Raw genomic sequence first — 111,809 nt, 5'->3', positions numbered from 1 at the left:
GGTCGAATTCATGCACGGATTCGTGCTGGCAGAAGTAGGCACCGTTGTGCAGTTCCTGCAGCAGCACCAGCTTCGCGCCCTGCTTGGCGGCCTCGGCCACGCGCGCTTCGATCACCGACAGGTTGGCATCGGCATCGCCGTGGTTCTTTTCCTGGATCAGGGCAACGGGCAGGGTGGTGCGGCTCATCGTGCGGGCAGGGGCGGAAGGGGAGGGGCGCATGGTACCGCGTCCACCGTGACGGCAGGCGTCCGGGGAGTGAACGCGCGGGCTCAGGAGGCGCCGTGCGTCGCCTCCATCCGCTTCTGTCGTCTGCCCAGCGTCACGCCGGTGATCGCCCACACTGCCGCCACGCCGGCGCCGATGAACATCGCGGCCGCAGGGTGCTCCGCCAGCACGTCCAGCGCCCGCTTGACCCAGCCGCTGAGTGCGTCGCCGCCGCGGTAGACCACCGTGTCGACGAAGTTCTTCGCCTTGTACTTCTGCTCTGCGGGCACCACGGTATAGAGCATCTCGCGACCCGGGCGCACGAAGGCATACTCGCCCGCGCGCCGCACCACCATCACCACCACGAAGACCGCGAACATCGGGGCCAGCGCCAGCCACAGGAAACCGGCGGCGACGACCACGGGCACCGCGACCAGCAGCACGCCGACGCCCAGCTTCTGCGCGATGCGGCCGGTGATGAACAACTGGCTGAGGATGGCCAATGCCTGTACGGCAGTGTCGATGAGGCCGAAGACTTGCGTCTGCTCCTCCTTGTCGGCAAAGCGTTCGGCGACCAGCTTGGCCTGTTCGAAATACAGGAAGGTCGTCACCGTCGCCAGCAGCAGCACGAAGAAGGCGATGCCCAGCAGGTAGGGCGAACGGAACACCGCTGTCGCGCCCGCGAAGGGATTGCCACCGAGCGGCCGTTGCCGCTGTTCGGCCGAACTCGTGCCCGCGGGCAGTGGATGGCGGTCGCGCCAGCGATGCAGCCAAGACGCGGTGGCGGCGCTGGCGCCGATCAGCACGGCCGAGAGCACCATCAGGCCGCCGTGCCCCAACGGCTTGACCAGCAGCGTGGTCAGCAGCGGACCCGCCAGGCCGCCCAGGCTGGCGCCTGCGGCGATCAGCGCGAACAGGCGCTTGGCCTCGTGGCTTTCCATCACGTCGGCCAGCACGCTCCAGGCCAGCGAGATCATCAGCAGGTTGATGACCGACACCCAGATGTAGAACGTGCGTGCCAGCCAGACATCATCCGGCCGTGCCAGCATCGCCGCACCGTAGCCGATCAGGCTGGCCACCACCACGCCGAACACCCATGGCACGATGCGCCGGCGAGGGACCTTCGACGCGATCCATCCGTACAGCGGCAGCACGATCAGCGTAGCGACGAAGGTGCCGGTGAACAGCCACTGCAGATTGTCGACGCCACCGGTGACACCCATCGTTTCGCGGATCGGGCGGAGCATGAAATAGCCCGCGAACAGCAGGAAGAACATCGCCAGTCCGGCGCCGACCACCGGCGCTTCGTGGTGGCGGACATTGAACAGGTGGCCAAGCCAGCCGGCCATGCCGGACGAAGGGGGTGACGACATCGGCTCAGGCCACCGCGGCGATCAGGGCGTCGCGCTGTGCCGGCGTCAGGTCCGGACCCGAGCCGGCTTTCAGGTTGTCGCTCTGGCGATCGGGCTTGCCCGTGGCCGGGATGACGGCAGTGACCGCGGAATGGCTGAGGGCGAACTTCAGGAAGGCCTGCGCCCACGACGAAACGCCGGCTTCCGACAACGCGGGTGGCAATGGCGTGTCCTTGACCTGCGCGAACAGCTTGCCGTCTTCGAAGGCGCGATTGATCAGCACCGCCACGCCCAGGTCCCGTGCCAGCGGCAATACACGCTTCTCCGCTCCGCGGCTGACGACGGAATAGTTGATCTGCAGGAAGTCGGGCTTCTCCGCCTGCACGACATCGGCGAGTTGTTCCTGCGCCCGTTCGACGTAATGCGTCACGCCGACGTACTTCACCTTGCCCTGCGCCTTCAATTCGCGCGCAACCGCCATCTGGGTCTTCAGGTCGCCCAGGTTGTGGACCTGCAGCAGCGCCACCTTGTCGGTCTTCAGCCTGCGCAGCGTGTCTTCGAACTGGGCCATGCCGGCCTCGCGCCCGGTCACGCCGGACAGTTTGGTGGCCAACCAGGCCTTGCTGGTGAGTCCCTGTTCCGCCAACAGCGCGCCCATGACGTCTTCGGCGACGCTGTAGGTGGGTGCCGTATCGATGAGTGTGGCGCCCGCGGCAAAGAACCGCTTCAGCACTTCACGCAAGGGGTCGAGTTCGGCCGCGCTCTGGCCGACTTCGAAACTGCCGGACGTGCCCATGCCGATGACGGGGACCCGCTCGCCGGTCGACGGGATGATGCGGGTGTTCAATGCGCCCGGCGCGGCGACGGGGGATGGAGCAGCCGGTGATGCGCCAACCCCGCCCGCCTGCGCTGCGTCACGGCAGGCGGCCAGGCCGAGACCGGCCGTGGCCAGCGCAGCGGTCGTCAGGAACTTGCGTCGTGAATACACGGCCGTCTCCTCGATCAATGGGAAACGGTGGTTATCCGGGATCGTGTGAGGCGAGATGTAAACGAAGCGTTCAATCTGCGCCCAACTGATGTCACGGTGCCATGAGCCGTGGCGCCGATGACGGATTCAGCCAAGCAGCCCCGCCGGCAATTGCATGGTGATGCAGTGCAGGCTGCCGTTCTGCCAGATCAGCGCGCGGCAGGGTACTTGCACGATCTCGCGATCCGGGTAGGCCTGTGCCAGCACCGCGGCCGCCTGGCCGTCGGCGGGGTCGCCGTAGGCGGGCATCAGTACGGCGCCGTTGATGATCAGGTAGTTCGCGTAGGACGCCGCCAATCGGCGGCCGTTGTCGATCACCGGCTGCGCCCATGGCAACGGGAACGCGCGGTACGGTCGCCCATCGGCCGTCCGCAGTGCCGCGATGTCGGCGGCCATGGCCTGCAATTCGGTGTAGTGGACGTCCGAGGCGTCGTCGCACGCCTGGTAGACGATGGCGTCGCCGGGCGCGAAGCGGGCGAGGGTATCGATATGGGCGTCGGTGTCGTCGCCTTCCAGATAGCCATGGTCCAGCCACAGCACGCGCCCCTGCTTCAACCAGTGCGCCAGCTTGTCGGTCAGGTCTTCGCGCGAGGCGTCGGGGTGTCGTTCGTGCAGGCACTGCCACGTGGTCAGCAGAGTGCCCGTTCCATCGGTCTCAATGGCGCCACCTTCCAAAGCAAAATCAATACTTTGGACGAAGTAGTTGTGAAACAACTGCATGCCGGAGAGCTCGCCGACCAGGCGGTCATCGCGGGTGGCTTCGTACTTGCCGCCCCAGCCAGTGAAGCGGAAGTCCAGCAGTTTGAACCGGTCGCCATCACGCAGGGTGATCGGTCCGGAATCCCGCAGCCACGTATCGTCGTATTCCGCCGGGACGAAGCGCACGCGTTCCATGTCCACCCGTGCCGAGCGCAGTCTCGCTTCCGCGTAGATCTGCAGATCGTCGTCGGCGACGCAGATCACCACAGGCTGGAAGCGGGTGATGGCGGCCACCAGGGCGACATAGGTTTCCTCGACATCGGCGAGGCGGTCGGCCCAATCGGTCTCGGCGTGCGGCCAAGCGATCAGGACCGCGGACTGGGGTTCCCACTCCGCGGGGAAGCGATAGGCATCGGTCATGGGATTGCGGGGCGCGAAAGTCGCCGGTCAGCGGATAGGGGGCTTGGGGCCGATCTCTTCGGCGGTGGCCTTGTTCAGCACCACGTCGATGACACGGCTCTTCTCGAAGTAGACGGTGAAGCCGGGATAGACCCAGCGCTGGATCACCGGCCATTGCCGCTTCTGGCCGCCACGCGGCTCGAGCTTCTGTTGCGGGGCGCCGAAGCGGGCTTCGACGTCGGCTGCCGTCTGTCCGCGCACCGGGGCCGCCGACGCAGGCGTTTCCTGGGCGCGCTCTATCAACAGGGTGTCGGCGGAAGCCGGGCCGGCAAGGCCGAGCAGGGCGATCAAAGGAAGTGCGAGGGCGCGACGGCTCATGGTGGGATTCCCCTGGATGATCTGCCTTTTATAACAAATGCAGGACAACAAAAAACCGCCCGAAGGCGGTTTTCAACGCATTGCCGGCTTGGGGCCGGCAGTGCCGTTCCTCAGCGCTGGCGCGCCTTGAAACGCGGGTTGGACTTGCAGATCACGAAGACCTTGCCGCGACGGCGGACCACCTTGCAGTCGCGGTGACGGGCCTTCGCCGACTTCAGGGAGGACAGGACCTTCATGAGATGAACCTCGGCGTAAAAGAGTATGGGGTGGAACGAAGCCGGCTATTCTAACGGCAATTCCGTTGGCATATCAAGCGGTTGCACTACGCCCCGCGTGAGCGTGCCGCCGAAGGTGTCCCGGGCGGCGACAGCCGACATCATAATGCCGCCCAAAACCCCTCAGGAGACCCCATGTCCGACACCTCGCCCGTCCTGACCATCGATGGCCCCTCCGGGGCAGGCAAGGGTACGGTGAGCCGGCTAGTGGCCGGTCGACTCGGCTGGCATTACCTCGATTCCGGCGCCCTGTATCGTGCGGTTGGCGTGGCGGCAAGCTGGGCCGACCTGGATGTATCCGATCCCGCAGCCCTGGTCCGGTGCGCGTTCGATACCCGTGTCAGCTTCCGCGAAACGGAGCAGGGGCTGCGGGTCATCGTGGACGACCTTGACGCGACGGACGAACTGCGTCTGGAGACCACCGGCGCCCTCGCGTCCGCCATCGCCGCCATCCCCGAAGTGCGATCCGCATTGAAGGAGCGCCAACGGGCTTTTCGCCGGCCGCCGGGACTGGTGGCGGACGGGCGGGACATGGGGACCGTCATCTTTCCGGACGCCCCCTACAAGGTGTTCCTGACCGCCAGTGCCGACGAACGGGCGGAAAGACGCTATAAGCAGTTGAAAGACAAAGGGGTTTCCGTCACAATCGACGGTCTGCTGCGCGAGATCCTCGCCCGCGACGCCCGTGACGCCCAGCGTACGGTGGCGCCCCTGCGGCCGGCCGAAGACGCCGTCCTCATCGACACCACCGGCCTTGGCATCGATGCCGTCGTCGAACGCGTACTGGCTTTGGTGCCGGCGCGCGCGGACTAGGTTCCCGCCCAGCAGAAGGTCCGCCCGGAATCCTCCGAGCGGTTCAACAACCACAACACTCACGGCCACACGCAATCCCGCGCCGGCCGACAACGGGTGGATCGTGGTGCATCTCCAGGTGCGCCCGGTCTGTGTCATCAACCGAGTATTTTTCAATGACCGAATCATTTGCCGAACTGTTTGAACAGAGCCAGACCCATCTGGCCAAGCTGAAGCCGGGCGCCATCGTCACCGGCGTCGTCGTGGAAGTCCGCAACGACGTGGTGGTGATCAACGCCGGCCTGAAGTCCGAAGGCATCGTGCCGATCGAACAGTTCCGGAACGACGCCGGTGAAATCGACGTGGGCGTGGGCGACGAAGTCAAGGTCGCACTCGATTCCCTCGAGAACGGCTTCGGCGAGACCGTGCTCTCGCGCGAGAAGGCCAAGCGCGCCATGGTGTGGGACGAGCTGGAAGAAGCGCTGGAGAAGAACGAAACCATCACCGGCCGCATCAGCGGCAAGGTCAAGGGTGGTTTCACCGTCGACATCAAGGACGTCCGCGCATTCCTGCCGGGTTCGCTGGTCGATGTGCGCCCCGTGCGCGATCCCGGCTACCTGGAAGGCAAGGAGCTGGAGTTCAAGCTCATCAAGCTGGACCGCAAGCGCAACAATGTCGTCGTCTCCCGCCGCGCGGTGGTCGAGAGCGAGCATTCGGAAGAGCGCGAGCAGCTGATGGACAAGCTGCAGGAAGGCGTGGTGCTGAAGGGTGTGGTCAAGAACCTCACCGATTACGGCGCGTTCGTCGACCTGGGCGGCATCGACGGCCTGCTGCACATCACCGACATGGCCTGGAAGCGCGTACGCCATCCGTCCGAAGTCGTGGAAGTCGGCCAGGAGCTGGACGTCCGCGTGCTGAAGTACGACCGTGAGCGCAACCGCGTCTCGCTGGGCCTGAAGCAGCTGGGCGAGGATCCGTGGGACAACATCGCCCGCCGCTACCCGGCCAACAGCCGCGTGTTCGGCAAGGTCTCCAACGTCACCGATTACGGCGCTTTCGTCGAGATCGAGCCGGGCGTCGAAGGCCTGGTGCACGTCTCCGAGATGGACTGGACCAACAAGAACGTCAACCCGTCCAAGGTCGTGCAGGTCGGCGACGAAGTTGAAGTGATGGTGTTGGACGTGGACGAAGAGCGTCGCCGCATCTCGCTGGGCATGAAGCAGGTTGCCGCCAATCCGTGGGAAACCTTCGCTGCCACCCACAAGAAGAACGACAAGGTGTCCGGCCAGATCAAGTCGATCACCGACTTCGGCATCTTCATCGGCCTGGACGGCGGCATCGACGGCCTGATCCACCTGTCCGACATCAGCTGGAACACCACCGGCGAAGACATCGTGCGCAACTTCAAGAAGGGCGACACGCTGGAAGCCGTGGTGCTGGCGGTCGATCCGGAGCGCGAGCGCATCAGCCTGGGCGTGAAGCAGCTGGAGCAGGATCCGTTCGGCCAGTACATGGCGACCCACCCGAAGGGCTCGAAGGTCGAAGGCACAGTGAAGGAAGTGGACGCCAAGGGCGCCATGGTCGAACTGGCCGATGGCATCGAAGGCTACGTGATGGCACGCGACATCAGCTACGACCGCGTGGACGACGCCAGCCAGCACCTGAAGGTGGGCGACAAGGTCGAAGCCAAGTTCATCGGCATGGACCGCAAGGGCCGCACGCTGCAGCTGTCGATCAAGGCCAAGGACGAAGCCGAAACCGCCGAAGCGTTGGCCGAGTACAACAAGTCCGCTGCCGAAGCTTCCACCGGCACCACCAGCCTGGGCGCGCTGCTGCGTGCGCAGTTGGATGGCGGCAAGTCCGAGTAAGCGGCTCGCGCCGTTGCAGTATTGCTAGCAGTACCGTTCCCCGCCGGCCCGGAGTACCCGGGCCGGCGCGGGTTCATCCGTCCGAATTCCGCATGCGATGACCAAATCCGAACTCATCGAGATCCTCAGCCGCCGCCAGCCGCACCTCAAGGCCGAGGACGTGGACCTGGCCGTCAAGGCATTGCTGGAGATGATGGGCGGCGCCCTCGCGCAGGGTGACCGTATCGAGATCCGCGGATTCGGCAGTTTTTCGCTGCATTACCGTCCGCCCAGGATGGGCCGCAATCCGAAGACCGGCGATTCGGTCGCGTTGCCGGCCAAGCACGTTCCCCACTTCAAGCCGGGCAAGGAGCTGCGCGAACGCGTCAGCGACGTGACGCCCATCGAAGAGGCCGGGGAGTAGCCTCTCGTCGGGCGCGTGTCGTTCCGTGCCGACTCCGTTAAGCTAGGCGCCGTCCTGCAAGGAGTCGCCCGATGAACATGTTCCGCCTGGTCGTTGCACTGCTGTTCCTGGCCTACGGACTCATCATCGGCGTGTTGAACACGCAGCCGATAACGCTGAAGCTGCTCTTCACCGAGTTCCAGACCTCGTCCGGCGTCGGCATCATGCTGTCCCTGTTGCTGGGTGTGGTGATCGGCGGCCTGATCGTGGTGGCCACGCTGGTGTGGCCGCTCTACGCGAAACTGCGCAAGGCGAATCGCGCGCAGGCCCCGTCATCCAACGGAGGCTCCTCGACCTTCGATGGTGGCGTCTGACCCATGGCCTTCCTCACCGAGTGGTTCTGGTTTTTCCTGTTCCTGCCGCTGGCGGCATTGAGCGGGTGGATCATCGGTCGTCGTGGCGGCCAACGTCACGGCGACACGCAGGTCAGCCGGCTGTCGAGCACCTATTTCCGTGGCCTGAACTATCTGCTCAATGAGCAGCCGGACAAGGCGATCGAGCTGTTCCTCCATATCGCGGAACTCGACAAGGAAACCTTCGAAACGCAGGTCGCCCTGGGCCACCTGTTCCGCCGTCGTGGCGAGGTGGATCGCGCCATCCGTCTGCACCAGGGGCTCGTGCAACGGGCCGACCTGAGTGATGCGCAGCGCGTACAAGCCTTGCTGGCGCTTGGCGAGGACTACATGCGTTCCGGACTGCTGGATCGCGCGGAGACCGTGTTCACCGATCTGGCGCGCATCGATCAACGTGCTCCGCAGGCGCTCAAGCACCTCATCGGCATCTACCAGGCCGAGCGCGACTGGGAGAAAGCGATCGACAACGCGCGACGCTATGAAGAGGTCACGGCTGAACCGATGGGCAAGCTGATCGCCCAGTTCGAATGCGAACTGGCCGAACGGCACCGGACAGCGAACAGCGTCGATGCCGCGCGCGCAGCAGTGGCGCGTGCCTACCAGGCCGACGCGGGCAGCGTACGTGCCGGCATCATCGAAGGTCGCATCGAGTCTGATGCCGGCAATTCCGAAGCTGCGATTCGTGCGTTCGAACGCGCGGCCCGGCATGACCCCGACTACCTTCCCGAGGTCTTGCCCAGCCTCCTCGCAGGCTACGACCAGGTGGGTGATCTGTCCGGCGCCCGGGCCTTCCTGTCGGAGATGTGCGAGCACTACCGCGGGATCGCACCGGTGCTGGCGTTGACGCGCCTGGTCGAACGGCAGGATGGGGTCGCTGCTGCAAGGGCCTACCTGGCACGTCAGCTCAAGGATCGGCCATCGGTGCGTGGCGAGGCGGCACTGATCGACCTGACGCTGGCCGAGGGGGCAGACCCATCTGCCACGCTGCATGATCTCAAGCACATCACCGATCAGCTGCTGGTGCGGAATCCCAGCTATCGGTGCACGCGTTGCGGCTTCGGCGCCCGGACACACCATTGGCAATGCCCGAGCTGCAAGGAGTGGGGCACGATCAAGCCGTTGTTGAACTACGCGGTGGTCTGATGCCGAGTATGCCTGTCTGGCTGTTGCTGCTGACGGCAGGCACCGCCGTGGGGACTTGGCTGGCGCGCCGATACGCGTTGCGCGGCGACCTTCTCGATCAGCCCGGTGAACGGCGCAGCCATGACGTCGCCACGCCACGCGGTGGCGGCATCGCGATCGTCGCACTCCTGGTCGCGGCCGGCCTTTATCTGGCATTGGGTCCAGGGGCGATGGACCTGTTGTGGTGGGCATTCCTGCCGGGGCTGTTGATCGTGGCCGGAGTAGGGTGGTGGGACGACCATCGGCCGTTGTCGCCCTGGTTGCGGCTCGTGGTCCAGGCCGTGGCGGCACTCACCTTGGCCGCCGGAGCCGCGGGGCAAAGTGGCCAACTGCTACCGGCTGTCCTGGCCTTCGGTACGGCGATGGTGCTGGTCAACGTCTGGAACTTCATGGATGGCATCAACGGGCTGGCGACCAGTCAGGCTGCATTGGCGGCGCTGGCCTATGCCGGTCTGTTGGTGGGTGGGTGGCACTGGCTTGCCTTGGCGTTGCTCGCGGCATGTCTCGGCTTCCTACCCTTCAACTTCCCCAAGGCCCGGATCTTCCTGGGAGATGTGGGCAGTGGTGCCTTGGGCTACGCGTTGGCCGGGCTTGCCACCGCCGCCTACCTTGCACTGCCAGCGGCGAGCGCCCCCCTGTTGCTGTTGCCGCTATGTGCATTTCTCGTCGACGCAGGCTTCACGTTGCTGGGGCGCATGCTCCGTGGCGAACGCTGGTGGACACCTCATGTGGGCCATCTTTATCAGATGGGGGCGCGTCGATTCGGGCACGCTGCAATAACCGTGATTTACATGGTGTTCTGCGGCGTTACCTTATTGTTAATCTATGGGGTACCCCAAGCGAGGGTAGCAACTACTTTAGGCGCGGTCATCGCAGTCTATGGGTGTGGCGGGGCGCTGTGGGTTTTAGTGCGCCGAGGATGGCGTGGCGGGTAGCACCTGGAGACGGATCTGATGGAATCATGGCGGGATCGATTTAGCGGGTTTATGCCACGCCTTCTCGTGGCGGCCCACGATCTGACGATGGTATGGCTCTGCTGGCAGGTACTGCATCGCCTTCGCTATGCGATGCTGGCCCATGCACCGGCGTTTCCCTTATGGTCTAACGAGATCGCCATCGTGCTTCTGGCACAGGGCGCCGTGTTCTGGTGGATGGGGCTGTACCGCGGCCTCTGGCGCTTCGCCAGTCTTCCGGATCTCTGGAATATCGTGAAGGCGTGCGCCTTGGGCTTCCTTGGCGTCGTGCTGGGACTGTTCTTCTACAACCGATTCGGCTCCACGCCGCGTGCGGTACTGGGCTTTTATCCGTTCGCTCTGGTTGGCTTCCTTGGTTTGCCTCGGCTCGCTTATCGGGCCTGGAAGGACAGTCAGGTCAACCGCAGCAACGAGAGCGCATCGCGGGTCCTGATCCTGGGCGCTGGGCGGGCAGGGGAAGCCCTGGTCAGGGAACTTCGGCGGACTGGCGTATACCAGCCGGTCGCGTTCCTTGACGACGCGTCGCGACTGCATGGATCAAAGCTGCAGGGCATTCCCGTTCTTGGCGGGTTGGAGAACGCTGCAGCAGTCGCGCGGGAGACGGCGGCCCGGATGCTGGTCATTGCCATGCCGTCCCTGGATGCGCCCGCCATGCAGCGCGTGGTGGCGATCTGCGAGAGCACCGGATTGCCATTCCGCATGGTCCCGCGGCTGGTCAATGTGCTCGAGGGACAATCCATGCCGGGCGACCTGAAGGAGGTCGCGATCGAGGACCTGCTTGGTCGGAAATCGGTCACCCCGGACTGGAAGCTCATACGGGGCTGGTTGGGGGGGCGGACCGTGATGGTGACCGGCGCGGGCGGGTCCATCGGTTCGGAGCTCTGTCGGCAATGCGCACGTCATGGTGCCCAGCGGATCGCACTGGTTGAAATCGACGAACTGGCGCTCATCACGATCCAGGGCGACCTTCGGCGGGCGTTCCCGGATCTGGAGGTGCTTCCCATACTCGGCAACTGCGGAGATGCGGCCGTCATTGAGCACGCGTTGAAGATTGCGGAGCCTGATGCCGTATTCCATGCCGCGGCTTACAAGCAGGTGCCCTTGCTGGAAGGACATCTGCGCGAAGCCGTCGGCAACAACGTGCTGGCCACCGAGACGGTGGCGCGAGCCTGCCGCGAAGCCGGTGTCGCGACCTTCGTCCTGATCTCCACGGACAAGGCCGTGGATCCCGTCAACGTGCTTGGTGCGACCAAGCGTCTTGCGGAGATGGCCTGCCAGGCACTTGATGATGCGCGATCCGGAACGCGATACGTCACAGTGCGCTTCGGCAACGTCCTTGATTCCGCGGGTAGCGTGGTACCCCTGTTCAGGGAGCAGATCCGCAAAGGTGGTCCGGTCACCGTCACCGATCCGGACGTGACGCGCTATTTCATGACCATTCCCGAAGCGTGCCAGTTGATCCTGCAGGCCGCTTCAGGCGCAGCGCATGCCTCCATCTACACGTTGGACATGGGCGATCCAGTGCCGATCCGCCTGCTGGCTGAGCAGATGATCCGGTTGGCAGGCAGGCAACCCGGGCGCGATATCGCCATCGTCTACACCGGTCTTCGCCCCGGGGAGAAGCTGCACGAAACGCTTTTCCACGCGGATGAGCGCTACCAGCCCACCTCTCACTCGAAGATCATGAAAGCGCTTGCGCGCGAGGTGGCGCCCGAGTTCATCGAGTTGGCTCTGCAGCGCATGCGGGCAGCCCATGCCCGGTACGATACGAACGAGTTGGGAGAGGTGTTGCGGATCGCGGTTCCCGAGTTCGCACCGTTGTCAAACGAACAGGACGATTCTTCGGCTAACATCGTGGTATTCCCTGGCCGCGATGCCCGCAGGACCCGATGATCCCCGCCAGAATCCGCAAAGCCGTTTTTCCCGTCGCCGGTCTAGGCACCCGCTTCCTGCCCGCTACCAAAACGGTGCCCAAGGAAATGCTGCCGATCATCGATCGGCCATTGATCCAGTACGCCGTGGATGAAGCAGTCGAGGCCGGCTGCGACACGTTGATTTTCGTTACCAACCGCTACAAGCATGCGGTTGCCGACTACTTCGACAAGGCCTATGAGCTCGAGCAGAAGTTGGAGCGCGCGGGCAAGCACGAGCAACTCGAACTCGTACGGAATGTGTTGCCCAGCCACGTGCGCGCCGTCTTCGTGACCCAGGCCGAAGCACTGGGCCTGGGCCATGCCGTGCTGTGCGCCAAGCCCATCGTGGGCAACGAACCCTTCGCGGTCCTGCTGCCCGACGATCTGATCTGGAACCGTGGGCCCGGTGCGCTGAAGCAGATGGCTGATGCCGCCGAAACGACAGGCGCCAGCATGATCGCGGTGCAGGATGTCCCTCATGAGCAGACGGGCAGTTACGGCATCGTCGCTACCGACGCTTTCACCGGCCGAGAAGGGCGCATCCGTGCCATCGTGGAGAAACCGAAACCAGAGGTTGCGCCCAGCAATCTGGCGGTCGTTGGCCGCTATGTGCTCGATTCGCGCATCTTCTCCCTGCTGGAGAACACGGTGCCGGGCGCCGGCGGCGAGATCCAGCTGACGGATGCCATCGCGGCGCTGCTGTCGGAAAAACCAGTGCATGCCTATCGCTTCAAGGGCACACGCTTCGACTGCGGTACCCACATCGGCCTCATCGAAGCGACCATCCGTTACGCACTCGACCACGAGAAGCTCAGTGATGCCGCCCGCATCATGATGCAGGACGCGTTGAACGAGCTGGGCGTGCAGGAACTCGAATAGGTTTCCGCATACCGAAGCCCTGATCAGACCCACCGGTCCCGCACCATTCGATGGATGCCATGTCTGCCGCCGACATATCCGGATCTGGCTACTATCTCGATACCGCTGGCCCGGCGCCGGCATCGCCTGTACTGCAGGGGAGCGTCGAAGCATCGGTCTGCATCATCGGCGGCGGATTTGCCGGACTCAATACCGCGCTGGGGCTGTCCGAGCGGGGCGTTCGGGATGTCGTGGTGCTCGAGGCGGAGGCCGCCGGTTACGGTGCCTCGGGACGCAATGGTGGCTTCGTGTTTGGTGGATTCTCCCGGGGCGAGGACGCGCTCCTGCGCGAGCTGGGCGCCCGACGCGCCAGGGCGCTTTACGACGGCACGACGGATGCTGTCGAACTGATCCGGCAACGCATCGCACGCCATGCCATCGCCTGCGACGACACGCATGCGGGGATCATCTGGGCGAACTGGTTCAAGGACGCGGGGGTGCTGCGGAGCCGTCAGCGCCTGCTGGCGGATCACTACGGTCAGGACTGGCGATGGATGCCTCAGGAAACGTTGCGAAGCTACATCCGGACACATCGGTACCACGACGCCCTGTTCGAGCCCGACGCCTTCCACTTCCATCCACTGAAGTACGCGCGCGGCATTGCACGCGTGGCACAGGAACAGGGCGTCTCGCTGTACGCGCGATCGCCGGCGACAGCGCTGGTCCGGGACGGTGCGGGTTGGCGGGTGGTCACGCCACAGGGGCAGGTCAGGGCGCGCCATGTGGTGCTGGCCTGCGGGGGCTATCTTGCGGGCCTGCACCGCCGTGTCGATGCGGGCGTGTTGCCCATCGCCACCTACGTGATGGTGACCGAACCGCTGCATGCGCGGGTGCAGGGCGCGCTCACGACGCAGGCCGCGGTCTACGACACGCGGTTCGCGTTCGACTACTACCGTCCGCTACCCGACACGCGGTTGTTGTGGGGAGGACGCATCTCCGTGCTCGACCGGTCTGCCGGAGCGGTCCGGAGGCTGCTGTATCGCGACATGGTGAAGGTGTTTCCCCAGCTCGAAGGCGTCCGCATCGACTACGCGTGGTCGGGGCTCATGAGTTATGCCCGCCACCAGATGCCGCAGGTGGGACGCGTGGAGGACGGACTATGGCTTGCGCAGGCGTTCGGGGGACATGGCGTGGCGCCCACCACGTTCGCCGGGGAGATCCTCGCCAGTGCCATCGCCCATGACGACCCACGCTGGCGCGAATTTTCGGACTATGGCCTGGTGTCGGCCTTGAAGCCGGCGGGCTTCGTGGGCGCGCAGTTGGGCTACTGGTGGGCGGAGTTCAGGGATGCGTGGAAAGACCGGATGGAACAGAGGTGACCGACATGACGCAATCGCAGGACATCATCGGATGGGCCGACTTCGAACGGGTCGCTTTGTGCGCGGGTACCGTGATGAAGGTCGAGGCGTTCCCCCAGGCGCGCAAACCGGCGTGGAAGCTCTGGGTGGACTTCGGGCCGCACGGCATCAGGAAGACCAGCGCGCAGATCGTCACGCTCTATGCCGCGGAGGATCTGGTCGGGCGGCAGATCGTCGGTGTCATCAATTTTCCTCCGAAGCAGATCGCGGGGTTTGTGTCGGAGTTCCTGCTGACCGGCTTCCACACCGATGCCGGCGTGGTGATCACCACGGTGGAGCGGCCGGTGCCGAATGGTGCGCGGATGGCGTGAGCAAAGGCATCGCACACAGGAAAAAGGCGCCTTCCGGCGCCTTTTTCGTTCAACACGGACGTGCGCACTGCTTCAGAGCGACTCGAAAATGCCCGCCGCGCCCATGCCGGTGCCGATGCACATGGTGACCATGCCGTACTTCTGCTGGCGACGGCGCATGCCGTGGACGATCGTGGCGGTGCGGATCGCACCGGTCGCGCCCAGCGGGTGGCCGAGTGCGATGGCGCCGCCCAGCGGATTGATCTTCGAAGGATCGAGGTCGCTGTCGCGGATCACCGCCAGCGCCTGCGCGGCGAAGGCTTCGTTGAGTTCGATCCAGTCCAGTTGGTCCTTGGTCAAACCGGCCTGCTTCAACGCCTTCGGGATGGCCGCGATCGGGCCGATGCCCATCACTTCGGGACGCACGCCGGCGACCGAGAAACTGACGAAACGGGCCAGCGGGGTCAGGCCGTAGTCCTTGATTGCCTGTTCCGATGCCAGCAGCACGCCCGCGGCGCCATCGCTCATCTGCGACGAGGTGCCGGCCGTGACCGTGCCACCGAACTGCGGATTGCGGAACACGGTGCGCAGCTTGGCCAGGCCTTCCAGCGAGGTGTCCGCGCGCGGACCTTCATCCTGTTCGACCAGCAGCTTCTTCAAGCGAACGGTGTTGCCGGCCAGATCGGGCTGGCGCGAGATCACTTCGTAGGGGCTGATCTCGTGCTTGAACTCGCCCGCGGCCTGCGCGGCGAGAGCCTTCTGGTGCGAGGCGACGGCGAAGGCATCCTGGTCCTCGCGCGCGATCTTCCATTCCTCGGCGACCTTCTCCGCGGTGATGCCCATGCCGTAGGCGATGGCCACGTGGTCGTTGTCGAACACGCTGGGCGCCATCGCAATCTTGTTGCCCATCATCGGCACCATGCTCATGCTTTCGGTGCCGCCGGCCAGCATCAGGTCGGCATTGCCCAGGCGGATCTGGTCGGCCGCCATTGCCACGGCCTGCAGGCCGGACGAACAGAAGCGGTTGATCGTCTGCGCGGCGATGGTGTTCGGCAGGCCTGCCAGCAGCAGGCCGATGCGCGCCACGTTCATGCCTTGCTCGCCCTCGGGCATGGCGCAGCCGATGATGGCGTCATCGATGCGGCCGAGGTCGATGCCCGGCGCCTGCGCGACGACGGACTTCAATACATGCGCCAGCATGTCGTCCGGACGGGTGTTGCGGAATACACCCTTCGGCGCCTTGCCGACCGGGGTGCGGGTGGCGGCGACGATGTAGGCTTCTTGGATCTGCTTGCTCATTTCGATGTGTCCTTGTCCGTCGCTTAGTTACGCAGGGGCTTGCCGGTCTTCAGCATGTGCGCAATGCGCGCCTGGGTCTTTTCCTGCTGGGCCAGCTCAACGAAGTGCTTGCGCTCCAGCTTCAGCAACCACTCTTCGTCGACCAGGGCGCCGCGATCGACCTCGCCACCGCACAGCACGGTGGCAATGCGTACGGCAATCTCATAGTCGTATTCGCTGATGAAGCGGCCTTCCAGCATGTTGACCAGCATCATCTTGAAGGTGGCGATGCCGACGTCGCCGGCCACCTGGATGCGGCGGGCAGGCAGGGGCGGGCGGTAGCCGCTTTCGGCCAAGGCCAGCACCTGCTGCTTGGCGATGTACAGCTGCTCGTAGGCATTGAACACGACCAGGTCATTCGCGCGCACCAGGCCAAGTTCCTTGGCCTCGACCGCGGAAGCCGACACCTTCGCCATCGCGACGGTTTCGAAGGTCTTCTTCAGTTCGGCGAACACGTCACCGCCCGGGCCCGCCGACTGCGACGCGCGCACCGCGATTTCCTTCAGGCCACCGCCAGCCGGCAACAGGCCCACGCCTGCTTCGACCAGGCCGATGTAGCTTTCCAGCGATACCACGGCCCTGGCGCTGTGCATCTGGAACTCGCAGCCACCGCCCAGTGCCAGGCCACGCACGGCCGCCACCACCGGCACCAGCGAGTATTTGATGCGCTGGCTGGTGGCCTGGAAGTTGGCGACCATCGCTTCGAACTCGGCGATCTTGCCGGCCTGCAGCGCGCCCAGCGCACCGGCCAGGTCGGCACCGGCCGAGAAGGGTTCCTTCGGCTGCCAGATCACCAGGCCCTTGAACTTCTCCTCGGCGATGGTGATCGCCTGCTGCACGCCTTCCAGCACGGCGTCGGACACGGTGTGCATCTTGGTCTTGAAACTGACCACACCGATGCCGTCGCCATCGGTCCACAGGCGCACGCCGTCGTTCTCGTAGACGGTCTCGCCCTGGGCGAAGGTTTCGCCCAGCAGGGGATCCGGGAAACGCTGGCGCTGGTAGACGGGCAGGGCCGAGCGCGGCAGCTTCGCATTGCGCGCGGGGCTGTAGCTGCCTTCTGGGGCGTGGACGCCATCACGGCCATCGAACACCCAATTCGGCAGCGGCGCGCTGCTCATGGTCTTGCCGGCGACGATGTCGTCGGCGATCCACTGCGCTACCTGCTTCCATCCCGCTGCTTGCCAGGTCTCGAACGGGCCCAGTGACCAGCCGTAGCCCCAGCGGATGGCCAGGTCCACGTCGCGCGCCGTGTCCGCGATGTCCGACAGGTGGTAGGCGCTGTAGTGGAACAGGTCGCGGAACACCGCCCACAGGAACTGCGCCTGCGGATGCTGGCTTTCGCGCAGCTTGGCGAACTTCTCGGCGGGGTTCCTGATCTTCAGGATCTCGACCACGTCCGGCGCGGCGACGCGATCGGCCGGACGGTAGTCCTGCTTGGCCAAGTCGAGTACCACGATGTCCTTGCCGACCTTGCGGAAGATGCCGGCGCCGGTCTTCTGGCCCAGCGCGCCCTTGGCGATCAGCGCCTCCAGCCACTTCGGCGATTTGAAGTAGGCATGCCACGGGTCGTCAGGCAGGGTATCGCCCATGGTCTTGATGACGTGGGCCATGGTGTCCAGGCCGACCACGTCGGAGGTGCGGTAGGTGGCCGACTTCGGCCGGCCGATCAGCGGGCCGGTGATGGCGTCCACTTCGTCGAAGCCCAGCTTGAACTCGGCCGTGTGATGGGCGGTCGCCAGGATCGAGAACACGCCGATCCGGTTGCCGATGAAGTTGGGCGTGTCCTTCGCATACACCACGCCCTTGCCCAGGGTGGTGGTCAGGAAGCCTTCCAGGCCCTCGAGCACCGAGGCGTCGGTGGTTTTGGCCGGGATCAGCTCGGCCAGGTGCATGTAGCGCGGCGGATTGAAGAAGTGCACACCGCAGAAACGATGGCGAAGCTGTTCCGGAAGAACTTCCGCCAACTTGTTGATTCCCAAGCCTGAAGTGTTGCTCGCCAGCACCGCATGGTTGGCCACGAACGGCGCGATCTTCCGGTACAGGTCCTGCTTCCAGTCCATCCGTTCGGCGATGGCTTCGATGATCAGGTCGCAGCCCTTCAGGTGTTCCAGCCCGGTTTCATAGTTGGCCGGCGTGATCGCCTCGGCCAGCGACTTGCTGGCCAAGGGGGCGGGGCTCAGCTTGGCCAGGCCGGCGATGGCCTTCAGCACGATACCGTCGGGGTGGCCCTCCTTGGCAGGCAGGTCGAACAGCACGGTGTCGACCCCGGCATTGGTCAGGTGCGCGGCGATCTGCGCGCCCATCACACCGGCGCCCAGGACGGCCGCCTTGCGTACAAGCAGTTGGTTGGACATGAGGAATCCTTGCGATTACAGGGGTTGTTTGACGTGGTCGGCGCGCAGGCCGGCCTCAGCGAAGCGGATGAGTTCGCGGGCGGCGCGCTCACGATGCGCCGTCTCCGTGACGCCCGTGGGGCGCTTGATCAGGCCGAAGTCGGCCATGGCGTAGGTCAGCGCGCCGGAGAAGAAGTCCAGCCGCCAGTACAGCTCTTCCTTGCTGAGGCCCGGCACGCAGGCGGCAATGGCCTTGCCGAATTCGCGCAGCACGTGACCGTAATGGTCCGACAGGAACTTGCGCAGCCCGTCGTTCTTTTCGGCGTAGGCCCGGGCGATGACCCGGACGAAGGCGCCGCCGCCGTGACGATCCTGGGCCAAGGCGAGGGCGGGCTCGACGAAGGCGGCCAGGATCGGTTCCAACTGGCCCGGGCGGTCGGCCAGCGCCCGCTCGAGCAGGGACAGGCGGGCGGCCGTCATGTCGTCCATGCGGCGCCGGAAGACCTCATTGACCAGGTTTTCCTTGCTGCCGAAGTGGTAGTTGACGGCCGCGATGTTCACGTCGGCCCGGCTGGTGACCTGGCGCAGCGAGGTGCCGGCGAATCCATGCTGGGCGAACAGTTCTTCGGCTGCCCCCAGGATGCGCTCCTTGGTGGAGAAATGCGTGGTATTGCCCATGGCCCCTCCGGGACTGAATCAAACGCTTGTTTGATTCATTCTCCACCGGCCTCCCGACGGTGTCATGTTGCAGGGCAGCAATCCGCGACATTCCTGCTGCATCGCAATGCCGTATACGTTAGAATCTCGCTACGCTTTCTGGTCTAAGCCCGCGTTTCGACGCGGGTTTTTCATGTTAACCTTGGGCCTTCAGTGGCCCGCCCAACGGAGAAAATCCCCATGGCGCTGGAGCGCACCCTCTCAATCGTCAAGCCCGATGCCGTCGCCAAGAACGTCATCGGCGAAATCTATGCCCGCTTCGAAAAGAACGGCCTGAAGATCGTCGCGTCGAAGATGAAGCACCTGTCGCGCCGTGAGGCCGAAGGTTTCTACGCCGTGCATCGCGAACGTCCGTTCTTCAACGCGCTGGTCGAGTTCATGATCTCCGGCCCGGTGGTGATCCAGGTGCTGGAAGGCGAGAACGCCGTGCTGAAGCATCGCGACATCCTCGGCGCCACCAATCCCAAGGATGCTGCACCGGGTACGATCCGTGCCGACTTCGCCGATTCGATCGACGCCAATGCCGCGCACGGTTCGGATTCGGTCGAGAACGCGAACATCGAGATCGCGTATTTCTTCGCCGCGACCGAAGTGTTCTCGCGTTGATCGAAGAGTGATGAGCAGCCACGAACTGCCGCCGATCGAACTGAAAATGGCCACGGACGCACCGTCCGTGGCCATCGGTGCATCTGTGCCTGCGAAGCAGAACCTGCTGGACCTGGATCGCGAGGGTCTTGAGCATTTCTTCATCGAGAAGCTGGGTGAGCAGAAGTTCCGCGCGCACCAAGTGATGAAGTGGATCCACCACCGCTACGTCACCGACTTCAACGAGATGACCGATCTCGGCAAGAACCTGCGCGCGAAACTGCAGGAGCATGCCGAAGTCGTTGTCCCGCAGGTGGTGTTCGACAAGCCCTCCACCGATGGCACCCACAAGTGGTTGCTCGGCATGGGCGTGGACGGCAAGAATGCCGTCGAAACTGTGTACATCCCCGACAAGAGCCGCGGCACGCTGTGCGTGTCGTCGCAGGTGGGCTGCGGCCTCAACTGCACGTTCTGCTCGACCGCCACGCAGGGCTTCAACCGCAACCTGACCACCGCCGAGATCATCGGCCAAGTATGGGTGACGGCCCGCCACCTCGGCAACGTGCCCGCGCAGAACCGCCGTCTCACCAACGTGGTGATGATGGGCATGGGCGAGCCGCTCCTCAACTTCGACAACGTCGTGCGCGCGATGAACATCATGCGTGACGACCTGGGCTACGGCCTGGCCAGCAAGCGCGTCACGCTGTCGACGTCCGGCCTGGTGCCGATGATCGACCGGCTGTCCACCGAAACCGACGTATCGCTGGCCGTCTCGCTGCATGCGCCGAACGACGCGCTGCGCGAACAGCTGGTGCCGCTGAACAAGAAGTATCCGATCGCCGAATTGATGGCCTCCTGCGTGCGCTACCTGCGCGCGAACAAGAAACGCGATTCGGTGACGTTCGAATACACGCTGATGAAGGGCGTCAACGACCAGCCCGAGCATGCGCGCCAGCTGGCGCAGCTGATGCGCAAGTTCAGCAACGCCGCGCAGTTGAAGGATGCCGGCAAGGTCAATCTGATTCCATTCAATCCGTTCCCCGGCACGCGCTACGAGCGCTCGCCGGACGAAGAGATCCGTGCGTTCCAGAAGCTGCTCCTCGACGCGCAGGTGCTGACCATGGTCCGCCGCACGCGCGGTGATGACATCGATGCGGCCTGCGGCCAATTGAAAGGGCAGGTCATGGACCGCACGCGCCGGCAGGCCGAGTTCCGCCGGCAATTGCAGCAACAGGGCATTGACGATGCGGCATAAGGCGCTGTGCCTGCTGCTGATCCCCATTCTGCTGGGCACCGCCTGCAGCCGCCTGACCTTTGTACGCCCCAAGGGCAAGATGGAGCATCTCTCCGGGCAGCAGATAGCGCCCGAGTACTCGGTCAAGGACAGTCCTGAGGTCAAGCGCCGCCAGTCGGTGCAGACGATGCTCGCTCGCGCCACGCAGCGCCTGCATGCCGGTGAGCTCGATGCGGCGGAGAAGGATGCGCGCGCTGCGCTGAAGCTGGATCCCATCTCGGTGGACGCGACAACGCTCATGGCGGTGATCGAAGATCGGCGCGGGCGGGTGCAGGAGGCGGGCCAGCTGTATCGGCGTGCGGCGGAACTGGCGCCCGGACAGGGTGGGGCCCAGAACAACTACGGCACATGGTTGTGCAGCAACGGGGCGGCGGCCGAATCGCTGGTCTGGTTCGACCGTGCCGTGCGGGCGCCTGGCTACACGACGCCAGCGCTGGCTATGGCGAATGCCGGCAGTTGCGCCCTGGCCACCGGACAGACCGAGCGGGCCGAACGCGATCTGCGCCTGGCGCTGTCGCGCGACCCGTCCAATACGACCGCCCTTGGCGCGATGGCGGAGCTGGAATTCAACCGGCAGCACTATCTGCCGGCACGTGCCTTCATCGAGCGCAGGCTGGCTTCGGGGCCCGCCAGTGCCGTAGTGTTGAAACTCGCATCACAAATCGAGGATAGACTCGGCGACAAGGCCGCTGCCAGTCGATATGTTCAGCGGATTCGGGCGGAGTTCCCCGACGCGCAGGACGTCAACTCTGGGGGAAATGCAGGGCCATGATGGACACGGTAGGTGGGGGAGTGGCGCCGTCGCAGGGGTGCGGCGAGGCGCTGAAGGTCGCACGTGAGCAGGCCGGCCTGTCTTTGCAGGAGGTCAGTCAGCGCCTCAAGATGCCCTTGAAGGTGTTGCACGCCCTCGAAGGCGGGCAGTGGGACCAGTCGGGTGGGGCGGTGTTCGTGCGCGGTCAGCTGCGCAGTTACGGTCGCCTGTTGAAGGTGGACGTCGAACCGTTCCTGCAGCAGGCGGACGCAGTGGTGTCGAAGCCGGCCGAACTGGTCAGCCATAGCCATACGCCGCGTTTCCAGTATTTCTTCGAGAGCCTCAAGCGGCGCGCGGTTTACGTGGTGCTGACGCTGGTCATCGCAACCCCGGTGTGGATGGCCTTGCGGCCAGCCTCGGGCCCTGCGCCGGATGCAGCAACGGCATCGCTGGACATCGTCCCGAGCCTGCAACCCTCGCCAGACAAGGCGGAAGGCACCCGCCCGGTCGGCAGGCCGCAGGCAACGCCCTATGTTGCTTCACTGACGCCAATCCCGCGTGCGACGACATCCTGGCTGACGCTCACGTTCAAGGGTGACAGCTGGGTCGAAGTCAATGATCCCGATGGCCGCAAAGTGGAGCATGCGCTCGTCCGGGCGGGCGAAGAACGCAGGTACGCGAAAGGCGAAGTGGGTCGCGTCAAGCTGGGTGATGCCACGGCGGTCGAGGTTCAGCATGCCGGTAGTACGGTGAGCCTGGCGCCGTATCAGCGAGCGAATGTCGCACGCTTTACGGTATCCTCTGAGGGTTCCCTAGCGCCGGTCGGTGACTGACCCGCGCGCGGGTTTGTCCAACAAAGACCAAGACCCCGCCTCGACGGGGCAAGAGAGCGCATGGCGATTGATGATCTGCTCGACGAGCACGAACAAAGCGAACGCGTCCGCAGCTGGCTCCGCAACAATGGTGCCGGCCTTCTGGGAGGCGTGATCCTGGGGCTGGGTGTCATCTTCGGCTGGCAGTGGTGGCAGAAGAGCCAGGCGGGCAAGAAGGAACAGGCGTACCAGGCTTACCAGGCGGCCGTCGAGGACTTGGCGAAGGGCGACCTGAAACAGGCCAAGGGTGCCGTCGATTCGCTGGGGAAGGAAGACGAGCTGTATGCGGATGTCGCCGGCCTCCAACTGGCCAAGGCGCAGGTCCAGGCAGGCGAGCGAGATGCCGCCATTGCCACGTTGCGCAGCCTGACGCCTGTCGATTCGCTGCGGCCTCTGGTTGACCTGCGTCTGGCGCGCCTGCTGATCGACACGGGCAAGCACGATGAGGCGTTGAAGTTGCTGGACAAGGCCGATGATGCATCGAGCCTGGAAGTCCGTGGCGACGCACTGATGGCTGCGGGCAAGTTGAAGGAAGCGCAGGATGCCTACACGCGCGCATTGACAACGCTCGATGTGGTGTCCCCCCAGCGTCGGCTCGTGGAGCTGAAACTCATCCACGCCGGCGGCACGCCGCCCAAGAGCGGAGACGCCGCATGAAGCTCACCCATGGTTTTCCCGTCCGTGTCCTGACGACAGCATTCCTGATCGGTGCCCTTGGAGGGTGCAGTACGGTGAAGGGATGGTTCGATGGTGACGACAAGCCGGACGAGAAGCCCACCGATCCTGCAGAGTTGGTCGACATCACGCAGGCGGTGTCGGTGTCCAAGCTCTGGAGCGCGAATGCCGGCAAAGGCGAGGATCGACTGGGCATCCAGCAGGCGCCCGTGGTGGAAGGCGGTCGCGTGTATGCCGCTGCTGTCGAAGGCGGTGTACGTGCTTTCGATCTCCAGACGGGCAAGCAGGTGTGGCAGTACAAATCCGATCTGCGACTGTCGGGTGGACCGGGCGCGGGCCAGGGGCTCGTGGTCGTGGGCACGCTGGACGGCCAGGTCGTCGCCCTTGATGCCGCCACGGGTGCCGAGAAATGGCAGGTGAAGGTGCCGAACGAAGTCATCGCGGCGCCGTCGATCGGAGCGGATCTGGTTTTCGTGCGCAGCAATGACGGCCGCGTCACCGCATTGAGCGCCGCAAACGGCGAGCGTCGCTGGTTCTGGACCAACGAGCTTCCCAGCCTGACAGTCCGCGGCAATGCCCCGGTCGTGGTCGGTCCTGGCGTCGTGTTCGCAGGCAGCGACGACGGCACGGTCACCGCACTGTCGGCCAACGATGGTCGCCCCATGTGGACGCAGGCAGTGGGTACGCCGGAAGGCCGCAGCGAACTCGAGCGCATGGCCGATGTGGATGGCGCCCCGGTGCTGGAAGGGACCACCCTGTATGCCACCAGCTACAAGATGGAGACCGTTGCGCTGGAAGGCCCGTCGGGCCGCCCCCTGTGGACGCGTGACAACGGCGGTGCGGGTGGCCTGGCGGTCACCAGCAGCGCGGTCATGGTGGCCGATCCGGCGGGTACCGTCTGGGCGCTGGACAAGTACAGCGGCAGTGCCTTGTGGTCCAACACCACGCTGGCGCGGCGCTCGCTGACGGCACCTACCATCCATGGCGATTACGCCGTGGTCGGTGACTACGACGGCTACCTGCATTGGCTCAAGACAGACAATGGCGAGGTTGCAGCGCGTGCTCGCGTCGGAGGCAAGGCGCTGCGTGGAAAGCCCGTCGTCGCCGACGGCATCCTGCTGGTGCAGGATGTGGAGGGTGGCCTGACCGCCTTCGGGTTCAAGTAACCCCTCTCGGAGGAGTGGGCCGACCCACTCCTGGTCTTGCCGGAAAGGGCCGCATTGCGGCCCTTTTTCGCGGAAGGGGGCGTATTCCGATACCATGGCGGCCCGTTGCCAGACCGGAGCGGCCGTGCCCCGCGCGCGGCGACACGCCTCCAGCAACATTTTCCTTTCCGGTTGCCTCTGCATGTTGCCCCTCGTCGCCCTGGTGGGTCGTCCCAATGTCGGCAAATCCACCCTGTTCAATGCGCTGACCCGCAGTCGTGACGCTCTGGTGCATGACCAGCCGGGCGTAACGCGTGATCGCAACTACGGCGTCTGTCGTCTCGATGAGGAGGCCCCTTTCCTGGTCGTCGATACCGGTGGCATCGCGGGTGAGGAAGAGGGGCTGGCCGGTGCCACGGCGCGCCAGGCGCGTGCGGCAGCCGAAGAGGCCGACCTGGTGTTGTTCATCGTCGATGGCCGCGAAGGCGCTTCCGCGCTCGACGACGAGATCCTCGCCTGGCTGCGCAAGGCGGCGCGTCCCACGCTGCTGGTCATCAACAAGATCGACGGCATCAACGAGACCACCGCGCTGGCGGACTTCGCCCGTTACGGTTTTTCGGATGTCATCACCATCTCGGCTTCGCATCGCCAGGGCATCGACGACCTGCTGGAGGAAGTGCACCAGCGGCTTCCCGAAGAAGGCGCGACAGCCGGTCTGGACAACGATCCGAACCGCATGCGGGTGGCCTTCGTAGGCCGTCCCAACGTGGGCAAGTCCACACTGGTCAATCGCCTGCTGGGCGAAGAGCGCATGATCGCGTCCGAAGTGCCCGGCACCACGCGCGACTCCATTGCGGTGGACATGGAGCGCGATGGCCGCCAGTACCGTCTGATCGACACCGCCGGCCTGCGCCGCAAGGGCAAGGTGGAGGAGGCGGTCGAGAAGTTCAGCGTGGTCAAGACGCTGCAGGCGATCGAACAATGCCAGGTCGCCGTGCTGCTGCTGGATGCGACCGAAGGTGTCACCGACCAGGACGCCAGCGTGCTGGGTGCCGTGCTCGATGCGGGACGCGCCCTGGTCGTTGCGATCAACAAGTGGGACGGGTTGACCGCCTACCAGCGCGAACAGGCGGAAGCCTTGCTCGCCCGCAAGCTGGGCTTCGTCGAGTGGGCCGAGGTGGTGCGCATTTCCGCGCTGCACGGCTCCGGCCTGCGCGAACTGTTCAAGGCCATCCACCGCGCGCATGCGTCGGCGACGAAGGAGTTCGGCACCAGCGAAGTCAACAAGGCGCTGGAAGTCGCGTACGAAACCAACCCGCCGCCGAGCATCCGCGGCCATGTCTCCAAGCTGCGCTATGTGCACCCGGGCGGCGCCAATCCGCCGACCTTCATCGTCCACGGCACGCGCCTGAAGGTGCTGCCGGAATCGTACAAGCGGTACCTGGAGAACTTCTTCCGCAAGCGCTTCAAGCTGGTCGGCACGCCGGTGCGCTTCGTCTTCCGCGAAGGCAGCAACCCGTACGAAGGCAAGAAGAACGTGCTGACCGAGAAGCAGATCGCCAAGAAGCGCCGCCTGATCCGGCACGTCAAGCGCGGCAAGTGACGGGTTACCCGACCCGCATCGATTTCGCTTCCGCCCGCGACATCGTCCGCGGGGTCGCAGGCAACCGGATGCTGAAGGCGGAGCGGGTTCCGGTGACGCGGGCCAGCGGCCGCATACTGGCCGAGGACATCACTTCGCCGATCGCGCTTCCGCCGTTCGACAACAGCCGCATGGACGGCTTCGCGTTTGCCCATGCCAGCTTGTCGAAGGAGGGTTCGACCACGCTGCGCCTGATGGGCCAGCAGTTCGCCGGGCGGCTGCAGGATCTGGAGGTCGGTGCCGGCGAATGCGTCCGCATCACCACCGGTGCACCGTTGCCGCGCGGCACCGATACAGTCGCCATCAAGGAAGACTGCGTCGAAGACAAGGGGGCGGTCCACGTGCCTGCCGGCATCGCGCCGGGTGCGGATGTCCGCCGTGTCGGCGAGGACGTGCAGGCGGGCGTCCGTGTCCTGGAGGAAGGACAGTGGCTTACGCCGGCGCGCGTTTCACTTGCCGCGGCGCTGGGCATCGCATCGATGGCCGTCACGCAACGCCCGACCGTGGCCGTGTTCACCACCGGTGACGAACTGGTGGAGCCCGGATTGCCGTTGGCGCCGGGCCAGATCTACAACAGCAACCGCGACCTGCTGATGGGCCTGCTGCGTGCGGAAGGCCTGGAACCGACGGCATGGCCGACCCTGCCCGACGATCCGGAGCGCATGAAGGTCGTGCTCGCCGATGCCGCCGCGGCGTTCGACGTGGTCATCACCTGTGGCGGCGTGTCCGCGGGCGAGAAGGATCATGTGCCGGGTCTGCTGGCCGCGAACGGCCGTATCCACTTCTGGAAGGTGCGGATGAAGCCGGGCATGCCGGTGCTGTTCGGTGAGTTGGACCGTGCCCTGTTCATCTGCCTGCCGGGCAACCCGGTATCCGTGTTGGCCACGTTCCTGACGCTGGGTCGCGATCTGCTGGACTGCCTGCAGCGGCGGCGCGAGCCACGGCCGCGCTGGAAGGCGGTGCTGGGCGCGCCCTGGCGCAAGACGCATGATCGCCTGGAGTTCCTGCGCGGCTGGCTCGACGGTACGCCGGACGGCCGTCTGCTGGTCATGCCGAATGCGGCCGATGCCTCGCATCAGTTGCGCGCGGCGGCCGACAGCAATGCGCTGATCGTGCTGTCCGAGGGCGCGCGCGACTATCGTGCCGGCGATGTCGTCGACGTGATCGGCTGCTGAGGCAGTCGACGTCGCGACTTGCGCGATAATCGCCGCATGGCCATCCGCGAAATCGAACCCCGGGACGTTGCCGCGCTGCTGGCGCAGGGCAGCGTGTTCATTGACGTGCGCGAGGACCACGAACGCGCCAGCGGGCAGGCGGAGGGCGTGCGTGGCATCAGCAAGGCCGTGCTGGAGCGCGATCCCGCAACGCACCTGCCGGACCTCGATGCCAGCATCGTCCTGATCTGCCAGAAGGGCGGACGCTCGATGGAGACGGCACGCGTGCTGGAAGCCGCCGGCTACACGCGGGTGGCATCCGTCGCCGGCGGAACGTCGCGCTGGGTCGAAGAGCATCGCGCCATCGTCATGCCGGCGTTGTCGGCGGATGCTCGGGACTTCAACGAACGCTATTCGCGCCACCTGTTGCTGCCCGAAGTCGGCGTCGCGGGCCAGCAGCGCCTGCAACAGGCGCGGGTGCTGATGATCGGCGCGGGCGGGCTGGGATCGCCGGCGGCGTTCTACCTTGCCGCCGCCGGGGTCGGACACCTGCGCATCGCGGACAATGACGTGGTCGACCGCAGCAACCTGCAGCGCCAGATCCTGCACACCGAGGCCCGTATCGGCGAGCCGAAAGTCGCGTCCGCACAGGCGACGCTGGCCGCACTGAATCCGCGCACGCAGGTGGAAGCGGTGGAGGAGCGCGTCACGGCAGAGAACGTCGAGCGGCTGCTGGACGGTGTGGACGTGGTACTGGATGGTGCCGACAATTTTCCCGCCCGCTACCTGCTCAACGATGCCTGCGTGAAGCTGGGCAAGCCGCTGGTCTACGGCGCCGTGCAGCGATTCGAAGGACAAGTGAGCGTGTTCGATGCCGGTCGCCATCGTGGCGAGCAGCCTTGTTACCGCTGCCTGTTCCCGGAACCGCCCCCGCCGGAGTTTGCCCCCAACTGCGCCGAAGCCGGCGTGCTGGGCGTGCTGCCCGGCGTGATCGGCCTGTTGCAGGCCACCGAAGTGATCAAGCTGCTGCTGGGTACCGGCGAAACACTGGCGGGCCGGTTGCTGCACTTCGATGCGCTGGCCATGCGCTTCCGCGAAACCCGCCTGCGCCACGATCCGGACTGCCCGGTCTGCGCCGCTGGCCGGCCGTTCCCGGGCTATATCGACTACGCGGCGTTCTGTCGCGCGGGCTAGTCAATCCAGCGGACGTATCTGCAGGTCGTCGCGGAACTGGCGCGGTGTGATTGCCCGTGTCGCGCTGAACGCCGCGCCCGGATGGGTGTGGGCGAGAGCGATACCACCAGGTGAGCATGGCCGGGAGCGGCCTGCGTAGCCCGTTCCCGGGTTGAAAGTCGGGTAATGGATTGCGGTAATGTCGGTGCGCGGGCTGGCCCGCGCAAACCACGTGCCGGGAGAGGGTCACACCGTGCGGACCTTGATCTTCATTGTCGTCGGCCTGCTGATCGCAGGCTTCGCCCTGTGGCTGGCCAAGCCGGCCAAACGCCGTGCCGCGGCAGCGTACTTCAGCCTGGGCTGGTTGCTCGCCGTGCTCTGGAACCTGCGTACGGGCATGTCGCACGGCTACTCGCTGCAGGAAGAGTTGCCCATCCAGTTGCTGATCTTCGCAATACCGGTCGCTGCAGGTGCATGGCTGGCGATGAAAGCACCACGCCGTTAGGGCGGACGCATCCATCCGGTAGACTGCCCGCATGAGTGCAGAATCCGGTGCCAGCCAACTGGTCAGTGTCGTCGCCCTGCTGGGTGCCGCCGTCGTCACCGTACCGATTTTCCGGCGCCTGGGCCTGGGATCGGTGCTGGGCTATCTCGCCGCCGGCCTGGCCATCGGGCCCTTCGGCCTGAAGTGGTTCTCCGATCCCCAGTCCATCCTGCACGTCGCCGAACTCGGCGTGGTGATGTTCCTGTTCGTGATCGGTCTGGAGATGCGGCCGAGCCACCTGTGGAGCCTGCGCAAGCAGATCTTCGGCCTGGGAACGCTGCAGATCGCGGTGTGTACGGTGTTGCTGACCGGCGTGGGACTGATCTTCGGCTATCCGCTGGCGGTTTCGTTCATCGGTGGCATGGGCTTCGTGCTGACTTCGACGGCGGTGGTCATGCAGTTGCTGGCGGAGCGCGGCGACGTCGCGTTGCCGCATGGCCAGAAGGTGGTGTCGATCCTGCTGTTCGAGGACTTGCTGATCGTGCCGTTGCTGGTGCTGGTGGCCTTCATGTCGCCCCAGGTGGTGCAGCCCGAGGAAGGGTCGCGCTGGATGGCGATCGGCATCGGCGTGGCATCGCTGGCGGGCTTGATCGCCGCCGGCATCTGGCTGCTGAATCCGTTCTTCCGCATCCTCGCCGCGGCCAGGGCGCGGGAGGTGATGACGGCGGCGGCCTTGCTGGTGGTGCTGGGCGCGGCGCTGCTGATGCAGCTGGGCGGCCTGTCGATGGCGATGGGTGCGTTCCTCGCGGGCGTGCTGCTTTCCGAATCGACCTTCCGCCACCAGATCGAGGCGGACATCGAACCCTTCCGCGGCATCCTGCTGGGTCTGTTCTTCCTGGGCGTGGGCATGGCGCTGGACCTGGGCGTGGTGGCGGCGAACTGGCCGCTCATCGTCAGCGCGGTGCTTGCGATGATGCTGGTGAAAGCCGCCTGCATCTACATGGTCGCGCGCGTCACCCGCAGTTCGCACGCGGAAGCCCTCGACCGCGCGGTGCTGATGGCGCAGGGTGGTGAGTTTGCGTTCGTGCTGTTCGCCGCCGCCGCCGCGGCCGGCATCATCGACGCCACCGTCAATGCCAACCTCACCGCCATCGTGGTGCTGTCGATGGCGTTGACGCCGCTTTTCGTGCTGTTGTTGCGCCGGTTCACCCATCCGGAGCAACCCTCGATGGAAGGCATCGAGGAAGCGAAGGGCCTCAGCGGCAGCGTGCTGATCATCGGCTTCGGCCGCTTCGGCCAGGTGATGAGCCAGTCGCTGCTGGCGCGCGACGTGGACGTGACGATCATCGACACCGATATCGAAATGATCCGCAGCGCAGAGGAATTCGGCTTCAAGATCTACTACGGCGACGGCACGCGGCTGGACGTGTTGCGCGCGTGCGGCGCACAGACGGCGCAGTCCATCGCGATCTGCATCGACGACAAGGACGCGGCGAGCCGCATCGTCGAACTGGTCAAGCACGAGTTCCCGCAGGCGCAGGTGCTGGTGCGCTCGTTCGATCGCGAACACTCGCTGGCGCTGATCGCCGCAGGCGTGGATTTCCAGATCCGTGAGACGTTCGAGTCCGCGGTGGAGTTCGGCCAGGCCGCGTTGATGAGCGTGGGCATATCGCGCGAAGAGGCCGAGACGATCGCATTGGAAATTCGCCGGCGCGACGCCGAGCGTCTCGAACTGGAGATCGCGGGCGGCGACCTCAGGTCGGGCATCCCGGCGCTCTACGGCAACGCCAAACCCACCAAGCCCACCCCGACACCGTTCACCAAGCCCAAGCGCGAGGCGAAAGCGCTGAACGAGGAAGCCGCCGAGATCATCGGCGAGGAAGAAGAGGAATAGCGTTCCGGATCAGTCGGCGCGCGCGAGGAAGTCGCGGATCGCCGACCAGTAGGCGGGATCCGTCGACAGGTCGTCATGGCCTGCGAGCGGAAAGTCCACCACCTGCGCCGGCCCTTTGAACGATGCCAGCAGGCGGTCCGTGTGCGGCGGTGGCACCACCACGTCCTGTCCGGCGCGCAGCACCAGCATCCTTCCTTTGTATGCGGGCAGCCGTGCGACGGAATCGTAGCGGTCCTTCAGCAGCAGGCGGACCGGGAACATCGGATAGTGCGATTGGGCGACCGCCGCCAGGCTGTCGAATGGCGTGACCAGGATCAGGTTGGCGACGTCGCGCTCGGCTGCCACGTGGACCGCCATGCCGCTCCCCAGACTGCGGCCGGTGATGGCGATCCTGCCGGCCGGATGGCGCCTGGCGACGTCGTCATGCAGCGCCAGGGCATCCGCGAGCAGTGCGGCCTCCGACGGGTCGCCGTCGCTTGCGCCGTAGCCCCGGTAGGCCACCAGGTACACCGTATGCGTCGGCAGCCAGCGGGCGAAGGCGTCACGGTTGGCTTCCACCGGCTCCGCGTTTCCGCCGAAGTACAGCACTGCGTCCGTATGGCCGGGATTGATCGCCCAGCCCCGCAGCACCGCATCCGGTCGCGCGAGGACGAAGTCCGTCTGCTCCGGGGCGACCTGGGTGAACTGCGGGTAGTAGATCAGGCGGCGCTGCTGCAGGTAGAGCAGGGCACAGAGGGCGAGATAGGCGGCGAGTGCGAGCGCAGCGATCCACAGGGCCATGCGACGGACGCGATGTTCAACCATGGCGTTCCTGGGCCGCCTTGAACGCGGCCAGTTGTTCCGGTGTCGCCTCCGCCTGATGCCGTGCCTTCCAGTCGGCGAACGGCATGCCGTAGATCCGCTCGCGCGCCTCATCCTTGTCCATCGCGATGCCCGACTCCGCGGCCGCTTCGCGGTACCAGTCCGCCAGGCAGTTGCGGCAGAAGCCGGCCAGGATCATCAGTTCGATGTTCTGCACATCGGTGCGGTCGGTGTTGAGGTGCTTGAGCAGGCGACGGAACGCGGCGGCTTCCAGTGCGGTGGTGTCAGTCATGGTCTTGGTCCATAGGCGTGCCTCTTGGGCGCGATGCCGTCGAGGCGAAGGGGAACAGCATCGCGCCCGAGGAGCGCTCCTACAACATGGGGATGGAATCGGGGACAATATGCATCGACTCTACACCGCACCTCCCCCATGACTGCCCGAATCCTGGACGGCCGCCGCATCGCCGAAAACCTGCTCGACCAACTGAAGGTCCGGGTGGACGCGCGGGTGGCCGCGGGCCAGGCGCGCCCCGGGCTGGCCGTGGTGCTGGTGGGCGGGGATCCCGCTTCCACCGTTTACGTACGCAACAAGCGCCGCGCGGCCGAAAAAGTAGGCATTGCCGCCTACGACTACGACATGCCGGAAGGTACCTCCGAGGCGCAGCTGCTGGGCCTGATCGACCAGCTGAACGCGGATCCGAAGATCCACGGCATCCTCGTCCAGTTGCCGCTGCCCGGTATCCCGGACGCGACCCGGCTGATCGAGCGCATCGATCCGCGCAAGGACGTGGACGGGTTCCATCCTGCCAACGTCGGCCATCTGGCGCTGCGGCAGTTCGGCCTGCGTCCCTGCACGCCGCGTGGGATCACCACGCTGCTCGCGTACACGGACCGCGCGGTGAGGGGCCAGAACGCCACCATCGTGGGCGTCAGCAACCACGTGGGCCGGCCGATGGCGCTGGAACTGCTGATCGCCGGCTGCACCGTCACCAGCTGCCACAAGTTCACCCCGCGCGACGTGCTGCAGGCCCGGGTCGGCGACGCCGATATCCTGGTGGTCGCAGCAGGCAAGCCGGGGCTGATCCCGGGCGAATGGGTCAGGCCGGGCGCGGTCGTCATTGACGTCGGCATCAACCGGCTGGATGACGGCCGACTGGTCGGCGACGTGGGATTCGATGCGGCCGTCGAGCGCGCCAGCTGGATCACCCCCGTCCCGGGCGGGGTGGGGCCGATGACGGTGGCTACCCTGATGCAAAACACCCTGGAAGCGGCCGAAGCGACAAGCTGAAAGGGCTTGGGGGAGCCGTGGGAGCGACGCAAGTCGCGATAGCGTTGCCAGGAAAGCCCCATCGCGACTTGCGTCGCTCCCACAAGTGCCTACTTCATGATGTTTGCGGGAAAGCATCGTTCTGGCGTCGGCCGCAGCCGGAAGCCCCGTCGATCAGGGTATAATGCCGCGCTTCCCCAACTATCCGGGCCCGCCGATGCTGCGCATCCAGGCTGAAGCACTGACGTACGACGACGTTTCCCTCGTCCCCGCCCATTCCACCGTCCTGCCCAAGGATGTCAGCCTGGAAACGCGCCTGACGCGCGACCTGCGGCTGAAGTTGCCGATCGTTTCGGCCGCCATGGATACCGTCACCGAGGCGCGCCTGGCCATCGCCATGGCCCAGTTGGGCGGCATCGGCATCCTGCACAAGAACCTGACCGTCGAACAGCAGGCCGCCGAAGTGGCCAAGGTCAAGAAGTTCGAAGCCGGCGTGATCAAGGAGCCCTTCACCGTCGGGCCCGAAACCACCATCGCCGAAGTGCTCAAGCTCACCCGCGCCCGCAACATCTCCGGCGTACCGGTGGTCGACGGCGGCCAGCTGGTCGGTATCGTCACCAGCCGCGACATGCGCTTCGAAACGAAGCTCGACGATCCGGTCCGCCACATCATGACCAAGAAGGATCGCCTGATCACGGTGAAGGAGGGCGCCAGCGACGGTGAAGTGCTGCAGCTGCTGCACAAGCACCGCATCGAGAAGGTCCTGGTGGTCAATGATGCCTTCGACCTGCGCGGCCTGATCACCGTCAAGGACATCCAGAAGAAGACCGACAACCCCAACGCCGCCAAGGACAGCGCCAGCCGCCTGGTCGTCGGCGCCGCGGTGGGTGTCGGCGGCGATACCGACCAGCGCGTCGAAGCGCTGGTGGCCGCGGGCGTCGACGTCATCATCGTCGACACCGCGCACGGCCACTCGCAGGGCGTGCTCGACCGCGTCAGCTGGGTCAAGAAGCGCTTCCCGCAACTGCAGATCATCGGCGGCAACATCGTCACGGGCGATGCGGCATTGGCGCTGATGGACGCCGGTGCCGACGCGGTGAAGGTCGGCGTGGGCCCGGGTTCCATCTGCACCACCCGCATGGTGGCCGGCGTGGGCGTGCCGCAGATCACCGCCATCGACATGGTCGCCGAAGCCCTGCAGGACCGCATCCCGCTGATCGCCGACGGCGGCATCCGTTACTCGGGCGACATCGGCAAGGCGATCGCCGCAGGTGCATCCACGGTGATGATCGGCGGCCTGTTTGCCGGCACCGAGGAAGCACCGGGCGAAGTGGAACTCTTCCAGGGTCGCAGCTACAAGAGCTACCGTGGCATGGGCAGCCTGGGTGCGATGGAGAAGGGGTCCAAGGACCGCTATTTCCAGGACGCCAGCGACGCCGACAAGCTCGTACCGGAAGGCATCGAGGGCCGCGTCCCGTACCGCGGATCGGTCGGCGGCATCATCCACCAGCTGGTCGGCGGCCTGCGCGCCACGATGGGCTATGTGGGCTGCGCCACCATCGAAGAGATGCGCAGCAAGCCGAAGTTCGTGGTCATCACGGGCGCCGGCCAGCGCGAGAGTCACGTGCACGACGTCCAGATCACCAAAGAGCCGCCGAATTACCGGATGGGCTGATCGTTGCCAGAGAAGGGAGACGCCAGCGTTTCCCTTCTTCGTTTACAGCCGCAGGACACCATGACGAATATCCACACCGACAAGATCCTCATCCTCGACTTCGGCGCGCAGTACACGCAGCTGATCGCCCGCCGCATCCGCGAGATCGGCGTCTACTGCGAAATCTGGGCCTGGGACCACGACCCGGAGGAGATCGCGAAGTTCGGCGCCAAGGGCATCATCCTGTCGGGCGGTCCGGAATCCACCACGCAGCATGGCGCCCCGGCGGCGCCGCAGCAGGTGTTCGACAGCGGCCTGCCGATCCTCGGCATCTGCTACGGCATGCAGACACTGGCCGCGCAGCTGGGTGGTGCGACGGAAGCCGCGGACGCGCGTGAGTTCGGCCATGCCGAAGTGCAGCTGGTCGCGCACGACGCCCTGCTGGGCGGCCTCAGCGACCACCAGGGCGAGCCGCGCATCGACGTGTGGATGAGTCACGGCGACCACGTCGCCCAGGCGCCACCGGGCTGGACGATCACCGCCACCACCGACCGCATTCCGGTCGCGGCGATGGCGCTGGAAGAGAAGCACTGGTACGGCGTGCAGTTCCACCCGGAGGTGACGCACACCAAGCAGGGCCAGACGCTGCTGCGCCGTTTCGTCGCCGAGATTTGCGGCTGCCAGACCCTGTGGACTGCGGCAAACATCATCGAGGACCAGATCGCCCGCGTGCGCGAGCAGGTGGGTTCCGATGAAGTGATCCTCGGCCTGTCCGGCGGCGTCGATTCCTCCGTGGTTGCCGCACTGCTGCACAAGGCCATTGGCGACCAGCTGACCTGCGTGTTCGTCGATACAGGCTTGCTGCGCTGGCAGGAAGGCGACCAGGTGATGGCGATGTTCGCCGAGCACATGGGCGTGAAGGTCGTGCGCGTCAACGCGGCGGATCGCTACTTCAATGCGCTTGAGGGGGTCGCCGACCCGGAAGCCAAGCGCAAGATCATCGGCAACCTGTTCGTCGAGATCTTCGAGGAAGAATCGAACAAGCTGAAGAATGCCAAATGGCTGGCGCAGGGCACGATCTACCCCGACGTCATCGAGTCCGCCGGCAGCAAGACGGGCAAGGCGCACGTCATCAAGAGCCACCACAACGTCGGTGGTCTGCCCGAGCACATGAAGCTGGGCCTGGTGGAGCCGCTGCGCGAATTGTTCAAGGACGAAGTGCGTCGCCTCGGCGTCGAACTCGGCTTGCCGCGCACGATGGTCTACCGCCATCCTTTCCCGGGCCCGGGGCTGGGCGTGCGCATCCTGGGCGAAGTGAAGCCCGAGTACGCCGAACTGCTGGCCAAGGCGGACGCTATCTTCATCGACGAACTGCGCAAGGCTGACCTGTACGACAGGACCTCGCAGGCGTTCGCGGTGTTCCTGCCGGTGAAGTCGGTGGGCGTGGTCGGTGATGCGCGCGCCTACGAGTGGGTCATCGCGTTGCGTGCGGTCGAGACGATCGATTTCATGACGGCCCATTGGGCGCACCTGCCGTACGAGTTCCTCGGCACGGTCTCCAACCGCATCATCAACGAGCTGCGTGGCGTGTCGCGCGTGGTCTATGACATCAGCGGCAAGCCGCCGGCGACGATCGAGTGGGAGTGATTGCTTCCCGGGCAAGCGGATACCTTCCATTGCTCGTCGAGGAGACAGGGACAAGGATCAGGCTTCGCCCGCGCAATGTGTGTTGAGAATCAGGCGTCATGTCACTAAGCCGGCGCCACTATCTCGCCCCTCCTTGCAGGTAAGATGCTGCGCAGGCCGGCAGGTGTAGCCGGTCTTATCGGTCACATCACAAGGAATGACGATGATCAAGACTGTTCTGGGGTTGGGCGCAGCAGCGCTGGTCGCGGGGTACGTGTATCAGACAGGGTCGGTGATTACCGAAGCGCATGTCAGGGAATTCTACGGCGACCAACTGAAGGCATATGAGCAGCAGGATGCCGACCAGCTATGCGAGATGATGGCGGATGATTTCAGCATGTCGTTGACGGAGCACGGGGAGGGGCCTGCGAGGACATCCACGCAAGACCGGCATCAGGCATGCGCAGACGTGAAGGATGCAATGGCGCTGACGCAGCTCTTGTCCGAGCGCTCCCGTGGTCTCCTCAGCCTGGATGTCGATTACGACGTGAAGGGAGTCGAAGTGTCGCCTGGAGGCAGGGACGCGATCGTTCGAGTTACCAGTCGGGTAAGTCTCGGAGACAGCGTTATCGCATTGTCGAGGGCAGAGGAAAAACTCTCGCGATCCTTCTGGAAGGTCAAGACACACGGCGGCGAAGCGAAGGTCTGGACAAGCGATGGCTGAGCCATCAATTCCCACGCTGGACGATCAGCACTGGATGCGCCACGCCTTCGCGCTGGCCGACCGCGCCGAGCGCGAATTCGACGAGATCCCGGTCGGCGCCGTGCTCATCGGTGCCGATGGACAGGTGCTGGGCGAAGGCTGGAATCGCAACATCGCCGACCACGATCCGAGCGCGCACGCCGAAATCGTCGCCATGCGGCAGGCGGGCAGGGCACTGGGCAACCATCGCCTGGTCGGCTGCACGCTGTACGTCACGCTCGAGCCCTGCGCGATGTGCGCGATGGCGCTGGTGCACGCGCGCGTGGCGCGCATCGTGTACGGCGCGACCGACCCCAAGACAGGCGCCTGTGGCAGCGTGTTCGACCTGGTCGCGGATCCGCGCCACAACCATCGTGTCGAGGTCGTCGGTGGCGTGCTGGGCGACGAAGCCGGGCGCCGCCTGACCAATTACTTTCGCGCCAAGCGCGGACGTCCGCTGGTCTAGTTCGACGAGACCGGCGCCTTCCGTTTCACCTTGCGGTGGTCCATTTCTTCGTTGATCGCGGTGACGGCCAGTGTCGATTCACGGGCCAGCAGCAGGCTTGCGGCCAGCATCGCCACCACGCCCAATGCGGCGAGCCAGGTAGGCAGCGAACCCAGTCTGTGCCCGGTGAAGGTATCCACCGCCACCGCCAGACTGGTGCCGACGAAGCAACTGATCGCGCCATAAAGCAGCTGGCCCGCGCGCAGGATGATCAGGCTGCGCTGGCGCTGCAGCGCGATCCGCTTCTCCAGCAGTTCACGCCCCGCGTCTTCTTCCACGTCGGCCAGCTCGCGCAGCAGCGTGCGCGCCCGGTCGATGATGCGCGCGAGACGGTTGTTGGCTGACAGCAGCAGTGAGGCGGTCGCGGTCAGGAAGAAGGCCGGCGCCAGCATCGCGGTGAGCACGGCATGGTCGGTGGTCGGATTCATGGGCCGGTCGCGGGAGGGGTCTGCGTTATGATGACATGATGCGGCACGCCCGCATCCCCGGTGCGGATATCCGGGCCTTCTCTCCGTCACGGACTGCTGCATGGCATCGCAAAACACGCACAACGAACGCCTGATCTGGATCGACCTGGAGATGACCGGCCTGGACACCGACCGCGATTCGATCCTGGAGATCGCCACCGTGGTCACCGATTCCCGCCTCAACGTACTCGCCGAGGGCCCGGAGTTCGCGATCGCGCACCCGGTCGCGGTGCTGGAGGCGATGGACGACTGGAACCGCAACCAGCATGGCAGGTCGGGCTTGTGGAAGCGCGTGGTGGAGAGCCAGGTGACCCTCGGCCAGGCCGAGGCGCAGACGGTCGCGTTCCTCAACGAGTGGGTGCCGGCTGGCGCCTCTCCGATGTGCGGCAACTCGATCTGCCAGGACCGTCGCTTCCTGCATCGCCTGATGCCGCGGCTGGAGAAGTACTTCCACTACCGCAACCTCGATGTCAGCACGCTCAAGGAACTCGCGCGCCGCTGGGCGCCGCAGGTGCTCGAGGGCGTGCGCAAGCAGGCCAGCCATACGGCACTGAGCGACGTACGCGACTCCATCGAAGAATTGCGCCACTACCGCAAGCACATGGCGTCACTCGCCGGCGAGTGACGTAGCGTGCGCCATGCGCACGACCCCGCTTAACCATCATCGCGCGTCATGAAAATGGCGCACGTTACGTGTTGAACGCAGTCGCTTGAAGCAGGCATCGCGCGTCGTGCGCATGGCGCACGCTACGGGTGGAGGGCGACCGCGTGAGGCCGGCATCGCGTGTCGTGCGCACGGCGCACGCTACACCGGCTTTGGTACGTCGCCGTCGTCCACCACGCCCTTGGTGATGATGTCCGTCAGCGGCGTACCGTCGGCGTTGTGGTGGTACACGTGCAGGTCGCGCTGCGGGTACGGGATGTTCAGGCCGTTGCCGATGATCTCGGTGCGCACGGCTTCCGTCAGGTCGCTTCGCGCCTGCCCGAAATCCTTCGTCTTCGCCCACGCGTAGAGCGTCAGATCGACACTGCTTTCGCCCAGCTGCGACACGAAGACGAAGGGCTCCGGATCCTTCAGCACCATCGCGTTGGCGTGCGCGATATCCAGCAATACCTGCTTGGCCTGCTTGAGGTCGTCGTCGTAACCCACGCCCACCAGGATGTCGATGCGGCGCTGCGGCTTGGCGGTGAAGTTGATGATCGGCGCGGTGGTGATGAGGCTGTTCGGCAGCACGATCAGGCGGTTGTCGAGGGTACGCATGCGGGTCTGGAAGATGCGCACTTCTTCGATGATCCCCTCAAGCCCGGCCGCCTGCACGAAATCGCCCTCGCGGAACGGCCGCAGCACGATCAGCATGACGCCCGACGCGATGTTCGACAGAGAGTCCTTCAAGGCCAGGCCGACCGCGAGGCCCGCGGCACCCAGCACCGCGAGCATCGAGGTGGGATTCACGCCCAGCGACGTGAGCACGGTGATGATGACCAGCACCATCATGGCGGCGTAGCTGGCGCGGCGCAGGAATCCGCCCAGGGTCGTATCGGCCTGGGTACGGACCAGGACGCGCTCGAGCCCCGTACTCAGTCGCTTGGCCAGCCACATGCCGACCAGGAAAATGACGGCCGCAGCGAGCAGCTTGAGCCCCCAGGTTTCCAGCAGTTGGAGCCAGTCGATGCCGCGCAGCTCGTTGAGCAATACCGTGGGTTCGGTGGGAATGTCGGGGAGGGCAGGGGGCGTGGTGGGGGACGCGGACATGCAGGACTCCTGAAATGCAGCACGCCCCATCAGGGGCGTGCCGGGTTTACAGGACGATGGTAACCGCGTTTGCGTGAAGATGATCGCAGCGGATCAGCCCGCCTTCTTCTTCGCCAGCCGCAGCCAGGTGTCGACCACGGTATCCGGGTTCAGCGATACCGATTCGATGCCCTCGGCCATCAGCCATTCGGCCAGGTCGGGGTGGTCGCTGGGACCCTGGCCACAGATGCCGACATATTTGCCCTTGGCGCGCGCGGCCTTGATCGCCATCGACAGCAACTTCTTCACGGCGGGGTTCCGCTCGTCGAACAGGTTGGCGACGATGCTGGAATCGCGGTCCAGGCCCAGCGTCAGCTGGGTGAGGTCGTTGGAGCCGATCGAGAATCCGTCGAAGATGTCGAGGAATTCCTCGGCGAGCAGCGCGTTCGACGGCACTTCGCACATCATGATGATCTTCAAGCCCGGCTTTCCATCGGCAGCGCCATCGCCCTGGCGCAGGCCGTGCTTGGCCAGCACGTCGATGACCTTGCGACCTTCCTCCAGCGTGCGCACGAACGGAATCATGACCCACAGGTTGTCCAGGCCCATCTCGTCGCGCACGCGGCGCACCGCCTGGCATTCCAGCGCGAAGGCCGGCTCGAACGACGGATCGACGTAGCGGCTGGCGCCGCGGAAGCCGATCATCGGGTTCTCTTCGTGCGGTTCGTAACGCGTGCCGCCGATCAGGTTGGCGTACTCGTTGGACTTGAAGTCCGACAGGCGCACGATCACCGGATGCGGTGCGACCGACGCGGTGATGGTGGCGATGCCTTCGGCCAGGCGATCCACGTAGAAGCTGACCGGATCGGCGTAGCCTGCGGTCTTGGCGTCGATCTTCCTGCGGACATCGAGGTCCTGGCGGTCGTACTCCAGCAGCGCCAGCGGATGCACGCCGATGTGGCTGGCGATGATCATCTCCAGGCGCGCCAGGCCGATGCCGGCGTTGGGCAACTGGCCGAAATCGAACGCGCGCTCCGGGTTGGCCACGTTCATCATGATCTTCAGCGGCGCCTCGGGCATCGCAGCAAGGTCGGTGGTCGTGCGCTCGAACGGCAGGCTGCCGGCGTAGATGAAACCGGTATCGCCTTCGGCACAGCTGACGGTGACTTCGACGCCATCCTCGATCCGGTCCAGCGCATTGCCGGTACCCACGACGGCGGGTACGCCCAGCTCGCGCGCGATGATCGCCGCGTGACAGGTGCGTCCGCCGCGGTTGGTGACGATGGCACTGGCACGCTTCATCACCGGCTCCCAATCGGGATCGGTCATGTCGGCCACCAGCACGTCGCCAGCTTGCACGCGGGCCATGTCGTCCAGCGAACGCACCACGCGGGCGACGCCGCTGCCGATCTTCTGGCCGATGGCCCGGCCCTCGGCGATCACCTCGCCGCGCTGCTCCAGCGCATAGCGCTCGATCTGCGTGGCCTTGGCGCGCGACTTCACCGTCTCCGGGCGCGCCTGCACGATGAACAGCTTGCCGGTCACGCCGTCCTTCGCCCACTCGATGTCCATCGGGCGGCCGTAATGCTGTTCGATCACCAGCGCCTGCTTCGACAACTCATGCACGTCGGTGTCGCTGATGGAGAACGTGCTGCGCAGTTCCGCCGGGGTGTCTTCGGTGCGGACGCGTTCGCCGGGCACGTCGGAATACACCATGCGCAGCGCCTTGCTGCCCAGCGAACGGCGCAGGATGGCCGGCTTGCCCTGCTTCAGCGTGGGCTTGTAGACGTAGAACTCGTCCGGATTCACTGCGCCCTGCACGACCATTTCGCCCAGGCCGAAGCTCGAAGTGACGAAGACGACGTCACGGAAGCCGGATTCGGTGTCCAGCGTGAACAGCACGCCCGAGGCACCCACGCCCGAGCGCACCATCAGTTGCACGCCTGCCGACAGGAAAACGTCTTCGTGCTTGAAACCGTGGTGTACGCGGTAGGCGATGGCGCGGTCATTGTAGAGGCTGGCGAAGACTTCCTTCACCTTGTGCACGACATCGTCGGCGCCGGTGACGTTGAGGAAGGTTTCCTGCTGGCCGGCGAAGGAGGCGTCGGGAAGGTCTTCGGCGGTGGCCGACGAGCGCACGGCCACCGCGATCTCGCCGCCGCCGTTCTCGCCGCACAGCTTGGCGTAGGCAGTGCGGATGTCGGCATCCAGATCGGGTTGCAAGGGCGCGTCGATGACCCAGCCGCGGATTTCCTTGCCGGCAGCCGTCAACGCCGCGACGTCCTCGACGTCGAGCGTGGCCAACTTGTCGAAGATGCGCTTGGACAGGTCGTTGTGCGCGATGAAGGCCTTGAAGGCTTCCGCCGTGGTCGCATAGCCCCCGGGAACCGAGACCCCCAGGCTGGCCAGGTGGCCGATCATTTCGCCCAGCGACGAATTCTTGCCGCCCACGCGTGCCAGGTCGGCCAGGCGCAGCTCGTGCAACCACAGGATGTTCTCGTTCAAGCGCAATGCTCCGAAGCAGGCCGCGCCATGCCGATGACCACCGGCGTGGGGGCCGTGTCCATGGGGAAAGAGGCGCTATGATGCAGTGCATACCAATTGCAGACAAGCTTGATCTGAAGGGGATTTCCATGGTGAAGCGGGGAACGGGTGGCCATGTCTGAGTTGCGCCCGGTGTTCTATGTTTCCGATGGCACCGGTATCACCGCCGAGACCATCGGCCACAGCCTGCTGACCCAGTTCGCCGGCATGCGCTTCCAGACGGACCGGCTGTCCTTCGTCGATGACGAAGAGAAAGCCCGGGACGCTGCCGACCGCATCCGCCGCATGGGCGAGAAGCTCGGCAGCCGGCCCATCGTCATCAATTCCTGCGTGGATCCGTCGCTGAGCGCGCTGATCGCGGAGAGCGGCGCGTTGATGCTGGACGTCTTCGCGCCCTTCATCGAGCCCCTGGAGCGCGAGCTGGGCCAGCAGCGGCAGTCGCGGGTGGGCCAGGCGCACGGCCTGGTCGATTTCGAGACCTACCATCGCCGCATCAACGCGATGAACTTCGCGCTGACCCACGACGATGGCATGGCCGTGAACTACGACGAGGCCGACGTGATCCTGGTAGCGGTATCGCGCGCCGGCAAGACACCGACCTGCGTCTACCTGGCGCTGCACTACGGTATCCGTGCAGCCAACTATCCATTGACCGACGGCGACCTGGAAACCGATCGCCTGCCTGCGCGCCTGCGTCCGTATCGCCGCAAGCTGTTCGCGCTGACCATCGATCCCGACCGCCTGCACCAGATCCGCCAGGAGCGCCGGCCGAATTCCAGCTACGCGAAGATGGAAACCTGCAAGCGCGAAGTGGCCGCGGCCGAGGCGATGTTCCAGGTGGAGCGCCTGCCGACGCTCAGCACGACCAACAAGTCGATCGAGGAGATCTCGAGCAAGGTGCTGTCCACGCTGGGCCTGCAGCGCGACATGTACTGAGGGGGGAGCTTGCGTGGCTTGGAAAGCGACGCCGGGGAACCCTTAACTTAGGCCGCACGCCACGGGTCGTCAATGCTGCCGCGCGCGCGGTTCGGCGTGTAGGATCGACCCATGTCCCAGGCCCTCGCACGCACTGCACGCATCCCCCGGCTGAGCCGCTTCGGCTGGTTGATGGCGCTCTACGCGGAGAACCATGCGCGGCTCACGCGGCTGTTCGCGCCGGAGCACCTGCAGCCGGGAACCTACCTGTCCAGCATCGGCGACGGGCTGGACGTGCGCCTGGAGGTCATCGAGACGCACCGCTACACGGTGGAGCTGCGGCTGACCTACGACCTCTGCGATCCTCTCACGGGCGAACCCGATCCTTCGGCTTTCGTGCGCCTGTACCGCGACGCGCACCAGGCGGAAGCAACGCACTGTTATGTCGGCAGGCGCTGGCAGGATGTCATCGGTCTGTATCCGCCACCGGCGGAAGTGATCAGCCATCGCATGCGCATGAACACATTCCTGGGCAAATGGCTTGAATACCTGGCGGAACAGGGCCATGGCGTGGCGACCCTGCGCCCGGCCACTGTCACGCGCGACGTCGCCTGACGCGCAACCTGCCCGGGCCTGTGCTCAGGCCACCCGCATGAAGCGGATGGCATTGAGGCGGCGGAGTCCGTTGTTGGCGTCGCGCGACAGGTTCATCACGTCGATGGCGCCCAGCGTTTCGAGTTCCAGCAGGCGCTGGGCGACGGCGTCGAATGCGGCTTCATCCAGGCCCAGCGAACCCGCGGTCCACCGCGTATCGCGGTTGATCGGAAGCTGGGAGATCAACTCGTCGGCAAGGGAATCGTGGGTCATGACGGCAGGCTCCGGCAAAGGGGCACCAGCTTCGACTGCACCTACTGGGTACTCGCGCCTGCCCGGACGTTGCGCAGGGGGAGCGTGATGATGCTTCTACGCCGTTTGCGGTGAGTTTCTTGTAAATGCCTGCGAAAGCGGCATTACGAACTTCCAGCCGGGCGAAACAAAAAAAGAGGCCCGGTTTCCCGGGCCTGCAAGATAGTTGGCGTCCCCACGGGGATTCGAACCCCGGTCGCTACCGTGAAAGGGTAATGTCCTAGGCCTCTAGACGATGGGGACACACGTAAAAATGTTGCCAGGTTTTTCATTCCGGACGGCCTATTGTCCGGATGTTGGTGGAGCCAGGCGGGATCGAACCGCCGACCTCCTGCATGCCATGCAGGCGCTCTCCCAGCTGAGCTATGGCCCCAACGTGCTGGCAGGAGCGAAATGATAGCCAGCCTGTTTGCGATGCGCAAGCATCCCTTACGAAAAATTTCACAACTGGCGAATCTCCGGGCATGCAGGTGAAATAGGGTGATTCGGAATCGGCGGGGCTTTGCGCGGCGGATGATCGGTTTCTCAGTGAAGGAATGGAGCGCGTGGGCACCCGGACTGGTGGATCACGACGCATGGCGCGCCTGGGCCGCGGCGCCCTGGCTGCCGGTGGGGGACGACACGCCTGCGCTCGCAGAAGTGCCGGCCATGCAGCGCCGTCGCATCGAGCGGCTAGGTCGCATGGCGATCCAGGCGGCATGTTGGTGCCAGCGCGCGGAAGAACGTGGGGTGCCGCTGGTGTTCGCGTCCCGGCATGGCGACGTGGCGCGCTCGATGGAACTGCTCGAAGCGCTCGCGACGGAGCAGCCGCCATCGCCGACGACGTTCGGCCTGTCGGTCCACAACGCGATTGCCGCCCTGTATTCCATCCTCCGGCGCGAGCGCGGCAATTACATAGCGCTGGCGGGCGGCATGGCGACTGTCGAGGCCGCATGCGTGGAGGCCGCCGCGTTGCTCGCGGACGGCGCACCGGAAGTGATGCTGGTGGTCTACGACGCGCCGCTGCCGGCGATCTACGCAGGGTTCCCGGACGAACCGGATGCCGGCTTCGCCTGGTGCTGGCGGCTGGCGCCCGCCGATGACCCCGCGTCCACGTTGCGGCTCGGGTGGGAAAGCGGAGACGCCCCCATTGAAGCGGACGTTGAGCCCGCCCGTTTGCCGCATGGCCTGGATGTGCTGCGTTTCCTGCTGTCCGGTGCGCCCTCGCTGCGCTGGATCGGCGACGGAACCGCGTGGCAGTGGCGGCGCGATGCGTGACCGGTTGGATCATGCGTGGCGGGTCGTCGGTACAGGGCTGAGCTTCCTCGCTTTCGGCATGGGCGGCTTGTTGCTGGGCGTCTGCATCCTGCCACCCCTCCTGTGGCTGGTGCGCGACCCGGAGCGCCGCCGCCGGTGGTCCCGCCGCCTCGTCCAACGCAGCTTTGCCGCGCATGTCGAACTGATGCGGCGGCTGGGCGTGATGACGTACGAAATCCGCGGACGCGAACGCCTGGCGCGCGACAGCCTGCTGGTGCTGGCCAACCATCCCACCCTGATCGACGTTGTCCTGCTGGTCTCTCTGCTGCCGAATGCTGATTGCGTGGTCAAGTCCGCGGTGGCGCGCAACCCGTTCATGCGGGGGCCGGTGCGGGCCGCGGGTTACGTATCCAACGACGACGGTGCGGGGCTGGTGGAGGACTGCATCGCCGCGGTGCGGGCGGGCGGTACGCTGGTCGTTTTCCCCGAGGGCACGCGGACCACGCCGGGGCAGCCGTTGAAGCTGCAGCGGGGCGCCGCGAACATCGCGGTGCGCGGCAGACTGGACATCACCCCGGTACGCATCACGTGCTCGCCACCGACGTTGGGGAAAGGGGATAAGTGGTATCGTGTGCCGCCGGTGCGGTTCCATATGGTGATCGATGTTCAGGAAGACCTGCCGATCGCCCCGTTCCTGAATGGAACGGAGGGGGCGGACCCATCGGCGGGGGGAGAGGCGCTGGCAGCCCGGCGGCTCACGGAACATCTGGCCATCTACTTTGCGGGAGATCCATCGCGTGCAGGCACTTGAGCACGAGATCAAGGAATTGATCATTTCTTCGTTGTCGCTGGAGGACATTTCCCCGGACGACATCGACACCGGCGCACCGCTGTTCGTGGAAGGCCTTGGCCTGGATTCGATCGATGCGCTCGAACTGGGCCTGGCGCTTCAGAAGCGTTATGGCGTTGCGCTTTCGGCCGACTCGCAGGAAACCCGTCGGCATTTCGCCAGCGTGCGCGCGTTGGCGGATTTCGTCGCCTCGCAAGGCAAGGCCTGAGCAGGGACGGGTAGGACTGGCAAGATGACCAAGAACGAACTTTTCGACCGGATCGTCACGATCCTGCATGACAGCTTCGAGATCGAACCCGCGCGCATCACGCCCGAGGCCCGCCTTTACGACGACCTCGACATCGACAGCATCGATGCGGTGGACCTGATCGTGCAGCTCAAGCCGCTGCTGGGGCGCAGCCTGCAACCGGATGCCTTCAAGTCGGTGCGCACGGTGCAGGACATCGTGGACGTGCTGTACGGTCTGATCCGCGACCAAGCCGCCTGAGCGCAGGCCGCCTCCGCGTGTCCCGCATCGGCGCGATCATCTTCGTGGCGTTGTCCGTGGCGTACCCGCTGGTGGTGTACTGGGCCATGGGCCGCTTCGAACCACGGTGGCTGGCAGTCCTGCTGCTGGTGGTGGCCCTGCTGCGTGCCGCCGCCACCCGGCAGGCAGTGTGGCTTGCCGCTGCGGCAGGGGCCGCGGTCCTCGCGGGGCTGGCCACGGTCTTCAACCAGGCATTGCCGTTGAAGCTGTATCCCGCGTTGATCAACGCCGTGATGCTGGTCGTGTTCGGTGCCAGCCTCGTGTTCCCACCCTCGGCGGTGGAGCGTATCGCCCGCCTGACAGAGCCCGACCTGCCGCCTGCAGGTGTGGCGTACACGCGCCGGGTGACGCAGGTATGGTGCGGCTTCTTCGTGTTCAATGGCGCGGCCGCGCTGGTCACCGCGCTGTGGATGTCCGATCGCGCATGGGCGCTGTACAACGGACTGATCGCCTACGGACTGATCGGGCTGCTGTTCGGTGGCGAGTGGCTGGTGCGCCAGCGCGTGAAGGCGAGCCATCGGCATGGCTGAGTGGCGCGACCTGACTGACGTCGCCGTGCAGGCGCTGCCTGGCCGTGCCTTCATGGTCGCGGGCCGTGAAGCCCGCGACCACGCGTACTTCCATCGCGAGGTGCTGCGCTGGCATGCGAGCTTCAAGGCGCAGACCGGCACGACATGGGCGCTTCATTTCGATGATGCCGCGCGTTTCGCCGCTGCCTTGTACGGCGCATGGCACGCGGGCAAGACGGTCGTGCTGCCGGGCGATGCCCTGGCGGGTACGCAGGTACGGTTGCGCAGCCGCGTGGACGGGTTCGCAGGCGACTGGCCTGATGCATCCCTGGCGTGCGCCGATGTGGCGGCGGGCGGCGAGACCCTGCTTTCTCCCCTCGATGCCAGGGCCACGCGCCTGACCGTTTACACCTCGGGCAGCACGGGTGAACCTGTTGCGATCGAGAAGCAGCTTGCCCAGTTCTGCGCCGAAGTCGGGGCGCTGGAAGCCGCGCTCGGTGCGGGTCTGGAGGGTGTGGCGGTGCACGGCACCGTGTCGCACCAGCACATCTACGGGTTGCTGTTCCGCGTGCTGTGGCCGCTGGCCGCCGGTCGCGCCATCGTGCCGCGTGCGTTCTTCCCGGAGGATCTGCTGGCGGCGATGGAAGACCACGACGCCGTGCTGGTCGCCAGCCCGGCGCACCTCAAGCGCCTGCCGGCCCAGCTGTCGTGGTCGTCGCTGCATGGACGGCTGCGTGCGGTGTTCTCCTCGGGCGGCGCGCTGCCTGCCGAAGCCGCGCACGCTGCCGCTCAACTGCTGGGCGTGCCCCCTACGGAAATCCTTGGCAGCAGCGAGACCGGCGGCATCGCCTGGCGCCAGTGGCGGGAGGAACAGCCGGCATGGCGCCCCCTCCCGGGGGTCGATTGGCGGATACGGGACGGCGCGCTGGAGGTGCGTTCGCCCCACTTGAATGAAGACGCCTGGTGGCACAGCCAGGATCGCGCAGAGCCGGATGGCGCCGGTGGCTTCCGCTTGCTGGGTCGCGCTGACCGCATCGTCAAGGTGGAGGAGCGGCGGGTGTCGCTGGATGCGCTGGAGCGGCAGATCCTCTCGCATCCTGCGGTGAAGGACGCGCGCGTGCTGTTGCTGGGAGGCGCGCGCAGCACGCTGGCAGCGGTCGTGGTGATGAACGACGACGCGCAGGTGCCGGACGACCCATCGATGCGGCGCGCGCTTTCGCAGACCCTGTCACGCCACCTTGCCGGCCACCAGGATGCCGTGACGCGACCGCGCCGTTGGCGCTTCGTCGCGGCGCTGCCGGTGAATGCGCAGGGCAAGGTGACCGAAGCTGGCTTGACGGCGCTGTTCCGTCCCGAGCGGCCGGCCGCGCACTGGATCCTGCGGGAGGCCACGCATGCGAAGGTCGAGTTGCCGCTGGATGCTTCGCTTGCGGTATTCGACGGACATTTTCCGCAGGCCCCCATCCTGCCGGGCGTCGCGCAACTGGACTGGGCCGTACAACTGGCGCGCGAGGTCTTCGCAATGCCGCGACATTTCCTGCGCATGGAGGCGCTGAAGTTCCAGCGTGTCGCCCGGCCAGGAGATGTGGTCCGGCTTGATCTCGAATGGCACTTGGAGCGCGGTACGCTGGTGTTCCGCTACACCTCCGTGCACGGGCCGCATGCGAGTGGTCGCGTGGTGTTCAGCGATGCCGAGTGATCCCGCGCCCATGCCGTCCGCGTTCCGTCCGCTGGTGGTGATCCCGGTGTTCGATCACGAGCACGCCATCGCGACGATGGTGGAGGGCGTGCTGGCATCGGGTGTGCCGTGCCTGCTGGTGGACGACGGTTCCGGTGCCCCGTGCGCAGCCGAACTGGATCGCCTGTCGGCATTGCATGCACCGCGCGTGCGCCTGCTGCGGCTGTCCGAGAACCAGGGCAAGGGCGGGGCCGTCCTGGCCGGTTTCCGTTGGGCCGGCGCCAACGCCCACACCCATGTCCTGCAGATCGACGCGGATGGCCAGCACGATCCCGCCGATATCCCCGCGTTCCTGGCGATGGCGCGGGCGCACCCTGATGACGTGGTCTGCGGCGTGCCGCTGTACGACGACAGCGTGCCCAGGGGCCGGCTGTACGGCCGCTACCTTACGCACGTGTGGGTCTGGATAAACACGCTGTCCTTCTCCATCCGCGACTCGATGTGCGGGTTCCGGGTATATCCGCTGCCGCCGGTGCTGCGGCTGATCGATGAGGAAACCATCGGCCGTCGCATGGACTTCGACGTGGAAGTGCTGGTCCGGTTGTTCTGGCGTCGCGTCGCGGTACGCAACCTGCCCACCCGGGTAACGTATCCGCTCGATGGCGTGTCCCACTTCGATGTGTGGCGCGACAACGTGCGCATCAGTCGCATGCACGCACGACTGTTCTTCGGCATGGTGCGCCGCCTGCCACGCCTTCTGGCGCGCCGCGCCGTGGACCGGGCCGCATGAGCCAGCGCGGGCAGCACTGGGCCGAGATCGGCGAATCCACTTCCGTGCGCGGCATCCTGCTGCTGTGCGCGGTACACCGCTGGCTCGGGCGCTGGCCGTTCCGTCTCTGCGTGTATCCGGTGGTGCTCATCCACTGGCTCGCCAACGGCACCGCGCGCCGCGCGTCACTGCAATACCTGCAGCGGGCGCATGCGTACCAGGCCGTGCCGCCACGACGGCCGGGCATGTGGCAGAGCCTGCATCACTTCGCGATGTTCGCCGAAACCCTGCTCGACAAGATCCTGGCGCTGGGCCAGCGCTACCCGGTGGAACGGGTGCGGATGGAACGCAAGGATGTGCTGGCGCGCGTGAAGGCGGGCGAGGGTGGCCTGATCGTCACCGCGCACCTGGGATGCCTGGAGCTGTGCCAGATCATGGCCGACCAGGTGCCCGGGTTCCGCCTGACCGCACTGGTGCACACCGCGCACGCCGAGCGTTTCAACCGGTTGATCCAGCGCCTGGATGCCGGCAGTCGGGTCGAACTGCTGCAGGTCACCGACCTGGGACCTGCCGATGCGGTGAAGCTGGCCGAGCGCGTGGCGCGCGGTGAATTCGTTGCCATCGCGGGCGACCGGGTGCCGCTGCGCGGCGGCCGCAGCGTGACGGCGCCGTTCCTGGGGCATGACGCACCGTTTCCCATCGGGGCCTACGTGCTGGGCGCTGCGCTGAAGTGTCCCGTGTTCACGATGGCCTGCACGCACGATGGCGACGGGTACCGCGTGCGCCTGGAGGCCTTCGCTGAACGCATCGAACTGCCACGCGGCTCGCGCGACGCCGCCCTGGCCGGCTACGCTGCGCAGTTCGCGGTGTGGATGGAACGGCAGGTCCGCCTCTCTCCCTATGACTGGTTCAACTTCTACCCCTTCTGGGATCAGGTAACGCATGACGCCCGCAATGAATGAATCCGTGGCCCCGGTCTTCGGCGATGCCCCTCTTCGCATCGAGGACGTGGTGGCGCTCGCCCGGCGGCAGGTGCCGGCCGTACTGTCGGAGGACACGGAATTCCGTGCGCGGATCGCGCGCGGTGCGGATTTCCTGGATCGACTGCTGGACGAGGACGGTGTGATCTACGGCGTCACCACGGGCTATGGCGATTCCTGCACCGTGAACATTCCGCCGGCGCTGGTCGCGGAACTGCCGCACCATCTGTATACCTACCACGGCTGCGGTCTCGGCCGTTTCCTCGATGAAACCGAAACGCGCGCAGTACTCGCGGCGCGCCTGGCATCGCTGGTGCGCGGGATGTCCGGGGTCAGCCTGCCGTTGCTGCAAGGCCTGGAAGCGCTGTTGCGCCACGATGTGCTGCCGCTGATCCCCGCAGAGGGGTCGGTGGGTGCAAGCGGGGACCTGACGCCCCTGTCCTACGTGGCGGCGGTGCTCTGCGGCGAGCGCGAGGTGATGCATGCCGGCCGTCGCAGGCCGGCCGCCGAGGTACTGGCCGAGATCGGTCTGCGTCCGCTCACGCTGCGCCCGAAGGAAGGCCTGGCGATCATGAACGGCACTGCGGTGATGACGGCGCTGGCGTGTCTCGCGTTCCACCGTGCGGAGTACCTGTCGCGGCTCGCCACACGGTTGACCGCGTTCAACGTGCTGGCAAGCAACGGCAATGCGCACCACTTCGATGCGGTGCTGTTCGCGGCCAAGCCGCACCCGGGCCAGTCGCGGGTGGCTCAGCGCCTGCGCGAGGACCTGCACAGCGACCGCCCGCCGCGCAACGAACAACGGCTGCAGGACCGCTATTCGCTACGTTGTGCGCCGCACGTGATCGGCGTGCTGGAGGACGCGCTCCCGTTCTTCCGCCAGTTGATCGAAACCGAACTCAACAGTGCGAACGACAATCCGCTGATCGATCCGGACCGCGAGCAGATCCTGCACGGCGGCCACTTCTACGGCGGCCACATCGCCTTCGCGATGGATTCGTTGAAGAACACCGTCGCCAACGTGGCCGACCTGCTCGATCGCCAGTTGGCGCTGATCGTCGACGCCCGCTACAACCATGGGCTGCCCGCCAACCTGTCCGGTGCGACGGGGCCGCGCGCCGCCATCAATCATGGCCTGAAGGCATTGCAGATCAGCGTTTCGGCGTGGACGGCCGAAGCGCTGAAGCTGACCATGCCGGCCTCGGTCTTCTCGCGCTCGACCGAATGCCACAACCAGGACAAGGTCAGCATGGGCACGATCGCCGCGCGGGACTGCCTGCGCGTGATCGAGCTGACCGAGCAGGTGATGGCGGGAATGCTGGTCGCGGCCCGCCAGGCGCTCGAACTGCGCGAACGCGTCGGCATGCAGTCGACGCTGCGCGATGGTCCTGCCGCGATGTACGCCGACCTGCGCGAGCGTATCCCGCTGGTGGAAGAAGACCGGGCACTGGATGGCGAGCTTCGCCGGTTGCTGGCCGACATCCGCGAAGCGCGGTGGGACGTCTATGCCGGTTGAGCAGCACGAACATCTGGCCATCGAAGTGGCGTTGAGCCCGGCCTTCCATGACTGCGACGCGATGCAGGTGGTCTGGCACGGGCATTACTTCAAGTACCTGGAGATCGCCCGGTGTGCGCTGTTGCAGCGCCTGGACTACGACTATCCGCAGATGCAGGTGTCGGGCTATCTCTGGCCCATTGTCGACACGCGCGTGAAGTACATCCGTCCGCTGCGGTACGCGCAGCCGCTGGTCGTGACCGCGCGCATCAGCGAGTGGGAGAACCGGTTGAAGCTGGACTACGAGATCCGCGATGCCGCCAGCGGGGAGGTGATGACACGCGCGCACACCATCCAGGTCGCGGTCGACGCGGCTTCAGGCGAGATGCTGTATCTGTGCCCGCCTGTCCTGTGGCAGCGGCTGGGAGTGGAGGCGCCATGAAGACGGTCCGCAGTTTCCTGGCCGCGTCCCTGCTGGCCGTCGCGGCGGGCGGCAACATGCTGCCCGCGGCAGCGGCCGATCCGCTGGCGCAGGTGCAAGGGCAGGTCGCACAGGTGCCGCTGCTGCGCGGCGAGTTCGCGCAGGAGAAGCAGGTCGCCGGCTTCAGGAACCCGTTGCGCTCCAGCGGACGCTTCCTGCTCGCGCGCGACAAGGGCGTGGTCTGGACCACGACGGCACCGTTTCCCTCCGAGACCGTGATCACGCGGGACCGCATCCTCAGCCGTCAGCGCGACGGCAGCCGGCGGGTCGAAGTGGATGCGCGCCAGCAGCCGGGGCTTCGCAGCGTCAATGCGATGATGTTCGCGCTGATGAGCGGCGACATGAAGGCACTGACGTCGACGTTCGAGGTGAAGGCCGAGCCTGCCGCCGGCAAGGGGTGGCGGATGACGCTGGTGCCGCGTTCGCGGCAACTGGCGCAGGCGTTCACGTCCGTGCGTCTGTCCGGCGACCGTTACGTGCGTGAGGTCGAACTGCGTGAAGCCAATGGCGACGTCACCCACCTGCGCTTCAGCGCGATGAGCGAAACACCGGCCACCCTGTCACGCGACGAGGCGACCCGGCTTGAGTGAGCCGTCGCTCCATCTGCCTGCGGCGCATCCGCTGCGGGGCTGGCGTTGGCTGGCGCTTGCATGGGTGCTGGTGCTGGCGGTCGTGGCCTGGCACCAGTGGCGGTTCTGGCACGCGCCGGCCATCGACACCGACGTGCTTGCGTTGTTGCCCACGGAAGCCGGCGACCCGGCGATTGCCGATGCGACGCGTCGCATCGCCGGCAACAGTGCGCGCGACGTGGTGGTGATGCTGGGCGCGGATGCACCGGAAGCGGCGCTGAGGGCACGCGCCGTTTTCGAGGCCTTCGTGCAGACGTCTGCGGCAACGCGGCCATCGGCGCTGCTGGTTTCGGATCGCTCGCCGGACGACTGGTTCGCACAGGCGCGCGATTTCTTCGCTCCGTATCGCGACCGGCTGCTGACGCAGGAGCAGCGGGAGGCACTCGCACAGACGCCCGCGGATGCACTGGCCGAATCCGCGCTCGTCGCCCTGTACGGACCCATGGGAACGCCCCGCCTGACCGAGTGGCGCCGCGATCCGCTGGGCCTGTGGCCGCAGTGGTGGCAGGCGCAGGCCGCTTCCTCGGGCCTGGCACTGGATGCCGATGGCCTGCTGCAGGCGGAAGGCCGCCATTGGGCCGTGCTGCAGTTCACGCTGCGCGAATCCGCGTTCAAGCTCGACGGTGAACGCCGATTGCAGGATCTGCTGGACGGCGCGGCATCCGCGGCGACGACCGCTGCACCCGGGCTGCGGGTGCTGAAGGCCGGCGTGCCGCTGCACGCGGAATCCGCGGCCGTGCAGGCCAGCCGCGAGGTCAACACCATCGGCTGGGGGTCGCTGGCGGCGGTATTGCTGCTGGTCTGGCTCGCGTTCCGTTCGCTGCGCCCACTGCTGCTGGTGGCGCTGTCGTTGCTGGTCGGTTGCGCGGTGGCGTTGACCGTCACCGTGCTGGTGTTCGGGAAGATCCATCTGCTGACGTTGATCTTCGGCGCGAGTCTGGTGGGCGTCGCGGAGGACTACGGCATCCACTGGTTCGCCTCGCGCCAGGGCGTGGCCGCCGAGCGTCGCTGGTCGTTGCTGCGGCACCTGCTGCCGGGCCTGTGGCTGGCCTTGCTGACCAGCGCCATGGCCTACCTGGCGCTGGGGCTCGCGCCGTTCCCCGGGCTGCGCCAGATGGCGCTGTTCTCGGTAGTCGGGCTGACGGCCGCGTTCCTGACGGTGATCCTTGGATTTCCCTGGCTCGACGGCGGACGCATGGGCAGCACCGCGTTCTCGCGCTGGCTGGGTGGCACGCTGGCGCGATGGCCGCGACTGTCCAGCCGTCGTGCCGTTGGCGTGCTCGCGGCGGCGGTGCTGCTGGTCGCGGTACCCGGCTTGTTCAAGCTGCAAGCCAACGATGACCTGCGCGGCCTGCAATCATCGCCGCCGGCGCTGATCGCCCAACAGCGCGAAGTGGGGCGGTTGCTGGGCATGCCCAGCCCGGCGCAGTTCTTCCTGGTCCAGGGACGGGACGCCGAGCAGGTCCTGCAACGCGAGGAGCGCCTGGTCGCCCGGTTGCGCCAGGTCGAGGCCGACGGGTCGGTCGGCGGCCATCGCGCCCTGAGCGACTGGCTGCCATCGCAGCGTCGGCAGGACGAAGTTGCCGCCCTGACCTCGCGTGTCGAACAGGAAGTGCTGGCGCGCTTGTCGGCTGCCACGGGAGAGATACTGGCGCGCGGGGAGTTCGCTGGATCGGCGGTGGGCATTGATGCCTTCCTGGCGTCGCCGGCGTCGCGGCCCGTGCGCCACTTGTGGCTGGGACAGGTGGGGCAGGGCATGGCCTCGGTGGTGATGGTCAACGACCTGTCGCGCCCCGATGCGCTGGCCATCTTCGCCGCGCAGGCCGAAGGGCTGGATGGCGTGCGCTGGGTGGACCGCACCGCGGACATTTCACGCCTGCTGACGCACTACCGCCACATGATGTCGTGGTTGCTGCTGGCGGGTGTGGTGGTCGTGTTCCTCGTGCTGGCGCTCCGCTACCGCGGGCAGGCGTGGCGCGTGATCACGCCGACACTGCTGGCCGGCGTGCTGACGGTCGCATTGCTGGGCTGGCTGGGCCAGCCGCTGCAGCTGTTCAACGTGCTGGCGCTGATGTTGCTGCTGGGCATGGGCATCGACTACGGCATCTTCCTGGTCGAACATCGCGGCGACGCGAGTGCATGGCTCGCGGTCAGCGTGGGCGCGGCCAGCACGTGGCTCTCGTTCGGTCTGCTGGGCCTTTCGGCAACGCCTGCGCTGCGTGCTTTCGGCCTGACCCTGCTGTTCGGCATCGGCCTGGTCTGGCTGCTGTCGCCCCTGTTCCGGCCACGACCGGATGATTCTTCTTTGCATGGACACACTTCGGAATGAAAACGGAACGCACGGACATCCTGATCATCGGCGCGGGCCCCGCCGGCTCGGTCGCCGCGGCGATGCTGCGCCAGCAGGGACGCAAGGTGCTGATCGTCGAGCGCGAGCAGTTCCCGCGCTTCTCCATCGGCGAGAGCCTGCTGCCGCAGAGCATGGAATACATCGAGGCGGCCGGCCTGCTGCAGGACGTGGTGGAAGCCGGCTTCCAGTACAAGAATGGTGCGGCGTTCGTGCGCGGCGAGCGCACCACGGAATTCGATTTCCGCGACAAGTTCTCGCCGGGATGGGGCACCACCTATCAGGTGCAGCGTGCCGATTTCGACCACGTGCTGGCCAGGGGCGCCGAGCGCATGGGCGCGGAAGTGCGCTACCGGCATGAAGTGCTGTCCGCTGAACCCGGCGAGACGGCGCGCGTGACCGTGCGTTCGCCGGAGGGCGAGGAATACGCCATCGAAGCCGACTTCATGCTGGATGCCAGTGGCTTCGGGCGCCTGTTGCCACGCCTGCTGAAGCTGGAGTCGCCTTCCAACTTCCCGGTGCGCGGGGCGATCTTCACCCATGTGCGAGACCACATCGCGCATGACGCCGGGTTCGACCGCAACAAGATCCTGATCACCACGCATCCCGAACACGTGGACGTCTGGTACTGGACCATCCCGTTCTCCAATGGCTGCTGTTCGCTGGGCGTGGTGGCGGAGATGGACTTCCTCGACCGCTACCCGGGCACCGAGCTCGAACGCCTGCAGGCCATCGTCGGCGAGGATCCGAACCTGACCCGCCTGCTGAAGAACGCCGAGTGGGCGGTGCTGCCGGTGCGCCAGATCACCGGCTATTCGGCGAACGTATCGTCGCTGTGGGGGCCGGGCTATGCGCTGTTGGGCAACGCGGGCGAGTTCCTCGATCCGGTGTTCTCGTCGGGCGTCACCATCGCGTTCAAGTCCGCGCAGTTGGCCAGCGAGTGCCTGGCCCGCAAGTACGCGGGCGAAAGCGTGGATTGGGAAGCCGATTTTTCCGTGCCGCTGCGCGGTGGCGTGCAGACGTTCAGGCGTTTCGTGGAGTCGTGGTACGCAGGTGGTTTCCAGCGCATCATCTTCCACCCCGATGCACAGCCCGACATCCGCCGGATGATCTGTTCGATCCTGGCCGGCTACGCCTGGGACAAGAAGAATCCGTACGTGGCCGACACGCAGCGGCGCCTGCAGGTGCTGGAGCAACTGTGCACCGGCTGATCGCCTGCTTGCTGACGGGGCTGTTGCTGGCGGCGTGTGCCACGCGTCCGGCACCGCCTGCGGTCGTCCTGCCTTCGCTGCAACTGGCGCCGGCAGCGCTCGGCCAGCAGATCGCGGTCCAGCAGCGCCTGGTGTTTCGTTTTGGCGAACACGTGCGCGAACTCGACGCCCTGCTGGAAGTCGATGCCGGCGCCGTGCGGTTGGCCGTGCAGGCCATGGGCCGTACCGGCGTCCGCCTGCACTGGGACGGCAGGACCTTGTCCGAAGAGCGTGCGGCGTGGCTGCCTGCGGCGGTGCGGGGTGAGCGCGTGCTGGACGATCTGCAGTTCAGCCTGTGGCCCGCCGACGCCGTGCGCGCCGCCTTGCCCGCGGGCTGGGAGCTGGTCGAGTCCGGCGACCACCGCGAACTGCGCAAGGATGGCCGTGCATGGCTGGCGCGGGATCGCGTGGATGCGACCACGTTGCGGCTCCACAACAAGGCGGACGGCTATCATCTGACGATTGAATCGACGGCCGGCGGAGACCCGATCCCGTGAGCCGCGACGCGATCTTCCTGAACGATCTCGGGCTGGTGTGCGCGCTCGGCGCAGGCAAGGCGTCGGTGCGCGATGCCTTGTTTCGCGACGATGCTCCCTCGGGCGTGGCACAGAACGACACCCTGGTGCCTGGCCATCGCCTGGCGATGGGCACCGTGACCACCGCGCTGCCCACGCTCGACCACCATCCGGTGCAGCTCCGCGGACGCAACAACGCACTGCTGCGTGCCGCCTACCTGCAGATCCACGATCAAGTGCAGCAGGCGATCGAACGCCATGGGCCTGCACGCGTGGCCATCGTGGTCGGCACCAGCACGTCGGGCATAGGCGAGGCGGAACAGGCGATGGTGCACTGGCATCGCCATCAGCAGTGGCCCGAGGGGTTCCACTACGTGCAACAGGAGATCGGCGCGCCTTCGCGTTTTCTCGCGGCCGAATCGGGCGCACGCGGACCTGCCTGGACGATCTCCACCGCATGTTCTTCCAGCGCCAAGGCGATGGCATCCGCGGCGCGGCTGCTGCGTGCCGGACTGGTGGACGCCGTCATCACGGGTGGCGCGGATTCACTGTGCCAGTTCACCGTACGCGGCTTCATGGCGCTGGAATCCGTGTCGGCCGAGCGCTGCAATCCTTTTTCGATGAACCGCCATGGCATCAACATTGGCGAGGGTGCCGCGCTGTTCCTGATGACGCGCTCGCCCGGGCCCGTGCGGCTGGCGGGCTGGGGTGAAACCTCCGACGCCCACCACATCTCCGCGCCCGAGCCGCAGGGCATCGGCGCCATAGACGCCATTGGCCAGGCGCTTGCGCGGGCGAAGCTTTCGGCCGGGCAGATCGATTACGTGAACCTGCACGGCACGGCCACGCCGCAGAACGATGCGATGGAGAGCCACGCGGTGGCGGCCGCACTGGGGCCAGAGGTGCCGGTGAGCTCCACCAAGGCGCTGACCGGCCACACGCTCGGCGCAGCGGGTGCCGTCGAAGCCGGCCTGTGCTGGCTGGCGATGGTCGACAACCCGCAACGCCGGCTGCCACCGCACTGGTGGGATGGCGTGCCGGATCCGGCATTGCCGCCTTTGTCCTTCGCGCCGCCCGGAAGCACCGCCAACGGCCCGCTGCGCCATGTGCTGAGCCAGTCGTTCGCCTTCGGCGGCAGCAATGCCGTGCTGGTATTCGGAGCAGAGTGAATGGGCGAGTTGTACGACATCGAACGCGTGGTGCCGCACCGGGGAACGATGCGGCTGGTCGATCGCCTCGTTGCCTGGGGCGAAGACAGCGTGGCAGTGGAAGTGCGCGTGCCCGATGAAGGACCGTTCTGCCATGCGGAAGGCGTTCCCGCCTGGGTAGGGGTCGAATACATGGCGCAGGCCATCGCCGCGTGGGCGGGCTGCCACGCCCGCGCGTCCGGCCGCGAGCCGTCGATCGGTTTCCTGCTGGGCACGCGCCGCTACGAAAGCCGGGCCTCGTGGTTCCGGGCGGGCGCATTGCTCCGGGTAGAGGCAACGCGCGAGCTGCTGGGCGACAATGGGCTTGGAATGTTCAGCTGCCGCATCCTGGGGGACGGCGAAGAACTGGCGACTGCCAACGTGTCGGTGTTCGAACCACCGGACGCGATGGCGTATCTGGAGAGTACGCAGGAATGAGTGGAGACAATACGATCCTGGTCACCGGGGGGAGCCGGGGGATCGGGCGGGCCATCGCGTTGCGGTTGGCGCAGGACGGATTCGACATCGTCGTGCATTGCCGCAGCCGCAGGGAGGAAGCCGAAGCCGTCGCCGGCCAGGTGCGCGAGCTGGGCCGGGAAGCCCGCGTGCTCGCGTTCGATGTGGCCGACCGCACCGCGGCAACACAGGCACTGGAGGCCGATGTCGGAGAACACGGCACCTACCATGGCATCGTCTGCAATGCCGGCATCGCGCGCGACACCGCGTTCCCGGCCATGAGCGGCGACGACTGGGATGCCGTGCTGCGCACCAACCTTGACGGGTTCTACAACGTGCTCAATCCCCTGGTCATGCCGATGGTGCGCCGACGCAAGCCGGGCCGCATCGTGACGCTGTCGTCGGTGTCCGGCCTGGTCGGCAACCGTGGCCAGGTCAACTACAGCGCGGCCAAGGCCGGCATCATCGGCGCCACCAAGGCGCTGGCGCTGGAACTGGCCAGCCGCGGGATCACCGTGAACTGCGTGGCGCCCGGCCTGATCGACACCGAGATGGTCAGTGGCGAGGTGGTGGACGAAGCATTGAAGATGATTCCCATGAAGCGCGTCGGACGGCCGGAGGAAGTCGCCGCCGTGGTGGCGTTCCTGATGTCGCCGCAGGCGTCGTACGTCACCCGGCAGGTGATCTCGGTCAATGGAGGGCTGGTCGGATGAGTCGCAGCGATCGACGCGTTGTCGTTACCGGCGCGGGCACCATCAGCCCGCTCGGCCACGATTGGTCCAGCGTGCATCTGCGCCTGCGCGAATGCCGCAATGCCGTGCGCCACATGCAGGACTGGGACAAGTACGAAGGCCTCAACACGCGGCTGGCCGCGCCCGCCGAACCGTTCGAGTTGCCGGCCCACTACAACCGCAAGACCACGCGCAGCATGGGCCGGGTGGCCGTGATGGCCGTGCGCGCCACCGAGATGGCGCTGGAACAGGCCGGCCTGCTCGGCCACCCTGTCCTGAAAAGCGGGAAGGTGGGGGTCTCGTACGGTTCTTCCGCGGGAAGCCACGAGGCGATCGGCGACTTCGGCCGCATGCTCAATGCGTACACCACCGAGGGCATCAACGCGACCACCTACCTGAAGATGATGAGCCACACCGCGCCGGTGAACATCGGGGTGTTCTTCGGATTGACCGGCCGGGTCTACACCACGTCCAGTGCCTGCACGTCCGGCAGCCAGGGCGTGGGCTGCGCCTACGAAGCCGTGCGCAGCGGCAAACAGGTCGCGATGATCGGCGGTGGCGCGGAGCAGCTGGATGCCACGGCGGCGGCGGTGTTCGATACGTTGTTCGCCACCAGCGTGCGCAACCATGAGCCCGAGCGGACGCCACGTCCGTTCGATGCCAACCGCGATGGCCTGGTGCTGGGCGAGGGCGCCTGCACGCTGGTGCTGGAGGAGCTGGAGCACGCGCAGGCGCGCGGCGCGACCATCCTGGCCGAAGTCGTCGGCTACGGCACCAACAGCGACGGCCAGCATGTCACCCAGCCCAGCGCCGACACCATGGCGCAGGCCATGCGGCTGGCGCTGGAGGATGCAGGGCTGGAGCCGGACGCGATCGGTTACGTCAACGCGCACGGTACGGCCACCGACCATGGCGACATCGCCGAGACCACGGCCACGGCGGCGGTGTTCGGCAGCCGCATGCCGATCAGCTCGCTGAAGAGCTACGTCGGCCACACGCTTGGGGCATGCGGTGCCTACGAAGCCTGGATCACGCTGGAGATGATGCGCGAGGGCTGGTTCGCCCCCACGCTCAACCTGGAGGAGCGCGATCCCCGCTGCGCGGACCTGGACTACATCACCGGCGAAGGTCGCGAACTGCAGACCGACTACGTGATGAACAACAACTTCGCCTTCGGCGGCATCAATACGTCGCTGATCTTCAAGCGTTGGAAAGACTGACGCCGGACATCCACAGGGGGATAGATGAAGAAGCGTTCCGTTTCATTGTTGTTGGCGCTCGTGCTGTCAGCCGCCAGCCTGCCGGCGATGGCAGGCAAGCAGGATCCGATGGTCGTGCCGGCGTACGAGCGGGTGGAGTCCACCAACGGCATTCCGCCGAGTGCGGCGCGCATCAAGGCGGCCATCATCCATGCGGGCAAGGCCCGCGGCTGGGCCGTCGCGGACAGCGAACCCGGCCGGGTGACGCTGCGCTACGCGCCACGCACGCATGAAGTCGTGGTCGCGGTGCGGTACGACGCCAACGGCTTCAAGATCGAGTATGTCTCCAGCAGGGAGATGAACTACGAAATCAAGCGCGGGGCACCGGAAATCCACGGCAACTACAACCGCTGGATCCGCAATCTGGTCAACGACATCCAGAATTCCCCGGTATTCCACCAGCCCGATGGCGCCGAGGCCACGCAGGCGGCTACGCCGTGAGGCGGCACGTGCACCGGCTTCTGCTGGCGGCCTGGCTGGGCGCGTTCGCATTGCCTGCGCTTGCGGATGATGTCATCCGAACCAGCCCGACGATCGCGCTGCGCGAGGGGTACGCCGGCTATCCGGAGTTCATGAAGGATTGCGACTGGACAGCGGAACTGCCCGCGCATCTGGTCGAGTATTCGAAAGGACGGGTGGAACTGACCGACCAGGACCTGGAAAGCCTGCCTGGCCGTACCCTGCGCATCCGCATCATGAACATGCGCAGCGCCGACGGTGGCGGATTCTCCGGTCCCAAGTGGGCGATGATCCGCGCCGACCTGTTCCAGGACGGCAAGCTGATAGGGCAGTACCAGCCTTACCGGCAGACGATGACGTTGTTCCGGGGTGGCTGCTCGTCGTTGAGCAAGATCAGCGATGCGCTGGCGGCCGATACCGCCGCGTGGCTGCTGCGCGGCGACTTCAGGGTGCAGTTCGCGGACGAGCGGAACAGCATCGAAATCGGCCCCGAAGAGGATGTGCCGCCCATCCAGTGACACGGCAGGCAGTCAACATGGGCCGTCCCGCGTGCCTGCACGCCCTCCGAACCTTCCGCTTGGCAATCTCTTTCCAACGGCGGCCCGACCGCCATTCACCCAAGGAGCTGAACCTTGAAACGATTTCTGACCACCACTTTGACCTGCCTGGTGCTGGCCGCCGCCCCGGCGGTCGCCGCCGACACGCGCCTCGAACTTCCCCTGCAGGAGCTGCTGGATTCGGCCGAAGCGAAGGCCGCCGGCCTCGACGGCAGCGTGCGCTTCTACCTCGCCGGCCAGAAGACGCCGGCGGTGGTGTCCCGCTTCGGTGAGGACGTGACCAACAAGAAGACCAACGGCGTGGGCAAGTCCGATGCCGAGTCCTGCCGCTGGGTGGCGCTGTCGGCGCTGAAGGCGTTGCAGGAGGGCGCCAAGGATCGCGGCGCCAATGCGGTTATCGACATCGTCAGCTACTTCAAGAAGAACGAGTACCGCAGCGCCACCAACTACGAATGCCACGCGGGCGGCATCATGAGCGGCGTGGCGTTCAAGGCGACCTACGCCAAGGTCAAGTAAGGTCCGATGCTTCCTGATGCGGCCGCCTGAGGGCGGCCGCATGCGTTTCATTCACCGGGCAGGCGCACGCGCCGCAGCCGCAGCGCGTTGCCAACCACCGAGGCCGAGCTGAGGCTCATCGCCACTGCGGCGAACATCGGTGACAGCAGCGGACCGCCGAACAGGCCGAGAACGCCGGCCGCGACCGGCACGCCCAGCGCGTTGTACGCGAAGGCGAAAGCCAGGTTCTGCCGCATGTTGCGCACCGTCGCTTCCGACAGCGCTTTGGCGCGCGCGATGCCGCGCAGGTCGCCCTTCACCAGCGTCACCTGCGCGCTGGACATCGCCACGTCCGTGCCCGTGCCCATTGCGATGCCGACATCCGCCGCCGCGAGGGCAGGGGCATCGTTGATGCCATCCCCGGCCATCGCCACGTGGCGGCCCTCCTGCTTCAGACGCGCCACCAGCGCGGCCTTGTCCGCGGGACGCACTTCACCGTGGACTTCGTCGATACCGAGGCGTGCGGCGACTGCCCGCGCGGTGCGTTCGCCATCGCCGGTGGCCATGACGATGCGGAGCCCGCCGTCACGCAGGGCGCGCAGGGCGTCCGGCGTACTGGCCTTGATGGGATCGGCCACCGCGATACTGCCGGCGGGCGCGCCATCGACCGCGAGGAACATCACGCTGCCGCCTTCCTCGCGGAGGCGGTCGGCATGTTCCCGCAAGGCATCGATGGATACGCCTTCCTCCTCCATCAGCACGGTATTGCCGAACGCGAGGCGACGGCCGTCGACCACGCCGCGGACACCGACGCCGCTGCTGGATTCGAAATCCAGTGCGGACGCGAGCGCCAGCCCGCGCCGACGCGCCTCCTGCACCACCGCCTGCGCCAACGGATGCTCGCTGCCGGCATCCAGGCTGGCGGCCAAGCGCAGCACCTCGTCCTCGTCGAACGGTGCCAACGCATGCACCGCATCGAAAGCCGGGCGCCCCTCGGTCAGCGTGCCGGTCTTGTCGACGATCAGCGTGTCCACCTTGCGCAGCGTCTCGATGGCTTCTGCATCGCGGAACAGCACACCGGCCTGCGCGGCACGCCCGCTGGCCACCATCACCGACATCGGCGTGGCCAATCCCAGTGCACAGGGGCAGGCGATGATCAGCACCGATACGGCGTTGAGGACACCGTAGGTCCATGACGGATCCGGGCCGAACAGACCCCAGCCCAGCAAGGTCGCCAGTGCGGCGGCGAGCACGGCGAGCACGAACCAGAACGACACCCGGTCCGCCAGCCGCTGCATCGGTGCGCGCGTGCGCTGGGCCTGCGCGACCAGCTGCACGATCTGGGCGAGCACGCTGTCGCTGCCCACCTTGTCGGCACGTATCACCAGGCTGCCCGCACCGTTGAGGGTGGCGCCGATCACGCGGTCGCCCGGCGCACGCTCCACCGGCATCGGCTCGCCGGTCAGCATGGATTCGTCGATGTGCGTCCGGCCTTCCAGCACCACGCCATCCACCGGCACCTTCTCGCCCGGCCGCACGCGCAGCCGGTCGCCGACGTGCACGTGCGAGAGCTCGATGTCTTCCTCATCGCCATCGTCGCGCAGGCGGCGTGCCGTCTTCGGCGCGAGGCCCAGCAGGGCGCGTATCGCGGCGGAGGTCTGCGAGCGCGCCTTCAGTTCCAGCAACTGGCCGAGCAGGGTGAGCGACACGATCACCGCCGCCGCTTCGAAGTAGACGCCGACGTGGCCATGGTCGCGAAACGAGGGCGGGAACAGTTGCGGTGCCAGCACGGCGACCACGCTGTAACCGTAGGCGGCGGCCACGCCGGTACCGATCAGCGTCCACATGTTGGGGCTGCGATGTGCGATCGATTGCGCCCAGCGCTGGAAGAACGGCCAAGCGGCCCACAGCACGACCGGCGTGCTGAACGCGAATTCCAGCCAGGTGCGCACGGTGGGCGGGATGAGATCCAGGTACATGCCGCCCATGGCCAGCAGCAGCGTGGCCGTGCTGAAGGGCAGCGTCCACCAGAAGCGCCGCCGGAAATCGGTCAACTCCGGATTCTCCTCCTCGTCCAGCGAGGGCAGCATGGGCTCCAGCGCCATGCCACAGAGCGGACACGTGCCCGGGCCGTCCTGCACGATCTCCGGATGCATGGGGCAGGTGTACTGCGTGCCCGCAGGTGCCGGTGCGGCAGCAGCGGCCGGATGCAGATAGCGTTCGGGATCGGCGACGAACTTCGTGCGGCAACCTGCGGAACAGAAATGGTAGGCCTGGCCTGCATGCTCCGCATGGTGCGCGGTGGTGAGCGGATCGACCTTCATGCCGCAGACCGGATCGGTGACGTGCGTGTCGTCGTCGGCGCGCGCCGTGGTATGGCCGCTGCAGCACGCGGGTTTCGCCGTGTGTTCGCTGGAAGCGTGTCCATGCGTGTGCGGTGCGTGGCTCATGCCTCGCCTCCCAGCGCCGTGAGGATCGGGCACTGGTCCAGCGCGCCATGCCCCGGGCATGCATCGACCAGCTGGCGCAACCCGTCACGCACGCGCGTCAGCTCCGCCAGACGTTGTTCCACGTCGACCAGCTTGTCGGTGGCGGCGGAACGGATGGCCGCCATGTCGCCGTCGTGGGCGCTGCTGAGGGCCAGCAGGTCGCGGATTTCCTCGAGCGTGAAGCCGAGCGCCTTCGCGCGGCGGATGAAATTCAGCCGCAGCACATCGTTCGTTTCGTAATGGCGGTAGCCGCTGGCACTGCGCGTGGGCGTGGGCAGCAAGCGCTGCTTTTCGTAGTAGCGCACGGTGTCGATGGGGACGCCGGTGCGGCGGGACAATTGGCCGATGTTCATGCGGGAACTCCTCGAAGTGCCTGCAGTCTGCACCCTGGAGTACGCTCCAGAGTCAAGGGGTGGGACGGCGTCCGTGCCGTCCCCCTCGGTTCATGGCGAATGCGTGGCGTAGGGCGTGGTGGTGCCGTCGCGGTGCAGCGCGAGCACGGTGTAGGCCGGTGCGTCGACGCCTTCCACCTCCATCCCCGGCGAGCCCATCGGCATGCCGGGCAGCACCAGGCCACGGATGGTCGGCTTCTCGCGCAGCAGGCGACGGATGTCCGATGCCGGCACATGGCCCTCGACCACGTAGCCCCCGACTTCGGCGGTGTGGCAGGACGCATGCTCGGGCACGATGCCCAGCCGTTCCTTCACCGGACTCATGGCGTCCTCGACGCGGTCGTGCACGTCGAAGCCTTCCTTGCGCAGGTGTTCGATCCAGAGGTGGCAGCAGCCGCAGTAGGCATCGCGATGGACGGTGATCTCCGGCGTCGTCGCCGCTGCGGCCTTCTGCTGCGTTGCCGGTGCAGCCGTCGCCGCGAGGGCGCTGTCCACCGGCGCCGGCACCGCCTGCGTGCAGGCGGCGAGGGTGGTGGCGAGCAGCAGGACGGAGGCGAGGCGGAGCAGGGGCGTGCGGCAATTCATGAAGTCCTCCATCAGAACCAGATCCGGACGCCCGCGACGATGCGGGTATCGCGCGTGTCTTCGCCGTCTGCGCGGCGCAGATCGGCAGTGTCGCCCACGGCGCGTTCGTGCACCACGCCGATGTAGGGCGCGAAACGGCGCGTCACTTCATAGCGCAGGCGCAGGCCCGCTTCGATGCCGGAGATGCCGCGTCCGACGCCGTAATCGGGATCATCCTTCGCTGCGATGTCCACTTCCACCAGCGGTTGCAGGATCAGGCGGTTGGTGATGCGCAGCGTGTACTCGGCCTCGACGTTCGCGGCGACCTGTCCGTCTTCGCCGACGTACGCGGTTGCCGACACCTCGAAGCGGTAGGGCGCCATGCCCTGCACGCCGAGCGCCGCCCAGCTGCGCGCGTCGCCGGGCTTGAAGTCGTGCTTCACGCCGGCCACCACGTCCCACCACGGCGAGACGCTGCGGCCGTACAGCACTTCCAGGTCGGCGCTCTCGGTGTGCCCTCCCATGCGCTCGCCCTCGCTGCGCAGCCACAGGCGGTCGGTGTCGGTGCCGAACCAGGCGCTGCCTTCCCAGGCTTGGCCAGTGCCTTCGTCCGCATCCCAGGCTTCCAGCCGGTTGAAGGTCACTTTGTGGTTGAACGCCGGTGCATGCTGCATGGCGTGGTGGTCGATGGCGGGGAACGCAGCGGCAACGTCGTCCGCGGTGATCGCGGGGATCGGTTCGCGCGGCGCAGCGGGTGTCGTCGCCGGGGTCGCCTGGGACATGGCGCCATGATCGTGATGCGCGTGGTCGTCCTGCTTCGGTGTCTCCTGCGTCGCAGGCTGTGGATGGTCGTGATGCTGCGCCATGGCAGGCGCGGCCACGCCCAGGACGACGGCAACGACGGAGGCGAGGCGGAGCGGGGCAGGGATGAGGAAGGTCTTCATGCCTCGATCCTCACTTCGCGCATCATCCCGGCTTCCATGTGGTACAGCAGGTGGCAGTGGAAGGCCCACCGTCCCAGCGCATCGGCGCGGACGCGATAGCTTCGCCGCGTGCCGGGCGGCATGTCGATGGTGTGCTTGCGCAGCTGGAATGCACCGTCCGCATCCTCCAGGTCGCTCCAGACGCCGTGCAAATGGATGGGGTGCTGCATCATGGTGTCGTTGACCAGCACGATGCGCATACGCTCGCCGTACTTGAGACGCAGCGGGTCGGCGCTGGCGAACGGGATACCGTCGAACGACCAGGCGAACTTCTCCATGTGCCCGGTCAGGTGCAGCTCCACGGTGCGCCCCGGTTCGCGTCCGTCCGGATCGTCGAACAGGCTGCGCATCGCGCCGTAGGTCAGCACCTGGCGTCCGTTGTCGCGCAGGCCGATGCCGGGATCGTCGAGTTTGGGTTCGCTGGCGGAGGACTGCATGTCGACCAGCGGATTGCCAGTTTCGCTGGCGGGATGGTTCGGCGCCTTCGATGTCGCGCCGTGAGCGCCGTGATCCATCGCACCCATGTTCGCACCGCAGCCGCCTTCGCCCATCATCGCGCCGCATCCGCCTTCCATGCCTTTCTGCGCGCCATGGCCGTTCATGTCGTGGCCCATGTCGGCCATCGTCAGCAGCGGACGTGGATCGCGCGACGGAACCGGCGCCTCCAGCCCGTCGCGGACGGCCAGCGTGCCGCGTGCGTAGCCGGTGCGGCCCATGTCCTGCGCGAAGATGGTGAAGGCGTCCTGACCCTTCGGTTCGACGATCACGTCGAACGTTTCCGCCACCGCGATGCGGAACTCGTCCACGCTGACCGGATGGATGTACTGGCCGTCTGCGGCGACCACGGTCATCTTCAGGCCCGGGATGCGCACATCGAAGTAGGTCATCGCGCTGCCGTTGATGAAGCGCAACAGAACCTTCTCGCCCGGCTTGAACAGACCGGTCCAGTTGCCGGCCGGCGCCGCACCATTCACCAGATAGGTGTAGGTGTGCGCATTGATGTCGGAGATGTCGGTGGGCGTCATCCGCATGCGCCCCCACATGCCGCGATCCTCGACCGTCTCCGCCAGCCCGTCGCGCTTCGCGTCGCGTACGAAGTCCACCAGCGTGCGCTGGTAGTAGTTGTCGTGCTCCGGCATCTTCTTCATGCGCCGGTACAACGCGGCCGGATCGAGATCGGTCCAGTCCGACAGCAGCACGACATGTTCGCGGTCGTGGTGGTAGGGCGGCGGCTCGCGCGGGTCGACGATCAGCGCGCCGTACAGGCCGGCCTGTTCCTGGAACAGCGAATGGCTGTGGTACCAGTAGGTGCCGGACTGCTTGAGCTGGAAGCGGTACTGGAAGGTTTCGCCCGGCGCGATGCCGTTGAAGCTCAGGCCCGGCACGCCGTCCATGTTCGACGGCAGCAGGATGCCGTGCCAGTGGATGGAGGTCATGTCGCGCAGGCGGTTGCTGACGCGCACGGTAACGGTATCGCCTTCGCGCCAGCGCAGTGTCGGCGCCGGCAGGCTGTTGTTGACCGTGATCGCGGGCCGCATGCGGCCGGTGATGTCGACCGGCATCGCGCCGATGCTCAGCGCGAAGTCGGTGCCGGTGACGAGCGCCGCACCGCCGCGACGTGCGGGGGTGCCGGCCGAGGCGGGCATGCGCGCCAGGCCAAGGCCCAGCGCGACGCTGCCGGTGACCAGGCCGGTAACGAACTGGCGGCGAGTGGGACGGAACGCGCCCAGGCGTCCCGGTGTGGATTCATCGTGGTTCATTGCAAGCATCCTGTGCATCGTCGGCGCGACCGACCGCTGTGGCGATGGCGTCCGTCGTGGTCGTGGATCCGGCGCGCGACACGCGCCACCGGCCCTGCGGAAAGCCGCGGGAATGCGGCGTCAGGCTGCCAGGATGGGAGGTCGCAGACGGTGGGGCAGACGCACGGAGGCGTGGGCGCCGGCACGGTAGGTCGGAGTGTCCGCCGTGGGATAGCGCGGTGGGTCCAGCGGCGCCAGCCAGGTCACCACGGGCGCATGCTGGGCACAGAAACCGTCGCAGTTGCCGGCCTTGCAGCAATCGGGGAGGCCGGCATCGTCGTCGTGGTGGACGGACGGGGATGCGTCGTCGCCATCCATCGCCATGGCCATGCCTTCGTGGCAGGGCGGTACGTCGTCGGCGGCCTGGGCCGCTGCAGCCATGTCGCCCATCGCCATGCGCGTGGCGGCATGCGCGTACGCCGTGCCGTTGAGCAGCAACGCCAGGCAAAGCAGGGCACGGAGCAGGGGGGCGAACCGGGACATGCCCGCATGATACGCCATGACCCGTGGACGTACCTTTCCGTAGGGTGAGCTACGCGCCGTCCGCGGTCGGCTCACGCACGATCGGACAACGACACGTTATCCTTGTCGCGCATTTCAGGCTTTGGGCAGCGTGGCATTCGCATGGCAGGCACGGTAACGATGGACAAGGTGCCGACAGGCGTTCCCGCAGCACACACGCAGGATGTTTCGCGTGCACGCATCATCGTCGCCGACGTGGGCGGCACGTATGCCCGCCTCGGCTGGATCGACGCCGACGGCGACAACGAGATCCACGATTACCGCCGCTATGCCTGCGCGGAGCATCCGGATCTCGCCTCCATCCTGCACGACTATGCGGCCGGCACGCCGTGCCATGGCGCGGTCGTGGCCATCGCTGGTGTGCTGGAAGGCGACCGACTGATCAATTCGAACCTGCCGTGGGCGGTGTCGGTGGAACAGACGCGTGCGGGCGCCGGCCTGGCCTGGGTGCAGCTGATCAACGATTTCGAAGCCGTGGCCAATGCGGTACCGACGCTCGCGCCGGACACGCTGGCGCCGCTGACATCCTTGAAGGCCACGGGCACGTCGTCACCCGCGCTGGTGATCGGTCCCGGCACGGGACTGGGCGCCGCCGTCTGGATCGAAGGTCAGCCGCCGCGTGTGCTGCCGACGGAAGTCGGCCAGGCGTCATTGGCGGCCGGCAATGCGCTGGAGCTGGATATCGTGCGCAGGCTGTTGAGGGACCGTCCGTACCTGCACAACGAGCACGTGCTGTCTGGTCCTGGCCTGATGAATCTGTACCGGTGCCTGTGCGAACTCCGCGGCGCGACGCCTGTGCATGCGGATGCCGGCGCGCTGGTCGCGGCCGCAGAATCGGATGCGTTGGCAAGGGAAACGCTGGAGACGTTCTGTGGCTGGCTGGGCAGCGTGGTCGGCGATCTGGCGATCATCTTCGGCGCCCGGGTCGTGTATCTGGCGGGCGGCGTTACCGCGCACATTCCGCAGTTCCTGCACGACGGGCGCTTCCTGCAGCGGTACCTCAACAAGGGCGTGATGACCGAGCAGCTGGAGCGGGTCCCGGTATGGCGGGTGGAGCATGGGCAGCTGGGGCTGCTGGGGGCTGTGGCCTGGTATAGGCAGAACCGGAAAGCGTGAGCGCTGGTCACGGGATTGATCCGGATCAACGCATGCCGGATGGAACGGTGACCACAATCGGCTTGGCCCTTTGATTGGACGGACCTGACATGCGGCTCGGTTCGTGTTCCCTGATTATTCCCGTGGTACTGGCGAGCTTCGGCCTGACGGCATCGGCGATTCCCGGCAGCACATGGCCGACCACGGCGATGCTCAGCCTGGGTTCGGGTGTCGCTGCCGTGTCGCTGATGGCCCTTGCGGCCGTCCTGGGAGCACGCTGGAAGGCGGTCGAATCGCTGTTCGGCGGACTGGACCGCGTCTACGAGACGCACAAGTGGCTCGGAGTGTGGGCGCTGGTGTTCGCGTCGGTCCACCTGGTCTTCAAGGCGGGCACGCCGGCATGGGAGACAGCCGCCATCCTGTCGTTGCCCGGAGCGGTGACGCGGCTCGTCCGGCAGCTCAGCTTCGTGTCGCTGATGCTCATCGTGTTGCTGGCGCTGAACCGCAAGATTCCGTATCGGACCTGGCGGTGGTGGCACAAGCTGTCCGGTCCGCTGTTCCTGATCGTCGTCGCGCATTGGGCCAGCTTCAAGTCGCCCATCGTGCTGGCCAGCCCGGCGGGAGCATGGCTGGCCGTGCTGTCGTTGCTGGGCGTGCTGGGGGCGGCCTACAAGCTGCTGCTGTATCCCGTGTTCTCGCGGCATGCGCGGTACCGCCTGCGCTCGGTCTCGGCCAACGGCAGTGCCGTCCATCTGCAGCTTGTGCCGGAGGGTCGGAGCATTGCGTTCCTTGCTGGCCAGTTCGCGTTCGTATCCTTCGAGCACGACGGCCTGCGCGAGCCGCATCCCTTCACCATCGCCAGCGCGGGGGACGCCGATGGCGGGATCGCCTTCACGGTGCGTTCGCTGGGCGACTACACGGAGCGGCTGGTGAGGGAGGCTCGGCCGGGGATGATCGCGCAGGTCTATGCGCCATTCGGCCGGTTCAAGCGGACGGCGACGGGGCGGCAGGAGATATGGATCGCCGGCGGCGTGGGCGTGACGCCGTTCATCGCGTGGCTTCGCGATGCCGACGCGTCCGGGGACGCGTCCAGGCTGGACGGCGCGACGTTCTTTCATTTCTTCACGCCGGGCCGGGAGCTTCCCGAGGCCGTGGATTTGCCGGGCATGGCGCGTGCGCGGGGTGTGGAACTGGTCGACATCGCAACGGGTCCGGCCTCGGCCGGGTTTCGTCAGCGATTTGCGCAACAGGTCGAGCGGGCGGGCGCCTCCGAGGTGCGGATCAGCTTCTGCGGCCCCAAGGGTCTACTGGAACAGGTGCGCCAGCTGATGCGGGAAAACGGTGTGGCGGAGGACCGGTTGCAGCACGAGCTGTTCGAGTTCCGATGAGGCGAATCCACCAGCCAGCCTCTGCCGCAATCCATTTCGCATAATGCCTACTGCGGGCGCGTCGAACGCCCGTTCTGCGGCCTGAGCGCGCTCGGAAAGGGCAGGGAATACCGCCACGGCCAGAAGGGTAGCTGTGGCAGCTAAGCGCTTCGCAATCTGCTGCCAACGCACTTTCGCGTCGCCTTCGCTGCGGGCTGCTTGGGCGATAGCCAGCCACTTGTCTAAGTCTTCGCCAGCCATTCGCGCTAGCGCCATTACGTCACCATCTGTTGGCACCTTGTTGCCCGACTTCCAGTTGGTGACCAGCTGCTTCGACCGGTCCAGCCTGTCCCCGATTTCGGTATAGGACGCGCCCGTCCTCAGTTTCGCCGCTTCGATCAGGTCCGCAATAGTGTCCATAAGTATCCCCGGGGGTTGACAGCAGTCTCCCGGTGAGCATACTGCGCCTACGTATCCCGTGGAGGATACTCCCGGCCCCCAGCGCCCTAGCTGGGGTGACCGGGGTCTAGGGCGCTAGGGCAGGGGACACCGACATGTTCAACGTTCTGCAGAACTGTGGCGGCGAGTGGGCCGTAATCGCAACATTCGCCAGCTACCAGATCGCGTGCCGCTGCGCGCACAGCATCGATCCCAAGGGTTTCAAGGTCATCGTGCGGAAGGCCGCCGCATGACCCTTCTTTGCATCCTTCTCGGCTGCGTCACGCTCGTTGCGGTTGGTGTTGATCCCTTCATGAGGGTCGGCAGGGATTCGTGAGAAATACAGCCGAATCCGCTTTAAGTTTTTGATGTTGCGTGCTTTTCTTCTTCATACGCCGCTGAGGCCACGAAGTGGCCTATTAGCACTTCGCGTCGAAACTGAATAGACAGAGTCCGCTACCCTCTCGGCTCGGCGATCTGCGTCCAGTGGGGCTCCAAAACGATCTCGGTGAATTGGAGAGGCGCGACCTTACGTTCCAGGTCGAGCGTGTAGTCTCCGAACCGATTGATGTGGCTGGTCCGATACGGCGACAAGCCGCCCAGAACCTCGGGATTCAACTCCATCCCCTCCTCCTGCAGGCTGGCCAACGTGCGTGTCATCTGGTCTACGTTGTGCAGGATGATCATATTGGCCACGAGCTGGTTGTACTTCACGACCTTTCGCTGCTCATGAAGCACGTTCTCGGCAATGATCCCTTCTCCGCCGAAGAAAACCCATTTGACGAAGCCATTGAACTCTTCGCTTTTGTTGGTGGCCGCCTGGATAGTCCGACGCATGTCCACGTCATCGATGTAGCGCAGCAAGAACAGCGTGCGAATGACCTTCCCAAGCTCCCGGAAGGCGAAGTACAACTTGTTCTTCCGGCTGTAGGTTCCCAGCCGGCGAAGGATCGTCGAAGCGGTGATCTTGCCCAACTTGATCGACACCGTGACCCGCAGCATGTCGTGCAGATGCGTTTCGATCAGGCCCCAGTCGATGCTGTCGCCGAACAGCGCCTGGATGTTCTTGTACGGGCGACCCGCCTCCGCGCGGAAGAAGGTCAGATCCTTGATGTTGCGAATACGTGGCATCAACTGAATGCCCAACAGGTAGGACAAACCAAAGACCGGATAACTCTGGGCCTGGGTATCCCCATGCACGATTTCAGGCTGGATATCAGACGTGTTGGCCAGCAATCCGTCCAGAATGTAGATCGCTTCGTGCACACCGCACGGAATGAAGTGACTGAACAGCGCCACGTACTTGTCAGAGACGTGGTAGTAGCCGATGCCGCCATAACCACCGTAGCGGATGTGGTACTCCGAGAGCAGGTTCTGCTCGTACATGCTCCACTTGGTGCCATCGGCCGACGCACTCTTGCCCGAGCCCCAGTAGCCAGGCAGATCGAACTTGTTGAACGTATTGATCACCTGCACGATCGCCTTGTCCAACGTGTCTTCAGTGACGTACTTGAGGTTAAGCCAGGAAATCTGGCGCCGACTGAAGCCCTTGATTGAGCGCGCAGTCTGGGTCGGGCCCAGGTTGCACCCGTAGCAGAACAGCGTAGTGATCACCCGGCGCATGAGATCGTCCACGCGCGCATTGGTGCCCGCAATCGGCCGGAAATGACGGTGCAGCTTGAGCCATTGAGCCGCATCGATCAGCACGTCTACGATACTCATCGCCGGCAGCCTCTCGGTGATAAGAGCATCGACCGTGGCAATGGCGCTGGAGATCTCAGGCCGTTGCAGCTTCCGGAGCACCAGGCGCCCATCCACCACATCGGCGTGGACGTTCTCCGGAAAACGTGCATCCACCGTGTCGGCCAGTGAGCTCAGCTCTTGCTGCAAATGGCGCACGAACTCGCTGGCCTCGGTGGCCAGACCAGATACCTCACCGTAGGCCTCCAGTTCCTGGGCGAATGTGGCCTCATCCACCAGTTGCTCTCGGTAATCGTCGTAGCGCTCCCCGTGGGGAATGAACAGATCACCGGATTTGAGTTCGTCTTTGATCTGGGCCAGCACAGCTAGCTCAAAGTACTTGCGATGCACCCAGCCCGGCCCCAGCGAGTCCGCTTTGCGGCCGAAGACGTGCCTGCGCCAGTTGACTGACAACCAGCCCAGATCCTTTTCAACATCCAGACCGATCGAGCTGGCCTCAATCATGTCCCGCCGCTGACCGCGGAGCGACAGCAGAGCAGCGATCATGCGTTCCATGCCCGCGTCCTGGCTGGTGGAGCGCAGTTGCATGATCTCCAGGCAGTTGAACAGCAACGGGCGGACAACGCTGTAAGGCTGGATCAGGAATGGCAGGTAGTTGCGGCCTGCGTACGCCATATGTTCATCGCATTCGGCCAGCAGTGTGGAAATGTCCGCCACCAGACTCAGTCCGATGGCATCCACACGCTGTGTGTCCGTTCCGTCGATCTGATAAGCCTGCAGGATCTCCTTGAGCTGCGCGATAAGCGTATCAGCACGCTTGCCGTGCTCTACTTGGTAGGCCAACAGTCTTTGCTGGGCCGTGTTCTCCAGGTTCTGCATCAGCCGGATGTACAGGTCGGCCGCATCGTCCAATGTCTTGGCGTACTGGGACCGAATGAAGATCGTCGCCAAGGCATAGCGCTTGGCCGGCTTGAGTTCGGCCAGTTCGCTGGCATCGAGCGCACGCGCCATGGCGCGGAACTGCTTCAGCTTCGGAACCGGAATATCCACGGCCGGCAACTGCTGGGCCAGATGTTGCAGGCGTTGGATATGTTGCAGATAAAAGCGCACTTCCTTATTGGTGGGCCGTTTGGGCTCGCGCTTTAGCGCATTCCAGCCGGTATATGTGGCATTGGCCGGTGCGGCCAACAGTTCCTTGATCAAGCTCTTGGCTGGCGCGGTCAAGGCCTCATTGATGCTGCGGTAATACTGCTCATGCACCTGCTCGCGGGCCTGAACCGCAATCTTCTCCAGCGTACTGAAGCCCGGCAGCTCAAAGCGATGGTGAACCAGCTCCTCCAGCAGCACGTTGATGATGTCGGCGATGACATGCTTGGTTTGAGCGGCGGCCTGGGCCACCGTTGCCAGCCATTCCCTCCCGCTGACATCCAGCGGACGAACGCGCAGGAACTTTCGCAGGCGCGCCATATGGGCGCGTTTAGCGCCGGAGACGTCGTAGCGATTCAAGTCTCGGATGGATAGCGCCCGGCGCAGCCCGGCTGCCTGGGCAATATGTTGCCGAATCCGTTCTGGGACATCGGCTAGGATCACGAAGTAGCCCAGCCGCTGGAACATCTTCAGGTGAATGAGCACAGCCAACTGAGTGGTTGGCTGGGTCGCCATGCTACGTGCGAGGCGCACTTCGCCGCCGCTGGGCGTGTAAATCTCGTCCAGTTCCTTGGCCGTGGGATCAGGTTTCAGGCGCGGATACGCGGTCTCGTGCAGCGTCGCCATGCAGTGCCCTGGTCAGGGTTGAGGTCAATCCCAGTGACGCCCGTCCTCGGCGCGCACGGAGGCTTCCAGAAAGCAGTGGTGGTTATCGGCAACGCGATGCATCTCATCCAGCAGCATGGCCATCCTCTCGTCCATGTCCGCGGCGTCGACCACCGGCATCGTGAGTCGGTACTCGCTTCCCTCGGCATCAAGCCGATGGGCTTGAAACGGGGATAGGCACATCGCCTCAATGCGTGCCCGAGCGCGGCCAGCGCCCCTGCCTCGGGGCGTAAACGGGCTCACTAGCAGGCGCAGCGTCAGGCTCACGGTCGCGGCCGGCGCTGGCAGCGCCGCCGAGGCGAGCGCGGGGGGCGGCGCGGCCTGGAGGCCGGCTTCAACGCGTTGGCGGGCGAACGGATCGCGGCCCTGGATGTAACGCATGGCCGAGTGCACGTCTCGCCATCCGACGTACTCCATCAGGGCTTTCACGTCCCAGCCGTTGTCATTGGCCCAGCCCGCAAAGCCCCGGCGAAGGGAATGGCTGCTGTAGCCTCCCACGGCCTCCAGACCTGCGGACTGAAACAGGTCGCGCAGCAAGGGGATCAGGCTGTTCGGATGCAACCCTTGGCTGCCGACGTTGCCCCATTGATCGACACGCCGGAACAGCGGGCCTTGAGTTAGCGCGGCTGCCTGCACCCAGGCCTGCGTGGCACTGACCGCGCACAAGCGCGACAGAGCGGGCACCTTGTACGTATTGCCTGCCGACTGTCTGTCGCCCTTGCTGCGCGGCAGGAAGCAGATCATTCCCTGCTCGGGTACCAGTTCCAAGTACTCAATCTGCAGCCGGATCAACTCATCGCCGCGGAATCCTCGCCAAAAGCCCAGTAACACCAGCGCCTTGTCGCGCATGGCACGCAAGGCATACGCGTGGTCGGCGCGCTCCTGGGCCGCCAGCGTGGCTTGGTCCAGCCACCCGACTACTTGGGTCAGCTGGGCCAGCTGCAACGGCGTGGCCTGCTTTTCGATTCGGGGGTGTAGCGTCTGAATGCCCTTGAGGACCTTGCGTACCAGCGGCGTACGCGTGGGATCGACGAACCCGTGCTCGGCGTGCCAATGCGCCAGTGCTGCCAGTCGTTGCTTCAGCGTGTTGATTGCTGCCTTGGGGGCCTGCTCGGCCAGATAGCGGGCCACGCTATCGGGCGTCGCCGGCAGATGGCCACCCCATTCGACCTCGAAGTGGCGCAGCGCCGAGGCATAGCTGCGCTGCGTGTTCTGACGCGTGGCCGCTTCGAGGTAGCGGTCCACATCGCTCACGCCTGGCAGCACTCCGCCGACGCGCAACCGGCCGGTTGTCGCAGCGTAGAGAGGATCGTGCACTCGGCACGTTGTCCGCCATGGCAACTGGCGATCACCCGCTCCAGTTCCCGGGCCATCCTGCGCAGATCCTCCATCCGGGCCTGGATATCAGCCAAATGACTGCGTGCCAGCCGATCTACGTCCATGCAGGACATCTGGTCGTCCCCGGACAACTGCAGCAGGCTGCGGATCTCTTCCAGACTGAAACCCAGATCCCGGCCGCGGGTAATGAAGCGCAAACGCTCGATATCGGCAGGCTCGTAAACGCGATACCCGCTGCCGGTGCGACCAGGTTGGGGTAACAGGCCGATCCGCTCGTAATAGCGGATGGTTTCCAGATGGCACCCACTGGCCTCGGCGGCCTGACTGATCTTCATGTGGCGACTTGACTCTGTAGTAGCTACGGACTTTACCTTGCCCCCTGTCCAGCCGCCAGCCTCCCGCCCGCGCGCCTCTACCCGTGTCCGGAGCTCTCCATGTTGCGCTCACGCCTGATCCGGTATGCCGCGTATCCCGCCCTGATGGGCGCGGTTCTGGCCGGCACGGCCGCAGTATTGGCCGATGGCCTGCCGGCTTGGCCAACCTTGGCGATCCTGGCGACCGCGGGCATTGCCATGGTGGCGCTGCTGGAGTGGCTGCAGCCCTACGAGCCGTCTTGGCGCCATAGCCAAGGCGACCTCAAAGCCGACTTGATGCATGGCGCCGTCAACTTTGGCCTGCTGGCCGGCACCGCCTATGGATTGCATGCCTTTCGCGGCCTGCTGCCCGCCGGCAGCCTATGGCCGACCCAGTGGCCCCTGATCGGGCAGATGCTGCTGGCGGGGCTGGTGATCGACTTGGGCCTGTATGCCATGCACCGCTTCAGTCATCGGGTGCGATGGGCATGGAAACTGCACGCTATCCACCACAGCGCTGAGCGCTTGTATTGGCTCAATGGAGAACGTCGTCACCCGTTGAGTGCACTGCTGATGGCCGGCCCGGGCTTGGGGTTGACTGTCGCCTTGGGTGCGCCGCCGCTGGTGATCAGTGCGTGGCTGACACTGATGAGTGTTCAACTGGCTTTCCAACACGCCAACTTGGACTACCGCGTTGGCCCGCTACGTCGCTGGCTAGGCGTGGCCGAAGTACATCGGTGGCATCACAAGCGTGACTATGAAGATGCCCAGGTCAACTTCGGCGAGTTCTTCATGATCTGGGATCGTCTGTGCGGCACCTTCCTTGATCGCCCTGAAACGCTGCGCGCCGGCGAGGTCGGGTTGCGCGAGGAAACGATGCCTGCCAGCTATTGGGCGCAGATGTGCTGGCCGTTTAACGAGGCTCCAGATCAACGGGATACGGCCTTTGCGCAATATCTTTGGCAAGGCGATCAAGCGCTACAACAAGGCGATCTCACGACGGCCTACAAACGGTACGAATTGGCCCACGTGCTCTCGCAGCACCGCACGCGCTTGCACGTGCGTAGTCATTGGGCGTTCGCAAGATGGGCGTGGCAAGCCCACGACATGCGCGAAATGGCTGGACAACTGCTGCGCCTGATGGCCGCTGCGACCCTGACATGGGTGTGGATGCCTAAAGGCAATACCGGTGGCGCTCGGGTAAACGCCTTGCGCACGATGCCGATTCCTTCAGAACTGCGTAATTACATGGAGAACACCCGATGAGTGACTGTGGCTGCCATCACGAGGCCAAGAACGCCCAGGAGCGACGTGTACTGTGGATTGCCTTGGTCCTCAACGCGGCCATGGCCGTCATTGGTGGCATCGCCGGCTGGATTGCCCATTCCACAGGTCTGCTGGCTGACGCGCTGGATATGCTGTCTGATGCCACCGCGTACGCCATTGGATTGGTGGCCATCGGACGCACGGCCCGCTTCAAGGCCAATGCCGCTTGGCTCAGTGGCAGCATTCTGCTGGTGCTGGGTATTGGCGTGCTGGTGGAGGTCGGACGACGGGTACTACAGGGCGCCGAACCACTCAGCGGATGGATGATCGGCACCGCGCTGCTATCGCTTGTAGTCAACGTCATCGTGTTGCGCATGCTCTCGCCGCTGAAGTCCGGGGAGGTCCATCTGCGAGCAACGTGGCTGTTTACCCGAGCCGACGTGGTGGCCAACATCGGCGTCATTCTTGCGGGCGTACTGGTGTGGTGGCTGGCCAATCCCTATCCCGACTATGTGATTGGCACCCTTATCGGTTTGTACGTGATCAAGGAAGCCATCGAGATCCTGCGTGACGCACGTCGGGCCAGCACGCAAGTGGGCAAGCCGACCGCGTGAAGATGCGTGTGCGAGCTCTGCCCGCGTTCCGCTGGCTGCTGGCGCTGAGCCTGGCACTGGGTGCCATATGGCACCCGGTGCTTACGGCGGTGGGCGAAATGCACGAGGCAGCCCATACGTGGTCCGGCGCTCACGCAGTGCTGATGACGTCCCACGCGGCCGCTGATGAGAGCGCCTTGGGCAAATCGCTCCATCAGTTACATCAACTCGCGCATTGCTGCGCGCACGCAGTCGCCGCTCCGGCGATGACTTGGGCGCCACCTCCTGCTCCGCAGCAGCAGGCCGTAGAGCCACACGCGGTGGAGACGGTGCCCACAGGGCCATTGGTCGATCCGTTCCGACCGCCTATTGCGGGCCAAGCGCTGGCGTAGGCCAGTCCTTAACCATTGGTCTGAACTTCTGGAGTGTTGCTATGCAAGTGCGACGTGCGGCGCTGGCCGCTTGGTTGCTGCTGGGTGCAGGGATACCTGCCTGGGCGGTCGACCCCATGACATTGGACGACGCATTCGACCGCGTTGCCCAAGCCCATCCAGACCTGCGCCTGGTGCAGGCACGTACCGCGGTACTGGCGGCCGAGCACGAGGGCGCCAATCAGCGCCCGCCTTGGACATTGGGTGCCGAGGTGGAGAATGCCCTGGGTACCGGAGATGCGAGAGGCTTGGACAGCGCCGAGTTCACCGTGAGTCTGAGCTCGGTGCTGGAGCGAGGCGGGAAACTGGATGCGCGCAGGGCCCTGGCGCAGAGCCGCATCGATGCGCTGGCTGTTCAGCGGGAAGCTCGTCGGCTGGATCTGTTGGCTGAAACGGCGCGGCGCTATCTGGCATTGGTTGCAGCGGACAAGGCCGCCAAGATTGCCCAAGTCGATATCCAACAGCGCCAGCGTACCGTGGCCGCTGCTCGTCAACGTGTGCAGGCCGGCGCCTCACCCGAGTCGGTGCTGTTGACTGCACAGGCTGCCTTGGCAAGAGCCGAGCTGGCCCAAGCAAGGGCCTCCCAGCAAGCCAGCGCTGCACGCCAGCATCTGGCCGCCCTCTGGGGGGAGCGTGAACCCGTGTCGGCGCCGGTCGCTGGCAACCCGCTCGCACTACCGGCGATCGGTTCTCTGGAAACCCTTTCCTCAGAACTGCAGCGTTCTCCCGAGCTGGCCCAGTTTGTCGACGAGCGGCGCATTGCCGAAGCACGTTTGAATCTGGCTCGCACAGCAGGCACGTCGGATCTGGCTTGGCAAGTCGGCGTGCGTCGGATGCAGGACACAAGCGACACCGCGCTCGTGGGGGGCATCTCGCTGCCTTTGGGTGCTCGAAGCCGGGCGCAACCAGAGATTCGTGCCGCTGAGGCGGAGTTGGAAGTGCTTTCGATCGAACGTGAGGCGCAGGGAATGGCGTTGTATTCCACCCTGGTCGAAGCCCACGGCCGTTACACCGTCGCCCGTGACGAAGTGGCCCGTCTTCAAGACGATGTGCTGCCCAAGCTGACCAAGGCTGAGCAAGCGGCCGAGCGTGCATATCGCGCTGGGGCCATCAGCTATCTGGAATGGGCGCAGCTGCAGTCCGAAAGGACCGCAGCTCTGCAGCAACAACTGGACGTCGCGCTCGATGCGCAACGTGCCCTCATCGAAATCCAACGGCTCACCGGCCAGGCCATGGTTGCCTCTGCCGCTGCCGCCACCTCCGGAGAGTTGACCCCATGAGCCGTTTCCCCTGGATCGCGCTGGCCCTGACATTGGCCCTGACGGCTTGTAGTGGCCCGGCACCCAATGCCCGTGGCGAGGCCGAAGAAGGCCATGAGGCCGAAGAACAAGGCGAGCACGAAGAACTGCCCCAACAGACCACGATCGAGGCCCAAACGGCACAGTCCGCCGGCATCCGCGCCGCCCGCGTGGGTCCTGGCCAGATCGCCGATGAGCAGGAAGTCCAAGGGCTGCTTACGCCGGTCGAAGGTCGCATCGCCCTGGTGACTGCACGTTTCCCCGGTCCTGTGCGTGCCGTTCGCGTAGGCGTGGGCGACCAGGTCAAGGCAGGACAGGTGCTCGCGACGGTGGAGAGCAACTTGAGCCTGACGACCTATTCCGTTACCGCCCCCATAAGCGGCGTGGTGATGGCGCGGACCGCCTCGGTCGGCACGTCTGCCGCCGAAGGCGCGCCCTTGTTCGAGATCGCAGATCTGTCCACCTTGTGGGTAGATCTGCATATCTTCGGACGGGACGCCGGGCACATCGAAGCTGGTGTGCCGGTGACCGTGAGCCGATTGAGTGATAGCGTTTCCGAGCAGACGACCTTGGAACGCGTGCTGCCCGGCACCGCCACGGCCAGCCAAAGCACGATCGCACGCGCGAGCTTGCGCAATGCCGATGGACGCTGGCGGCCAGGTTCCGCCGTTAAAGCACGCATTACCGTTGATCGCGCAGAAGCGGATCTGGTAGTCCCCGTGACCGCGCTGCAGACCGCCGAAGATCGGGACGTGGTGTACGTGCAACAGGGCGAGGTCTATCACACGCGCCCGGTGAAGCTAGGCCGACGCGACGCCGAACGGGTGGAAGTCTTAGAAGGCCTGAAGGCCGGTGAGCAGGTGGTGGTGGCCCAGAGCTTCCTGGTCAAGGCCGACATCGAGAAGTCCACCGTCGAAGAAGAAGAGTGAGGCCCGCCATGCTCGAACGCCTCATCCATTTTTCCATTCGCCATCGCTGGCTGATGCTGGTACTGACCGCAGCGCTTATTGCGCTCGGCGTGTGGAGCTATCGTCAGCTGTCCATTGACGCCACGCCCGACATCACCAACGTCCAGGTCCAGATCAACACCCAGGCGCCAGGTTACTCGCCGCTGGAAGCCGAGCAACGGGTGACATTCCCCATTGAAACGGCGATGGCCGGCTTGCCCCAGTTGGACTACAGCCGCTCGTTGTCTCGCTATGGGTTATCGCAGGTGACGGTCGTCTTCAAGGATGGGACGGACCTGTACTTCGCGCGCCAGCAGGTCGCCGAGCGCCTGCAGCAAATCACGTCTCAGCTTCCTGAGGGGCTAGATCCTGAGATGGGGCCGATCTCTACCGGTCTAGGTGAGATCTTCATGTACACGGTGGAAGCCGAGCCCGATGCCCGCAAGCCCGATGGCTCCCCGTACACGGCCACGGACCTGCGGACGCTGCAGGATTGGGTGATCCGCCCGCAACTGCGCACCACGCCTGGGGTGACCGAGGTCAACACCATCGGTGGCTTTGAACGGCAGATCCACATCACTCCCGATCCAGCGCAACTGGTAGCCCTGGGATTCACGCTCCAAGACGTTGTTGGCGCGGTGATGCGCAACAACCAGAACGTGGGAGCCGGCTACATCGAGCGCAACGGGCAGCAGTTCCTGGTGCGCGTACCGGGCCAGCTACGGGATGTGGACGCGGTCGGCAGCATCGTGCTGGATCGTCGTGATGGCGTCCCGATCCGCGTGCGCGATGTCGCCACCGTTGGCGAAGGCAAGGAGCTGCGCACCGGCGCGGCCACGCAGAACGGGCATGAGGTGGTCGTCGGTACGGCCTTTATGCTGTTTGGCGCCAACAGTCGCGACGTTTCTCGGGCCGCTGTGGCCAAGCTGGAGGCTGCCAACGCCAGTCTGCCCGAAGGTGTGCACGCCAAGGCGGTGTATGACCGCACGGCGTTGGTAGATCGCACCATAGGGACCGTTGCCAAGAACCTGATCGAAGGCGCGCTTCTGGTGGTGGTGGTGTTGTTCCTGTTACTGGGCAATGTCCGGGCGTCGTTGATCACCGCAGCTGTGATCCCGCTGGCCATGCTGTTCACCATCATCGGCATGGTGCGAGGCAACGTATCGGGCAATCTGATGAGCCTGGGCGCGTTGGACTTCGGGCTTATCGTGGATGGTGCGGTCATCATCATCGAGAACTGCCTGCGTCGTTTCGGCGAGGCGCAGAATGCGCTGGGCAGGCAACTCAACGATCAAGAGCGATATGACCTGACGGCTTCGGCAACGGCGGAAGTCATTCGACCGAGCCTGTTCGGCCTGGGCATTATCGCGGCCGTCTATCTGCCGATCTTTGCCCTCTCCGGCGTCGAGGGGAAGATGTTCCACCCCATGGCCATTACCGTCGTCCTGGCGCTGACCGGCGCGATGATGCTGTCGCTGACGTTCGTGCCAGCGGCCATTGCAACCTTCCTGCGTGGACGCGTGGCCGAGCACGATAACCGACTGATGCGCTGGTCACGAGCTCGCTACACGCCGCTGCTGGATTGGGCGCTACGCCGTCGATTGGCCGTACTGGGCGGCGCCACGGTACTGGTGGTCGCGTGCGGCATCCTGGCCACGCGGCTGGGATCGGAGTTCGTGCCCAGCCTGGATGAGGGCGACATCACGCTGCAGCCGATGCGGATTCCAGGCACGAGTCTGGAGCAATCGGTGGCGATGCAGGAAACATTGGAGAAGCGATTGGCGCAGTTTCCCGAGGTGGCCAACATTTTCTCCAAGATGGCCAGGTTTGCCCAACGCCCAAAAATGTAAAGTTCGCAAAGCCCGCCGGAGAATCAGGCTTTCGCCGCCCACCCCGACGCAGTTGACCAATATCGCTATGGCGTGGACGACATAGCGTCTGCAGGCGGTTGGTCGATCGCTCGGAAAAGGAGCACCCGGGCCGCCTGACCCCGGAGCTGCTGGCACACATCCGCGGCCGGTTCCGTTCGGCAACATCAACTTCAGCGACACTCTCCGCTGGAGAGGTCATCGCCGGGGAGATGACGATGTCACCGGAGCGAAGGGGGCAACGGACGGACGCGGCCACTGCCCAAGCACTCACCGCCGCGGATGGCGCGTGGCCTTGCTTGCTTGCCACGAACCCGATGCGCTGCACGACACACATCAGATTGGCTTCAGCACCTTGCGTCGTTCGGGGCGCTAAGGCGCTCTCCGGAGCAGGTCGTAGATGGCGATGATCGTGCTGCCCACGCCGAGCGAGAACCAAAACACCGAGAAGTGATACTGCGGCAGCGCAGGTTCGATGATGAGGATAAGCCCAATGGCGAGTAGGGCGTATACGGAAAGAGGCTTTCGCCGCAACCGGTCGCGCATGTCGATCTCCCTTCAGCCCGCACAGCAAGAAAGCTGCTTGATGTCCTTGACGAAGGTTTGTGCGGCAAGCTTCAGCCCCTCGACAGTTCCTGCACCTGGTGCTCGTGTCGACGCTGCTCCTGCTCGCGCTGCTCTTTCACCAAGGTCCGGTAATGCTCCAGCGCCTCGCGGGCGTGGGCGTGCTTTTCTTCCAGCGATTGCACATGGGCTTCGTGCTCGGCCAGGCGCGCGGTCAGCCCAGTGATGCGCTCGCCGAGCTGGGCGATCTCGGTGACCCGCTCCGCTAGCGCCTGCCGGGTGGCAGCGTGCGCTGTCCTTTCGTCGTGCAGCGCGGTTTCGGTGTGCTGAAGGCGACGATCGACACGGCGGTGGCGGGTGAAGGCGGTGAAGCCGGCGGAGTTCGAGCGGGTGATCGTGGACACTACGGTACAAGAAAAGGCGATTGCGCATCCGACCGACTCGCGGTTGTTGGAGGTGGCGCGCTATCAGGTGGTGAAGGCAGCGAAACGAGCCGGGATCGAGCTTAAACAAACTTTCGCCAAAGAGGGCAAGTCGCTCCGGCGCAAGGCTGGGGGCTACGCGCACGCCAAGCTGTACAAGCGCTTGCGGCGCGTGGTGAAGCGTCAGCGCACCATTCTGGGAATCGTGCTGCGCGTGGTGCGGCGCAAGCTCGATGCGGGTGTTGGCGCAGATGCCGTGGTCCTGTCCAGGCTTAACATCTACTACCGGCGTAGAGTGAATTCTGCATAGGCAACCCTTCAGCCTGGCGGATCAGAAACAGCCGCTTCAACGATCACCGCGGCGACGCGTTCCGGTCCTTCCGCTGAACGGCGATGAGCCGAGTCCCCCATGGGGACCTTGACTCCGTATGCGCATACGGTACTAGCATGCTAGCCGGCTTTCTCGCACGAGGTGGACGTGACCGCTTGGATTGGCTTGTATCGGGTTCCTCTGACTTGCGCGGCCGTACCGGAGATCGCTTGCGGTTGCCTTTCCAAGCCGTTGCTCCAGCGCTTGGAGGACGACCCGGATGTCGACACCACATGGATACACCGCACGGGTGGCTTGATCGCCGTGCAGTGGCGCCAGCCGGTCCCGCTTGGTCAGCAACTGGCTCCGGTTGCGCAAGCACTTGGCGACGGCACAGCCACGGGGATGCCCCCCGAAGCCACGTCGGCTCTGCTGGGAACACTCGGGGATTCCGGGCAGTGGTACAGCCGCTGCACAGTGGACCGATTGAGCGAGGAAGAGGCGGGCGTGCTCGCCTCGCGGCTGGTCGAGCACTTGGTCGACGCGCGTATCCCGACGCCTGATGGAGCCGCCCTCCGCTCGGACCTTGAGGCAGTCCTCCGGGATGTGCTCGTTACACAAGACGATATTCCTCTCGGCGTCCGACTGCAGCGCTTGCTCGAATCCGCACGGGGCGTACTTCGCAAACATCTCGATGCACCCAGCTTCCGAATGTGCGAACCCTTCCTGAGTACTATCGCGCTGTTGCCCACGAACGTGGGACAAGCAGAGCCCGGCTTTCTCGGCGGGATTGACTCCGTACTCGGGTACGGGGTTACAAAGGCGTTCGACCCCGTATTCCGAATGGCGTTGGGGCGTCGACCAGCAGCTTTCCACATCTAAATCCCATTCGAGGCACCCAACAATGATGATGTTCCGATCCACGCTTCAGGCCGCGTGCGTCAGCATGGCGCTGAGTGCGCTCGGCAGCGCTTCAACCGCGATGGCAGGCGAGATGCCAAGGGCTGCCGCAAACGCGTTCTATGAAGTACCCCTGCGGTGCCCGTCGGCGCCACAGATCGCTTGCGGCGGGAAGGTGAAGCCCGTTCTGAGAGCGCTCGAGAACCAGCCTTCGGTAGCGGAGGCATGGGTTGATCGCACAGGGACCATCGTGGCCGCGGTCTGGAAGAGCGGCAGCGATAGTGTGCAGCGCGACGCCGCGGTTGAGGAAGTTGCCTCGATTCATGACCTGCGATTCCGGCGGCTTGGTGGTTCGCGCGCCCGTGCGCTTCAGGAGAGTTTCCAGACACGCGACGGTTGGTACAATAAAATGACGGCCGACGAACTCAGCAACGATGAGGCGCGCTTTATCGCCCAGCGCCTCACGCGACGTCTGGTTGCCCACGCCCCTTCCGCCGCGTCGAAGGCCGCCACTGTAGTGGATGCGATCGAGCCGCAACTTCGCCAGGACCTCGTTGGGCAATCTGTTGGCACTCGCAGTGAGCGATTGATCGGCGCCGTCAGCCCCTTGCTCGATGAGAATGAACTGCGTGCGTTCGCGGATGCACTCAAACTTGGCACCCGACCGCTCAAAGGTGAAGAGTAGTCCTGATTCCGACGCCGCTTGAACCTTCTGCTCGACTGCTCACACGTCCCTGAGGATCGTCCCCATGAAAAAGTACGTTGCCGTGCTGTCAATGACTCTCGCTCTCTCCTCGCCGGGTTGGGCTGCCACCCGGACCACGACCTTGGTCGTTGATGACATGACGTGCTCAACGTGCCCCGTCACGATCAAGAAGGTTCTAAACCGGATTGCCGGCGTACAAAAGATCGACTTTCGCGTAGAAGCCAAGGAAGTCCAAGTGTCGTTCGACGATGCCAAGACTACGGTTTCAGCGCTCATCAAAGCCACCGCGGATGCGGGTTACCCGTCGCGCGTCAAGTAACCTTTCCCTGTTGACAAGTGGTGCTAACGCTCGCGCTCGATCCGTTGAGTGTGTCGTTGGCACCCCAGTTCGGCTGAAAACGGCCAAGCCGCGCCGGGGCATTTGCCAGTCGCCGCTGTCCCCGCAGCCGCGGTAGCGATCCGTCCGGCGAAGCGGGCATCTACCTCATCGCCTGGGAAGCGAGCTCTGTTCAGCCGGGCCAGGTAGCGGCTGCACTTCAAGCTCAAGCGAGCCGCGCGCTCTCGCGAAGGCGGCGTCGGCGCTGGCCCGCGCCCGTCGCGCCGTGGTCAGACGCGGCGACCGGTCCACTAGGAGGACCGCGATCACCCAGCCCGAACTGGCCGCACTGCTCGCCACCTGCGATGCCACGCTTACCGGGGTGCACGAGCGCGCGCTGCTGCTGTCCGCGTTCGCCAGCGGCGGGCACCGACGCGGTGAATTGGCCGCCGCGGACATGAGCGATCTGTGTCGGTTTGGCGAGCGCGCGTTCACGTTGCGGGCCCGGTCGACACTCGACGTCACTTCGAGGAGCATTGTTTTGGCGTCGCACCCGCGCAAGGCGCACGTGTCGCCATAACGCAAGCTATCGATCACGGCGACCTTGCAGCCTGCCGCCGCAGCCATGCCGGCGACGCCCTAACGCCGGCACCGGTACCGGCGCCGATCAGGATCCGGTCGCATAGCTGTGGCGGCTGCATGCCATGCTCCATTACATCCGACGGACATCGAGCAGCGCTTCGAGGTTGATAGCGATCGTGGTCGCAAGGCGCTTGGCCCGGACGGCGGCGTGCCCGCAGAATTGCTCATCCACGGTCTCCACAAATAGTTCCAACCACCGCTGAAAATGATGGTGTTGCAAGGAATGGCGCGTGTGCAGTGCAATGTGCTGGGCAATCATGTTGCGCCGATAGCCCTCATGCTCGCCGAGCAGCATCTTGCGCCAATACGCGCGAATCGTTGGTTTATGTTGCTGCAGGTCAACTTCTTTGAAGATCGGACCAAGCGCGGCATCAATGATTACTTTTGCGTAAAACGCGTCCACGCAGTCGGCAATGGCCTCCGGTGAGTTCAATTCGCGCGAATTCATGGCGATGGTTTCCAGTTGGCGCTCAAGGGCGTGCGGATGCGTCGATCGGCCGTCGACGAATTCAAGCTGACCGGGCATCAAACCGCTCATGCGCGTCCTCCAAACGTACGCGTCGCCCGCCACACGGATAGCCCGAACAACCTGATCAATCCCAGTGCCGCGATGACCCAGTGCGCCCTGAAAACGGCGCCGGCCGCCTTACCCGCCGAGTGCGGGGCCAGGAGCGGGAGGTGACACGGGCACTTCAGCACAGCCATCGCGGCCCACGAGTAACCCGTGACGGATCTGCGCTCGTGACCGTTCATCGCCTGCCTTTCCGTGTCGACCAACCTCTGCCCGCAGCGCGCTCAATTGTGCCTCCAACCCCAGCAATCCCTGCCGCCGCTCATCAACAATTGCGCCTGACTCTGCACGGCACGTCACCACCTTATCGGCCTTCGATGCATCCAGTGACCGACACAATCGCATCCAGCGGTCGGTCGGCGCGCAATTCGCCGTGTGCCGTGGTCAGCACGAACGCGCCCTCTGCGTAGGCGACCTGGCCAGACTGGGTATGCTCCGGCGCCGCCAGACAGTTCGACGCTCGTAACCTCAGCACCGGTCACCACTTCAATGCCCTCACGCTGAAGTATCTCCCGCAACACGGCGCTAATAATGTCCGGCTCCTCTTTCGGCAAGAGACGCTCGGCACGTTGGACTAGGCGACCCGGCCCCCTCGAGGCGCGCATTGCCCTCGATCAAGTGAAGATTTTTGATTTTTCCGACCCCGCGGTACGCACCATCCCGGATCGGCTTCACCACCTCGTCCTTTCGCCGGATGATCGCCTGGAGATCCGCCTTGGGCTCCCCGACGACAATGCCAAATTCGGCGGCGCGCCGAACGTGGTGCATGATTCTTGCCGAGTGAATCATGGTCTTGGTCGGAATGCAGCCGCGACTGAGGCAGGTGCCGCCGAGAAGTTCTTTCTCGACCAGGGCTGTCTTCCGACCCTTCAATGCCGCTTTCTGCGCTAACGGGGGCCCTGCCATTCCGCCACCGATCACGATGAGGTCGTACTGTTCCGTGGATGTCTTGGTCATTGGAATCTCCCGAGCAGAGTTGCAAGGGCCAGTCCGACGCTTTCCATTATGGATCGCCCAAGCCGCCGGACACTGCCACGGCACTTGGAACAAGATCTCCTCGGCAAAGTTGTTCGTCGTCTACACGAGGCTAGTCACCGCACATGCGGCGATGAAACAATCTTCTTATCTATTGTTCCTTTCTCGAAGCGTCCGTTGGAACTTCCACGCCTGGACGTGAGCCAGAGCGTTGCCCAGCGTCAGACGCCAGCAGCGCGCTGCTGGCAATGCCTAAGGTTAGACCGAAGCCCGCGTGTCCGACGGCCTCCCAGATGAAATTCGCAATGGTGTGGCTCCCCATTGCGAAGACCATGCCCGGATAGATCACCAGCACCAGGTAGGGTATCGCCCATTTCCATCCCCGTGCGCCAAACAGCACGAGGAACGACAGGCTGAACATGATCCCGCTCCAATAATGCCAAGCGTAACCCAGAGCGACGGTGGCCCCTGAGCTGAGAGAGGAAACCGGCTCATGCTCTGCGGCGTGTTCCGCCTCTGGCTGATGTTCCTCAGACGAGGCTGCCGAGCCGTGTGCATCAGCCGGGCTCGGAGCAGGCGGCGCTTGTTCGCGCTCGGGACCGACTTCGTGTTCGTCGGCATGCATGGACCCATGCCCCCCCGGCGCGACTTGCCCTCTGAGGCGCCGCCCAAAGTCGAGCGCTTCGTCCATCGCGACAACTCCGGCACTGATCCCCGCCACCCTGCTGGAGTCGTACGTAGCGGTTGCCATGTAACCCGCTAGGAAGGCCACGATGACCAGCCAGACGAAGCGCTTGTCACCGGCCCGTCTGGCCAACGCGACCGAGGCGACGGTGAGCAGGATCGAAGCCAGCCAGAAGATAGGTCCGATGATCGACATCGACACGCTCCACTTCAGGTCGAGGACCAGGGGAAGAGGCCCGATCACACTCGCCCCAAGCGCCAAAATGCGCGGTAGCCAGAAGTCTATGAACGTTCGACCCGCTCGAAAGCCATTGAAAATCGAGTCGTCGAGTTTGTCAGTAGCGGTAGCCATAGTTTGGATCTCCCTTGTCATCGGTGTTGAGCCGCCCCTCGCGCCTTGGTCGCGCTGTCACGCGGGTCGGCAGGGCTCTGCGCTTGGCCGCTCCGATGCTTCACGCGTCAACGGTCGCGGCGATGCGGGTACGCAGAAACGCCTCGTCGTGTTCGGCCAGGTCGGCTAGGTTCTTGAGCGCCGGCAGGCGGCGCAATTCATCCATGCCCATCGGAAAATCCAGGCGTGGATTGATGCGGTGATACGCCGCACCGAGCAGGCCTTCGGCCAGCAGGTTGACGTACTGTGATTGGCTTTCGCTGGAGACGCTGTGAAAGTGCCGTCCCCAAGCCAGCTGACCGCCGGTGCGCAGGCGATCGGGGTCGAAAGGCATGGCGCATTGTTCGCCCGTGCCCACCGACAGCACGGCCAGCTGCTCCAGGCAGGTGGTGCCGAGGTCGTAAGGTGGCGCCACGCCACGGCGACTCTTGCGCGAGAAGCGGAAGGACTCCACCACGCCGAGCAACGCGGGGTTGTTGGCGTACAAGCCCCCATCGACCAGATCCGTCCAATGTTCGGTCGAATGCGCGGCAAAGAAGGTGGGGGCGGCGGAGGCGGCCAGCGCCAGATCGACGAGACGTCCGTCGATGCGCGATGCGCCCCGATGGGCGTAGTCGCTCCGGAACAGTTGGGGCCGTGCATTGGCCAGCGAGAGCGCAGTAATACAGACATCCGTCTGCACATCGCCCAAGGTGAGGTCGCCGAAGAGGGCCCGCATGGCCTCGCGCAGCGCATCGCTGCAGTAGCGAGGGCGAAAATTGTCGACCCCGGCCCAACGGCGCATGGCCGGCCCGAAGATGCGTGGCAGATGCGCCTCGTAAAGCGCCGACACCTCGCTGACCGGCCGTCCGAGGGCGAGCGCCAGTGCAATGATCCCGCCGGTCGAGGTGCCGCAGACAAGGTCGAAGTGGGCGCCGAGCGGAAGCGCCGCGCCGGTCAGCCCATTCAAGTACGCCTCGACCTGTTCGAGAATCTTGAGTGTCAGGTAGCCGCGCGCACCGCCGCCATCCAGGGTCAGTACCGAGAATAAAGCCGCGGAAGCGGGGTCTCGTGGCGCCAGGGGTGCGGCGAACTTCGCGGACGAGGTCGGGTTCACGGTGGGTCCTTGGTGGCGTCCTCTCGGAATGACGGCGTCGAGACGGCTTTGGACTCGTCGCGCATTGCGAAGCGCTGAAAGCACTCCAGACCGCAAAAGTGTTCAACGTAGCCGGCGCCTTCCGGTGTCAGCGCGGCGCTCAGCGGAATATCCTGGCAGCAGACACTGCAACTGATGAGACCGGTATCGCGTGTACTGACGGCGAATGTGGTCCGTTGCGCGAGAAGTGCGGCCAGTGCGTTGGCGGGCATCGCCTGGGCAAACAGGAAGCCTTGGGCTTCGTCGCAGTTCAACAGTCGCAGCACGTCCAAGTCGTCGGCGTGCTCAACACCTTCGGCAACGACCCGCATATCCAAGGCATGGCCCAACGCAATGACGGCCTGCACGATCGCGTGGCTCTTGGGATCGTCAGAAACGCGATCGACGAAACGGCGATCGATCTTCAACGCAGTCACCGGGCAACATTGCAGATGCGCCAGGCAAGCGTAGCCGGTGCCGAAGTCGTCGACTCCGACGCTGACTCCCAGGCGGGCGATTTCACCCAGCATCGCCATCGCAAGCGGATCGCTAAACGCGACCGACTCGGTGAGTTCAAGCTCCAGATATTTCGGAGGCAGTCCCGTTTCTTCAAGTGTGCGACGAACCGTCTGTTCCAATGCCGCACTCAACTGCAAGGCTGAGGCATTCACCGCGACGCGGACCCACGGCAGCCCCTGCCCTTGCCATTCGCGATTCTGACGACAGGCCTCGCGCAAGATCCATTGGCCGAGTTCGACGATCAATCCCGTCGATTCGGCCAAGCCCACGAAGTCCTGCGGCAGGCGCAAGCCATATCCCGGGCGCTGCCATCGCAACAGCGCTTCAACACCTACGATGGCGCCGGTGCGCAGATCAATCTGCGGCTGGTAATGGAGCAAGAACTCCCGGCGCTCCCAAGCCTGTTGCAGCACGGAAGCGATGAGAGGCTGGTGAGTGAAATCGGTCATGAGAAGCGGTCAGGTCCGGCGACCGAAGGCCCGCAGCATCCGCGCCACTGAAAGGACGAACAAGCCGATCAACGCAAGTGCTGCAACACCCCAGTACTCACCGAGAAAGGCGCCGGCGGTAGTGCCGGCGAGCACGACGGCGAGAATCGGTAGATGGCAGGGGCAGGACAGCACGGCCAGCGCGCCCCACAGGTAACCGGCGATCGGCCGGCGCCCTTGGGACGATGTACGCTGGAGGCGGTTCATCACGGCACGCTTTCCGCTGGGTATGCCGGCTCAGCTGGCATGGCCGCCAACTGCGCTTCCAGGTCGGCCAGTGACTCGCGTCGGCGCTCGAGTTGCTGACGCAGCCCGGCGAGTTGCGCAACTGCATCCGCGCCGTCCGCCGCATCCAGCGCCCGGCACAGCCGTGCCAGTACGTCCAAGCCGATTCCCGCCTCGAAAGCGGCCCGAACGAACCGCAGCCGGGCCAGCGACTGCTCGTCGAAAATGCCGTATCCGCTTTCCGTGCGCCGTGCCGGATGCACCAGACCGCGGAGCACGTGATCGCGCACCACGTGGACGCTCACGCCTGCGTCTTCAGCCAGTCTGGATATCGTGTAGGCGTTCATCTCAATCGGTGCCTGGCAGCTAACCTGCGCAGCACGACAGCTGTTTGACGTCCTTGTGGAAGGTCTGCGCCGCGAGCTTGAGTCCCTCGACCATCGTCAGATAGGGGAACAACTGGTCGGCCAAGTCCCGCACGGTCATGCCGGCGCGGATCGCGAGCGCCGCGGTCTGGATGATCTCGCCGGCTTCCGGGGCGACGGCCTGCACGCCGATGAGCCGGCCGGTGCTGGCCTCGGCGACCAGCTTGATGAAGCCGTGCGTGTCGAAGTTGACCAGCGCCCGCGGCACGTTGTCGAGCGTGAGCGTGCGGCTGTCGGTCTCGATGCCGTCGTGATGCGCCTCCGCCTCGCTGTAGCCGATGGTCGCCACCTGCGGATCGGTGAATACCACCGCCGGTACGGTGTCGAGATCCAAGGTCGCGTCACCACCGGTCATGTTGACTGCCGCACGGGTGCCGGCGGCGGCGGCCACGTAAACGAACTGCGGTTGGCTCGTGCAGTCGCCGGCAGCGTAGATGTCCGCTGCACTGGTGCGCATGGCCTGGTCGACCACGATGGCGCCGCGCTCATCCAGCGACACACCGGCATTCCCCAGCGCCAGGCTGCGGGTGTTGGGGGAGCGCCCGGTGGCGATGAGCAAGCGATCAGCACGCAGTTCGCCGTGGTTGGTGGCGAGGACGAACGCACCCTCTTGGTAGGACGCCTGAGTGGCCTGGGTTTGCTCCCACACCTCGATGCCCTCGGCACGGAAGGCCGCGGTCACGGCTTCGCCGATGGCCGGATCTTCGTGGAAGAACAGCGTGCTGCGCGCCAGGATCGTGACCTGGCTGCCCAGGCGGGCGAAGGCCTGCGCCAGTTCCACCGCCACCACCGAGGAACCGATGACAGCCAGTCGTTCGGGGATGGCGTCGGTGACCAACGCCTCGGTCGAAGTCCAATACGGCGTGTCTTTGAGCCCTGTGATCGGCGGCACCGCCGCGCTGGCGCCGGTGGCGATCAGGCAGCGGTCGAAGGCGACTTCGCGTTCCCCGCCGTCAGTCAAGTTCACGCTCAAGCGGTGGCTGTCCTTGAAGCGCGCTTCGCCCCGGACCAGTTCGATGTTCGGATTCGCTTCCAGAATGGCTTCGTACTTCTCGTGGCGCAGTTCGTCGACGCGGGCCTGCTGTTGGGCCAACAAGCGCGTGCGGTCGACGGCGGGCGCGCACGCGGCGATACCGTCGTCGAAGGGGCTGGTCCGCCGCACATGCGCAACGTGCGCGGCGCGGATCATGATCTTCGAGGGCACGCAGCCGACGTTGACGCAGGTGCCGCCAATCGTGCCACGCTCGATGAGCGTGACCTGCGCCCCGGATTCCGCCGCCTTGATCGCCCCTGCCATGGCGGCGCCGCCGCTGCCGATGACGGCGATCCGCAGGGGTGCTGGTGACGCTCCCGAAGCGTCGTTCGAGGTGCTGCGCGGCTGCTTGAGCAGGCCGCCCAAGGCGCCCAGAACTTTGTCCACAGCTGAGGGTTTCGTGGTTGCGGTTGGCGCGGCCTCGGCTACTGCTGGCTCCACCAGCCGGTAGTTGCGGGGCAAGGCCTCGTTCAACTGCGCCAGTGTCAGCGGATGCGCGCTGCGGACACGGACTTCCCTTTTGGGATAGCTGACCGCGACCTTCGCGAGTTCCGGCACGGCTTGCAGCGCCTTCTCGATGTGATGGGCGCAGTCCGCGCAGGTCATGCCGGTCACGTTCAAGATGCGTTCGTTCATGGGTGTTTCCAATTTCCAATGGGGCGGAGGCAGTGTGTCTGCCCTCCGCTGCAACGGGAGAAGCCGTTTGTCGTGGCGCGGGAGGCGCCCTTGTCTCAGCAGCAATACGGCGCGGCCACGATCAGCAATAGCGCAATGCCGACGATGATCCCGATCGCATAGAGATCGTCTTTCTTCGAGCGCAGCCACGCCTTCATGTATTGCAACGCCTTGTGGTCGGGTTAACAACAGTCTGTCTTGTCATCGGTCGTGGTGCCGGCCTTGCGTGGCCGGGAAATCAAATCCCAGATCGCCACCGCAACCATCAGCACCAAACCGGGATACAGCAGAAAGCCGCTGCGCTGATCCAAGACCACCATCACGAACACCGCGGCCAACACGAGGAGCGGGCCAGTCACTCCCAACGCACCCCGGAACCATTGCCCGTGACGACGCCCACTGATCACGTTGGCCAGGAGCGCAATGCCGGCGAACAGTGGTAGCAAGTAACGGATAAAGACTCCTTCGTATTGACTCAGGAAGCCCAAGCCGATGGCGGCGCCCAAGCTGCCGAGCGCGGGAAAGCAGCCCGCGCAGCCCATCGCGGACACCAGGGCACCGACCGAGCCGGCCTTGTCACCGAGACGGGCAAACCAGCCGATCGGAGTGGTCATGACTCGCTCACTTCTTGACAGTGGACGGATAACCGGCGTTGGCCGTCGCGTCGGTGAGCGCCTTGAGCGTGGTCTTGGCGTCATCGAAGGTCACAACGACTTCCTTCGCTTCGTAGTTGACCTCGATCTTGGTCACGCCTTCGACCTTGCTCAGCCCCCGCTTGACGGTGATCGGGCAGCTGGCGCAGTACATGCCGTCCACGGTGAGCGTTACGGTCTTGAGGGCCGCCCAGGCCGGTGCGGTGAACGCGAGGGCCAGGACGAGAACGGTGGCGAGTTTCTTCATGTGCGGATCCTCCGGGAAGTGTCAGTAGAACCACGGTGCGAGGTAGGGGAAGGTCAGTGCCAGCAGAATCAAGACCGCGACGATCCAGAAGAGAATCTTGTATGCGGCCTTGACCTGCGGTACCGCGCAGACTTCGCCCGGCGCGCACGCCGCGGCCGGCCGGTAAATACGGCGCCAGGCGAAGAACATGGCGACCAGGGCGGCGCCGATGAAGAGCGGGCGGTAGGGTTCGAGCGCCGCGAGGTTGCCCAGCCACGCCCCGCTGAATCCCAAGGTCACCAGCACCAGGGGGCCGAGGCAGCACGCCGAGGCCAGAACCGCCGTGACGCCGCCGGCGAGCAGCGCCGTGGCGCCCGTTTTATTGGTGTTTTTCATCGCGATGCCGTGGATCCATCTGGGTTGACGCCTGCACCTTACTGCCGTACTTGGGTACGGAGTCAAGCGCCATGCTCACAGGGCGCTGCATCGGCGGGCAGCAGCGTGGCGAGGGTCAAGACGGTCTCCCAGGGCACCCCGACGTGCTGTTGCAGCACGTCTCGCGCGGCCGCGAGCAGTCGCGCCAGGCGGGCTTCGATGCGGATGTTCTCGTCCGCGATGAGTACGTCCCGCAGCGCACACGCCAGATCGCATTGCAGCGCCGCGCCGTCAGGCAGCGGCACGCCCCGTTGCGACAGGCGCAGCACGATCCGGGCGGCAATGGTGTGCGCCTCTTCCTCGCTGAGCTGATCGACGGTTTCGCACCGGTACCACTGCGACGGGTCGGGAAAGGTCGCGAGCAAATCGCCAGCCGCCGCTGGAGTGCATGCGAACTCACGGCCGCCACCAAGTGCGACGTGCAGCAGGCGGACCTGCTGATCGACGTCGAGTTCGCATCGCCACTCGATCGCGATCAGGTCGCCGCGACGGTGCAGCCACGCGCGCGCGATGGCCGGTTGATCCTCCAGCTGAGCCAGCACGGGCTTGGCGAGGCACCCACAGCCGATCTGCGGGACGGCTGCGCACACCAATGCAGCAGAGTAGAAACCAATGGGGGCGATGGGCATGGGCTTCTCCGGGCGGGTCGAACGGTCGTAAGCTACCTCCGTAGTCAAGTACGGGATCAAGCGGATGGATCACACTCCGGAAAACCTGACCATCGGCGCCTTCGCCAAGGCGGCCGGCGTCAATGTCGAGACGATCCGGTTCTACCAGCGCAAGGGGCTGTTGCTCGAACCAGTGAAGCCCTACGGCGGCATCCGTCGCTACGGGCCGACGGAAGTGGCGCGGGTCAAGTTCGTGAAATCGGCCCAGCGGTTGGGCTTCAGCCTCGACGAGGTCGCGCAATTGCTCAAGCTGGACGACGGCACCCACTGCCACGAGGCGGCCGAACTTGCGGCGCTGCGGCTGGCCGACGTGCGCGCGCGCCTGGCGGATCTGCGGCGCATGGAACAGGCGCTGTCCCAACTGGTGGTCGCTTGCCATACGCATCACGGCCAAGTGTCGTGCCCGCTGATCGCCGCGTTGCATTGAGTCCGCACGCGCAGCGGTCTGGACCGCTGCCTCGACGCCGCCACTCGCGGCGCGAACACCTGCTGTGCACGTAATGGCCGCGTCACGCAGCTAAATCCGATCGGTTCCGCAGGCGGCACCACGGCAACGGTGGTGCCGCCTGATGCATCAAGCGCTCAGCGGCAACGGTTCGGGCACGGGACTTGCAGCGCGTGCGTCTGCAACTGCTCGGCCGCCTCACCTGCAAGTTCGTGCGGACGCAGCACGCCAAATCCTTGGCCTCGGGACACCTTGCCTGCCAGTTCGCCCTGATATGTTTCCGAGATCAGCAGCGGGCACTGGTGGTACACGAATACCACGTCAGATCCGATCATCTCCGAGGCATGGAAGAACAGGGGCAGCTCGGCGAGGAGGTATTGAACGCCAAGCATTGCCGCATCGAGGCCAACCGGCTCACCATCCTTAGCAGACAGAACCCAACGTGTCGTGTCGAGGCACCTCCGACGAAAAACGTCGTCAGTCTCGAACCGATCGAGCGCTTCTGCGAGCCGGTTTTGGTAGGCCGCATTGGTCGCCAAGGACTCGCACCCGAGGATCGCAAGGCGCCTGGCACCCATCGCTTGGTTCATCTTGTTGCGCAGGTAGCGCATTTGCCGGCTGGTTTTCCTGACTGCTTCGTCTTTCGTGTAGCCGCGGGCTTGCAAGGTGAACCGCGTGACGTCGTCCGGGACGAACAAGGCAACAGCGCGCCCGCCGTCCTCGCAGAAGTCGATGATTGATTGAATGCGCTCGGTACTGAAATAGCTGTTGAAGGGGCTGATACCGACCAGCGCCATGGCGCCTTCGGACCACAGTCGGTCGCATTCACGGGTTATGCCGCGAAATTCCATAAGTCGTCTCCTCTGACGACCCTCGCACCTACGTGCAGGGTCAAGCTCCACCTTGTCGCGTTTGACTAAGGCGTTCGGAATCTGGGGAAAGCGGCTCAGGCCTTGGGCGGCGGGAGCGGCGGACGCTCGTCGTGTGAGCGTAATGCTGGAAAGTTGGCTTCTGGCCGTTCGGCGACCCGGATCTTCAGGTGAAAACGTAACTCGTCTGGCACCACAGCGCAGGGGACCGAGCAGCGCAGCTTGCTCCTTCCTCCCGCATCCTCAGCGCCGGGCCCCTCGCATGCTGCAGCCGCTGGCGTGACCGTAGGGCACGGACTATCCCTGTCCGGCATGGGCAACGGCGTCCAGTACTTCGGCAGCAGGAAGCCGCACAGCAGCGTGATGATGAGCAGACAACTGATCCGACCCGCGTTATCCAAGTGCATAATGCCGACTCATTGCAACGCCTACAATCCACTTGAAGGTTGTACTGGATACCGCCGTTCCGCCCACGTGGGAACGGATCTGACGCGTGCCTTGATGCGCGGTCACCCGCTGTGCGCCAACGCGGGGGAGAGGTTCACTCCCCGCAAGCACCGCGTGCTGACTCCGATCTACGACCAAGACGCGAGGCGAAAGTTCAGTTGCACGGGTAGACGGGCACAGGATGTTGGCCCCATGGGTGATCGGCAGCACGAGCCTTGACTGCGTCCACGGAGGCGCTTACGCGCGATCACGCGCGGTCAGGGACTTTCGGCCGATGACGCATGGTTGGGCGACGGCGACGCGTCCTCGGCTGGCACTGCGAGCGCGGCCCCGGGCAGCGTCAGCGCGCTCACGCGGCTCGAGAGCAAGGCGCCTGCTTGGAAGTAACCCATCACGGTCCCCACGCTGCGGTGCTCGGTCATCGCCATGACTTCGCCCAGCGCCACGCCCTGGCGGCCCGCTTCGGTCACGAAGCCGGAGCGCAAGCTGTGCGCGGCCCAATCGCCTTCGAGGCCCGCCAGTTTCGCGCGTCGCTGCACGATGCGGGCGATCTGGTCACTGGACAGGGCGCGCGAACCGACCTTGTCGTGACGATACATCCGCCGGAAAAGCGGGCCTTCGGTGAGGTTTGCCGCCTGCAGCCACGCCGCCACCGCCCGCGCCGCATCGCCGCGCAGCGGCTTGTCCCGGCGCGGGCCGCTCGCGTTCGTCTTGGTGCGTCCCAGGGCATAGGTCCAGGTGTCATCCCGCAGGCGGCGCAGGTCGCCGACCTGCAGTTCGACGACTTCCGACCGGCGGCGTCCGCCACCGCTCCAGGCGAGCAGCAGCAGCGCGCGATCGCGCACGCCCCGAAGGCCATCGGTGCAGGTATCCAGCATGGCCTGCAGCGGCTCGGCGACGGCCGCCGTTTTCTTGCGCGTGACGATGCCGCGCTTCGCTTGGGCTCGGCGCGCCTTGGCGACCAGCGTCTTGATTCGGTGGTCGTCGGTCGGCGACTCCCACTGCTGCAGACGATGCCATTTGGCGAGCACCGCCAGTCGGTGTCCGACCGTAGCCGAGGACAAGGGGCCGAGCGCTTTCTTCGCGCCCAGCGCCACGAGCTGCGCGTCCACGGCCGGCGGCAGATCGTGGCGCAGTCCGGCGCCCACGCGGCGCTCCAGATGGTCGATGACGAACTGGTTCACCACCGGGACGGGCACGGGCTGCGCGTGGAAGGCGCCGCCGTAGCGCAGCGCGTACCAGGCCGCCCAGTAGCGCATGGCGGAGGCGTAGCTGCGTGCCGTGTTCGCGGGCGTGCCTTCCGCGAGGAATTCTTCGGTCGCGCGTTGAGTGGCGGCGTCGAGCGCCCTCGGATCCAACAGAGCGGAAGTCGCTGGGTCGACACAGGGGACCGGAACGAGCGTAGTATTTGTTACGTCCGACATAGCAAAACTGCCTTATGAGTGTCCATTAGTCGGATAACTGGTTGCTTATCAGACCTTAGCATAGGAGAAGGGGAGATGGCCGTCGGGGTCCCAGAAGCTGACGTTTTCGCCGCCGCTGATCGCGTGCTCGAGCGCGGCGAACGCCCTACCGTCGAGCGCGTGCGCCTGGAGCTCGGACGCGGGAGTCCGGCGCGCGTCGGCCAACTGCTCGAGGCGTGGTGGGATGCGTTGGCGAAACGGCTCGCCGGCGAGACCCGGCTGCCGGCGCTGCCCTCGGCCGCCTCGGCCGCGTTCACAGACCTGTGGCGCGTGGCCATGAACGAGGCGCGTGCCGTGGCAGAGCGCGAGCTCGAGGAGCAGCGTGCGGCTGTCGAGGCGGAGCGCGCGCAGTTTCAAGCGGACCGGAGCGTCTGGGACCAGCAGATCGCCCAGGCCGCCCAGGCGAGGGTCGAGGCCGACACGGCGCGCAGCCAGGCCACCGAACGGTTGGAGGATCTGCAGCGCCTCACGACACAGCTCGAGCACCAAGCCGTCGAGGGCGGCGAGCGCCAAAAGGCCTTGGAATCGCAGCTGCAAGCCGCAGAGTGCGATCGGCGCGCGTTGCAGGAGCACGTGTCAGCGCGGGAGGCGGCGGCAGCCCAGGAGCGCGAGGCGGCGGCCCAACACTTACGGGCAATCGAGGACCGCAGTCACGCCGAGGTGGATCGGGCCAGGCAAGAAGCGAAGCTCCTGCGCACCGAAGTGGAGCGCGCGGAACGGGCGCACCAGCAGGAAATGCGCGAGTCGCACGAGCGAGAATCCGAGCTGCGCCAGCGACTCGGGCAGGCGGAACGCACGGTCGGGGAGCACGCGGCGCGGGTCCGTGCGCTCGATGAGCAGCTGGCTCGTCTGGATGGCTTGGGCGATGCGCTGCGCAGCGCCCAGGACGCCGTCCGCGCCGGGCTCGACCGGGAGGCGCAGCTGCGCCAGGCGCTCGAGGAAGCCGCGCGCCGGACGTCGGAGGGCCACCCGCCGGACGCCGCGAAACCGCCTAGAAGGAAGGTGGCAGCCAAAGCCAAACGGTGACCGCCCTTTCCACACCTAGGCCGCTTTGGCGGGTCGTTGCCCATAACTTTACATTTTCGGGCGAATGACGGCTTCTAGTTGCACGCGTCTGTTATTGCTCACGTTTTTCTGCAAGGGAGGCGGTGCAGCGCGGCTCGGAATGCGCAGAATCCGGCCCAATTTGATGGCGGTGTGGCCAGGTCTGACGCCTGAATGCTCTCGGTACCCTTCAGAACTTTACATTTTTGGGCGACTGAGCGTTTCTTGTTCCAATAGATTGATTTGTTTCGATAAACAAGGGGCCTTTGCATGACTGAGCGCTCGCATCGTCTCTCCATCCTGCGTCAGGAGGAGATCGATGAGCTGTGGGGCCAGCCGCGCTTCGATGCCCGGGACCGCGACTTGTACTTCGACCTCACACCGCAGGAGTTGGAGGTCGTGGTCCAGCGGCGTAATGCGGTCGGGATCCATTTTGTCCTGCAGCTGGGCTACTTCCATGCCCGGCGCATGTTCTTCGACCCCACCGGGGAGTCGGCCCGCGACGATATTGAGCACATCGTCGGCCGCTATTTTCCCGACCGTCGCCATCTGCCGCTTCCAGAACCGCCTTCGCGCCCAACGATGCAGTCGATCCAAGAGCAGATCCTGGAACTGCTGGGATATCGGCGGTGGACGGGCATGCGCCCTGCGCTGTTGGCGCGTCTGAACGAGTTGGCGATGCGGTCCACGCAGCCCAACTACCTTCTCCGAGAGGCCCTCAAATTCGTCGACCGCGAGCGGGTCGTCCGGCCGGCGTACTCCGCGCTGCAGGACCTTGTGGGCGAGGTGATGAACACCGAACGCGATCGTCTGACGACGAGCCTGCGCAAGGCACTCAAGCCCCCGGTGCGCAAGCTGCTCAATAGCCTGCTTGCGAACGACGGGTCGGTGAACAGCCTCGGCTTGCTCAAGCAGGACCTTCGAGACTTCAGCTACACCGCGCTGCGCGAAGAAGTTTCACGCCGCCAAACCTTCGCTCCGTTGTACGCCTTCGCCAAAGTATTCCTCAAGCAGGTGAACATCTCCCCGGAGAGCAGCAAGTACTACGCCTCCATGGTGATTTTCTACACGTTGTTCAAGCTCCAGCGCATGGACCCGCAGGTCGTCCACCTCTATCTGCTGTGCTTTGCGTTCCACCGCTACCGCCAGATCAACGACCACCTGGTGGAAGCGTTCATCACCCGCGTGGAGCTCTACACTCGAGACGCGCGAGCGGCGAGCGAGCAAGCCCTGCTGGAGACGATGGAAAAGAGCGTCCAGGGCCTCCATGGCGCGGGCAATGTGCTTGAGTTGTTCATCGACTCCAACATTCAGGACAAGACGCGGTTCGCCGCGGTGAAGGACAAGGCCTACCAGCTACTCCCGAAGGACCGTTTTGCGCCGGTGGCTGACTATCTTCGAGACATTGCGTTCGACAAGACGGCCTATCAATGGAAGGCGTACGGCGAGCTCTCGCAAGCGATCAAGAAGAACCTGCGGCACCTGTTCGCCGAGCTGGACTTCGACGGCCCGCATACCAACGAGGCGCTCCTGGAGGCGGTGGCTTTCTTTAAGAAGCTCCTTCGGGATGGCCGCTCGCCCAGGCAAGTCCCTCCGAAAGACTTTCCGACGCAGTTCATCTCCAAGCGCATTCGCCGCTATGTGTTCGTACCTGACGCCAAGGGCAAGCGGGAGCTGGACGTCGACCGCTACGAGTTTGCGCTCTACAGCGAACTGTGCGACGCGATTGCGGCGGGCAACGTGTTCATTCGCGACAGCAACGAAAACCGCGGCCTGGAAGATGACTTGATCGACGCCGAACGTTGGGAGAATGACAAAAACGCCATCCTCAAGTCGTTGGACGCACCTGTCCTGGAGAGGCCGATCGAGGAAACTCTGGCGTCACTTCGCGAGGAGCTGGAGGCGAAATACGCCAGCGTCAACGAGCGTATCCGGAACAAGAACAACGCACATTTCCAGCTGCGCGGCAAGAAAACCACGCGGTGGAAGCTCGAGTATCCGAAGGACGAGTCGCCCGGGGTGGGTGGCTTCTACGCCCAGTTGCCGATGATCGGCATCTCCGAGCTGCTGAAATTCGTCGCCGCCCAGACAGGGTTTCGCCAGCACTTTACCCATGTGCTTGAACGCTTCGCCAAGCAGCCGCTCGACGCACCGCAGCTCGATGCCGCCATCGTCGCGCTCGGAACGAATATGGGCCTGTTGAAGATGGCCGAAGTCGCCGATATGAAGTACTCCGGCCTGTCCACGACGGCTCGCAATTTCATTCGCCAGGAAACGCTGCGCGCGGCCAACGACGCCATCGCTAACGCCACCGCCAAACTGCCGGCCTTCAAGCTGTTCCACATACAGGAGCGCCTGCACTCGTCGAGCGACGGCCAGCGCTTTGAGACACAGGTAGACACCTACAAGGCACGGCATTCGCCGAAGTACTTTGGGCTGAAGAAAGGCATCAGCGTGGTGACGGCAGTGGCTAACCACATCCCAATTGCGGGCACGGTGATCGGAGCCCATGAGCATGAAAGCCACTACGTCTTCGACTTGCTCTTCAACAACACCAGCGAGGTTCGTCCGGAGCAACATTCCACCGACACGCACGGGACCAATCAGATCAACTTCTTTGCGCTCGATACCTACGGCTACCGCTTCGCGCCTCGCTATAAGGATGTTCGTTCGAAAACCGATCGGATGCTCGTTGGCTTCCGGGCACCCCGCGACTATGGGGACATGCTCATCAAGCCGTCCCGCAAGGTGAGGGAGGCGCTCATTGTCTCCGAATGGCCGAACATTCAGCGCATCATGGCCTCGCTCGGCCAGAAGCATGTGACGCAGGCGACGATCGTTCGTAAACTGAGCAGCTACGAGCTCCAGAACAAAACCAAGGAGGCTCTCTGGGAAATGGAGGGGATCCTTCGATCGCTCTATATCCTGGACTATATTGACGACGTCGAACTGCGCCAGTGCGTGCAGCGTGCGCTCAACCGTGGCGAGGCTTACCACCGGTTGCGGCGGGTGATCGCCTACGTCAACAATGGCAAGTTCCGGGTCACCACCGAAGAGCAACAGAAGATCTGGAACGACTGCGCGCGTCTCATCGCGAACGCTGTGATCTACTACAACACCGCGCTGCTGTCGATCATCTACGAAACCATGCTCGCTGCCGGAAACGCGGAGGCGATCGCACGATTGACGAAGGTATCGCCAGTGGCCTGGCAGAACGTCAACCTGTTTGGTGCGTTTGACTTCAGCGATTCGGAGGTGGACGTGGACCTCTCAGCGATTGCGTCCATCGTCGGAAACCCGCAGCTGTGGGGTGTCGTCGAATCGAACCTGGAAGGTGAGCTTTTCGATCAGTGAACGGCCATTTTCCCCGCGGAAATTGCTAACTTTACATTTCTGGGCGTTGGGTAAGATTGGCCAAGATCGGTACCGCCGAGGTAGCCACCGATCCGATGCCCCCCTCGATGGCCGACACGTTCCTCATGCTCAAGCCGCGGGATCAGTGGCCAGATCCCCGCAAGCCCAAGGCAGAGTTGATCGAAGAACTGGAGCAAGCCGCCAAGAAAATCCCCGGTAGCAACTATGAGTTCACCCAGCCCATCCAGATGCGCACGAACGAACTGATCTCCGGCGTCCGCTCGGACGTGGCGATCAAGGTCTATGGCGATGATCTGGATCAGCTCGCACGACTTGCTGGCCGCATCGAGCGGGCAATGCGTGAAGTGCCTGGTGCTGAGGACGTGAAGTCTGAGCAAGTGAGCGGACTGCCGTTGCTCACGGTAACCCCAGACCCGGTAGCGCTGGCACGGTATGGATTGAATCCAGGAGATGTGCAGGAGACGGTGGCCACCGCTATCGGTGGTCAGGTAGCGGGCCAGTTCATTGAAGGCGATCGTCGCTTCGCTCTCGTGGTCCGGCTACCCGAAACATTGCGCTCAGATCCGGCGGTGCTGGCAGACCTGCCGATTCCGTTGCCCGAGGACAATAGTCCCGATGAGTCCAGCCGTGAGGCGACATGGCGTGGCGGTAGCCCTCGGACCGTGCCGTTACGTGAGGTCGCTACCATCCAAGTCGAGCGTGGACCGAACCAGGTGAACCGCGAGAACGGCAAGCGACGCGTGGTCATCACGGCCAATGTGCGCGAACGCGATCTGGGAAGTTTCGTGGGAGATTTGCGCACCAAAATCGGCGAGGAAGTGAAGATGCCGGAAGGCTACTGGGTGGCCTATGGAGGCACGTTCGAGCAATTGATCTCCGCCAGCCAGCGCCTTTCCGTAGTCGTTCCGGTCACCTTGGCTCTCATATTTGCTCTGCTGTTCATGGCCTTTGGGTCGGCAAAGGACGCTGCGATCGTGTTCAGCGGGGTACCGCTGGCGCTGACCGGCGGCGTCATCGCGCTGGCGCTGCGCGGAATTCCGTTGTCCATCTCCGCCGGCGTGGGCTTCATCGCCCTATCGGGCGTGGCGGTGTTGAACGGCTTGGTCATGATTGCCTTCATCCGACGCCTGCGCGAACAAGGCGATCCGCTGGATGAGGCCGTGCGCGATGGTGCGCTCGGCAGGCTGCGTCCGGTGCTGATGACCGCGCTGGTGGCTTCTTTGGGCTTCTTGCCGATGGCTCTCAATGTCGGTGCGGGTTCGGAAGTCCAGCGGCCCCTGGCGACCGTGGTGATCGGTGGCATCTTGTCCTCGACCGCCTTGACCCTGTTTGTATTGCCCGTGCTGTACCGGTGGTTACACCGAGAGCGCGACCGGCCCGTTCTCCCGACCACGGCGCTCGCATGAGGCAGCATCATGCCCAAGCCTGACCTGGAAATTGTGCGTGCGGCGATGTTCGCCGATCCCGGGGTGAAGGCGGTCGACGATCTGCGGTGGATGCCTGCCGCATCCGGGCTGGGCATTCAGGCCACGGTGACAGTGGCCTCATCGGCGGTGGACCTGGCCACAGTGCAGGCCGTCGTGGGCCAGATTCTCGCCACTCAGTTCGGCGTAACAGAACTACACCTGACATTCAACGATCCCGGGCCGGCACCGGCGCAACCGACCCGTGGGCCTATCGAAAAGAGGTAAAGCGGAGGGCGGCATTGCCGCCCTCCGAACCCTCAACCAATCCAACCGAAGGCAAACACCGTTCCCAAGGTCGTGCTGAGCGCTGCTACGCCCCACAACCCAAACGCTGATCCGTCGCAATCGCGTGCAGGTGGCGGCCAGCCTGGGGTCGGCTGGGCACGGAGGAGCGCGTGCTCGCCATAGCAGTGCGCCAGAGAGCGCCAGCAGGCCAAAGGCCAGGCCGAACACCAACGCCTTGTGCAGCCCACCGGGCGCGCCGGCAGCGTGGGAGCAGCACCCGACTAGTCTCGGGACTCATAGACTTGGTGCCCTGGCCAGGCGCAGGCGCCTGCCAGGACAAAGGCCACGCTTTGCCGGGCCCGCGTGAACGCCACGTAGTACTTCGCCGGTGAGGTGATACGGGAGGCGTCAGCGGTGCGCAGGAACTGGGCCAGGGGGCCATTGGGATAGATCAGCACGCGGGAGTATGTCCGTCCCTTGGCTTGTCCAAAGTTGACCGCAGGATAGCCATCGCAGGCTTCCCGCCGGTCGTAACGCAGGACGGTGGGCGCGAACTGCAGTACATATTTTTGCACCAGAGTGGGTGCCACCACATAAATGCCCTCATGCCCGGTCAGCTCGCTATTTCCTGACTCGGTGCGCGGCATCTGCGGATACAGCGCATCGGCCAGATCACACAGCGACTGCGCACAGCGGTGGCTGATCACCCGATGCTGGATCTGACACAAGTTCCGCGCCTGCCAGGCTTGGAAAAGCCCCATCATGGCCACACCACGGTATTGCTGGTGACGCGGAGAATGGTTGGTGGCGTAGGTCGCCTGGCGGGTATCACCCACCAGCGTGATCTCGATGCCGCTGGAGAGCAGGCGCTCGACCAGGTCCAGGTCGTAGCCGGCCAAGTCCTGGACCTCATCGATGTAGAGCTCGTCGTACATGGCCGCCAAACGCTCGATGACACGGCCTTGGGTAAGCTCATCGCAGCGCACGGCAAAGTCAGCGGCGCGATCGGAATATATTCGATCGCCGGCCAGATAGTGACGAGCCACCTGACTACGGGGAGCACGATTGTTGGTCCTGCCCTCAACGAAGAGGATGGACTCCACGCGGGGCTGGGCACACAGCGCCGCCTGATAGGGCCGAATGCACTCGCGCAGCAGAAAGCTGTACCAACTGTAGAGCGACACGTGCGCCGGCACGGCGCCAGCCTGCCGTTCAAACGCGCGCCTGATCTCTTCCAGGTTCTCAAGCGTGTAGGTCAGGATGGCGATCCGGCGTTGCGGGCGCGCCAGGGACTGGCGCACCAACATCGTCGTCTTGCCCGAACCGGCCGCCGAGAGCAGTACCTGATTAGGCGATGGCACGCTGGACATAGTCCGGAAACACGATCGAGTGGGGACTATTGAAGATGGCCAACGCTGTATCGGTCTTGTTGCCCTTCATGAACTTCAACAGCGCCGCCTCATCGGCGAACGTTTTATCCAACACCAGATTCAATTGCGCCAGCGTATTTGCCTTGATCAATTGTTGCTCCAGCGAGGGTGCGTCCTCATCGGAGTCATAGTAGATGTAGTTCAGGAAATCAGCGTAGCGTTCCTGCAGCAGGGCTACGTCGCCGTCGTTGTCGGTAACGACAGCGGTTGGGATATCCAGGCGTTGGGCGATCTGCAGAAATCGCTTGAAGGCCAGGGAGTTGACCGAGATCACGTCCACGCCACGGGCCAACGGCGACACGCCGTGGTGATCCTTGAAGGCTCGCTGGACGATCAACTCGTCCGAGGGGCCCTCGACAAGGATCGCCTGCTTGGCCAGGATCAACCGCAGGGTGTCATGACCCGGCAGCTTCATGAAGTAGTCGTGCGTATCGGTCGGCAGTTGGTCCAGTTTTATGTGTCCGCGTGCACTGAAGAGGATCACGTTGTCCACGCCGAGCTTGTTCAACACGAAGCTGCTATGCGTTGCAATGATGACTTGCTGGGCGGTGGACAGAGCTGCGATCTTGTCGATCAGTTGGGTCATACTGGAGAAGGACAGATGATTCTCGGGCTCTTCTACCAGCAGCACGTGCGCAGCACCGGCCGCGCGCATGGCCAGTTTCATTTTGACCGCACTCTGTTCGCCTTTGCCGGCGTGGGTGAAAGGAAGATCGTCCAGGTAGGGAGACAGACTGGCCTCCCACGTCGACCGCGCCGAGGTGTCCACACCCACGGTCAGCGTCTTATTGCTGACATCGCCCGCATTTTCGGCCAGGAACGTGTTGATGGCCGCCACGTCCGTTTCCTGGGAAAAGCTCTGCCGCATGCGGCGATAACTCAGCGACAAGGCCACGCGCTGAGCCGGAGAAAGCACCTGGTCGATGATGCTGCCGATGTAGCGATCCGTGCCTGAAAAGGTCTTGGCACTGGTGGTATCGATTATCGTGGAGTCGAATGGGATGCTGCGGGCGGTGACGCCATTGTTGGCGAAGGAATACCAGCGGACGGTGTAGTACTCCACCGGCAAGCTGCCCCCCTGGTGCTCGCGCAAATAGGCATCGAACTCGGGGCGATAGTCTTCGTTGAGTTCGATCAGCAGCCGAATGCCGGCCATGTCAGCGCCGAGGGAGTTGTTGGTACCCCGCAATGAAGCCAGGGTGGCATCCCGTCCGAGGTAAGCCTCGATCACGATCCGCGGAGGCGAACCAGGCTGTCCATCCCGCAGACGTGCCAGATACTCGTCGACAGCCGGTTGGTGGAACAGGTAGGGGGTGATTTCGTAGGCGATGCCTCGTCCGTGCAATTGGCCGGTCACGACAGCATGAATAGCTTCCAATAGCGTGGACTTGCCGACCTCGTTGTTGCCCACGATCAGGTTCATGTGGGGGTTGAGCGGCAAATCCAGGTGGCCAAACGCCTTGAAGTTCTCGATGACGACTCGTTCGATCGGCATGGTTCATCCCTGTACGACTGCAGCGCGAGCACGGCGCCCGGAGCCATCCGGACACGCCGGCATGGCGTTCATACTAAACCGGGCCAGTGGGGCGGATTTCGTACGGGTGAGACACCCCGGAGGCGGCTGGCGGCCGATCACGCGGGATAATTCAACATTATCCCGCCTGAGCAAAGCCGCCGCCGAACGGCCGCCTGCACTCTTTATTAGTATGTAATTACATGGTATGTAATACATTACGAAATAATTGGAGAACAGCATCATGGCGCGCGCAGGACTCTACAAAGGGGATGTCCAGAAAGCGCGTGACGCGCTGCTGGCCCAAGGCAAGAAGCCTTCCGTGGACGCGGTTCGGGTGGCTCTGGGCAACACGGGCTCCAAGACCACGATCCATCGCTACTTGCGTGAACTGGAAGAGGAGGAGGGCGGCGGTCCGTCACGTGCGGTGGCCGTGAGTGAGGCCTTGCAAGACTTGGTCGCGCGCCTGGCTGCGCGACTTCAAGAGGAGGCAGAAGCGATCCTCACCAGGGAGCGAGAACGCCATGGGGCCGAACTCCAGCGTCAGCAACAAGCGCTTTCCACCGCCCAACAGGAAGCCGCTGCCCTGGGCAGTCAGCTGCAGCGCACTGAGACCAGCTTGACGCAAGAGCAAGCCGCTCACGCCCTACTTCAGCAGAATCTGCGCGACAAGGTCGCGGAAATCGCCCAGTTGAATGAGCGCATCGCCGGCATGACGGTGCGGCTGGCTGATTACGAGGCGCATACGCGTTCTCTGGAGGACAAGCATGCCCACGCCCGGGAAGCGCTCGAGCACTACCGCGCTTCAACCAAAGAGCAGCGCGAGCAAGAGCTTCGCCGTCACGAGCATCAGATCCAAGAGCTGCAAGTAGCCTTACGTCAGGCCAATGAAGCCTTGGGCGCGAAGAATCAGGAGCTGTTGGTGCTTAACCGCGACAATGGCCAATGGCTGGAGCGCCATGGGCGGATTGAGCGTGAGCTTGTCCAGTTGAGGCAGGTCCACGAAGGCCAACACAGCGAGATCGTGGCGTTGCGCCAGACCGCAACGGACCACATGGCACTGCAGGAGCGCTGGAAGACTGACGTCAAGGCCTTGGATGCCCTGCGCAGCGAGCTAGCTCAAGTCCAAGACACCCTTGCGCAGGAGCGTGAGCGCCGCCAGAGCGCTGAAGCCGATGCGTTGCGTGCCAACGCGCGTCTTGAAGCGCTGGAGCCCCTGCTGAATCAACTGACGCCGGCACAAAATACGGTGAAGAGAACCCGGCGCAGCAGTACGCAGGGTGGGGGAGCGGACTAACGAGGCTACTCGTTTGCCTGCTAGCGGCCGGGATAGCGCTCCCCAGTCCAGTACGCCCATTCCATAGGTACGACCCAGTCTACGAACAGCTTGGCTACTGAGGACTCCGGTGCCAGATGGTAGGGCTTGAACATGCCTTGCTGGGGCGAACTGGTCATCAGGTAGCGCAAGCGCTTCTTGACCTCTTGAAAGATGGCCTCGCGCACATGGGCGCTGTCGTGCACGCCAAGGAAAAGGGTGCCACGAAGCCCCAACGCCTCGATGCTGGCGACCCCAGATGGCGTCATTGACGAGGTTCCGGGCATGCGGGTTCCGGGGGTGAGGGAGCGGCGTGGCTCCTGGCGATGGCAGCGCTACCGGGGTCGCCGGTTGCCTCAAAGCTAAGAATATCTTAGTATGCAAGGCAGGGTACATCCGCCATCCTTATGGGGTCTCCATGGGGTGCGCGCGTGACTTTGTCAGTCGACTCAACACCGACCTTCGCTCGACGCCTCAAACAAGCCCGCCTGCACACGGGCTTGTCGCAGAAGGAGTTGGGCATCCGGGCCGGTCTGGATCCTCACGTGGCCAGCCCCCGAATCAACCAGTACGAGCGTGGCAAGCACGAGCCGAAGCTGGAGACCGCTGAGCGGTTGGCTCAAGCGTTGGGGATCCCCGCCGCGTTGCTGTACACCGATGATGATCTGCTGGCGAAGTTGCTCCTACGCTGGGGCTCGCTCAGCAAGCAGCAGAAGCGCGAGCTGGTGAAGCTGATCGAGAGCACATCCGAGAAGTAGGCCGTACGGTCGCTCGCTTTATGGGCAGCACTTCGCTTCAACCCGGCCCTTTGGAGCGCCCCCGGATGGAACACCAGTGGGCGCGGCTAGCGCGACTAACGGGGCGCGGCATCTCAGGCCTGCCTGAGATTTTGTTCACGACCGATACACGCGCGCCTTGTCTAAAGTGATTTACCATGTCACCCGTGTCAGCCTCCTCACTTCTACTGCGACTGATCCTGATCGCCATGCTCGTGCTTAACGGGGCGTGGTCGGCGTTTGCGTCGGTCAGTATGAATCCGGTGATGGAAGAGCAGGCCAGCGAAGTCGCTGCCGCGGTGCAAGTCGACGAAGACTGCGTCGCCCATCACAGTGCTGAGCATCATCCCGATGCCACATCGATTGAAAAGGCTGGCACTGGGCACGGCGATCATGCCGGCCCCGACTGTTGCAAGTCGTCTGCGTGCCGGTGCGCCTGCGTGCACGCGTGCGCGAGCGCATTGCCTGCGCGCCTGCATGTTTCGGTACAACTGGCCTTGGGCCTGGATGTCATGCCGCTGCCCTTGGGGCATCCGGCGCCTGCCTTGCCTCATCTGATCCGACCACCGATCGGCTAAGCGTCCCTAGGCGCCGCAATGGCGCCGTTGGTGTGGCTTGCATGCCTGTATAGGCCAGCCACCCGCTCTGTACCACCGCCTGCCGGTGGCAACACGACGCTTGGAGCATTTACATGTCGCATGATGATTTTCGTGGTCCACATGGTGGACCGCTGCTGCCTTCGCGGCGGCGATTTGTCCAAGGCTTGGCCTTGGGAGGCGCAGTCGCAGGATTGGGGTTCTGGCCCAAAGCCAGTTGGGCGCTCAAGGGCCCCGGACAAGCCAACGTATTGTCGGGCACCGAGTTTGACCTGACCATCGGCGAGACGCCGATGAACTTCACCGGCAAGACCCGCACCGCGATCACGGTCAACGGGTCCGTTCCGGCGCCGTTGCTGCGGTGGCGGGAAGGCACCACGGTCAACCTGCGTGTCTCCAATGCATTGCCGGCCAACTCCCTCCATGGCACGGATACTTCCATCCATTGGCACGGCATCATTCTGCCGGCCAACATGGACGGCGTGCCGGGCCTGAGCTTTGACGGCATCGGACGTGGTGAGACCTACCACTATAGGTTCACCCTGCATCAGGGCGGAACCTACTGGTACCACAGCCACTCAGGTTTCCAGGAAC

At 65.1% G+C, this 111,809-nt stretch carries 112 protein-coding genes, 2 tRNA genes and 4 pseudogenes (2 of these 118 running past the window's edge); 71 read left to right on the top strand and 47 right to left on the bottom strand.

Going from position 1 to position 111,809, the window contains the following annotated elements:
- The 6 genes from OY559_RS10900 to ykgO form a co-directional block, all read right to left on the bottom strand.
- A protein-coding gene (locus OY559_RS10900) for a carbon-nitrogen hydrolase (protein WP_277726293.1) crosses the window boundary here: on the bottom strand, positions 1–187 show its 5' end (the start). The gene continues 698 nt to the left of window position 1, outside the view; only the first 187 of its 885 coding nucleotides appear in the window; it begins with the start codon at positions 185–187; its stop codon lies off the left edge, out of view.
- Positions 188–270: 83 nt separating this feature from the next.
- Positions 271–1,578, bottom strand: a complete 1,308-nt coding sequence (locus OY559_RS10895) for an NTP/NDP exchange transporter (RefSeq protein ID WP_277726292.1) — start codon at positions 1,576–1,578, stop codon at positions 271–273.
- 4 nt (positions 1,579–1,582) lie between these two features.
- Positions 1,583–2,545 carry an aldo/keto reductase gene (locus tag OY559_RS10890; protein WP_277726291.1) on the bottom strand — a complete coding sequence of 321 codons (963 nt, stop codon included), beginning with the start codon at positions 2,543–2,545 and terminating at the stop codon, positions 1,583–1,585.
- A 126-nt stretch (positions 2,546–2,671) separates the two neighbouring features.
- Positions 2,672–3,703 (bottom strand): agmatine deiminase family protein, encoded by a 1,032-nt coding sequence (locus OY559_RS10885; protein WP_277726290.1) that lies wholly within the window; start codon positions 3,701–3,703, stop codon positions 2,672–2,674.
- 27 nt (positions 3,704–3,730) lie between these two features.
- Positions 3,731–4,060, bottom strand: coding sequence for a hypothetical protein (locus OY559_RS10880; protein WP_277726289.1), 330 nt, complete (start codon positions 4,058–4,060; stop codon positions 3,731–3,733).
- 110 nt (positions 4,061–4,170) lie between these two features.
- Positions 4,171–4,296: a type B 50S ribosomal protein L36 gene (gene ykgO, locus OY559_RS10875; protein ID WP_010342887.1), complete on the bottom strand. Its 126-nt coding sequence runs from the start codon at positions 4,294–4,296 to the stop codon at positions 4,171–4,173.
- A 174-nt stretch (positions 4,297–4,470) separates the two neighbouring features.
- Between ykgO and cmk the strand changes: the two genes are divergently transcribed.
- The 10 genes from cmk to OY559_RS10825 all read left to right on the top strand — a co-directional run bounded on the left by cmk (position 4,471) and on the right by OY559_RS10825 (position 14,446).
- Positions 4,471–5,148, top strand: coding sequence for a (d)CMP kinase (cmk, locus tag OY559_RS10870; protein WP_277726288.1), 678 nt, complete (start codon positions 4,471–4,473; stop codon positions 5,146–5,148).
- A gap of 155 nt (positions 5,149–5,303) precedes the next feature.
- On the top strand, positions 5,304–6,995 hold the full coding sequence (gene rpsA / locus OY559_RS10865) for a 30S ribosomal protein S1 (RefSeq protein ID WP_277726287.1): 1,692 nt from the start codon (positions 5,304–5,306) through the stop codon (positions 6,993–6,995).
- A gap of 97 nt (positions 6,996–7,092) precedes the next feature.
- Positions 7,093–7,398 carry an integration host factor subunit beta gene (locus OY559_RS10860; RefSeq protein ID WP_277726285.1) on the top strand — a complete coding sequence of 102 codons (306 nt, stop codon included), beginning with the start codon at positions 7,093–7,095 and terminating at the stop codon, positions 7,396–7,398.
- 71 nt (positions 7,399–7,469) lie between these two features.
- Positions 7,470–7,751, top strand: a complete 282-nt coding sequence (locus tag OY559_RS10855; protein ID WP_277726284.1) for a LapA family protein — start codon at positions 7,470–7,472, stop codon at positions 7,749–7,751.
- Between the two features lie 3 nt (positions 7,752–7,754).
- The gene (gene lapB / locus OY559_RS10850) at positions 7,755–8,933 is read left to right on the top strand and encodes a lipopolysaccharide assembly protein LapB (protein WP_277726283.1); all 1,179 of its coding nucleotides are present in this window, start codon (positions 7,755–7,757) and stop codon (positions 8,931–8,933) included.
- Positions 8,933–9,907 carry an MraY family glycosyltransferase gene (locus OY559_RS10845; RefSeq protein ID WP_277729985.1) on the top strand — a complete coding sequence of 325 codons (975 nt, stop codon included), beginning with the start codon at positions 8,933–8,935 and terminating at the stop codon, positions 9,905–9,907. Before lapB ends, OY559_RS10845 begins: the two co-directional genes overlap by 1 nt.
- Positions 9,908–9,925: 18 nt before the next feature.
- On the top strand, positions 9,926–11,839 hold the full coding sequence (locus tag OY559_RS10840; RefSeq protein WP_277726282.1) for a polysaccharide biosynthesis protein: 1,914 nt from the start codon (positions 9,926–9,928) through the stop codon (positions 11,837–11,839).
- Positions 11,839–12,738, top strand: coding sequence for a UTP--glucose-1-phosphate uridylyltransferase GalU (galU, locus tag OY559_RS10835; protein ID WP_277729984.1), 900 nt, complete (start codon positions 11,839–11,841; stop codon positions 12,736–12,738). Before OY559_RS10840 ends, galU begins: the two co-directional genes overlap by 1 nt.
- Before the next feature lie 59 nt (positions 12,739–12,797).
- A complete protein-coding gene (locus OY559_RS10830; protein WP_277726281.1) occupies positions 12,798–14,096 on the top strand; it encodes an NAD(P)/FAD-dependent oxidoreductase in 1,299 nt (432 codons plus the stop codon).
- A 5-nt stretch (positions 14,097–14,101) separates the two neighbouring features.
- The gene (locus tag OY559_RS10825; RefSeq protein ID WP_277726280.1) at positions 14,102–14,446 is read left to right on the top strand and encodes a tRNA-binding protein; all 345 of its coding nucleotides are present in this window, start codon (positions 14,102–14,104) and stop codon (positions 14,444–14,446) included.
- Between the two features lie 72 nt (positions 14,447–14,518).
- On the opposite strand, the gene OY559_RS10820 is transcribed toward OY559_RS10825, so the two are convergent.
- From OY559_RS10820 to OY559_RS10810, 3 genes are read right to left on the bottom strand one after another with little or no spacing between them, the layout of a single operon-like run.
- Entirely contained in the window at positions 14,519–15,724 is a 1,206-nt protein-coding gene (locus OY559_RS10820; RefSeq protein ID WP_277726279.1) for an acetyl-CoA C-acyltransferase, read from the bottom strand.
- 23 nt (positions 15,725–15,747) lie between these two features.
- Positions 15,748–18,120, bottom strand: coding sequence for a 3-hydroxyacyl-CoA dehydrogenase/enoyl-CoA hydratase family protein (locus OY559_RS10815; RefSeq protein ID WP_277726278.1), 2,373 nt, complete (start codon positions 18,118–18,120; stop codon positions 15,748–15,750).
- 15 nt (positions 18,121–18,135) lie between these two features.
- Entirely contained in the window at positions 18,136–18,777 is a 642-nt protein-coding gene (locus OY559_RS10810) for a TetR/AcrR family transcriptional regulator (RefSeq protein ID WP_277726277.1), read from the bottom strand.
- A gap of 219 nt (positions 18,778–18,996) precedes the next feature.
- On the opposite strand from OY559_RS10810, the gene ndk reads away from it, so the two are divergent.
- The 11 genes from ndk to OY559_RS10755 all read left to right on the top strand — a co-directional run bounded on the left by ndk (position 18,997) and on the right by OY559_RS10755 (position 30,485).
- Positions 18,997–19,422, top strand: a complete 426-nt coding sequence (gene ndk, locus OY559_RS10805) for a nucleoside-diphosphate kinase (protein WP_277726276.1) — start codon at positions 18,997–18,999, stop codon at positions 19,420–19,422.
- 46 nt (positions 19,423–19,468) lie between these two features.
- The gene (gene rlmN, locus OY559_RS10800) at positions 19,469–20,656 is read left to right on the top strand and encodes a dual-specificity RNA methyltransferase RlmN (RefSeq protein ID WP_277729983.1); all 1,188 of its coding nucleotides are present in this window, start codon (positions 19,469–19,471) and stop codon (positions 20,654–20,656) included.
- A complete protein-coding gene (gene pilW / locus OY559_RS10795; protein ID WP_277726275.1) occupies positions 20,646–21,467 on the top strand; it encodes a type IV pilus biogenesis/stability protein PilW in 822 nt (273 codons plus the stop codon). The genes rlmN and pilW overlap by 11 nt, the downstream gene beginning before the upstream one ends.
- Positions 21,468–21,487: 20 nt before the next feature.
- On the top strand, positions 21,488–22,279 hold the full coding sequence (locus OY559_RS10790) for a helix-turn-helix domain-containing protein (RefSeq protein ID WP_277726274.1): 792 nt from the start codon (positions 21,488–21,490) through the stop codon (positions 22,277–22,279).
- A 60-nt stretch (positions 22,280–22,339) separates the two neighbouring features.
- Positions 22,340–22,975 (top strand): YfgM family protein, encoded by a 636-nt coding sequence (locus tag OY559_RS10785; protein ID WP_277726273.1) that lies wholly within the window; start codon positions 22,340–22,342, stop codon positions 22,973–22,975.
- Positions 22,972–24,159, top strand: coding sequence for an outer membrane protein assembly factor BamB (bamB, locus tag OY559_RS10780; RefSeq protein ID WP_277726272.1), 1,188 nt, complete (start codon positions 22,972–22,974; stop codon positions 24,157–24,159). The genes OY559_RS10785 and bamB overlap by 4 nt, the downstream gene beginning before the upstream one ends.
- A gap of 181 nt (positions 24,160–24,340) precedes the next feature.
- Entirely contained in the window at positions 24,341–25,741 is a 1,401-nt protein-coding gene (gene der, locus OY559_RS10775; RefSeq protein WP_277726271.1) for a ribosome biogenesis GTPase Der, read from the top strand.
- Complete coding sequence (gene glp / locus OY559_RS10770) at positions 25,738–26,955, top strand: molybdopterin molybdotransferase MoeA (protein ID WP_277726270.1); 1,218 nt, start codon at positions 25,738–25,740, stop codon at positions 26,953–26,955. Before der ends, glp begins: the two co-directional genes overlap by 4 nt.
- A 36-nt stretch (positions 26,956–26,991) precedes the next feature.
- Positions 26,992–28,128: a molybdopterin-synthase adenylyltransferase MoeB gene (moeB, locus tag OY559_RS10765; RefSeq protein ID WP_277726269.1), complete on the top strand. Its 1,137-nt coding sequence runs from the start codon at positions 26,992–26,994 to the stop codon at positions 28,126–28,128.
- Positions 28,129–28,360: 232 nt separating this feature from the next.
- A complete protein-coding gene (locus OY559_RS10760; protein ID WP_277726268.1) occupies positions 28,361–28,612 on the top strand; it encodes a hypothetical protein in 252 nt (83 codons plus the stop codon).
- Positions 28,613–28,643: 31 nt separating this feature from the next.
- On the top strand, positions 28,644–30,485 hold the full coding sequence (locus OY559_RS10755) for a monovalent cation:proton antiporter-2 (CPA2) family protein (protein ID WP_277726267.1): 1,842 nt from the start codon (positions 28,644–28,646) through the stop codon (positions 30,483–30,485).
- Positions 30,486–30,494: 9 nt separating this feature from the next.
- On the opposite strand, the gene OY559_RS10750 is transcribed toward OY559_RS10755, so the two are convergent.
- Together OY559_RS10750 and OY559_RS10745 are read right to left on the bottom strand one after the other, a co-directional pair.
- On the bottom strand, positions 30,495–31,265 hold the full coding sequence (locus OY559_RS10750; protein WP_277726266.1) for an alpha/beta hydrolase: 771 nt from the start codon (positions 31,263–31,265) through the stop codon (positions 30,495–30,497).
- 16 nt (positions 31,266–31,281) lie between these two features.
- Positions 31,282–31,578 (bottom strand): DUF1244 domain-containing protein, encoded by a 297-nt coding sequence (locus tag OY559_RS10745; protein WP_277726265.1) that lies wholly within the window; start codon positions 31,576–31,578, stop codon positions 31,282–31,284.
- A gap of 138 nt (positions 31,579–31,716) precedes the next feature.
- Here OY559_RS10745 and folD point away from each other — a divergent pair, with 138 nt between their 5' ends.
- The 5 genes from folD to tadA all read left to right on the top strand — a co-directional run bounded on the left by folD (position 31,717) and on the right by tadA (position 37,041).
- On the top strand, positions 31,717–32,574 hold the full coding sequence (gene folD, locus OY559_RS10740) for a bifunctional methylenetetrahydrofolate dehydrogenase/methenyltetrahydrofolate cyclohydrolase FolD (RefSeq protein WP_277726264.1): 858 nt from the start codon (positions 31,717–31,719) through the stop codon (positions 32,572–32,574).
- A gap of 196 nt (positions 32,575–32,770) precedes the next feature.
- Positions 32,771–34,228 carry an IMP dehydrogenase gene (gene guaB / locus OY559_RS10735; RefSeq protein ID WP_277729982.1) on the top strand — a complete coding sequence of 486 codons (1,458 nt, stop codon included), beginning with the start codon at positions 32,771–32,773 and terminating at the stop codon, positions 34,226–34,228.
- Positions 34,229–34,288: 60 nt separating this feature from the next.
- The gene (guaA, locus tag OY559_RS10730; protein WP_277726263.1) at positions 34,289–35,854 is read left to right on the top strand and encodes a glutamine-hydrolyzing GMP synthase; all 1,566 of its coding nucleotides are present in this window, start codon (positions 34,289–34,291) and stop codon (positions 35,852–35,854) included.
- A gap of 202 nt (positions 35,855–36,056) precedes the next feature.
- A complete protein-coding gene (locus tag OY559_RS10725; RefSeq protein ID WP_277726262.1) occupies positions 36,057–36,557 on the top strand; it encodes a hypothetical protein in 501 nt (166 codons plus the stop codon).
- The gene (gene tadA / locus OY559_RS10720; protein WP_277726261.1) at positions 36,550–37,041 is read left to right on the top strand and encodes a tRNA adenosine(34) deaminase TadA; all 492 of its coding nucleotides are present in this window, start codon (positions 36,550–36,552) and stop codon (positions 37,039–37,041) included. The genes OY559_RS10725 and tadA overlap by 8 nt, the downstream gene beginning before the upstream one ends.
- Here tadA and OY559_RS10715 read toward each other — a convergent pair.
- Positions 37,038–37,508 carry a DUF2721 domain-containing protein gene (locus OY559_RS10715; protein WP_277726260.1) on the bottom strand — a complete coding sequence of 157 codons (471 nt, stop codon included), beginning with the start codon at positions 37,506–37,508 and terminating at the stop codon, positions 37,038–37,040. The genes tadA and OY559_RS10715 overlap by 4 nt on opposite strands.
- A gap of 100 nt (positions 37,509–37,608) precedes the next feature.
- On the opposite strand from OY559_RS10715, the gene orn reads away from it, so the two are divergent.
- Positions 37,609–38,172: an oligoribonuclease gene (gene orn / locus OY559_RS10710; protein WP_277726259.1), complete on the top strand. Its 564-nt coding sequence runs from the start codon at positions 37,609–37,611 to the stop codon at positions 38,170–38,172.
- Positions 38,173–38,352: 180 nt separating this feature from the next.
- Here the strand turns inward: orn and OY559_RS10705 are convergent, their stop codons facing one another.
- Complete coding sequence (locus OY559_RS10705) at positions 38,353–39,300, bottom strand: mechanosensitive ion channel family protein (RefSeq protein WP_277726258.1); 948 nt, start codon at positions 39,298–39,300, stop codon at positions 38,353–38,355.
- A gap of 93 nt (positions 39,301–39,393) precedes the next feature.
- Positions 39,394–41,784 carry a phosphoenolpyruvate synthase gene (gene ppsA, locus OY559_RS10700; RefSeq protein ID WP_277726257.1) on the bottom strand — a complete coding sequence of 797 codons (2,391 nt, stop codon included), beginning with the start codon at positions 41,782–41,784 and terminating at the stop codon, positions 39,394–39,396.
- A 153-nt stretch (positions 41,785–41,937) separates the two neighbouring features.
- On the opposite strand from ppsA, the gene OY559_RS10695 reads away from it, so the two are divergent.
- Complete coding sequence (locus OY559_RS10695; RefSeq protein WP_277726256.1) at positions 41,938–42,759, top strand: posphoenolpyruvate synthetase regulatory kinase/phosphorylase PpsR; 822 nt, start codon at positions 41,938–41,940, stop codon at positions 42,757–42,759.
- Positions 42,760–42,870: 111 nt separating this feature from the next.
- Positions 42,871–43,353 (top strand): DUF1249 domain-containing protein, encoded by a 483-nt coding sequence (locus OY559_RS10690; protein ID WP_192202549.1) that lies wholly within the window; start codon positions 42,871–42,873, stop codon positions 43,351–43,353.
- 24 nt (positions 43,354–43,377) lie between these two features.
- Here the strand turns inward: OY559_RS10690 and OY559_RS10685 are convergent, their stop codons facing one another.
- The 3 genes from OY559_RS10685 to OY559_RS10675 all read right to left on the bottom strand — a co-directional run bounded on the left by OY559_RS10685 (position 43,378) and on the right by OY559_RS10675 (position 44,017).
- Positions 43,378–43,605 (bottom strand): hypothetical protein, encoded by a 228-nt coding sequence (locus OY559_RS10685; protein WP_277726255.1) that lies wholly within the window; start codon positions 43,603–43,605, stop codon positions 43,378–43,380.
- Positions 43,606–43,811: 206 nt separating this feature from the next.
- Positions 43,812–43,887 (bottom strand) — tRNA-Glu (locus OY559_RS10680).
- Positions 43,888–43,941: 54 nt separating this feature from the next.
- Positions 43,942–44,017, bottom strand: a tRNA-Ala gene (locus tag OY559_RS10675).
- A gap of 140 nt (positions 44,018–44,157) precedes the next feature.
- Between OY559_RS10675 and OY559_RS10670 the strand changes: the two genes are divergently transcribed.
- From OY559_RS10670 to OY559_RS10570, 21 genes are all read left to right on the top strand, one after another.
- Positions 44,158–44,901, top strand: coding sequence for a beta-ketoacyl synthase chain length factor (locus OY559_RS10670; protein ID WP_277726254.1), 744 nt, complete (start codon positions 44,158–44,160; stop codon positions 44,899–44,901).
- Positions 44,894–45,691: a lysophospholipid acyltransferase family protein gene (locus OY559_RS10665; RefSeq protein ID WP_277726253.1), complete on the top strand. Its 798-nt coding sequence runs from the start codon at positions 44,894–44,896 to the stop codon at positions 45,689–45,691. The genes OY559_RS10670 and OY559_RS10665 overlap by 8 nt, the downstream gene beginning before the upstream one ends.
- Entirely contained in the window at positions 45,678–45,938 is a 261-nt protein-coding gene (locus OY559_RS10660) for an ApeE family acyl carrier protein (protein WP_162109714.1), read from the top strand. The genes OY559_RS10665 and OY559_RS10660 overlap by 14 nt, the downstream gene beginning before the upstream one ends.
- Before the next feature lie 24 nt (positions 45,939–45,962).
- Entirely contained in the window at positions 45,963–46,217 is a 255-nt protein-coding gene (locus OY559_RS10655; RefSeq protein WP_142124725.1) for an acyl carrier protein, read from the top strand.
- 17 nt (positions 46,218–46,234) lie between these two features.
- Positions 46,235–46,786 (top strand): COG4648 family protein, encoded by a 552-nt coding sequence (locus OY559_RS10650; RefSeq protein ID WP_277726252.1) that lies wholly within the window; start codon positions 46,235–46,237, stop codon positions 46,784–46,786.
- Positions 46,779–48,464, top strand: a complete 1,686-nt coding sequence (locus tag OY559_RS10645; protein WP_277726251.1) for an ApeI family dehydratase — start codon at positions 46,779–46,781, stop codon at positions 48,462–48,464. Before OY559_RS10650 ends, OY559_RS10645 begins: the two co-directional genes overlap by 8 nt.
- Positions 48,454–49,233, top strand: coding sequence for a glycosyltransferase family 2 protein (locus OY559_RS10640; protein WP_277726250.1), 780 nt, complete (start codon positions 48,454–48,456; stop codon positions 49,231–49,233). The genes OY559_RS10645 and OY559_RS10640 overlap by 11 nt, the downstream gene beginning before the upstream one ends.
- A complete protein-coding gene (locus OY559_RS10635; RefSeq protein ID WP_277726249.1) occupies positions 49,230–50,174 on the top strand; it encodes a lysophospholipid acyltransferase family protein in 945 nt (314 codons plus the stop codon). The genes OY559_RS10640 and OY559_RS10635 overlap by 4 nt, the downstream gene beginning before the upstream one ends.
- Positions 50,167–51,708 (top strand): HAL/PAL/TAL family ammonia-lyase, encoded by a 1,542-nt coding sequence (locus OY559_RS10630; protein ID WP_277726248.1) that lies wholly within the window; start codon positions 50,167–50,169, stop codon positions 51,706–51,708. The genes OY559_RS10635 and OY559_RS10630 overlap by 8 nt, the downstream gene beginning before the upstream one ends.
- Positions 51,698–52,129, top strand: a complete 432-nt coding sequence (locus tag OY559_RS10625) for an acyl-CoA thioesterase (RefSeq protein WP_277726247.1) — start codon at positions 51,698–51,700, stop codon at positions 52,127–52,129. Before OY559_RS10630 ends, OY559_RS10625 begins: the two co-directional genes overlap by 11 nt.
- A gap of 56 nt (positions 52,130–52,185) precedes the next feature.
- Positions 52,186–52,758, top strand: a complete 573-nt coding sequence (locus tag OY559_RS10620) for an outer membrane lipoprotein carrier protein LolA (protein WP_277729981.1) — start codon at positions 52,186–52,188, stop codon at positions 52,756–52,758.
- A complete protein-coding gene (locus OY559_RS10615) occupies positions 52,751–55,126 on the top strand; it encodes an ApeM family transporter (RefSeq protein ID WP_277726246.1) in 2,376 nt (791 codons plus the stop codon). Before OY559_RS10620 ends, OY559_RS10615 begins: the two co-directional genes overlap by 8 nt.
- On the top strand, positions 55,123–56,355 hold the full coding sequence (locus tag OY559_RS10610) for an NAD(P)/FAD-dependent oxidoreductase (RefSeq protein ID WP_277726245.1): 1,233 nt from the start codon (positions 55,123–55,125) through the stop codon (positions 56,353–56,355). Before OY559_RS10615 ends, OY559_RS10610 begins: the two co-directional genes overlap by 4 nt.
- Positions 56,343–56,891 (top strand): ApeN family LolB-like membrane protein, encoded by a 549-nt coding sequence (locus OY559_RS10605; protein WP_277726244.1) that lies wholly within the window; start codon positions 56,343–56,345, stop codon positions 56,889–56,891. Before OY559_RS10610 ends, OY559_RS10605 begins: the two co-directional genes overlap by 13 nt.
- Positions 56,888–58,078: a beta-ketoacyl-ACP synthase gene (locus OY559_RS10600; protein WP_277726243.1), complete on the top strand. Its 1,191-nt coding sequence runs from the start codon at positions 56,888–56,890 to the stop codon at positions 58,076–58,078. The genes OY559_RS10605 and OY559_RS10600 overlap by 4 nt, the downstream gene beginning before the upstream one ends.
- Positions 58,079–58,534 (top strand): hotdog family protein, encoded by a 456-nt coding sequence (locus OY559_RS10595; protein WP_277726242.1) that lies wholly within the window; start codon positions 58,079–58,081, stop codon positions 58,532–58,534. It begins immediately after the preceding gene.
- On the top strand, positions 58,531–59,265 hold the full coding sequence (fabG, locus tag OY559_RS10590; protein WP_277726241.1) for a 3-oxoacyl-ACP reductase FabG: 735 nt from the start codon (positions 58,531–58,533) through the stop codon (positions 59,263–59,265). Before OY559_RS10595 ends, fabG begins: the two co-directional genes overlap by 4 nt.
- Positions 59,262–60,503 carry a beta-ketoacyl-ACP synthase gene (locus OY559_RS10585; protein ID WP_277726240.1) on the top strand — a complete coding sequence of 414 codons (1,242 nt, stop codon included), beginning with the start codon at positions 59,262–59,264 and terminating at the stop codon, positions 60,501–60,503. The genes fabG and OY559_RS10585 overlap by 4 nt, the downstream gene beginning before the upstream one ends.
- A gap of 24 nt (positions 60,504–60,527) precedes the next feature.
- A complete protein-coding gene (locus OY559_RS10580) occupies positions 60,528–60,983 on the top strand; it encodes an ApeA family protein (RefSeq protein ID WP_277726239.1) in 456 nt (151 codons plus the stop codon).
- Positions 60,984–60,991: 8 nt separating this feature from the next.
- Positions 60,992–61,519 (top strand): hypothetical protein, encoded by a 528-nt coding sequence (locus OY559_RS10575; protein WP_277726238.1) that lies wholly within the window; start codon positions 60,992–60,994, stop codon positions 61,517–61,519.
- A gap of 114 nt (positions 61,520–61,633) precedes the next feature.
- A complete protein-coding gene (locus OY559_RS10570) occupies positions 61,634–62,074 on the top strand; it encodes an excinuclease ATPase subunit (protein ID WP_277726237.1) in 441 nt (146 codons plus the stop codon).
- 47 nt (positions 62,075–62,121) lie between these two features.
- Here the strand turns inward: OY559_RS10570 and OY559_RS10565 are convergent, their stop codons facing one another.
- The 6 genes from OY559_RS10565 to OY559_RS10540 form a co-directional block, all read right to left on the bottom strand.
- Positions 62,122–64,377 carry a heavy metal translocating P-type ATPase gene (locus OY559_RS10565; RefSeq protein ID WP_277729980.1) on the bottom strand — a complete coding sequence of 752 codons (2,256 nt, stop codon included), beginning with the start codon at positions 64,375–64,377 and terminating at the stop codon, positions 62,122–62,124.
- Between the two features lie 122 nt (positions 64,378–64,499).
- A complete protein-coding gene (locus OY559_RS10560) occupies positions 64,500–64,895 on the bottom strand; it encodes a MerR family transcriptional regulator (protein WP_277726236.1) in 396 nt (131 codons plus the stop codon).
- A 90-nt stretch (positions 64,896–64,985) separates the two neighbouring features.
- Positions 64,986–65,519: a DUF411 domain-containing protein gene (locus tag OY559_RS10555; protein WP_277726235.1), complete on the bottom strand. Its 534-nt coding sequence runs from the start codon at positions 65,517–65,519 to the stop codon at positions 64,986–64,988.
- 11 nt (positions 65,520–65,530) lie between these two features.
- Positions 65,531–66,364, bottom strand: coding sequence for a copper resistance protein B (locus OY559_RS10550; RefSeq protein WP_277729979.1), 834 nt, complete (start codon positions 66,362–66,364; stop codon positions 65,531–65,533).
- A gap of 74 nt (positions 66,365–66,438) precedes the next feature.
- Positions 66,439–68,241 carry a copper resistance system multicopper oxidase gene (locus tag OY559_RS10545; protein ID WP_277726234.1) on the bottom strand — a complete coding sequence of 601 codons (1,803 nt, stop codon included), beginning with the start codon at positions 68,239–68,241 and terminating at the stop codon, positions 66,439–66,441.
- Between the two features lie 120 nt (positions 68,242–68,361).
- On the bottom strand, positions 68,362–68,763 hold the full coding sequence (locus OY559_RS10540; RefSeq protein ID WP_277726233.1) for a CopL family metal-binding regulatory protein: 402 nt from the start codon (positions 68,761–68,763) through the stop codon (positions 68,362–68,364).
- Positions 68,764–68,922: 159 nt separating this feature from the next.
- Here OY559_RS10540 and OY559_RS10535 point away from each other — a divergent pair, with 159 nt between their 5' ends.
- Together OY559_RS10535 and OY559_RS10530 are read left to right on the top strand one after the other, a co-directional pair.
- Entirely contained in the window at positions 68,923–69,918 is a 996-nt protein-coding gene (locus OY559_RS10535) for a glucokinase (RefSeq protein ID WP_277729978.1), read from the top strand.
- Between the two features lie 89 nt (positions 69,919–70,007).
- Positions 70,008–71,285: a ferredoxin reductase family protein gene (locus OY559_RS10530; protein ID WP_277726232.1), complete on the top strand. Its 1,278-nt coding sequence runs from the start codon at positions 70,008–70,010 to the stop codon at positions 71,283–71,285.
- Here OY559_RS10530 and OY559_RS10525 read toward each other — a convergent pair.
- Positions 71,202–71,684 carry a DUF3693 domain-containing protein gene (locus OY559_RS10525; protein WP_277726231.1) on the bottom strand — a complete coding sequence of 161 codons (483 nt, stop codon included), beginning with the start codon at positions 71,682–71,684 and terminating at the stop codon, positions 71,202–71,204. The genes OY559_RS10530 and OY559_RS10525 overlap by 84 nt on opposite strands.
- 134 nt (positions 71,685–71,818) lie before the next feature.
- On the opposite strand from OY559_RS10525, the gene OY559_RS10520 reads away from it, so the two are divergent.
- Positions 71,819–71,956: a hypothetical protein gene (locus OY559_RS10520; RefSeq protein WP_277726230.1), complete on the top strand. Its 138-nt coding sequence runs from the start codon at positions 71,819–71,821 to the stop codon at positions 71,954–71,956.
- A gap of 202 nt (positions 71,957–72,158) precedes the next feature.
- Here OY559_RS10520 and OY559_RS10515 read toward each other — a convergent pair whose 3' ends face one another.
- From OY559_RS10515 to OY559_RS10505, 3 genes are read right to left on the bottom strand one after another with little or no spacing between them, the layout of a single operon-like run.
- The gene (locus tag OY559_RS10515) at positions 72,159–75,176 is read right to left on the bottom strand and encodes a Tn3 family transposase (RefSeq protein WP_046933271.1); all 3,018 of its coding nucleotides are present in this window, start codon (positions 75,174–75,176) and stop codon (positions 72,159–72,161) included.
- Positions 75,177–75,200: 24 nt separating this feature from the next.
- Complete coding sequence (locus OY559_RS10510; RefSeq protein ID WP_046932193.1) at positions 75,201–76,469, bottom strand: site-specific integrase; 1,269 nt, start codon at positions 76,467–76,469, stop codon at positions 75,201–75,203.
- The gene (locus OY559_RS10505) at positions 76,466–76,888 is read right to left on the bottom strand and encodes a MerR family transcriptional regulator (protein WP_046932166.1); all 423 of its coding nucleotides are present in this window, start codon (positions 76,886–76,888) and stop codon (positions 76,466–76,468) included. Before OY559_RS10505 ends, OY559_RS10510 begins: the two co-directional genes overlap by 4 nt.
- A 99-nt stretch (positions 76,889–76,987) precedes the next feature.
- On the opposite strand from OY559_RS10505, the gene OY559_RS10500 reads away from it, so the two are divergent.
- From OY559_RS10500 to OY559_RS10480, 5 genes and pseudogenes are all read left to right on the top strand, one after another.
- Positions 76,988–78,172: a DUF3703 domain-containing protein gene (locus tag OY559_RS10500; protein WP_127170488.1), complete on the top strand. Its 1,185-nt coding sequence runs from the start codon at positions 76,988–76,990 to the stop codon at positions 78,170–78,172.
- The gene (locus OY559_RS10495) at positions 78,169–78,786 is read left to right on the top strand and encodes a cation diffusion facilitator family transporter (protein WP_046932167.1); all 618 of its coding nucleotides are present in this window, start codon (positions 78,169–78,171) and stop codon (positions 78,784–78,786) included. Before OY559_RS10500 ends, OY559_RS10495 begins: the two co-directional genes overlap by 4 nt.
- Before the next feature lie 412 nt (positions 78,787–79,198).
- Complete coding sequence (locus OY559_RS10490) at positions 79,199–80,476, top strand: TolC family protein (protein ID WP_056878741.1); 1,278 nt, start codon at positions 79,199–79,201, stop codon at positions 80,474–80,476.
- On the top strand, positions 80,473–81,423 hold the full coding sequence (locus OY559_RS10485; RefSeq protein WP_080948168.1) for an efflux RND transporter periplasmic adaptor subunit: 951 nt from the start codon (positions 80,473–80,475) through the stop codon (positions 81,421–81,423). The genes OY559_RS10490 and OY559_RS10485 overlap by 4 nt, the downstream gene beginning before the upstream one ends.
- Before the next feature lie 8 nt (positions 81,424–81,431).
- Positions 81,432–83,261 (top strand): annotated as a pseudogene (locus OY559_RS10480) (CusA/CzcA family heavy metal efflux RND transporter); the annotation flags it as partial.
- Between the two features lie 420 nt (positions 83,262–83,681).
- Here the strand turns inward: OY559_RS10480 and OY559_RS10475 are convergent.
- Both OY559_RS10475 and OY559_RS10470 read right to left on the bottom strand, forming a co-directional pair.
- Positions 83,682–83,855 (bottom strand): hypothetical protein, encoded by a 174-nt coding sequence (locus OY559_RS10475; RefSeq protein ID WP_277726229.1) that lies wholly within the window; start codon positions 83,853–83,855, stop codon positions 83,682–83,684.
- Positions 83,856–83,938: 83 nt separating this feature from the next.
- Positions 83,939–84,208: pseudogene (locus OY559_RS10470) on the bottom strand (transposase); the annotation flags it as partial.
- Between the two features lie 22 nt (positions 84,209–84,230).
- On the opposite strand from OY559_RS10470, the pseudogene OY559_RS10465 reads away from it, so the two are divergent.
- The 4 genes and pseudogenes from OY559_RS10465 to OY559_RS10450 form a co-directional block, all read left to right on the top strand.
- A pseudogene (locus OY559_RS10465) lies at positions 84,231–84,527 on the top strand (IS5/IS1182 family transposase); the annotation flags it as partial.
- 988 nt (positions 84,528–85,515) lie between these two features.
- Entirely contained in the window at positions 85,516–86,190 is a 675-nt protein-coding gene (locus OY559_RS10460; protein ID WP_277726228.1) for a hypothetical protein, read from the top strand.
- Positions 86,191–86,254: 64 nt separating this feature from the next.
- Positions 86,255–86,530: a mercury resistance system periplasmic binding protein MerP gene (gene merP / locus OY559_RS10455; RefSeq protein ID WP_277726227.1), complete on the top strand. Its 276-nt coding sequence runs from the start codon at positions 86,255–86,257 to the stop codon at positions 86,528–86,530.
- Positions 86,531–86,813: 283 nt separating this feature from the next.
- Complete coding sequence (locus tag OY559_RS10450; RefSeq protein ID WP_343228715.1) at positions 86,814–87,107, top strand: site-specific integrase; 294 nt, start codon at positions 86,814–86,816, stop codon at positions 87,105–87,107.
- A gap of 132 nt (positions 87,108–87,239) precedes the next feature.
- Here the strand turns inward: OY559_RS10450 and OY559_RS10445 are convergent, their stop codons facing one another.
- The 13 genes from OY559_RS10445 to OY559_RS10385 all read right to left on the bottom strand — a co-directional run bounded on the left by OY559_RS10445 (position 87,240) and on the right by OY559_RS10385 (position 96,212).
- Entirely contained in the window at positions 87,240–87,707 is a 468-nt protein-coding gene (locus OY559_RS10445; protein WP_277726226.1) for a group III truncated hemoglobin, read from the bottom strand.
- Complete coding sequence (merE, locus tag OY559_RS10440) at positions 87,704–87,922, bottom strand: broad-spectrum mercury transporter MerE (RefSeq protein WP_277726225.1); 219 nt, start codon at positions 87,920–87,922, stop codon at positions 87,704–87,706. The genes OY559_RS10445 and merE (OY559_RS10440) overlap by 4 nt, the downstream gene beginning before the upstream one ends.
- Before the next feature lie 343 nt (positions 87,923–88,265).
- Positions 88,266–88,697, bottom strand: coding sequence for an FAD-dependent oxidoreductase (locus OY559_RS10435; RefSeq protein ID WP_277726224.1), 432 nt, complete (start codon positions 88,695–88,697; stop codon positions 88,266–88,268).
- Between the two features lie 169 nt (positions 88,698–88,866).
- A complete protein-coding gene (locus tag OY559_RS10430) occupies positions 88,867–89,751 on the bottom strand; it encodes a hypothetical protein (RefSeq protein ID WP_277726223.1) in 885 nt (294 codons plus the stop codon).
- A 100-nt stretch (positions 89,752–89,851) separates the two neighbouring features.
- The gene (locus OY559_RS10425; protein WP_277726222.1) at positions 89,852–90,886 is read right to left on the bottom strand and encodes a CBASS cGAMP-activated phospholipase; all 1,035 of its coding nucleotides are present in this window, start codon (positions 90,884–90,886) and stop codon (positions 89,852–89,854) included.
- Positions 90,883–91,872 (bottom strand): DUF3330 domain-containing protein, encoded by a 990-nt coding sequence (locus OY559_RS10420; RefSeq protein ID WP_277726221.1) that lies wholly within the window; start codon positions 91,870–91,872, stop codon positions 90,883–90,885. Before OY559_RS10420 ends, OY559_RS10425 begins: the two co-directional genes overlap by 4 nt.
- Before the next feature lie 9 nt (positions 91,873–91,881).
- Positions 91,882–92,118 (bottom strand): broad-spectrum mercury transporter MerE, encoded by a 237-nt coding sequence (merE, locus tag OY559_RS10415; RefSeq protein WP_277726220.1) that lies wholly within the window; start codon positions 92,116–92,118, stop codon positions 91,882–91,884.
- The gene (gene merD / locus OY559_RS10410) at positions 92,118–92,483 is read right to left on the bottom strand and encodes a mercuric resistance transcriptional repressor MerD (protein WP_277726219.1); all 366 of its coding nucleotides are present in this window, start codon (positions 92,481–92,483) and stop codon (positions 92,118–92,120) included. The genes merE (OY559_RS10415) and merD overlap by 1 nt, the downstream gene beginning before the upstream one ends.
- Positions 92,484–92,502: 19 nt before the next feature.
- A complete protein-coding gene (gene merA, locus OY559_RS10405) occupies positions 92,503–94,230 on the bottom strand; it encodes a mercury(II) reductase (RefSeq protein ID WP_277729967.1) in 1,728 nt (575 codons plus the stop codon).
- Positions 94,231–94,451: 221 nt separating this feature from the next.
- The gene (gene merC / locus OY559_RS10400; RefSeq protein ID WP_277729968.1) at positions 94,452–94,871 is read right to left on the bottom strand and encodes an organomercurial transporter MerC; all 420 of its coding nucleotides are present in this window, start codon (positions 94,869–94,871) and stop codon (positions 94,452–94,454) included.
- A 19-nt stretch (positions 94,872–94,890) separates the two neighbouring features.
- Positions 94,891–95,169 (bottom strand): mercury resistance system periplasmic binding protein MerP, encoded by a 279-nt coding sequence (gene merP, locus OY559_RS10395; RefSeq protein ID WP_277726218.1) that lies wholly within the window; start codon positions 95,167–95,169, stop codon positions 94,891–94,893.
- A gap of 21 nt (positions 95,170–95,190) precedes the next feature.
- The gene (merT, locus tag OY559_RS10390) at positions 95,191–95,544 is read right to left on the bottom strand and encodes a mercuric ion transporter MerT (RefSeq protein ID WP_277726217.1); all 354 of its coding nucleotides are present in this window, start codon (positions 95,542–95,544) and stop codon (positions 95,191–95,193) included.
- Positions 95,545–95,606: 62 nt separating this feature from the next.
- Entirely contained in the window at positions 95,607–96,212 is a 606-nt protein-coding gene (locus OY559_RS10385) for a hypothetical protein (protein WP_277726216.1), read from the bottom strand.
- A 64-nt stretch (positions 96,213–96,276) separates the two neighbouring features.
- Between OY559_RS10385 and merR the strand changes: the two genes are divergently transcribed.
- The gene (merR, locus tag OY559_RS10380; RefSeq protein WP_277726215.1) at positions 96,277–96,678 is read left to right on the top strand and encodes a mercury resistance transcriptional regulator MerR; all 402 of its coding nucleotides are present in this window, start codon (positions 96,277–96,279) and stop codon (positions 96,676–96,678) included.
- A 155-nt stretch (positions 96,679–96,833) separates the two neighbouring features.
- On the opposite strand, the gene OY559_RS10375 is transcribed toward merR, so the two are convergent.
- Positions 96,834–97,547 carry a tRNA-dependent cyclodipeptide synthase gene (locus OY559_RS10375; RefSeq protein ID WP_277726214.1) on the bottom strand — a complete coding sequence of 238 codons (714 nt, stop codon included), beginning with the start codon at positions 97,545–97,547 and terminating at the stop codon, positions 96,834–96,836.
- A 722-nt stretch (positions 97,548–98,269) separates the two neighbouring features.
- Complete coding sequence (locus OY559_RS10370) at positions 98,270–99,370, bottom strand: site-specific integrase (RefSeq protein WP_277726213.1); 1,101 nt, start codon at positions 99,368–99,370, stop codon at positions 98,270–98,272.
- A 141-nt stretch (positions 99,371–99,511) separates the two neighbouring features.
- On the opposite strand from OY559_RS10370, the gene OY559_RS10365 reads away from it, so the two are divergent.
- The 4 genes and pseudogenes from OY559_RS10365 to OY559_RS10350 all read left to right on the top strand — a co-directional run bounded on the left by OY559_RS10365 (position 99,512) and on the right by OY559_RS10350 (position 105,585).
- Positions 99,512–100,501: a DNA-binding protein gene (locus tag OY559_RS10365; protein ID WP_277726212.1), complete on the top strand. Its 990-nt coding sequence runs from the start codon at positions 99,512–99,514 to the stop codon at positions 100,499–100,501.
- A gap of 288 nt (positions 100,502–100,789) precedes the next feature.
- Positions 100,790–103,873 (top strand): Tn3 family transposase, encoded by a 3,084-nt coding sequence (locus OY559_RS10360; RefSeq protein WP_277726211.1) that lies wholly within the window; start codon positions 100,790–100,792, stop codon positions 103,871–103,873.
- Between the two features lie 62 nt (positions 103,874–103,935).
- Positions 103,936–105,300, top strand: a pseudogene (locus OY559_RS10355) (efflux RND transporter permease subunit); the annotation flags it as partial.
- Positions 105,301–105,309: 9 nt separating this feature from the next.
- Positions 105,310–105,585 (top strand): hypothetical protein, encoded by a 276-nt coding sequence (locus OY559_RS10350; protein WP_046935218.1) that lies wholly within the window; start codon positions 105,310–105,312, stop codon positions 105,583–105,585.
- 281 nt (positions 105,586–105,866) lie between these two features.
- Here the strand turns inward: OY559_RS10350 and OY559_RS10345 are convergent, their stop codons facing one another.
- Together OY559_RS10345 and OY559_RS10340 are read right to left on the bottom strand one after the other, a co-directional pair.
- Positions 105,867–106,955, bottom strand: coding sequence for a UvrD-helicase domain-containing protein (locus tag OY559_RS10345; RefSeq protein WP_046933399.1), 1,089 nt, complete (start codon positions 106,953–106,955; stop codon positions 105,867–105,869).
- Positions 106,933–108,510, bottom strand: a complete 1,578-nt coding sequence (locus OY559_RS10340; protein ID WP_046932181.1) for an ATP-dependent nuclease — start codon at positions 108,508–108,510, stop codon at positions 106,933–106,935. Before OY559_RS10340 ends, OY559_RS10345 begins: the two co-directional genes overlap by 23 nt.
- Before the next feature lie 262 nt (positions 108,511–108,772).
- Between OY559_RS10340 and OY559_RS10335 the strand changes: the two genes are divergently transcribed.
- Positions 108,773–109,825 (top strand): DNA-binding protein, encoded by a 1,053-nt coding sequence (locus OY559_RS10335; protein ID WP_054668669.1) that lies wholly within the window; start codon positions 108,773–108,775, stop codon positions 109,823–109,825.
- A 20-nt stretch (positions 109,826–109,845) separates the two neighbouring features.
- Here the strand turns inward: OY559_RS10335 and OY559_RS10330 are convergent, their stop codons facing one another.
- Complete coding sequence (locus OY559_RS10330; protein WP_277726210.1) at positions 109,846–110,130, bottom strand: hypothetical protein; 285 nt, start codon at positions 110,128–110,130, stop codon at positions 109,846–109,848.
- A 120-nt stretch (positions 110,131–110,250) separates the two neighbouring features.
- Between OY559_RS10330 and OY559_RS10325 the strand changes: the two genes are divergently transcribed.
- The 3 genes from OY559_RS10325 to OY559_RS10315 all read left to right on the top strand — a co-directional run.
- Positions 110,251–110,601, top strand: a complete 351-nt coding sequence (locus OY559_RS10325) for a helix-turn-helix domain-containing protein (protein WP_046934799.1) — start codon at positions 110,251–110,253, stop codon at positions 110,599–110,601.
- 176 nt (positions 110,602–110,777) lie between these two features.
- Positions 110,778–111,197 carry a transcriptional regulator CopL gene (gene copL, locus OY559_RS10320; protein ID WP_046934798.1) on the top strand — a complete coding sequence of 140 codons (420 nt, stop codon included), beginning with the start codon at positions 110,778–110,780 and terminating at the stop codon, positions 111,195–111,197.
- A gap of 113 nt (positions 111,198–111,310) precedes the next feature.
- Positions 111,311–111,809, top strand: the 5' portion of a protein-coding gene (locus OY559_RS10315; RefSeq protein ID WP_046934797.1) for a copper resistance system multicopper oxidase. The gene runs 1,370 nt beyond the window's last position; 499 of the gene's 1,869 nt are visible here — the first part of the coding sequence; the start codon lies at positions 111,311–111,313; its stop codon lies beyond the right edge, outside the window.

Origin of the sequence: Pseudoxanthomonas sp. SE1 (genome assembly GCF_029542205.1) — a bacterium.
Taxonomy (GTDB): domain Bacteria; phylum Pseudomonadota; class Gammaproteobacteria; order Xanthomonadales; family Xanthomonadaceae; genus Pseudoxanthomonas_A.
The sequence above is the reverse complement of the archived record's forward strand: the minus strand, read 5'-3'. Positions and strand labels throughout refer to the sequence as shown.

Excerpts from the sequence above, each read along its gene's own strand:
- OY559_RS10895 (WP_277726292.1), bottom strand. The coding sequence starts at position 1,578 with ATGTCGTCACCCCCTTCGTCCGGCATGGCCGGCTGGCTTGGCCACCTG.
- OY559_RS10885 (WP_277726290.1), bottom strand. The coding sequence starts at position 3,703 with ATGACCGATGCCTATCGCTTCCCCGCGGAGTGGGAACCCCAGTCCGCG.
- OY559_RS10880 (WP_277726289.1), bottom strand. The coding sequence starts at position 4,060 with ATGAGCCGTCGCGCCCTCGCACTTCCTTTGATCGCCCTGCTCGGCCTT.
- ykgO (WP_010342887.1), bottom strand. The coding sequence starts at position 4,296 with ATGAAGGTCCTGTCCTCCCTGAAGTCGGCGAAGGCCCGTCACCGCGAC.
- cmk (WP_277726288.1), top strand. The coding sequence starts at position 4,471 with ATGTCCGACACCTCGCCCGTCCTGACCATCGATGGCCCCTCCGGGGCA.
- rpsA (WP_277726287.1), top strand. The coding sequence starts at position 5,304 with ATGACCGAATCATTTGCCGAACTGTTTGAACAGAGCCAGACCCATCTG.
- OY559_RS10860 (WP_277726285.1), top strand. The coding sequence starts at position 7,093 with ATGACCAAATCCGAACTCATCGAGATCCTCAGCCGCCGCCAGCCGCAC.
- OY559_RS10855 (WP_277726284.1), top strand. The coding sequence starts at position 7,470 with ATGAACATGTTCCGCCTGGTCGTTGCACTGCTGTTCCTGGCCTACGGA.
- lapB (WP_277726283.1), top strand. The coding sequence starts at position 7,755 with ATGGCCTTCCTCACCGAGTGGTTCTGGTTTTTCCTGTTCCTGCCGCTG.
- OY559_RS10845 (WP_277729985.1), top strand. The coding sequence starts at position 8,933 with ATGCCGAGTATGCCTGTCTGGCTGTTGCTGCTGACGGCAGGCACCGCC.
- OY559_RS10840 (WP_277726282.1), top strand. The coding sequence starts at position 9,926 with ATGGAATCATGGCGGGATCGATTTAGCGGGTTTATGCCACGCCTTCTC.
- OY559_RS10830 (WP_277726281.1), top strand. The coding sequence starts at position 12,798 with ATGTCTGCCGCCGACATATCCGGATCTGGCTACTATCTCGATACCGCT.
- OY559_RS10825 (WP_277726280.1), top strand. The coding sequence starts at position 14,102 with ATGACGCAATCGCAGGACATCATCGGATGGGCCGACTTCGAACGGGTC.
- OY559_RS10820 (WP_277726279.1), bottom strand. The coding sequence starts at position 15,724 with ATGAGCAAGCAGATCCAAGAAGCCTACATCGTCGCCGCCACCCGCACC.
- OY559_RS10815 (WP_277726278.1), bottom strand. The coding sequence starts at position 18,120 with ATGTCCAACCAACTGCTTGTACGCAAGGCGGCCGTCCTGGGCGCCGGT.
- OY559_RS10810 (WP_277726277.1), bottom strand. The coding sequence starts at position 18,777 with ATGGGCAATACCACGCATTTCTCCACCAAGGAGCGCATCCTGGGGGCA.
- ndk (WP_277726276.1), top strand. The coding sequence starts at position 18,997 with ATGGCGCTGGAGCGCACCCTCTCAATCGTCAAGCCCGATGCCGTCGCC.
- rlmN (WP_277729983.1), top strand. The coding sequence starts at position 19,469 with ATGGCCACGGACGCACCGTCCGTGGCCATCGGTGCATCTGTGCCTGCG.
- pilW (WP_277726275.1), top strand. The coding sequence starts at position 20,646 with ATGCGGCATAAGGCGCTGTGCCTGCTGCTGATCCCCATTCTGCTGGGC.
- OY559_RS10785 (WP_277726273.1), top strand. The coding sequence starts at position 22,340 with ATGGCGATTGATGATCTGCTCGACGAGCACGAACAAAGCGAACGCGTC.
- bamB (WP_277726272.1), top strand. The coding sequence starts at position 22,972 with ATGAAGCTCACCCATGGTTTTCCCGTCCGTGTCCTGACGACAGCATTC.
- der (WP_277726271.1), top strand. The coding sequence starts at position 24,341 with ATGTTGCCCCTCGTCGCCCTGGTGGGTCGTCCCAATGTCGGCAAATCC.
- moeB (WP_277726269.1), top strand. The coding sequence starts at position 26,992 with ATGGCCATCCGCGAAATCGAACCCCGGGACGTTGCCGCGCTGCTGGCG.
- OY559_RS10755 (WP_277726267.1), top strand. The coding sequence starts at position 28,644 with ATGAGTGCAGAATCCGGTGCCAGCCAACTGGTCAGTGTCGTCGCCCTG.
- OY559_RS10750 (WP_277726266.1), bottom strand. The coding sequence starts at position 31,265 with ATGGCCCTGTGGATCGCTGCGCTCGCACTCGCCGCCTATCTCGCCCTC.
- OY559_RS10745 (WP_277726265.1), bottom strand. The coding sequence starts at position 31,578 with ATGACTGACACCACCGCACTGGAAGCCGCCGCGTTCCGTCGCCTGCTC.
- folD (WP_277726264.1), top strand. The coding sequence starts at position 31,717 with ATGACTGCCCGAATCCTGGACGGCCGCCGCATCGCCGAAAACCTGCTC.
- guaB (WP_277729982.1), top strand. The coding sequence starts at position 32,771 with ATGCTGCGCATCCAGGCTGAAGCACTGACGTACGACGACGTTTCCCTC.
- guaA (WP_277726263.1), top strand. The coding sequence starts at position 34,289 with ATGACGAATATCCACACCGACAAGATCCTCATCCTCGACTTCGGCGCG.
- OY559_RS10725 (WP_277726262.1), top strand. The coding sequence starts at position 36,057 with ATGATCAAGACTGTTCTGGGGTTGGGCGCAGCAGCGCTGGTCGCGGGG.
- tadA (WP_277726261.1), top strand. The coding sequence starts at position 36,550 with ATGGCTGAGCCATCAATTCCCACGCTGGACGATCAGCACTGGATGCGC.
- OY559_RS10715 (WP_277726260.1), bottom strand. The coding sequence starts at position 37,508 with ATGAATCCGACCACCGACCATGCCGTGCTCACCGCGATGCTGGCGCCG.
- orn (WP_277726259.1), top strand. The coding sequence starts at position 37,609 with ATGGCATCGCAAAACACGCACAACGAACGCCTGATCTGGATCGACCTG.
- OY559_RS10705 (WP_277726258.1), bottom strand. The coding sequence starts at position 39,300 with ATGTCCGCGTCCCCCACCACGCCCCCTGCCCTCCCCGACATTCCCACC.
- OY559_RS10695 (WP_277726256.1), top strand. The coding sequence starts at position 41,938 with ATGTCTGAGTTGCGCCCGGTGTTCTATGTTTCCGATGGCACCGGTATC.
- OY559_RS10690 (WP_192202549.1), top strand. The coding sequence starts at position 42,871 with ATGTCCCAGGCCCTCGCACGCACTGCACGCATCCCCCGGCTGAGCCGC.
- OY559_RS10685 (WP_277726255.1), bottom strand. The coding sequence starts at position 43,605 with ATGACCCACGATTCCCTTGCCGACGAGTTGATCTCCCAGCTTCCGATC.
- OY559_RS10670 (WP_277726254.1), top strand. The coding sequence starts at position 44,158 with ATGATCGGTTTCTCAGTGAAGGAATGGAGCGCGTGGGCACCCGGACTG.
- OY559_RS10665 (WP_277726253.1), top strand. The coding sequence starts at position 44,894 with ATGCGTGACCGGTTGGATCATGCGTGGCGGGTCGTCGGTACAGGGCTG.
- OY559_RS10655 (WP_142124725.1), top strand. The coding sequence starts at position 45,963 with ATGACCAAGAACGAACTTTTCGACCGGATCGTCACGATCCTGCATGAC.
- OY559_RS10645 (WP_277726251.1), top strand. The coding sequence starts at position 46,779 with ATGGCTGAGTGGCGCGACCTGACTGACGTCGCCGTGCAGGCGCTGCCT.
- OY559_RS10640 (WP_277726250.1), top strand. The coding sequence starts at position 48,454 with ATGCCGAGTGATCCCGCGCCCATGCCGTCCGCGTTCCGTCCGCTGGTG.
- OY559_RS10635 (WP_277726249.1), top strand. The coding sequence starts at position 49,230 with ATGAGCCAGCGCGGGCAGCACTGGGCCGAGATCGGCGAATCCACTTCC.
- OY559_RS10630 (WP_277726248.1), top strand. The coding sequence starts at position 50,167 with ATGAATGAATCCGTGGCCCCGGTCTTCGGCGATGCCCCTCTTCGCATC.
- OY559_RS10625 (WP_277726247.1), top strand. The coding sequence starts at position 51,698 with ATGCCGGTTGAGCAGCACGAACATCTGGCCATCGAAGTGGCGTTGAGC.
- OY559_RS10620 (WP_277729981.1), top strand. The coding sequence starts at position 52,186 with ATGCTGCCCGCGGCAGCGGCCGATCCGCTGGCGCAGGTGCAAGGGCAG.
- OY559_RS10610 (WP_277726245.1), top strand. The coding sequence starts at position 55,123 with ATGAAAACGGAACGCACGGACATCCTGATCATCGGCGCGGGCCCCGCC.
- OY559_RS10595 (WP_277726242.1), top strand. The coding sequence starts at position 58,079 with ATGGGCGAGTTGTACGACATCGAACGCGTGGTGCCGCACCGGGGAACG.
- fabG (WP_277726241.1), top strand. The coding sequence starts at position 58,531 with ATGAGTGGAGACAATACGATCCTGGTCACCGGGGGGAGCCGGGGGATC.
- OY559_RS10585 (WP_277726240.1), top strand. The coding sequence starts at position 59,262 with ATGAGTCGCAGCGATCGACGCGTTGTCGTTACCGGCGCGGGCACCATC.
- OY559_RS10580 (WP_277726239.1), top strand. The coding sequence starts at position 60,528 with ATGAAGAAGCGTTCCGTTTCATTGTTGTTGGCGCTCGTGCTGTCAGCC.
- OY559_RS10565 (WP_277729980.1), bottom strand. The coding sequence starts at position 64,377 with ATGAAGGTCGATCCGCTCACCACCGCGCACCATGCGGAGCATGCAGGC.
- OY559_RS10560 (WP_277726236.1), bottom strand. The coding sequence starts at position 64,895 with ATGAACATCGGCCAATTGTCCCGCCGCACCGGCGTCCCCATCGACACC.
- OY559_RS10555 (WP_277726235.1), bottom strand. The coding sequence starts at position 65,519 with ATGAATTGCCGCACGCCCCTGCTCCGCCTCGCCTCCGTCCTGCTGCTC.
- OY559_RS10550 (WP_277729979.1), bottom strand. The coding sequence starts at position 66,364 with ATGGCGCAGCATCACGACCATCCACAGCCTGCGACGCAGGAGACACCG.
- OY559_RS10545 (WP_277726234.1), bottom strand. The coding sequence starts at position 68,241 with ATGAACCACGATGAATCCACACCGGGACGCCTGGGCGCGTTCCGTCCC.
- OY559_RS10540 (WP_277726233.1), bottom strand. The coding sequence starts at position 68,763 with ATGTCCCGGTTCGCCCCCCTGCTCCGTGCCCTGCTTTGCCTGGCGTTG.
- OY559_RS10535 (WP_277729978.1), top strand. The coding sequence starts at position 68,923 with ATGGACAAGGTGCCGACAGGCGTTCCCGCAGCACACACGCAGGATGTT.
- OY559_RS10530 (WP_277726232.1), top strand. The coding sequence starts at position 70,008 with ATGCGGCTCGGTTCGTGTTCCCTGATTATTCCCGTGGTACTGGCGAGC.
- OY559_RS10525 (WP_277726231.1), bottom strand. The coding sequence starts at position 71,684 with ATGGACACTATTGCGGACCTGATCGAAGCGGCGAAACTGAGGACGGGC.
- OY559_RS10520 (WP_277726230.1), top strand. The coding sequence starts at position 71,819 with ATGTTCAACGTTCTGCAGAACTGTGGCGGCGAGTGGGCCGTAATCGCA.
- OY559_RS10515 (WP_046933271.1), bottom strand. The coding sequence starts at position 75,176 with ATGGCGACGCTGCACGAGACCGCGTATCCGCGCCTGAAACCTGATCCC.
- OY559_RS10505 (WP_046932166.1), bottom strand. The coding sequence starts at position 76,888 with ATGAAGATCAGTCAGGCCGCCGAGGCCAGTGGGTGCCATCTGGAAACC.
- OY559_RS10500 (WP_127170488.1), top strand. The coding sequence starts at position 76,988 with ATGTTGCGCTCACGCCTGATCCGGTATGCCGCGTATCCCGCCCTGATG.
- OY559_RS10495 (WP_046932167.1), top strand. The coding sequence starts at position 78,169 with ATGAGTGACTGTGGCTGCCATCACGAGGCCAAGAACGCCCAGGAGCGA.
- OY559_RS10490 (WP_056878741.1), top strand. The coding sequence starts at position 79,199 with ATGCAAGTGCGACGTGCGGCGCTGGCCGCTTGGTTGCTGCTGGGTGCA.
- OY559_RS10485 (WP_080948168.1), top strand. The coding sequence starts at position 80,473 with ATGAGCCGTTTCCCCTGGATCGCGCTGGCCCTGACATTGGCCCTGACG.
- OY559_RS10475 (WP_277726229.1), bottom strand. The coding sequence starts at position 83,855 with ATGCGCGACCGGTTGCGGCGAAAGCCTCTTTCCGTATACGCCCTACTC.
- OY559_RS10460 (WP_277726228.1), top strand. The coding sequence starts at position 85,516 with ATGTTCCGATCCACGCTTCAGGCCGCGTGCGTCAGCATGGCGCTGAGT.
- merP (WP_277726227.1), top strand. The coding sequence starts at position 86,255 with ATGAAAAAGTACGTTGCCGTGCTGTCAATGACTCTCGCTCTCTCCTCG.
- OY559_RS10445 (WP_277726226.1), bottom strand. The coding sequence starts at position 87,707 with ATGAGCGGTTTGATGCCCGGTCAGCTTGAATTCGTCGACGGCCGATCG.
- merE (WP_277726225.1), bottom strand. The coding sequence starts at position 87,922 with ATGAACGGTCACGAGCGCAGATCCGTCACGGGTTACTCGTGGGCCGCG.
- OY559_RS10435 (WP_277726224.1), bottom strand. The coding sequence starts at position 88,697 with ATGACCAAGACATCCACGGAACAGTACGACCTCATCGTGATCGGTGGC.
- OY559_RS10430 (WP_277726223.1), bottom strand. The coding sequence starts at position 89,751 with ATGGCTACCGCTACTGACAAACTCGACGACTCGATTTTCAATGGCTTT.
- OY559_RS10420 (WP_277726221.1), bottom strand. The coding sequence starts at position 91,872 with ATGACCGATTTCACTCACCAGCCTCTCATCGCTTCCGTGCTGCAACAG.
- merE (WP_277726220.1), bottom strand. The coding sequence starts at position 92,118 with ATGAACCGCCTCCAGCGTACATCGTCCCAAGGGCGCCGGCCGATCGCC.
- merD (WP_277726219.1), bottom strand. The coding sequence starts at position 92,483 with ATGAACGCCTACACGATATCCAGACTGGCTGAAGACGCAGGCGTGAGC.
- merA (WP_277729967.1), bottom strand. The coding sequence starts at position 94,230 with ATGAACGAACGCATCTTGAACGTGACCGGCATGACCTGCGCGGACTGC.
- merP (WP_277726218.1), bottom strand. The coding sequence starts at position 95,169 with ATGAAGAAACTCGCCACCGTTCTCGTCCTGGCCCTCGCGTTCACCGCA.
- merT (WP_277726217.1), bottom strand. The coding sequence starts at position 95,544 with ATGAAAAACACCAATAAAACGGGCGCCACGGCGCTGCTCGCCGGCGGC.
- OY559_RS10385 (WP_277726216.1), bottom strand. The coding sequence starts at position 96,212 with ATGCCCATCGCCCCCATTGGTTTCTACTCTGCTGCATTGGTGTGCGCA.
- merR (WP_277726215.1), top strand. The coding sequence starts at position 96,277 with ATGGATCACACTCCGGAAAACCTGACCATCGGCGCCTTCGCCAAGGCG.
- OY559_RS10375 (WP_277726214.1), bottom strand. The coding sequence starts at position 97,547 with ATGGAATTTCGCGGCATAACCCGTGAATGCGACCGACTGTGGTCCGAA.
- OY559_RS10365 (WP_277726212.1), top strand. The coding sequence starts at position 99,512 with ATGGCCGTCGGGGTCCCAGAAGCTGACGTTTTCGCCGCCGCTGATCGC.
- OY559_RS10360 (WP_277726211.1), top strand. The coding sequence starts at position 100,790 with ATGACTGAGCGCTCGCATCGTCTCTCCATCCTGCGTCAGGAGGAGATC.
- OY559_RS10350 (WP_046935218.1), top strand. The coding sequence starts at position 105,310 with ATGCCCAAGCCTGACCTGGAAATTGTGCGTGCGGCGATGTTCGCCGAT.
- OY559_RS10345 (WP_046933399.1), bottom strand. The coding sequence starts at position 106,955 with ATGTCCAGCGTGCCATCGCCTAATCAGGTACTGCTCTCGGCGGCCGGT.
- OY559_RS10340 (WP_046932181.1), bottom strand. The coding sequence starts at position 108,510 with ATGCCGATCGAACGAGTCGTCATCGAGAACTTCAAGGCGTTTGGCCAC.
- OY559_RS10335 (WP_054668669.1), top strand. The coding sequence starts at position 108,773 with ATGGCGCGCGCAGGACTCTACAAAGGGGATGTCCAGAAAGCGCGTGAC.
- OY559_RS10330 (WP_277726210.1), bottom strand. The coding sequence starts at position 110,130 with ATGCCCGGAACCTCGTCAATGACGCCATCTGGGGTCGCCAGCATCGAG.
- OY559_RS10325 (WP_046934799.1), top strand. The coding sequence starts at position 110,251 with ATGGGGTCTCCATGGGGTGCGCGCGTGACTTTGTCAGTCGACTCAACA.
- copL (WP_046934798.1), top strand. The coding sequence starts at position 110,778 with ATGTCACCCGTGTCAGCCTCCTCACTTCTACTGCGACTGATCCTGATC.